Origin of the sequence: Pseudomonas sp. MPC6, assembly GCF_006094435.1 — a bacterium.
Lineage (GTDB): Bacteria > Pseudomonadota > Gammaproteobacteria > Pseudomonadales > Pseudomonadaceae > Aquipseudomonas.
In genome coordinates, this window is sequence record NZ_CP034783.1 from 1 (window position 1) to 114,293 (window position 114,293).

Below are 114,293 nucleotides of genomic sequence, written 5' to 3' on the forward strand. Positions count from 1 at the left end.
ATGTCCCGACTCAATCCCCGGCAGCAAGAAGCCGTGAGCTACGTCGGCGGCCCTCTTTTGGTGCTCGCCGGCGCGGGCTCCGGCAAGACCAGCGTGATCACGCGCAAGATCGCGCACCTGGTCCAGAACTGCGGCATTCGCGCCCAGTACATCGTCGCCATGACCTTTACCAACAAGGCCGCGCGCGAGATGAAGGAACGGGTCGGCACCCTGCTCAAGGGCGGCGAAGGCCGCGGCCTGACGGTGTGCACCTTTCACAACCTGGGCCTGAACATCATCCGCAAGGAACATGTTCGCCTGGGCTACAAGCCGGGCTTTTCGATCTTTGACGAGACCGACGTCAAAGCCTTGATGACCGACATCATGCAGAAGGAATACTCGGGCGACGACGGTGTCGACGAGATCAAGAACATGATCGGCTCTTGGAAAAACGACCTGATCCTGCCGCCCGAAGCCCTGGAAAATGCGCGCAACCCCAAGGAACAGACTGCCGCCATCGTCTATACCCACTATCAGCGCACGCTCAAGGCGTTCAATGCGGTGGACTTCGACGACCTGATCCTGCTGCCGGTAAAACTTTTTCAGGAACACGCCGACATCCTGGAAAAGTGGCAGAACAAAGTCCGCTACCTGCTGGTGGACGAATACCAGGACACCAACGCCAGCCAATATCTGCTGGTGAAGCTGCTGATCGGCACGCGCAACCAATTCACCGTGGTCGGCGACGATGACCAGTCGATCTACGCCTGGCGCGGCGCCCGCCCGGAAAACCTGATGTTGCTCAAGGACGATTACCCGTCCCTGAAAGTCGTCATGCTCGAGCAGAACTACCGCTCCACCAGTCGCATCCTGCGCTGCGCCAACGTGCTGATCTCGAATAACCCGCACGAGTTCGAAAAGCAGCTGTGGAGTGAAATGGGGCACGGCGACGAGATCCGGGTGATCCGCTGCCGCAACGAAGACGCCGAAGCCGAGCGCGTGGCCGTGGAAATCCTCAGCCTGCATTTGCGCACCGATCGGCCGTACAGCGATTTCGCGATCCTGTATCGCGGTAACTACCAGGCCAAGTTGATCGAGCTGAAGTTGCAGCATCACCAGGTTCCTTACCGATTGTCCGGCGGCAACAGCTTTTTCGGACGTCAGGAAGTGAAAGACCTGATGGCTTACTTCCGCCTGATCGTGAACCCGGATGACGATAACGCCTTCCTGCGGGTGATCAACGTCCCACGCCGGGAAATCGGTTCGACCACGCTGGAAAAGCTGGGAAACTACGCCACCGAGCGAAAAATCTCGATGTACGCCGCCACCGACGAAATCGGCCTGGGCGAACACCTGGATGCCCGTTTCACCGATCGCCTGTCGCGCTTCAAGCGCTTCATGGACAAGGTTCGCGAGCAATGCGCCGGCGAAGACCCGATCTCGGCGCTGCGCAGCATGGTCATGGATATCGACTACGAAAACTGGCTGCGCACCAACAGCTCCAGCGACAAGGCCGCCGACTACCGCATGGGTAACGTCTGGTTCCTGATCGAGGCGTTGAAGAACACGCTCGAAAAAGACGAAGAAGGCGAGATGACTGTCGAAGACGCCATCGGCAAACTCGTGCTGCGCGACATGCTGGAGCGTCAGCAGGAAGAGGAAGACGGCGCCGAAGGCGTGCAGATGATGACCTTGCACGCCTCCAAGGGCCTGGAATTTCCCTACGTGTTCATCATGGGCATGGAAGAGGAAATCCTCCCGCACCGCTCCAGCATCGAAGCCGACACCATCGAGGAAGAACGCCGCCTGGCCTACGTCGGGATTACCCGTGCGCGCCAGACCCTGGCCTTCACCTTCGCCGCCAAGCGCAAGCAATACGGCGAGATCATCGACTGCGCGCCGAGCCGCTTCCTGGATGAGCTGCCGCCGGACGACCTGGCCTGGGAAGGCACCGACGACACCCCCGTTGAAGTCAAAGCCGTCCGTGGCAATACCGCATTGGCGGATATACGCGCGATGTTAAAGCGCTAAAATTGACTACTTTTTAACCAGCCCTGGACGCACAGGCGTCATTAGAGGAACGCTTCATGGAAGCACTGCACAAGAAAATCCGCGAAGAAGGCATCGTGCTTTCCGACCAGGTCCTGAAAGTCGACGCCTTTCTGAACCACCAGATCGACCCGGCCCTGATGAAGCTGATCGGCGATGAATTTGCCTCGCTGTTCAAGGACTCGGGCATCACCAAGATCGTCACCATCGAGGCCTCGGGCATTGCCCCGGCGATCATGACCGGTCTGAACCTCGGCGTGCCGGTGATTTTCGCGCGCAAGCATCAGTCCCTGACCCTGACCGAAAACCTGCTGTCGGCGACCGTCTACTCGTTTACCAAGCAGACCGAAAGCACCGTGGCGATCTCCCCGCGCCACCTGACCAGCAGCGACCGCGTGCTGATCATCGATGACTTTCTGGCCAATGGTAAGGCGTCGCAAGCGCTGATTTCGATCATCAAACAGGCCGGCGCTACCGTCGCGGGTTTGGGGATCGTGATCGAGAAGTCGTTTCAGGGTGGGCGTGCGGAGCTGGATGCGCAGGGTTATCGGGTTGAGTCGTTGGCTCGCGTTCAGTCGCTGGTTGGCGGCGTCGTGACCTTCATCGAATAAAGCCCTGACACCGCACCCCCTGTAGGAGCTGGCTTGCCAGCGAAGGCGGTGTGTCAGTCGACACATGTATTAACTGACCCACCGCCTTCGCTGGCAAGCCAGCTCCTACAGGGGTTTGAGTGGGCGGTTATTGCGCAGTGGCCTTCAGGCCGGTGAGTAGTAACCGCTGAAACAAATCCTCTTTCATCCCTTGCGGGTCAGTCAGCTGCATCCGTTCCAGATGCCCGGGAAACGCCGACGGCTCTGGCGCATCCAAGGCAGCCTTACCCAACTCCAGAATCTGCGTGAGCTTGAACTTGCTCTTCAACCAATTCAGCGCCCGCAACACATCCCGTTCCACCTCGGTGAAATCACACCCCAGCGGATACTCCGGAAACAGATTCGGATGTAGCGCCTGAATCGCCTGCAAACGCTGCGGATTGTTTTGCGCAAACCGTGGATCGAGGCGGAAGTTCTTCGGCAACTTGCCAACGTTCTGCGCCTGCTCGATCAACCCCGGCTGAAAGCGTGAATCGCTGATGTTCAGCAAGGCCTCGATCACTGCCGCATCCGTCTTGCCGCGCAAATCGGCGATGCCGTATTCGGTCACCACGATGTCCCGAAGGTGCCGCGGGATCGTGCAATGGCCGTATTCCCAGACGATGTTCGAACTGACGTCACCCCCCGACTCGCGCCAGCTGCGCAGTAGCAGCACCGAACGCGCACCTTCCAGCGCATGGCCCTGGGCGACAAAGTTGTACTGCCCGCCCACACCGCTGAGCACCCGCCCGTCTTCCAGCTGATCCGCCACCCCGGCGCCCAGCAGGGTCATGGTGAATACGGTATTGATAAAGCGCGCATCGAGGCGCTGCAGACGCTTGAGCTCTTCCTGACCATAAAGCTCGTTGATGTAGCTGATGCGGGTCATATTGAATTCGAGCCGCTTGCTCTGGGGCAACGCCCGCAGGCGTTCATAAAAACTGCGCGGCCCGAGGAAAAAGCCACCATGCACCGAGATGCCGTCGCTTTGCGCGGCTTCATCCAGGGTGCCGGCATTCGCCTGTTGCTGGGTCGGCACATCGGGGTACACCTTGCGCCGCACGATCCCGGCATCCGCCAGCACCAGCAAGCCGTTGACGAACATCTCGCTGCAGCCGTAAAGGCCCTTGGCAAAGGGTTCGACGCCGCCTTCACGGTCGATCAGTTGCGCCCACTGGCTGAGATTGATGTCCGCGAGCAATGCCTTGTAGCCGTCATTGTCGGCTTGTCGCGCCAGCAACGCGGCGGTCAGGGCATCGCCCATGGCGCCGATGCCGATCTGCAAGGTACCGCCATCGCGCACCAGCGTGCTGGCATGCAGGCCAATGAAGTGATCCTGAAAACCCACCGGCATGTTCGGCGTGGAGAACAGCGTGGTGCTGTCTTTCTCGTCAATCAACAGGTCGAAGGCATCAATGCCCATTTCCGCGTCGCCGGGCATGTACGGCAAGTCGTTGTGCACCTGTCCCAACAGCAGAATCGTCTCCCCTGCCGCACGGCGCTTGGCGATCATCGGCAACAGGTCGAGGGTGATGTCCGGGTTGCAGCTCAGGCTCAGGCGGTCGGGATGCTCGCTGTGACTGGCCACCAATTGCGCCACCAGGTTCAAGCCGGCGGCGTTGATGTCCCGGGCGGCGTGACTGTAGTTGCTGCTGACGTAATCTTGCTGCGCCGGTGCGCTGTTGAGCAGGCTGCCAGGCTGCAGGAAGAATTGCTGGATGCGAATGTTCGACGGCAGGTTGTCCTGGTGCAGACCCGCAAGGAAATCCAGTTCCGGATAGTCGCCGAACACCCGTTCGATGAAGGGTTCCAGGAAGCGCTTTTGCAGGCCGTCGCCTAACGCAGGGCGGCCGAGGCACAGGGCGGTGTACATGGTCAGTTGCCGTTCGGGCAATTGTGCAATGCGTTGAAACAGCGCGTTGACGAAGTGGTTGGGTTTGCCCAGGCCAAGGGGCAGGCCCATGTGGATATGCGCCGGCAATCGTGCCAACACGTCATCGACCGCCTGCTCGATAGAACACAGCTGCACCATCTGATCCTCCCTTACGTTCCGTGAATGGGGTTGGACCGGACTTGCCGGGCCTTTGCTGCAAAGAATAGTCCCAAGGGCAAATCGCAGGCACAAAAAAGCCGCTCGCAAGCGGCTTTTTCGCGAGAGATGCAGGCGTTTTACAGGCCGGACATCTCTTTGATGGCGCCCTTCAACTCGTCGTCGGAGCAGTCGGCACAGGTGCCTTTAGGCGGCATCGCGTTGATACCGGAAATGGCCTTGGCCAGAATGCCGTCGAGGCCGCCCTGGTGATCGGCGCGTTCTTTCCAGGCAGCCTTGTCACCGATTTTCGGTGCACCCAGCAGGCCGGTGCCGTGGCAAGCATTGCAGTGCTTTGCAATGACATCTTTAGGCGCTTTGGCACCACCTCCGCCACCCGAGGCAGCGGCCACTTCCATGCCCTTGCACTCTTGCCCCTGAACACAAACCTTGCCGACTGGTTCAAGGCGTTTGGCAATGTCGTCATTAGTCGCAGCTTGAGCGCTGACTGCCCATAGGGCCAATACGGTTGCTGGTGCAGCCAGCATTTTCATAATTAGATTCACGCGTTCACCCTCAATGGTGGCTAGTCACGCCCACGGCCACGGTTCGCAGGCGGGCGCAAGTATAACGGTAAGCCCGCCACACTGAAACAACCCCAAAGTCGAAGGGGTCTTGTCGTGCAGCGGAAAAACAGTCCGGGCACCTCCGCCATGCTGGCAGGGCGCCTCTTTTGTTAAAAGTTCGCGGGTGTAGCTGCGCTGATTAGTCGCGCCGGCGCATCGAACGGATTGCGAAAACGATGCGGCTTGGTGCTTTCAAAGTAGTAGCTATCGCCGGCTTCGAGCACAAAAGTTTCCAGCCCGACCACCAGTTCCAGTCTGCCTTCGAGCAAAATCCCGGTTTCCTCGCCCTCGTGGGTGAGCATCTCGTCACCGGTGTCGGCGCCTGGCGGATAGATTTCATTGAGGAAGGCGATAGCCCGGCTCGGGTGAGCCCGGCCGACCAGCTTCATGGTCACTGCGCCATCGGAAATGTCGATCAGCTCGTTAGCCTTGTAGACGATCTGAGTCGGTTTTTCCTGCAGGATCTCTTCGGAAAAGAACTCGACCATGGACATGGGAATCCCGCCCAGTACCTTCCTCAGCGAACTGATCGAGGGGCTGACGCTGTTCTTCTCGATCATCGAAATGGTGCTGTTGGTGACACCCGCCCGTTTGGCGAGTTCACGCTGGGAAAGGCCCTTGAGCTTACGGATGGATTGCAGTCGTTCACCGACGTCCAAGCTTGCGCCTCCAGGATTCAGGTTATTGGAATATTGAGCGTTATCATGGCGACAGCGTTCAGTATTTACAACACTTTGGCCTGAATCCTGTGCGGCGAGGCGACTTTCGGTCCGGGGTGCCTTGGGCTAAACCCCGGAATAGAGCTTCGGCACCCGGTGCAGGTTGCAGAATATCTGGTAAGGAATCGTGTCGGCGGCCTTGGCCACGTCGCTGGCGAGGATATTTTTGCCCCACAATTCCACGGTCGAACCCAGGCCCGCTTGCGGCACATCGGTCAAATCGATGCAGAGCATGTCCATTGACACCCGCCCGATCAATTGGCTGCGCTGGCCGGCGACCATCACCGGGGTGCCGGTCGGCGCCTGACGTGGATAGCCATCGGCGTAACCCATGGCCACCACGCCAACGCGCATCGGTTTGGCGGTGATGAACTTCGCGCCATAACCGATCGGCTCGCCGGCCGGCAGTTCACGCACGCAAATCACTTTCGATTCGAGGGTCATCACCGGTTGCAGGCGTGATGCCACGGCATTGGCTTCTTCGAAGGGTGTAGCACCATAGAGCATGATGCCCGGGCGCACCCAATCACTCGGAATCTGCGGCCAACCGAGCACCGCCGGCGAGTTGCGCAGGCTGACCTCGGCGGACAAGCCCTGGCGCGCGGCTTCAAAAACGGCCACTTGCTCGGAGCTGGCTGGACTGTGCAGCTCATCGGCCCGGGCGAAGTGGCTCATCAGCACGATCTTCGCGACCTTGCCGCTGGCCAGCAACCGTTGATAGGCCGCCTGATAATCCTTCGGATGCAGGCCGACCCGGTGCATGCCCGAATCGAGCTTGAGCCAGACCGTGATCGGCTTGCTCAGTGCGGCCTTCTCGATGGCGTCAAGCTGCCACAGCGAATGCACCACGCACCAGAAGTCATGCTCGATGATCAGCGACAGCTCATCGGCTTCGAAAAAACCCTCAAGCAGCAACACCGGCGCACGAATGCCGGCGGCGCGCAGCTCCAGGGCCTCTTCGATGCAGGCCACGGCGAACCCGTCCGCCTCGGCTTCCAGTGCCTGGGCGCAACGCACTGCGCCATGGCCATAGGCATCGGCCTTGATCACCGCGAGGGCGCGGGCACCCGAGACTTCACGGGCGATCTGGTAGTTGTGACGCAGGGCTTGAAGGTCGATCAGGGCACGGGCAGGACGCATGGCGGCAGACTTCTGGTCGGTCAATGGGAAGAAAAACCGGCGCTGGCTGAGGGTATAAACCGCCTGCAGCGCCGGGAGAGGGATCGTTCCGAGCTACTCCTTTCAGAGCAGTTACTTCAGAGCCATCACGGCAGAGCCGCTACAACCGACAGCTCCACCAGGATTTCCGGTTCGCACAGCTTCGATTCAACCGTCGCGCGAGCCGGTGCGACGCCTTTTGGCAGCCACTTGTCCCAGACCGCATTTATGCCTTCGAAGTGCGCTTCAATGTCTTTCAGGTAGATCGTCACCGACAACAGACGGCTCTTGTCGGTCCCGGCCAAGTCCAGCAAACGCTCGATGTTGGCGAGGGTTTCACGGGTCTGCTGTTCAATCCCGGCACTCATGTCGTCGCCGACTTGCCCTGCCAGATAGACGGTGCCGCTGTGGACAACGATCTGGCTCATGCGCTCATTGGTGAGCTGGCGCTGGATTGACATGTTTTGCGGACTCCTGGGTTTTGCTTCCATAACGGGATATATCGAGGCCTTCGGCGCTGATCTGCGGCGTTTTCTTCGCCATCAGGTCAGCCAGCAAACGACCGGAGCCGCACGCCATGGTCCAGCCGAGCGTGCCGTGACCGGTGTTCAGGAACAGGTTCTTGAACGGAGTGGCGCCAACGATCGGCGTGCCATCCGGTGTGGTCGGACGCAGGCCGGTCCAGAAACTCGCCTGGGTCAGATCGCCGCCCTGAGGATAGAGGTCATTGACGATCATCTCCAGGGTTTCGCGTCGACGCGGGTTCAGCGACAGGTCAAAACCGGCGATTTCAGCCATGCCGCCCACGCGGATACGGTTGTCGAAACGGGTGATCGCGACCTTGTAGGTCTCGTCGAGGATAGTCGAAGTCGGCGCCATCGCCGGGTTGGTGATCGGCACAGTCAAGGAATAACCCTTGAGCGGATACACCGGCGCCTTGATGCCCAGCGGCTTGAGCAGTTGCGGCGAGTAGCTGCCCAGCGCCAGTACGTAGCGATCGGCGGTTTCCAGCTTGCCGTCGATCCAGACACCATTGATGCGATCACCGGCGTAGTCGAGGCGCTGAATGTCCTGTTCGAAGCGGAATTCCACACCCAGCTTGGTCGCCATTTCGACCAGACGGGTGGTGAACATCTGGCAGTCGCCAGTCTGGTCGTTCGGCAGGCGCAGGGCACCGGCGAGGATGTCGGTGACGCTGGCCAGCGCCGGCTCAACCCGGGCAATGCCGGCACGGTCGAGCAGTTCGAACGGCACGCCGGACTCTTTCAGTACGGCGATGTCTTTCCAGGCGCCGTCGAGCTGAGCCTGGGTACGGAACAGTTGGGTCGTACCGAGGCTGCGGCCTTCGTAGGCAATGCCGGTTTCGGCGCGCAACTCGTCGAGGCAGTCACGGCTGTACTCGGACAGACGGACCATGCGCTCCTTGTTCACCGCATAACGGCTGGCGGTGCAGTTGCGCAGCATCTGCGCCATCCACAGGTATTGATCGATGTCGGCGGTGGCCTTGATTGCCAGCGGTGCGTGGCGCTGCAACAGCCACTTGATGGCCTTGAGCGGCACACCCGGCGCGGCCCACGGCGAGGCATAACCCGGCGATACCTGCCCGGCGTTGGCGAAACTGGTCTCCATGGCCGCAGCCGGCTGACGGTCCACCACCACCACTTCAAACCCGGCGCGGGCCAGATAATAAGCACTGGTCGTACCGATGACGCCGCTACCCAAGACCATAACGCGCATTTTCATATCCCTCATCGCGGCTTGCCGCTGACGTTTATTGTTCAGACCGTTGATGTGGGCAGTGTAAAAAAGATTAGCCAGTGCTTTTCACTGTATAAATGCCTATATTTGGCGACAATTCTCGGCAAAAACCCTTTTCACGGAGGCGCATCCCCTATGCGTACCAACACTCAGACCAAACGTGAGCTGGACAAGATCGACCGCAATATCCTGCGGATCCTGCAAGCGGACGGGCGGATCTCCTTCACCGAGCTCGGGGAAAAGGTCGGGCTCTCGACCACGCCCTGTACCGAGCGGGTCCGGCGCCTGGAGCGCGAAGGGATCATCATGGGTTACAACGCGCGGCTCAATCCGCAGCACCTCAAGGGCAGTCTGCTGGTGTTCGTCGAGATCAGTCTTGACTACAAATCCGGCGATACTTTCGAAGAGTTCCGACGCGCAGTGCTGAAACTGCCTCACGTGCTGGAGTGCCACCTGGTGTCAGGGGATTTCGACTATTTGGTGAAAGCGCGGATTTCCGAGATGGCTTCGTACCGCAAACTGCTGGGCGATATTCTGCTCAAGCTGCCCCATGTGCGCGAATCCAAGAGCTATATCGTGATGGAAGAGGTGAAGGAGAGCTTGAATCTGCCGATTCCGGATTGAGGGTCTGACTCAGGGGGATTTGTTGCCTGAGCGGACGCTTTCGCGAGCAAGCCCGCTCCCACAATGGAATGCATTTCAACTGTGGGAGCGGGCTTGTTCGCGAATGAAGGCGACTCGGTTTCCCCTTAGACAAGCACCTGCCGGGTCGACGCCATGTACTCATGAATCTGCTTCTCGACCCGCGGATGAATCAACTCCACCGGCCCGCGCCCATTAGGGCATGGCAAGGTCTTGGTAGTGCCGAACAGCCGACAGATCAACGGCCGCTCGTCATACACGGTGCAGCCGTCAGGCCCCAGGTGGACGCAATTGAGCTCATCCATCGCCGCGTCCTGCTCGGCCCGGGTCTTGCGCGGCAGGCGGGACATTTCTTCCGGCGAGGTGGTCACCGGTCCACAGCAGTCATGGCAACCGGGCACGCACTCGAACGAGGGAATCTGCTGGCGCAGCGTGCGAATTTTCTGGCTGTTGCAGCTCATCGAAGCGTTGACCGAATGCGGGATAGACCGGGATTCTGACGCAAAAACCGCGATCCAGACAGCAACAACCGACCAGTGTTGCCCGTAACGGAAGGTCAGGCTTATGCTCCGTCAAATTTTCTATACACCCGAATCAGGAACACGCACATGAATGCCCGTGCTCAGCAACCTGTCCCAAGCCATCGGCACACGGCGTCCTATTACGCCGCCAGCAGTCTGCCGCAGCCTGATCACCCGGTGCTGCAAGGCGACCTGGTGGCCGATGTGTGCGTGGTCGGTGGCGGGTTCTCCGGATTGAACACGGCGCTCGAGCTGGCCGAGCGCGGCCTGAGCGTAGTGCTGCTCGAAGCCCACAAGATCGGTTGGGGCGCCAGCGGGCGCAACGGCGGGCAATTGATTCGCGGCGTTGGCCATGGGCTCGATCAATTCGCCAACGTAATCGGTGCAGACGGCGTGCGTCAGATGAAACTCATGGGGCTGGAAGCGGTGGAAATCGTCCGACAACGGGTCGAGCGTTTTCAGATTCCCTGCGACCTGACCTGGGGTTACTGCGATCTCGCCAACAAGCCTCGCGACCTGGAAGGCTTTGCCGCAGACGCCGAAGAACTGCGCAGCCTCGGCTACCGTTACGAAACCCGGTTGCTGCAAGCCAACGAAATGCACTCGGTAGTGGGTTCCAGCCGTTATGTGGGTGGCCTGATCGACATGGGCTCGGGGCATTTGCATCCGCTCAATCTGGCCTTGGGCGAAGCCGCCGCCGCACAGCAACTGGGGGCGAAACTGTTCGAGCGCTCGGCCGCCACCCGCATCGAATACGGCCCCGAGGTCAAGGTCCATACCCTCCAGGGCTCGGTTCGCGCCAAGACGCTGGTGCTGGGCTGCAACGCCTACCTCAATGATCTCAACCCCGAACTCAGCGGCAAGGTGCTGCCCGCCGGCAGTTACATCATCGCCACCGAACCCTTGAGCGAAGCACTGGCCCACTCGCTGCTGCCGCAAAACATGGCGGTCTGTGATCAGCGGGTGGCGCTGGATTACTACCGACTCTCGGCGGATCGACGTTTGCTGTTCGGCGGCGCGTGTCATTATTCAGGACACGACCCGAAGGACATCGCCGCCTACATGCGCCCGAAGATGCTGGAGGTGTTCCCGCAACTGGCCGGGGTGAAGATCGACTATCAATGGGGCGGGATGATCGGCATCGGTGCCAATCGCCTTCCGCAGATCGGCCGGCTCAAGGATCAGCCGAATGTGTATTACGCCCAGGCTTATTCCGGTCACGGGGTGAATGCCACGCACCTGGCGGGCAAGTTGTTGGCTGAGGCGATCAGTGGGCAGCACAGTGGTGGGTTCGATCTGTTTGCCCGGGTGCCGCACATTACCTTTCCGGGCGGCAAGCATTTGCGGTCGCCGTTGTTGGCGCTGGGGATGTTGTGGCATCGGCTTAAGGAGTTGGTCTGAGGGATTTGTTGCGTTTTTGCGGGCGCCTTCGCTGGCAAGCCAGCTCCTACAGGGGGTTGCGTGTGGGTCACAGATCTTCTGTCACGCGCGGTCCCCTGTAGGAGCTGGCTTGCCAGCGAATGGATCTAAAAAACACTGCAAGAATCAGATCCGCCAAAACGGCTTAAGCCCCTCCTCCCGCGCCTGCTCCCGACTCAACCCCACATCCCTGAGTTGCTCCGGCGTGAGCGTGAGCAACGCCTTGCGTGTGTGCAAACGATGCCAGAACAGACCCCAGCGACCCAAGCCGGACGGTGCGTTGCGCAGGATCGTCTCGCATGCTCGGTGATTTTGCCCCGCCGCCAGCTCCTGACTGCGTAACGTCAGTCGCACATCGCTCAAGCCATTCATATTGATCGCTCCTGTTTACTTGGGTCACCAGAGCTTTCATGATGCGTGGACGGCGAAAAGCATTACAGACTCAACAGAAAACTATTAACTCCATACAGATTCGTTGTTTTGCCCTCTGAATCGCAATTTTTCGCCTCATCTGTATGGGTTTGCCGAATTAACCACACCGAGACAGCGCCATGACCCTCTACGTCAACCTTGCCGAGCTGCTCGGCACGCGTATCGAACAGGGCTTCTATCGCCCGGGTGACCGGCTGCCGTCGGTGCGGGCGTTGAGCGTCGAGCACGGCGTCAGCCTGAGCACCGTGCAGCAGGCTTATCGGGTGCTGGAAGACAGCGGCCTGGCGATGCCGAAACCCAAGTCGGGCTATTTCGTGCCGGTGAGTCGAGGGCTGCCGGAGTTGCCGGCGATTGGCCGTCCGGCGCAACGGCCGGTGGATATTTCGCAATGGGATCAGGTCCTGGAGTTGATTCGCGCGGTGCCACGCAAGGACGTGGTGCAACTGGGTCGCGGCATGCCGGACATCACCACGCCGACCATGAAACCGCTGCTGCGCGGCCTCGCACGGATCAGCCGGCGGCAGGACATGCCCGGCCTGTATTACGACAACATCCACGGCACCCTCGAACTGCGCGAACAGATCGCCCGCCTGATGCTCGACTCCGGCTGCCAGTTGAGCGCCAGCGACCTGGTGGTCACCACCGGTTGCCACGAAGCGCTGTCGACCAGCATCCGTGCCATTTGCGAGCCGGGAGACATCGTCGCCGTGGATTCACCCAGCTTTCATGGCGCCATGCAGACCCTCAAGGGCCTGGGCATGAAAGCCCTGGAAATCCCCACCGACCCGCTCACCGGGATCAGCCTCGACGCGCTGGAACTGGCACTGGAGCAATGGCCGATCAAGGCCATACAGTTGACCCCCAACTGCAACAACCCGTTGGGCTACATCATGCCGGAACCGCGAAAACGCGCGTTGTTGAACCTGGCACAGCGCTTTGACGTGGCGATCATCGAGGATGATGTGTATGGCGAACTGTCCTACACCTACCCGCGGCCGCGCACGATCAAGTCCTTCGACGAGGACGGCCGCGTCCTGCTCTGCAGCTCCTTTTCCAAGACCCTGGCACCGGGCCTGCGCATCGGCTGGGTGGCACCGGGGCGTTATCTGGAGCGGGTGCTGCACATGAAATACATCAGCACTGGCTCCACCGCGCCACAACCACAGATCGCCATTGCCGAATTCCTCAAGGCCGGGCACTTCGAGCCGCATTTGCGGCGGATGCGCAGCCAATACCAACGCAATCGCGACGCCATGATCGACTGGGTCACGCGCTATTTTCCGGCGGGCACCCGCGCCAGTCGCCCGCAAGGCAGTTTCATGCTCTGGGTCGAACTGCCAGAGGGCTTCGACACCCTGAAACTCAATCGCGCCTTGCATGACCAGGGCGTACAGATTGCCGTCGGCAGCATCTTTTCCGCTTCGGGCAAGTACCGCAACTGCCTGCGGATGAACTACGCTGCCAAACCAACACCACAGATAGAAGAAGCGGTGCGCCGGGTCGGCGCTGCGGCAATCAGGCTGCTGGCGGAAACAGACAGCTGCACCGACTGACCTTTCTCTGGGAATCGGCGTCCTATGCCGACAACGGCCGCCAATCGGAACAATCCTACGTGAGATCCAGACTGCCCCTGCTTGCGCTTCTCCTTCTCACTTCCTTGCTTGGCGGTTGCGCCAGCTTCGACGTTCAACGCGAACCGAGCCAGGCGCTGCCTGCCAGCGACTCGGCGTTTGGTCGCTCGATCCAGACTCAGGCGGCGCCCCATGAGGGCAAATCCGGATTTCGCTTGCTGTCCAACAGCAGTGAAGCCTTCACTGCCCGCGCCGAACTGATTCGCAACGCCCAAAGCAGCCTCGATCTGCAGTACTACATTGTCCATGACGGGATCAGCACCCGGATGCTGGTGGAAGAACTGCTCAAGGCTGCCGACCGCGGTGTGCGGGTGAGGATCCTGCTCGACGACACCACCAGCGACGGTCTGGACTGGACCATCGGCACACTGGCAGCGCATCCGCAGATCGAGATCCGCTTGTTCAATCCGCTGCACCTGGGCCGTGCCACGGGCGTGACGCGCGCCATGGGCCGGCTGTTCGACCTGTCGTTGCAACACCGGCGCATGCACAACAAGTTGTGGCTGGCGGATAACAGCGCGGCGATCGTGGGTGGGCGCAATTTGGGCGACGAGTATTTCGATGCCGAGCCTAACCTGAATTTTACCGACATCGACATGCTCGGCATCGGTCCGGTCGCCGAACAACTCGGACACAGCTTCGATCAATACTGGAACAGTGCGCTGAGTAAACCGATCGATGAGTTTCTGTCGCGCAAACCGACGCAGAGGGACCTGCAGAACAGCCGGACCCGCCTGGAAGAATCGCTGGAAGAAACGCGCAAACAGAATCATGCGCTGTATCAACAACTGATGACCTTCACCACCAACCCACGCATGGATATCTGGCGCCGTGAGTTGATCTGGGCCTGGAACCAGGCGTTGTGGGATGCACCCAGCAAAGTACTGTCCAAGGGTGAACCCGATCCGCATTTGCTGCTGACCACGCAATTGGCGCCTGAACTGATGGGTGTCAGCAAAGAGCTGATCATGATTTCGGCGTACTTCGTGCCCGGTCAGCCGGGGTTGGTTTACCTCACCGGCCGGGCCGATGCCGGGGTGTCGGTGAGCTTGTTGACCAACGCCCTCGAAGCCACCGACGTACCGGCAGTGCATGGCGGCTACGCGCCCTATCGCAAGGCGTTGCTGGAGCATGGGGTGAAACTCTACGAATTGCGCCGCCAGCCCGGCGAAGGTGGCGGCAGCGGGCCAGTCTTCTACAGCCGCTCTTACCAGGGCTCCGATTCCAGCCTGCACAGCAAGGCGATGATTTTCGACCAGCAGAAAGCATTCATCGGCTCGTTCAATTTCGATCCGCGCTCGGTACTGTGGAACACAGAGGTTGGCGTGCTGGTAGACAGCCCGGAACTGGCCGCATACGTGCAAAAAGCGGCACTGGAGGGTATGGCGCCGGCGCTGAGCTATCAGGTGAAGCTGGAGAATGACCAGGTCGTCTGGGTGACTGAAGACGACGGCAAAATGCACGTCTTGACCAAAGAGCCGGGGAGCTGGTGGCGGCGGTTCAACGCCTGGTTCAGCACTGCGGTCGGCCTGGAGCGCATGTTGTAACCCTGTAGGTGGCTGACTGGCAGTTTTGCGTCAAGCAGGCTCGGCGACTGCGCCAAACGCCCCTTGCCGCGACAGCAGAATCACCAATCCGAACGCCCCGGCCGCCATCAACAACGGCAACGCATGCCCGCTGATCCACTGACTGCCGGCACCGGCCGCCAACGGGCCGATCAGGCAACCGATCCCCCACAGCTGTGCAATATGCGCGTTGGCGCGCACCAGGGCGTCGTCGCGATAGCGCTCGCCGATCAGGATCAGGGACAAGGTGAACAGGCCGCCGGCACTGGCGCCGAACAACACCCACAAGGGCCAGATCAGCAGCGTGTCGATCAGCAACGGGATCGCCAGGCTCGACACCAGCAAAACGACCGCACAGCCGGTAAACAGCGTGCGCCGCGACAAGCGATCGGCCAACGCGCCAATCGGCAACTGCAGCAACGCATCGCCCACCACCACCGTGCTGACCATTGCCAAGGCAATGTCGGTGGAGAAGCCTTGCCGCAGGCAATAGACCGGCAGCAGAGTCAGGATCATCGCCTCAAACGCGGCAAACAATGACACCGCCCAGGCAATCGCCGGCAGGCCACGGCAGAAGCCCAGCAAGTCCCTGAAGGTCACGCTGCAGGCTTCGCTGGTCGGTGCACCGCTGCGACCCAGCAAGAGAAACGGTGCCGCGGTCAACAAACCGACGCCGACCCAAAATCCGTAATCATGCTCAGTGCCCACCACGCCCAGCAGCAACGGCCCGGCCAGCTGACTCAATGCGTAGCTGCTGCCATACAGCGCCACCAATCGGCCGCGCCATTGCTCGACCACCAATTGGTTGATCCAGCTTTCACCAAGAATGAACACGAGGGTCAGGATCACCCCGATCATCAGCCGCAGCACCAGCCACACCGGATAGCTCGGCAGCAGTGCGAGCAAACCGATGGACAACGCCCCGGCCCACAGGCACAGGCGCATCAGATTGGCCGTACCGAGGCGCGCCGCCAGATGGCTGGAGATCTTCGCACCCAACAGCACGCCAATGGCCGGCATGGCCGCCATGACACCAATGGCAAACGAACCGTAACCCCAGCCTTCGAGGCGAAACGATACCAACGGCATGCTGACGCCCAAGGCCAGGCCGACACTCAAGACAGACGCCAACACGGCGAAATAAGTCGCCCAACGCATGTTCCACGCTCCTGTGGATATTATTTTTCACAGACGACACAAAACAAATGTGGGAGCGGGCTTGCTCGCGAAGAGGCCATCACATCCAACATCATCGTTGGCTGTTACGGCGCCTTCGCGAGCAAGCCCGCTCCCACAAGGGATCTGCGTCGTTCAGGAGCCCGGTTGAAAGCCGGGCGCCGTCACTGGCTTACAGCTTGATCCAGGTCGCCTTCAGCTCGGTGTACTTGTCGAACGCGTGCAGCGACTTGTCGCGACCGTTGCCGGACTGTTTGAAACCACCGAACGGCGCGGTCATGTCGCCACCGTCGTACTGGTTGACCCACACGCTACCGGCGCGCAGTGCCTTGGCGGTCAGGTGCGCCTTGGAAATATCCTTGGTCCACACCGCTGCGGCCAGGCCGTAAGGCGTGTCGTTGGCGATCTGAATAGCTTCCTCGGCGGTATCGAACGCAATCACCGACAGCACCGGGCCAAAGATCTCTTCCTGAGCGATTTTCATCGCATTGTTGACGCCGTCGAAAATCGTCGGCTCAACGTAGGTGCCACCGGTTTCCTGAAGAATACGCTTGCCGCCCGCCACCAGCTTGGCGCCGTCGGTGTGCCCGGATTCGATGTAGGACAGGACGGTGTTCATCTGCTGGGTATCCACCAGTGCGCCGACGTTGGTCGCCGGGTCCAGCGGGTTGCCCGGCTTCCAGGCTTTGAGGGCCTCGATCACCAGTGGCAGGAAAGTGTCCTTGATCGAACGCTCGACCAGCAGACGCGAACCCGCCGTGCAGACTTCGCCCTGGTTGAAGGCGATGGCGCTGGCAGCCGATTCGGCAGCGGCTTGCAAGTCCGGTGCATCGGCGAACACGATGTTCGGGCTCTTGCCGCCGGCTTCGAGCCAGACGCGCTTCATGTTCGATTCGCCGGAGTAGATCAGCAGTTGCTTGGCGATCTTGGTCGAACCGGTGAACACCAGGGTATCCACGTCGTTGTGCAGGGCCAGGGCCTTGCCGACGGTGTGACCGTAGCCCGGCAGGACGTTCAGCACGCCTTTCGGAATGCCGGCTTCGACGGCCAGCGCAGCGATGCGAATAGCGGTCAGCGGCGATTTTTCGGACGGCTTGAGGATCACCGAGTTACCGGTGGACAGCGCTGGCCCGAGTTTCCAGCAGGCCATCATCAACGGGAAGTTCCACGGCACGATGGCGCCGACCACACCGACAGGCTCGCGAGTGACCAGGCCGAGCTGATCGTGCGGGGTCGCGGCGACTTCGTCGTAGATCTTGTCGATGGCTTCACCGCTCCAGCTCAGGGCTTGCGCCGCGCCGGGAACGTCGATGTACAGGGAATCGCTGATCGGCTTGCCCATGTCCAGGGTTTCAAGCAACGCCAGTTCTTCGGCATGCTGCTTGAGCAGGCTGGCGAAGCGAATCATGGTGGCTTTGCGCTTGGTCGGTGCCAGGCGCGACCAGACGCCGGAATTGAACGTGGCGCGAGCGTTTTCAACAGCGCGCTGGGCGTCGGCGGCGTCACAGCTGGCGATCTTGCCCAGCAGACGGCCATCGACGGGGCTGATGCACTCGAAGGTCTCGCTGGAGACGGCATCGGTGTATTCGCCATTGATGTAGGCGCGGCCTTCGATCTTCAGATCGCGAGCCCGTTGCTCCCAATCGGCACGAGTCAGGGTGGTCATACGAGTGTCCTCCTCTTGTTGAATGCGAGCGCCCCGCGTTCTTCGCGGGCGATCTCAGGAATGCTGCCCGGCCAGCCTGCACTTTCGGCCCAGGGCAACCGCCACCCTAAACCAGTGGCCGGGGTTGTTTCAATATATTTGACACAAGGTCGGTAAACGGGCTTGCGGTGTTCATTTTAATAAACATAGACTTTGCGTATTCCAGCCACTCGCGCCGCAATCACGGGGGATTACAACAATGAGCATCCAGGACATCGTCGACTTCAACCAGGCCGCTACCGAGCCCGAGCGCTATAAGCCGGATCAAGCGAAAATCCTCAAGGGCGATCCCGAGCAAGTGGTTTACAACCACTACAACAGCCCTTGCGGTCAGCTGAACGCTGGTGTTTGGGAAGGTGCAGTCGGTCAGTGGCATGTGAACTTCACCGAACACGAATATTGCGAGATCGTTCAGGGCGTTTCAGTGCTGCGCGACAACGACGGCAACAGCAAAACCGTGCGCGCGGGCGATCGCTTCGTCATTCCGGCCGGGTTTCGAGGCACTTGGGAGGTGCTGGAGCCATGCCGCAAGATCTACGTGGCGTTTGAACAGAAGGTCTGAAGATTTGGGTTGTCCAGGCCGGCCTGAAGAGCAACACAAAACCCCAAGCAACAAAAAAGGCCCGTATCTCGCGATACGGGCCTTTTTCGTAAGAGGAAAAATCAATTACTTGATTTTGCCTTCTTTGTAGATCACGTGCTTGCGAACAACCGGATCAAATTTCTTGATCTCGATTTTGTCCGGGGTAGTACGCTTGTTCTTGTCGGTAGTGTAGAAGTGACCAGTACCGGCGCTCGAAATCAAACGAATCAATTCACGCATGATTAGCTCCCTTAGATCTTGCCAGCTTTGCGGATTTCGGCCAGCACGACAGTGATGCCACGCTTGTCGATGATACGCATGCCTTTGGCAGATACGCGCAGACGCACGAAACGTTTCTCTTCTTCAACCCAGAAGCGGTGATGCTGCAGGTTCGGCAGGAAACGACGACGGGTTTTGTTATTTGCGTGGGAAATGTTATTCCCAGTTACCGGACCCTTACCGGTAACTTGACATACTCTCGACATGCCTCAGCCCTCTAAAACCACATGCCCAACCCGGCATGGGTTGGCCGCTTAATCTCTCAGTCATTTGGCGCCAGGCGCCGCGTTTCTTTAGAGGTCTTACCGGCTACACCTACAAGTGAAGGAACCGGGCCCCTAGAAAAGAGCGCTGCTTTATACCAGAAAGACTGGAAAGCAACAACATTCCGTGTGCGTGGAGCTGATAAAAAGCGGTTTTTTCTGGCTTCGAGCGCCCAAGACAAAGGCTGTCGTCGATAGCGACCGCTCGTCGCAGAAAATCGGCCGAGCCACCTATCGAGGTTTTTTGCCAACCGCCGCACACCCACATCAATCGCACATACTCCCCTTAAAATGAAAAAGGGGATAGTCATTTGCAAAAGAGCCCACTAGGGTAAGCCTTTTCCAGACTGCACTTGCAGATGGGCCTTCGATCTGTAAAGGAATCCGACCATGCGCCTCGCTGCCCTACCGCTGTTGCTTGCCCCGCTTCTGCTGAGCCCACAGGCTATGGCCGCAGCCTTGAGTGTCTGCACCGAGGCCAGCCCGGAAGGGTTCGATGTGGTGCAATACAACTCGCTGACCACCACCAACGCCTCGGCCGATGTGCTGATGAACCGCCTGGTGGATTTCGATACGGCCAGCGCCAACGTGGTCGCCGGACTCGCGGACAGCTGGGAAGTCACCCCCGATGGCTTGACCTATGTCTTCAAGCTGCACCCGAAAGTGAAATTCCACCGTACCGAATACTTCAGCCCGGCCCGCGACCTGACCGCCGAAGACGTGAAGTTCAGCTTCGACCGCATGCTCGACCCTGCCAATCCGTGGCACAAAGTGGCCCAGAGCGGCTTTCCGCATGCCCAGTCGATGCAGTTGCCAGCATTGATCAAGAAGATCGACGCGCTGGACCCATTGACCGTGCGCTTCACCCTCGACCATCCCGACTCGACTTTCCTTGCGACCCTGAGCATGGGTTTCGCCTCGATCTATTCCGCCGAATACGCCGACAAACTGATGAAGGCCGGCACCCCGGAGAAGCTCAACAGCCAGCCGATCGGCACCGGCCCGTTCATCTTCACGCGCTTCCAGAAAGATGCCTCGATTCGCTACAAGGCCAACGCCGACTACTTCCGTGGCAAGCCGTCGGTCGACCCGCTGATCTTCGCCATCACCCCGGATGCCAACGTGCGCCTGCAGAAGTTGCGCCGCAACGAGTGCCAGATTGCCCTGTCGCCCAAGCCCCTGGACGTGCAATCGGCGCTGAAGGAACCCAACCTGAAAGTGGAAAAGACGGACGCATTCATGACCGCGTTCGTCGCCATCAACAGCCAGCATCCACCGCTGGACAAGCCTGAAGTGCGCCAGGCGATCAACCTCGCGTTCGACAAGGCCAACTACGTCAAGGCCGTGTTCGAAGACACCGCCGAGCCCGCCAATGGCCCGTATCCACCGAACACCTGGAGTTACGCCAAAGGTTTGCCGGGCTACACGCATGACGTCGCAAAGGCGCAAGCCTTGATGGCCAAGGCCGGGCTCAAGGACGGTTTCAAGACCACCATCTGGACCCGACCTTCCGGCAGCCTGCTCAACCCGAACCCGAGCCTCAGCGCTCAAATGCTGCAATCGGACCTCGCGCAGATCGGTATTCAGGCCGAGATTCGGGTGATCGAATGGGGCGAGTTGATTCGCCGCGCCAAGGCCGGTGAACACGACCTTCTGTTCATGGGCTGGGCCGGCGACAACGGGGACCCGGACAACTTCCTTACGCCGCAGTTTTCCTGCGCCGCGCTCAAGTCGGGCACCAACTTCGCCCGCTACTGCAACCAGGACCTGGACAAATTGATCAACGCCGGCAAGACCACCAGCGAGCAAGGTGTGCGCACCAAGCTCTACGAACAGGCCCAGGCGCAGATCCAGCAGCAGGCGTTATGGCTGCCGCTGGCCCACCCGACCGCCTTCGCGCTGACGCGCAAGGATGTCGAGGGGTACTCGGTCAGCCCGTTTGGCCGCCAGGATTACTCCAAGGTCAGCCTCAAATAATCAGCGTCGCCACAAATCCTGTGGGAGCGGGCTTGCTCGCGAAGGGGGTGTGTCAGTCGACATCAATGTTGCCTGACACACCGCTTTCGCGAGCAAGCCCGCTCACAGGGAATTTGTGTTTGTCGGGCTTCCCGCTACAGCCACCCATACTCGGCCATGGACAGCGGCTCGCCATCCCCGATGATGAAATGGTCGAGCACCCGCACATCGATCAGATCCAGCGCCTCCTGCAGGCGCTTGGTCAACGTGCGGTCGGCCTGACTGGGGTTGGTATTGCCCGACGGGTGATTGTGGCAGAGGATCAATGCTGCGGCGTTGTGGGCCAGGGCACGCTTGACCACCTGCCGGGGATGGACACTGGTGCTGTCGATCGAGCCGCGAAACAACGCCTCGAAGGCCAGCACTTGATGCCTGGAGTCCAGAAACAGACAGCCGAACACCTCATGAGGCTCGTGGCGGAGCATCGACTTCAGGTAATCCCGAACCGCCTGCGGATTTTCCAGCGCCGATTTCTGGCGCGCCCGTTCGGCCAAATGCCGCCTGCCCATTTCCTGCGCCGCCTGCAACTGAGCGAACTTCGCCGGCCCAAGCCCCAAGTGCCTGCTAAATTCGGCCTGATCAGCCTCGAATAACGAGCGCAGGCTGCCAAACTGACTCAAGAGGTGTCGCGCCAGGTCCACCGCGCTTTTGCCGGCCACACCGGTTCGTAAAAAAATGGCCAGCAGTTCGGCATCCGAAAGACTCGCTGCCCCCAGTTCAAGCAATCTCTCCCGCGGCCGCTCGGCTGCCGGCCAATCGCGAATACTCATAACACCTCCCTGGAATATGGGCGCCGCTGTTCCGTAGCGGTCGCTGTGATATCGTAGCCCATCTTTTTTGCGGGCGATTTCATCCCTGGGGAGGGGGTATCGCCATGCAGTCATCAACGAAATGAAAGGCAGACCTATGCAGCGGCTGTATCGGAAACGCATCGTTCTGGGCGTCGGCGGTGGCATTGCTGCCTATAAAAGCGCCGATCTGGTTCGCCGCTTGATCGACCAGGGCGCCGAAGTGCGCGTGGTCATGACCCGCGGTGGCAGTGAGTTCATTACCCCGCTGACCATGCAGGCCCTCTCCGGGCACCCGGTCCACCTCGACCTGCTGGACCCTGCGGCAGAAGCCGCCATGGGCCACATCGAACTGGCCAAATGGGCCGACCTGGTGCTGATCGCCCCCGCCACCGCGGACCTGATCGCCCGCCTGGCCCAAGGCATTGCCGACGACTTGCTGACCACGCTGGTGCTGGCCACCGACGCCGTGGTCGCCGTTGCCCCGGCGATGAATCAGGCCATGTGGCGCGATCCAGCCACCCAGGCCAACCTGCACACCCTCGAAAACCGCGCCCTCAAAGTCTTCGGCCCGGCCTCAGGCAGCCAGGCCTGCGGCGACGTCGGCATGGGCCGCATGCTCGAAGCCACCGACCTCGCCCAGTGTGCGGCGGACTGCTTCCAGCGTCAGGCACTGACCGGCAAACACGTGCTGATCACCGCCGGCCCGACCCAGGAAAACATCGACCCGGTGCGCTACATCACCAACCACAGCTCAGGGAAAATGGGCTTTGCCCTGGCCGAAGCCGCGGTAGAAGCCGGCGCCCGTGTCACGCTGATCACCGGGCCGGTGCACCTGCCGACGCCGGATCGCGTCACCCGCATCGACGTGGTCAGCGCTCGCGACATGCTCGCCGCGTGTGAAGCCGCGATCCCCTGCGACCTGTTTATCGCCTCGGCAGCAGTCGCAGACTACCGCCCGGAAGTCGTTGCCCCACAGAAACTCAAGAAAGATCCTACGAACGGCGACGGCTTGTTGCTACAGATGGTGCGCAACCCAGACATCCTGGCCACCATCGCCACCCGTCCCGACCGTCCATTCAGTGTCGGCTTCGCCGCCGAAACCGAACACCTGCTCGACTACGCTGCCCGCAAGTTGAAAGACAAGAACCTCGATTTGATCGTCGCCAACGACGTCGCCAACCCGAGCATTGGCTTCAACAGCGAAGAAAACGCCTGCAGCGTGATCGACCGTCAGTTACACGCCACACTTTTCGCCCAGACCAGCAAGAGCAAGATTGCCCGCCAGCTGATCACTTTTATCGCCGAACGTCTGAACCAGGTTTAATTTACATGCACGCTTTGCAAGCCAAGATCCTCGACCCCCGCATCGGTACCGAATTCCCGCTGCCGCAGTACGCCACGCCCGGCTCCGCCGGCCTTGACCTGCGCGCCATGCTGGAAAAAGACACCGTCATCAAGCCGGGCGAAACCCTGCTGATTCCTACCGGCCTGTCGGTGTACATCGGCGACCCCGGCCTGGCGGCGCTGATTCTGCCGCGCTCCGGCCTGGGTCATAAGCACGGCATCGTGCTGGGTAACCTGGTCGGTCTGATCGATTCCGATTACCAGGGCCCGCTGATGGTGTCGTGCTGGAATCGTGGCCAGACCGAATTCAACATGGTGGTCGGCGAACGCCTGGCTCAGCTGGTGTTGGTGCCGGTGGTTCAAGCGCACTTCGAGATGGTCGAAGAGTTCGTCGAAACCCAGCGCGGCACGGGTGGTTTCGGGCATTCCGGCAGCCACTGATCAGCACGATACCTGTGGCGAGGGAGCTTGCTCCCTCGCCACAGGTGCTTTGTTTGCTGAAATTTGCACAAAGTTCATCTGGAAGGTTTACGGCTCAAAATCAAGGCATTGGCCAGTGATTCCCCCGCAAAAGCAGGTGGCATGGCCTTTACACACCACGAACTCTCTGCCGAAAACGCCGTCATACCCTTCAGTTTGAGCCAGCCGGTGAGTTTTTCGCCGACAGGCCCAGCCACTTTCAAGATGGAGCATTCCCAGTAATGAGCACCCCGGCAAATGTTGCACCCAAGTTCCCCGACAGCATCTTCCGCGCCTACGATATTCGCGGCACCGTCCCGGAATTCTTGAACGCTGAAACCGCTTATTGGCTTGGTCGCGCCATCGGCTCCCAGAGCCTGGCCCAGAACGAACCCAACGTTTCCGTTGGCCGCGACGGGCGCCTGTCCGGCCCGGAACTGGTAGAACAACTGATCAAAGGCCTGGCCGAGAGCGGCTGCCACGTCAGCGACGTCGGTCTGGTGCCAACCCCTGCGCTGTACTACGCCGCCAACGTACTGGCCGGCAAATCCGGTGTCATGTTGACCGGCAGCCACAACCCGTCGAACTACAACGGCTTCAAGATCGTCATCGCTGGCGACACCTTGGCCAACGAACAGATCCAGGCCCTGCACGATCGCCTCAAGACCAACAACCTGAGCAGCGGCCAGGGCAGCATCACCCAGGTCGAGATCCTCGATCGCTACAACACCGAAATCGTCCAGGACATCAAACTCGCCCGCCGCCTGAAAGTCGTGGTCGACTGCGGCAACGGCGCGGCCGGCGTAATTGCCCCGCAGCTGATCGAAGCCCTGAACTGCGAAGTCATTCCGCTGTTCTGCGAGGTCGATGGCAACTTCCCCAACCACCATCCGGATCCAGGCAAGCCGGAAAACCTGGTGGACCTGATCGCCAAGGTCAAGGAAACCAACGCTGACCTCGGCCTGGCTTTCGACGGCGACGGCGACCGCGTCGGTGTGGTGACCAACACCGGCAGCATCGTCTATCCGGACCGCCTGCTGATGCTGTTCGCCCGCGACGTACTGGCGCGCAACGCTGACGCGGAAATCATCTTCGACGTCAAATGCACCCGTCGCCTGACGCCGCTGATCAAGGAATATGGCGGTCGTCCGCTTATGTGGAAGACCGGTCACTCGTTGATCAAAAAGAAAATGAAACAAACCGGCGCCCTGTTGGCCGGCGAAATGAGCGGCCACATCTTCTTCAAGGAGCGCTGGTTCGGTTTCGACGACGGCATCTACAGCGCCGCGCGCCTGCTGGAGATCCTCAGCAAGGAAAAATCCACCGCGGAAGAGTTGTTTGCGACCTTCCCGAACGATATTTCTACGCCAGAAATCAATATCCATGTGACCGAAGAGAGCAAATTCAGCATCATTGATGCATTGCACGACGCGAAGTGGGGCGAAGGCGCTGACCTGACCACCATTGACGGCGTGCGAGTCGACTACGCCAAAGGCTGGGGCCTGGTTCGCGCCTCCAACACCACCCCGGTGCTGGTGCTGCGCTTCGAGGCCGATGACGAGGCGGAATTGCAGCGCATCAAGGAGGTATTCAAAGTCCAGTTGAAGCGTGTTGCACCTGATCTCCAACTACCGTTTTGATTTATTGAAGCGCCTTTTATCGAAGTGCCGGAGCCCTGAATGACCCTCGAACGCGAAGCCGCCGCCAACACCGCCAAGGTCCTGTCCGAAGCGCTGCCTTACATCCGCCGCTATGTCGGCAAGACGCTGGTGATCAAATACGGCGGCAACGCGATGGAAAGCGAGGAGCTGAAAACCGGCTTCGCCCGCGACATCGTGCTGATGAAAGCCGTGGGCATCAACCCGGTGGTGGTGCACGGTGGCGGCCCGCAAATCGGCGACCTGCTCAAGCGCTTGTCGATCGAGAGCCACTTCATCGATGGCATGCGCGTGACTGACGCGCAGACCATGGACGTGGTGGAAATGGTCCTCGGGGGCCAGGTGAACAAGGACATCGTCAACCTGATCAACCGTCATGGCGGCAGCGCCATCGGCCTGACCGGTAAAGACGCCGAGCTGATTCGCGCGAAAAAGCTCACCGTGACCCGCCAGACACCGGAGATGACCCAGCCGGAAATCATCGACATCGGCCAGGTGGGCGAAGTGGTCGGGATCAACACCGACCTGCTGAACCTGCTGGTCAAAGGCGACTTCATCCCGGTGATCGCGCCAATCGGCGTCGGCGCCAACGGCGAGTCCTACAACATCAACGCCGACCTGGTGGCGGGTAAAGTCGCCGAAGCGCTGAAAGCCGAAAAGCTGATGCTGCTGACCAACATCGCCGGCCTGATGGACAAGTCGGGCACGGTCCTGACCGGCCTGACCACCCAACAGGTCGACGAACTGATCGCCGACGGCACCATCTACGGCGGCATGCTGCCGAAGATCCGTTGCGCGCTGGAAGCCGTGCAAGGCGGCGTTGGCAGTTCGCTGATCATCGATGGCCGGGTGCCGAATGCGATTCTGCTGGAGATCTTCACCGATACTGGTGTGGGTACTTTGATCAGTAATCGCAAGCGTCACTAAGCGGTAACGCATACAAAAAGACCCCGCTCAGCCTGGCTGAGCGGGGTCTTTTTTTGCGCGGTACATCTGACAAACCGGCGGCGGCCCATTCGCAGACATCCCTGCAGGAGCTGGCTTGCCAGCGAAAGCGGCATAACTGACACACCGCGTCGCATGGTTCGCCAGCAAGCCGGCTCCTACGGGGTCAGACGCCGAATTGGGCGCGGTACGCTTCTACGGCCGGCAAGTGTTGCTTGAGCAGCGGATCGTCCGCGAGGAATTCGAGCACCTGGTTCAGCGAAACAATGCTGATCACCGGGATGCCGAAGTCACGCTCCACCTCCTGGATCGCCGACAACTCGCCGTTGCCTCGCTCCTGGCGATTCAGCGCGATCAGTACGCCCGCCGCCTTGGCACCGTCCTGGGAAGCGATGATCTGCATCACCTCACGGATCGCGGTGCCCGCGGTGATCACGTCGTCGATGATCAGCACCTCTCCGGTCAATGGTGCGCCGACCAGGCTGCCGCCTTCGCCGTGGGCCTTGGCCTCCTTGCGGTTGAAGCACCATGGCAAATCACGCTCATGGTGTTCGGCCAGGGCCACTGCAGTGGTCGCTGCCAGGGGGATGCCTTTGTAGGCCGGACCAAACAGTACGTCGAAGGGAATGCCGCTCTCGACGATGGCTGCCGCATAGAAACGACCCAGCTGCGCCAGGGCCTTTCCCGAGTTGAACAGGCCGGCGTTGAAGAAGTAAGGACTGGTGCGCCCGGACTTCAGGGTGAACTCGCCGAAGCGCAAAACGCCGCGATCGATGGCAAAACGAATGAAATCGCGCTGATACGCTTGCATGAAAAAAACCCCAAATACCACGGATTTAGCTAATTAGGTTGACGCCGTGTATCATACACGCACGCGATTTTTGGGGCCATTTATGCGGATCATCAGTGTGAACGTCAATGGTATTCAGGCTGCAGTGGAGCGAGGGTTGCTCAGTTGGCTGCAAGCACAGAATGCCGACGTCATCTGCCTGCAGGACACCCGCGCCTCCGCCTTTGAACTGGACGATCCAGCCTTCCAACTGGATGGCTACTTCCTTTATGCCTGCGAAGCCGAAGTTCCCGCCCAGGGTGGCGTGGCTTTGTATTCGCGGTTGCAACCGAAGGCAGTCATCAGCGGTCTCGGCTTCGAGACAGCCGACCGCTACGGGCGCTACCTGCAAGCCGATTTCGACAAGGTCAGCATCGCGACCTTACTGCTCCCTTCGGGGCAGAACGGCGATGAAGATTTGAACCAGAAGTTCAAGCTAATGGACGATTTCGCCCGTTATCTGGATAAACAGCGACGCAAGCGTCGCGAGTACATTTATTGTGGCTCGCTGTACGTGGCGCAACAGAAGCTGGATATCAAGAACTGGCGCGACAGCCAGCAATCCCCGGGCTTCCTGGCACCTGAACGTGCCTGGATGGACGAGATTGTCGGCAATATGGGCTATGTCGATGCCCTGCGCGAAGTCAGCCGTGAAGGCGACCAGTACAGCTGGTGGCCGGACAATGAACAGGCGGAAATGCTCAACCTCGGTTGGCGTTTCGACTATCAGTTGCTGACGCCGGGCTTGCGCCGCTTTGTACGCAGCGCACGTTTGCCACGCCAGCCGCGGTTCTCGCAGCACGCACCGCTGATCGTGGACTACGACTGGACGCTGACCATCTAGTTTTTCGCTGGCGCACCAGCCAACGCGAGAAAACGGTGTGAACCGGGCCATCTGCTGGCCGATGACAGGAAATGCCCGTATCGCGAGATACGGGCATTTTTCTTATGCAGCGGCGAAGAATGGCAGTGCCAGGTACAACTTGATCACAATGACATTAACGATATCGATGAAAAAAGCCCCCACCATTGGCACCACAAGGAACGCTATCTGTGAAGGTCCGTAGCGCTGTGTCACCGCTTGCATGTTAGCGATGGCCGTTGGCGTGGCACCCAGTCCAAAACCGCAATGCCCTGCTGCCAGTACGGCGGCGTCGTAGTTACTGCCCATGACCCTGAACGTCACGAAAATCGCAAACAGCGCCATGACCAACGTCTGCGCAGCCAGAATGATGAAGATCGGCAACGCCAGCGAAGCCAGATCCCACAGTTTGAGTGACATCAACGCGATCGCCAGAAACAGCGACAAGCTGACATTACCCAGCACCGAGACTTCACGTTCGAACACCTGATACAAACCCAGTGCTGAAAGTCCGTTGCGTAAAACAACACCCACGAACAAGACGCAAACAAATGTAGGCAACTCAAATGCGCTTCCGTGGAGCAGTCCATTCAGAAGAGAACCTGCCAGCAGGCTGACCGCAATCAACGCAAGTGTCTCGATAAACGAAAATGGCGTGATCGAGCGCTCTTTATTCGGCTGCTCAAAACCTTTTGGCACCCTTGGCTTTTCTTGCTCAATGCAGCCAGGTACTTGTGTCCGCTTGATCAGCAGGCGAGCGACCGGCCCACCAATCAAACCACCCAGCACCAATCCAAACGTCGCGGAGGCCATCGCAAGCTCAGAGGCCGACGCCAGACCATACTTCTCACTGAATGTTGCGCCCCACGCTGCGCCCGTGCCGTGGCCGCCCGCCAAGGTAATCGAGCCGGTCAGCAGGCCCATCAGAGGATCGAGCCCCAGCGCCGTTGCGAGACCGATACCCATGGCATTCTGCACCACTAGAAGGCCGATGACCGCCAGCAGAAAAACCCCCACTACCCGCCCGCCTTTCTTCAGGCTGGCGAAATCCGCGCTCAAGCCAATGGTGGCGAAAAACGCCAACATCAACGGCGTTTGCAACGAAGTATCAAATCGGACTTCTACATCGAAGCTTCGCAAAGCCAAGAGTGCCAAGGCCACCACCAGGCCACCTGCTACAGGTTCGGGGATGTTATAGGCGCGTAAAAAACCAATACGTGTAACCAGTCCGCGCCCCAGCAAAAGCACTAAAGAGGCGGCTACCAGTGTTCCATAAAAATCGAGTTGAACCATTGGGATTATTCTTGGATATATATTCAGGGGCGAACTTTTTACCTGGACACGCCTCTTGAACAGGTTGACTGTCTCAACACTGATTAATTTTAGATTCAAGGACCTTCAATGGTTTGAATATGTCGAAATATTTCATGAAATATTTCGTGAGGGCAACTTTATCAACCGCCAAGTCTTATTGCCAAGCATATAGGCAGCACTGTCACTGTGCAGTTGTGACTAAAAGTGTAAGATCCAGCGGTGCTCTTGGCGACAAGTAGCTTGCGACACTAATTGTCGTAAATTGCAAGTGACGCACATAACCAGAAACATTTATCCCACTTCAGAAAAGCAAATACCCCCATTCAAGGGGGTATTTACTTTAATTGGCAAACCGGGCTGACGGCCTGTTAAACGCACTGGCTTTTAGTGGGTGAGGGTTTGATACCCTGAGACGTTGAATATTATTTGATCAGGCGCCACGTGAACGGGTAGCGATACGGAAACCCTTCATTAGCTTTCACCCCGGCAATAATCGTCAGCACCACCGCACCAATCGCCACCAGCCCGATCAGGAAGAACCCGACGACCACCACCATCAGCAAGATGGAAAGGCCGGTGGCAATCGCGACGGTGATCTGGAAGTTCAGCGCCTCCTTGCCCTGCGCATCGATAAACGGGTCCGTCTCGCGCTTCATCTGCCACAGAACCAGCGGGCCGATCAGCGTTCCGAACGGAATCCAGACCCCCAACAAGGCGGACAGGTGACAAAACATCGCCCATTGCCGAACCTCTTTGCTCGGCGTGGGTAGCAGCTGTTGCTCGTCACTCATAACGCCCTCCTTGCCTGGATCGGGTTCGATCAGTCGGCCAGTGCAGCCTTCTGCAGCTCGAAGATTTCGCTCATGCCTTTCTTCGCCAGTTCCAGCATGGCGTTCAGCTCTTCAGGCTGGAACGGCGCGCCTTCGGCAGTGCCCTGTACTTCGATGAAGCCGCCGGTGCTAGTCATCACCACGTTCAGGTCGGTCTCGGCAGCCGAGTCCTCGAGGTAGTCGAGGTCGAGCACTGGCTCGCCTTGATACATGCCCACCGAAACAGCAGCGATCATCTGCTTGAGCGGGTCGCCGCCTTTCAGGCCGCCGCGCTTCTTGATCACTTTCAGGGCGTCGACCAGTGCAACCATGGCACCGGTGATGGACGCTGTGCGGGTGCCGCCGTCAGCCTGGATCACGTCGCAGTCGACGTACAGGGTGACGTCGCCCAGCTTGGACATGTCCAGCGAAGCGCGCAGGGAACGACCGATCAGACGCTGGATTTCCAGGGTGCGACCGCCTTGCTTGCCACGGCTCGCTTCACGCTGGTTACGCTCGCCGGTGGCGCGCGGCAGCATGCCGTACTCGGCGGTCAGCCAACCCTGGCCCTGGCCCTTGAGGAACCGCGGCACGCCGTTCTCGACGCTGACGGTGCAGATGACTTTGGTATCACCGAACTCGACCAGTACAGATCCCTCGGCGTGTTTGGTGTAGTTGCGGGTAATGCGGATCGAGCGGAGCTGATCGGCAGCGCGACCACTTGGACGTTTCATAGGGAATACCTGTACGGGGACGGAAAACTGCGGAGCATTATAGAGCCGTGGGCCGCGCGTGGGCACTTCTAAAAAAATCAGCCGACGACTGAAGGCCCGCAATAGAGCATAACCGACGGCCTGCAGCTCTTTGTCACACGGTGTGTTTGGGCGCATCCACCCCACTGCGCTACAATCCTGCGCCTTTGCTGCCTCTGGGCATACATTCATATTGATCGGGTCCGCGAAACCTTTGGTGACGCATGAACCTGAATTGCGAGGTACCTCCATGGTGCACAGCATGACCGCCTTCGCCCGCGTCGAGAAAGCCGGTGCCCAAGGCACCCTGAGCTGGGAACTGCGCTCGGTCAACAGCCGCTACCTGGAGCCGCACTTGCGTCTGCCGGAATCGTTTCGCGACCTCGAAGGCGCGGTCCGCGAAGCGCTACGCCAGGGCATCTCCCGCGGCAAGCTCGAGTGCACCCTGCGCTTCACCGAAGAAAACACCGACAAACCCCTGCAAGTGGACCGCGAGCGCGCCGCGCAATTGGTCGCGGCTGCCGAGGCCATCGCGGGCCTGATCAAGAATCCGGCCGCACTCAATCCGCTGGAAGTCCTGGCCTGGCCCGGCGTACTGGTGGGCGATGCCACCGACCCGCAAGCCTTGAGTGCCGAAGCACTGACGCTGTTCAACGAAGGTTTGAAAGAGCTCAAGGCCGGCCGCGAGCGCGAAGGCGCGGAGCTGGCGCGATTGATCAACGAGCGCCTGACGTCCATTGAAGAAGACGTGGTGACCCTGCGTGTACTGGTCCCGCAGATGCTCGCCGCCCAGCGCCAGAGAGTCCTCGACCGCTTTGCCGACATGAAAGCCGAAATGGACCCGCAGCGCCTGGAGCAGGAAATGGTCATGCTCGCTCAGAAGAGCGACGTCGCCGAAGAACTGGACCGCCTGAGCACTCACATCATCGAAGTTCGCCGGGTGCTCAAGTCCGGCGGTGCTGCCGGGCGGCGCCTGGACTTCCTGATGCAGGAGCTCAACCGCGAAGCCAATACATTGGGCTCCAAAGCCTTCGACCCGCGCAGCACCCAGGCGGCGGTCAACCTCAAGGTGTTGATCGAGCAGATGCGCGAACAAGTGCAGAATATTGAGTAAGGCAAACCCGACATGACCCACAGCACCGGCACCCTGTACATCATTTCCGCCCCCTCGGGCGCGGGCAAGAGCAGCCTGGTCAAGGCCCTGACCGACGCTGACCAGGAGATCCGCGTCTCGGTCTCCCACACCACCCGGGCCATGCGCCCCGGTGAAGTGAACGGCGTGAACTATCACTTCGTCGAACGCGGCGAGTTCGTGAAGATGATCGAACACGGGGATTTCCTCGAGCGCGCCGAAGTGTTCGGCAACCTCTACGGCACCTCGCAAAGCCACCTGCAGCAGACCCTGGACGAAGGCCACGACCTGATTCTGGAAATCGACTGGCAGGGTGCCGAGCAAGTGCGCAAGTTGATGCCCCAGGCCCGTTCGATCTTCATTCTGCCGCCGTCCCTGCAGGCCTTGCACCAGCGCCTGACCAATCGCGGCCAGGACAGCGACGAGATCATTGATGGCCGGATGCGTGAAGCCGTCAGCGAAATGAGCCACTACGTCGACTACGACTACCTGATCATCAACGACGATTTTGCCCATGCACTGCGCGATTTGCAGGCGATTTTCCGTGCCAATCAGCTGCATCAGAAGCGCCAGCAGCAGCGCAACGGAAAACTTTTGGCTGAATTGCTTGGCTGAACAGCACTTCCCAAAAGTGCTTCAAGGGCTTTACATTGGCACTTATAGCGCGTTGAAGAGTCTGGTCAAAAAATCAGCGCTTCCCTAAACGCTGGTGATTTTTTAAACTGTCGAGTCCGCTCGCCCAACCGGGCAGCGCGCATATTGCATTCGCTCCGAGGAATACCATGGCCCGCGTAACCGTTGAAGATTGCCTAAACCACGTGGAAAACCGCTTTGAGCTGGTCATGCTGTCTACCAAGCGTGCCCGTCAACTGGCCACCGGCGGCAAAGAGCCCCTGGTTCAGTGGGAAAACGACAAGCCTACCGTTGTAGCCTTGCGTGAAATCGCTGAAGGCCTGATGAGCTACGAGTTCATCGCCAATGCTGAAATCGTCGAAGACGAACCGCTGTTCGCAGCGTTCGAGGACGAGTCCAACGAGGCCGTCTAAGCCATGCCTGGTCGACGTAGCACGGCGCGGGGTCACAACGAACGGCAGGATTTATCATGCCGAGCATAGACGCCCTCGCCGCTCGCTTATCGACCTACCTCGGCAAGGACCAGGTCAACCTGGTCCGCCGAGCGTACTTCTACGCCGAACAAGCCCACGACGGCCAACGCCGCCGTAGCGGTGAGGCGTACGTCACGCATCCTCTTGCGGTGGCGAATATTCTTGCCGACATGCACATGGACCATCAGAGCTTGATGGCAGCCATGCTGCATGACGTGATCGAAGACACCGGGATTGCCAAGGAAGCGCTGCAGGCGCAGTTTGGCGAAACCGTGGCCGAACTGGTCGACGGGGTCAGCAAACTGACCCAGATGAACTTCGAGACCAAAGCCGAAGCCCAGGCCGAAAACTTCCAGAAAATGGCCATGGCCATGGCCCGCGACATTCGCGTGATCCTGGTCAAGCTGGCCGACCGCCTGCACAACATGCGCACCCTGGAAGTGCTGTCCGGCGAAAAGCGCCGACGGATCGCCAAGGAAACCCTGGAAATCTATGCACCCATCGCCAACCGGCTGGGCATGCACGCCATCCGCATAGAATTCGAGGACCTCGGCTTCAAGGCCATGCACCCGATGCGTTCCGCGCGGATCTACCAGGCGGTCAAGCGCGCCCGGGGCAACCGCAAGGAAATCGTCAACAAGATCGAGGAATCCCTCAGCCACTGCCTGGCCATCGACGGCATTCAGGGCGAGGTCAGCGGTCGTCAGAAACACCTCTACGGCATCTACAAGAAAATGCGCGGCAAGCGTCGGGCCTTCAACGAGATCATGGACGTCTATGCGTTCCGGATCATCGTCGACAAGGTCGATACCTGCTACCGCGTGCTGGGTGCTGTGCATAATTTGTACAAACCGTTGCCGGGGCGTTTCAAGGATTACATCGCGATCCCCAAGGCCAACGGCTATCAGTCGCTGCACACCACGTTGTTCGGCATGCACGGTGTTCCGATCGAAATTCAGATCCGCACCCGTGAAATGGAAGAGATGGCCAACAACGGCATCGCCGCCCATTGGCTGTATAAATCCAGCGGCGACGAGCAGCCCAAAGGCACTCACGCCCGCGCCCGCCAGTGGGTCAAAGGCGTGCTGGAGATGCAGCAACGCGCCGGCAACTCGCTGGAATTCATCGAGAGCGTGAAGATCGACCTGTTCCCGGACGAGGTCTACGTGTTCACGCCCAAGGGCCGGATCATGGAGTTGCCCAAAGGCTCCACCGCGGTCGACTTCGCTTACGCGGTGCACACCGACGTGGGCAACAGCTGCATCGCCTGCCGGATCAATCGTCGTCTCGCACCGCTGTCCGAACCGCTGCAAAGCGGCTCCACGGTCGAGATCGTCAGCGCCCCCGGCGCTCGGCCGAATCCGGCATGGCTGAACTTCGTGGTGACCGGCAAGGCGCGTACCCACATCCGCCATGCGCTGAAGCTGCAACGCCGCTCCGAGTCCATCAGCCTGGGTGAACGCCTGCTGAACAAGGTCCTCAACGGTTTCGACAGCTCCCTGGACAATGTCCCGGGCGAGCGCGTCAAGGCGATGCTCACCGAGTACCGCCTGGAATTGATCGAAGACCTGCTCGAAGACATCGGCCTGGGCAATCGCATGGCCTATGTCGTCGCCCGTCGCCTGCTCGGTGAAGGCGAACAGCTGCCCAGCGCAGAAGGTCCGCTGGCGATTCGCGGCACCGAAGGCCTGGTGCTCAGCTATGCCAAATGCTGCACGCCAATCCCGGGCGACCCGATTGTCGGCCACCTGTCCGCAGGCAAAGGCATGGTCGTGCACCTGGACAACTGCCGCAACATCAGCGAAATCCGTCACAACCCGGAAAAATGCATCCAGCTCTCGTGGGCCAAGGATGTCACCGGCGAATTCAACGTCGAACTGCGCGTCGAACTGGAACACCAGCGTGGCCTGATTGCCCTGCTGGCCAGTAGCGTCAACGCCGCCGACGGCAATATCGAAAAAATCAGCATGGACGAACGCGATGGTCGCATCAGCGTGGTCCAACTGGTGGTCAGCGTGCACGACCGCGTGCACCTGGCCCGCGTGATCAAGAAACTGCGCGCCCTGACCGGGGTGATCCGCATCACCCGCATGCGTGCGTAGCCCATCCATTACAAGGAGTCATTCATGACCAAGACTGTTATCACCAGCGACAAGGCCCCGGCCGCCATCGGCACTTACTCCCAGGCGATCAAGGCTGGCAACACCGTCTACATGTCGGGCCAGATTCCCCTGGACCCAAAAACCATGGAACTGGTCGAAGGCTTCGAAGCCCAGACCGTCCAGGTGTTCGAGAACCTCAAGGCCGTGGCCGAAGCCGCCGGCGGTTCGTTCAAGGACATCGTCAAACTGAACATCTTCCTCACCGACCTGAGCCACTTCGCCAAGGTCAACGAGATCATGGGCAAGTACTTCGACCAGCCTTACCCTGCCCGCGCCGCCATCGGCGTCGCCGCCCTGCCGAAGGGTTCGCAGGTCGAAATGGATGCCATCCTGGTCATCGAGTAAATGCGCACGGCGCAGCCTTCTCCAGGCTGCGCCGCTGATGCTGCAAAAAGAAGCGTTCTGAAAGGATTCCACCCATGCGCCACGCGCTAGCTCTTTCGCTGCTCGCCCTACTCTTGGGCGGTTGTGCCAGCAACCCTGCCGACCGTGACATCAGCGGCACTTGGATCAACCAGGTGGCGATCGATGCTGCATCCAGAGGCGGTCCCCTGCGTGAAGCGCTCCAGGCCTATGGCCCGAACCTGGAGTGGGACGTCAACACCAAGGCCGCTCAGGCCCGCTACACCAACGGTTTTGAAAACGTCGACGGCAAGCTGCTGGGCGAAAAATCCGGCGCCTGGAAAGTCGACTTTTATGGCAGCGCCGGTAGTGAGCTCAAGCGCGATGGCAAACAATTGAGTCAGGCCGCCAGCGAGAACGAGCCGGAACAGGTCTTCGACCGCGCACAGGTTCAGGTGCCGGACGGCGCACCGCTGGGCGCCAGTTTCGAGCGCGCGCTGTACTCCTCTTATTTGGGAGGCAGCTGGAAAGTCGTCAACGGGCCCGGTGAGGGCAACACTGTGCAATTTCAGGCCGACGGCCAGATAGCCGGCCTGCCCGGTGCCGATCGTTATGCCCTCTGCCTGGCTGGCGATTGCGCTTCAATGAGCGGCGGCAATGACAACATGTGGCTGCAACTGAACGGCCAGGGCAACACCTGGATCTTTGCTCGTAAAGGCAAAGAACTGGAAATTCTCCAGGCTGTGAATACGGCGCAGACGGACGAAATGCCTCAGTTCACGCCGGGTGAGCGCAAGTGGTTGCTCGAGAAGCAGTGACCCGGTCTCACAGCCAACGCATGACAATGTAGGAGCCGGCTTGCCGGCGAAGGGGCCGTAACATTCAACATCACTGTTGACTGATACACCGCCTTCGCCGGCAAGCCGGCTCCTACAGGTGTTTTGAATGTCCGCAGGTCAGCAGCGACCTTCGAGAATCGCGGCATACCCTTCGCGATAGCTTGGATACTTCGGCATCCACCCCAACGCCTTTACCCGGGCATTGCTGCACTGCTTGCTGCCCGTACGACGCACGCTCGCATCCTCAGCCCACTCCGTCACGCCCAGATACTCACGCAGCCAGCCCACCACTTCCGCCAGGGGTGCAGGGGCGTCGTCCACGCCGATATAAACGTCATCCAGCCCCACACCGCGTCGATCCGCCTCCAGCAGATACGCCAACAGCCCCGCCGCGTCGTCGACGTGAATCCGGTTGCCATACAACGGCGGCTCGATCGCCACGCGATACCCTCGACGAACCTGGGTCAACAGCCACTCACGGCCTGGACCATAAATGCCGGTCAGGCGCACGATGCTGGCGGGGATCCCGCTCTGCAGCGCCACTTGCTCTGCTTCCAGCATCAAACGGCCTGAGTAGCCTGCCGCAATAGTCGGCGAAGTCTCATCCACCCACTCCCCCTCCTGCTGACCGTAAACGCTGCTGCTGGACACAAATAGCACCCGCTTTGGCTGCTGGCCATGCTGCTGCAACCAGCCCAGCACATGCTGCAAACCCTCGACATAGGCGGCGCGATAGCCCGCTTCGTCATGGTCGGTGGCGGCAGCGCTGTACACCAGATAGTCCAGCGGCCCCATGGGCCAGTCAGCCGGACACTGCTCGCTGAACAAGTCACCGGCAACTCCGATGACCCCGGCCGGCAGCCGCGACACACTGCGTCGCAGACCATAAACCTGCCATCGTTCGGCCAGCAATTGCGTGGCCAGACGGCTGCCGACATCACCGCAGCCGGCGATCAAAACAGAGGGCGCGGACATCAAAAAACTCCTTTCGCAAAGCTACAGACTAGCGCCGGCAGTGGACGAGCGGCTAGTAATGCAAGAAAAAAAGATACTCTATTACTTCTGTTAACAAGAATTACTTGCAATAATGCCCGCCACTTTTGTTCTCGGCCTCACGAGGCCTGGAAGAGCATTTACCGATTTTCTTTCTCAGGTCCGGCCAGCATGACACCCAATCAATTCCCCGCTTCGCCAACCAAACGACCTCGCGCCTGGAGCGCAGTGGCCGCCCTGCTGCTCAGCCTGATGCTGGCGCCAACTGCCGCTTTCGCTGACGCACAAGCCCCAACAACCCCGGCCGCTACGGCTGCGGCACCCGCCGATCAAGCGCCAGCTGGCGCACCAGCCGTGACGCCAGCCGCGACTGACCCGGCCCAGGCGGTAGACAGCATCGCCGAAGACGCTCCTGAAGTCCTCGAAGCCGACAACACCCTCGGCATGGCCCACGACCTGTCGCCATGGGGCATGTACCAGAACGCCGACATCATCGTGAAAATCGTGATGATCGGCCTGGCCATCGCTTCGATCATCACCTGGACCATCTGGATCGCCAAGGGCTTCGAGCTGATGGGTGCCAAGCGTCGTCTGCGCACCGAGATCGTCCACCTGAAAAAAGCCACCACCCTTAAAGAAGCCAGCGTGACCGCCACCAAGGCTGGCACCCTGGCCAACCTGCTGGTCCACGATGCGCTGGAAGAGATGCGCCTGTCGACCAACAGCCGCGAGAAAGAAGGCATCAAGGAGCGCGTCGCCTTCCGCCTCGAACGCCTGGTGGCCGCCTGCGGTCGCAACATGAGCAGCGGCACCGGCGTACTCGCCACCATCGGTTCCACCGCGCCGTTCGTCGGCCTGTTCGGTACCGTGTGGGGCATCATGAACAGCTTCATCGGCATCGCCAAAACCCAGACCACCAACCTCGCCGTCGTGGCGCCCGGCATTGCCGAAGCGCTGCTGGCGACTGCGTTGGGCCTGGTGGCCGCCATTCCGGCGGTGGTGATCTACAACGTGTTCGCCCGCTCCATCGCCGGTTACAAGGCGCAGGTATCCGACGCGTCGGCAGAAGTCCTGCTGCTGGTCAGCCGCGACCTGGACCACCAGCCTGAGCGCAGCTCGCAACCGCACATGGTGAAAGTGGGGTAATCGGCCATGGGCCTGCATTTGAAAGAAGGCGCAGACGACGATCTGGCCGAGAACCACGAAATCAACGTCACGCCGTTCATCGACGTGATGCTGGTGCTGTTGATCATCTTCATGGTGGCCGCGCCGTTGGCCACCGTGGACATCAAGGTCGACCTGCCCGCTTCCACCGCCAAACCGGCGCCACGGCCAGAAAAACCGGTGTTCCTCAGCGTGAAAGCTGACCAACGCCTGTTCCTCGGCGAACAAGAAGTGAAAGCCGACGCGCTCGGCGCCACGCTGGACGCCAGGACCCAGGGCAAGAAAGACACGACGATCTTCTTCCAGGCCGATAAAGGCGTGGACTACGGTGACCTGATGAGCGTGATGGACAACCTGCGCTCCGCCGGCTACTTGAAGGTCGGCCTGGTGGGACTCGAGACGGCAGTCAAGAAATGATCACGACGCGCCATAAGCTGACGCGTTACGGCGGGAGCCTGGCCGTGGTGCTGGGCGTCCATGCACTGGCCATTGCGCTGGCACTGAACTGGACCTCGCGCCCACCGATCGAGTTGCCGCCGCAGGCGATGATGGTCGAGTTGGCGCCGATTCCGGCCCCGCCACCGCCGGCACCGCCCAAGGTGATAACGCCGCCACAGCCACCCGCCCCGGTGGAAGAACTGCCAATCCCGAAACTGGCTGAAGCGCCGAAAGCCGAGATTGCCGTGCCGAAGCCGGTCAAACCCAAGCCCAAGCCTCAACCGCCCAAGCCAGTAGAGAAAAAGCCGGAGCCGCCGAAGGAAAAACCTTCCGAGGAAAAACCGGCCGACACTCAACCGACCCAGGCACCGACGGAGAAATCCGCGCAACCGGCACCGGGCCCTTCGGCGGCGCAGCAAGCGGCCAAGGCCAGCTGGCAAGGCACCCTGCTCGCCCACCTGGCCAAGTACAAGAAGTACCCGGCCAGTGCCCAGGCGCGAGGCAAGGAAGGCTTGAACCGTCTGCGCTTTGTCGTGGATGGCGAAGGTAACGTGTTGTCGTTCGAACTGGTGGGCCGTTCCGGCAACGCCGATCTGGACCGGGCCACCCTGGAAATGATCCGCCGCGCCCAGCCGCTGCCCAAGCCACCGGCTGACATGTTGACCAATGGCGCCATCGAAATCGTTGCACCCTTTGTTTACTCGCTGGAAAAGCGCCGGCGCTAAAACACCGCCGACCTACTGCAGGAGCGAGCTTGCTCGCGAAGTAGGCGAACGATAACGCTCGAAACCTGAGACCCCGCGGCGGTCTCAGGTTTTTTCGCGAGCAAGCTCGCTCCTACGTCTGATAACGTGCGTCTATCGATTGCAGCCGGTATGCTTGGCCCGCAACTTCATGGACGCTTGCTATGACCCTCACAGAATTACGCTACATCGTTACCCTCGCCCAAGAGCAGCACTTCGGCCACGCGGCCGAGCGTTGCCATGTCAGCCAGCCGACGCTGTCGGTGGGCGTGAAAAAGCTCGAGGATGAACTCGGTGTGCTGATTTTCGAGCGCAGTAAGAGCGCCGTGCGCCTGACCCCGGTCGGCGAAGGCATCGTGGCCCAGGCGCAGAAAGTCCTGGAACAGGCCCAAGGCATCCGCGAACTGGCCCAGGCCGGCAAGAACCAGCTGACCGCACCGCTGAAAGTCGGCGCCATCTACACGGTCGGCCCGTACCTGTTTCCGCACCTGATCCCACAACTGCACCGGGTCGCCCCGCAGATGCCGTTGTACATTGAAGAAAACTTCACCCACGTGCTGCGCGACAAACTGCGCAACGGCGAGCTCGACGCGATCATCATCGCCCTGCCGTTCAACGAAGCCGATGTGCTGACCTTGCAGCTCTACGACGAGCCGTTCTACGTCCTGATGCCGGCCCAGCACCCCTGGACGCAAAAGCAATCCATCGATGCCGCCCTGCTCAACGACAAGAGCCTGCTGCTGCTCGGTGAAGGCCACTGCTTCCGCGACCAGGTGCTGGAAGCCTGCCCGACGCTTGCCAAAGGCAACGACGGCGCCAAGCACACCACGGTGGAATCCAGTTCGCTGGAAACCATCCGCCACATGGTCGCTTCCGGCCTGGGCATCTCGATCCTGCCGCTGTCGGCGGTGGACAGTCACCACTACGCCCCCGGCGTGATCGAAGTGCGCCCCTTGTCGCCCCCGGTGCCCTTCCGCACCGTGGCCATCGCCTGGCGCGCGAGCTTCCCGCGGCCCAAAGCCATCGAGATCCTCGCTGACTCCATTCGCCTGTGCTCGGTGGCCAAGCCGCCGGCACCGGTAGTTGCCGGTTAAGCCGCAGCCATGACCGAGTTGTCGCAAGTGTCGGTGACGGCGCTCAAGGGTGTCGGCGAAGCCATGGCCGAGAAGCTGGCCAAGGTCGGCCTGGAGAATCTCCAGGACGTGCTGTTTCACCTGCCGCTGCGTTATCAGGACCGTACCCGTGTGGTGCCGATCGGACATTTGCGGCCCGGGCAAGATGCGGTGATCGAAGGCACCGTCAGCGGCGCGGACGTGGTCATGGGCCGACGCCGCAGCCTGGTGGTGCGCTTGCAGGATGGCACCGGCGGGCTCAGCCTGCGCTTCTACCATTTCAGCAACGCCCAGAAAGAAGCCCTCAAGCGCGGCACCCGCATTCGCTGCTACGGCGAAGCACGGCCCGGGGCGTCGGGGCTGGAAATCTACCACCCGGAATACCGCGCCATCACCGGCGACGAGCCGCCGCCGGTGGATGAAACCCTGACCCCGGTCTATCCGCTCACCGAAGGCCTGACCCAGCAACGCCTGCGCCAACTGTGCATGCAGACCCTGACGATGCTCGGCCCCACCAGCCTGCCCGACTGGCTGCCGACCGAACTGGCGCGGGACTATCAACTGGCGCCGCTGGCCGATGCGATCCGCTACCTGCATCACCCGCCGGCCAATGCCGATGTCGACGAACTCGCCCTCGGCCACCACTGGGCGCAGCACCGTCTGGCGTTCGAAGAACTGCTGACGCATCAACTGTCCCAGCAGCGTCTGCGCGAGAGCATGCGCTCCCTGCGTGCGCCGGCGATGCCGAAAGCGTCGAAGCTGCCGGCCAAGTACCTGGCCAACCTGGGTTTCACCCCGACCAGCGCCCAACAACGGGTCGGCAACGAGATTGCCTACGACCTCAGCCAGCACGAACCCATGTTGCGGCTGATTCAGGGCGACGTCGGCGCGGGCAAAACCGTGGTCGCCGCCCTCGCCGCCTTGCAGGCGCTGGAAGCCGGGTATCAAGTGGCGCTGATGGCGCCCACCGAAATCCTCGCCGAGCAGCACTTCATCACCTTCAAGCGCTGGCTCGAACCGCTGGGCATCGAAGTGGCGTGGCTGGCGGGCAAACTCAAGGGCAAGAACCGCGTGGCCGCGCTGGAACAGATTGCCAGTGGCACCCCCATGGTGGTCGGCACCCACGCGCTGTTCCAGGATGAAGTGCAGTTCAAGAACCTCGCGCTGGCGATCATCGACGAACAGCACCGCTTCGGCGTGCAACAGCGCCTGGCGTTGCGGCAGAAAGGCGTCGGCGGGCGGATGTGCCCGCATCAATTGATCATGACCGCCACCCCGATTCCACGAACCCTGGCCATGAGTGCCTACGCCGACCTCGACACCTCGATCCTCGACGAATTGCCGCCCGGCCGCACGCCGGTAAACACGGTGCTGGTCACGGACACCCGGCGGGTCGAAGTCATTGAACGGGTGCGCGGCGCTTGTGCCGAAGGGCGCCAGGCCTATTGGGTGTGCACGCTGATTGAAGAGTCGGAAGAGCTGACCTGCCAAGCCGCCGAAACCACGTATGAAGACCTCACTGCCGCCCTTGGCGAATTGAAGGTCGGGCTGATCCACGGCCGCATGAAGCCCGCCGAGAAAGCCGCCGTCATGGCCGAATTCAAGGCCGCAAACCTGCAACTGCTGGTCGCGACCACGGTGATTGAAGTCGGCGTCGACGTGCCCAATGCCAGCCTGATGATCATCGAAAACCCCGAACGCCTCGGCCTCGCGCAACTGCACCAGTTGCGCGGGCGCGTCGGTCGGGGCAGTGCCGCCAGCCATTGCGTGTTGCTCTACCATCCACCGCTGTCACAGATCGGTCGTCAGCGGCTGGGCATCATGCGCGAAACCAACGACGGTTTTGTCATCGCCGAAAAAGACCTCGAGTTGCGTGGCCCCGGCGAAATGCTCGGCACCCGCCAGACCGGCCTGCTGCAATTCAAGGTCGCCGACCTGATGCGCGACGCCGATCTGTTGCCTGCCGTGCGCGACGCGGCGCAGGCGCTGCTGGAGCGCTGGCCGGATCACGTCAGCCCGCTGCTCGACCGCTGGCTACGCCATGGGCAGCAATACGGCCAAGTGTGAGCAGCGTCGCAGTTTCCAGACCGGCGTGTTAAACATGATGGTTATACTCCTGCAACTGTTCGAGAACGGATCGACACCATGACTGACGCTGCCCTCGCCCCCGAAACTCCGCGTACGCCGTCTGCAATTCGGCTGCTGCTGGGCAAGCAGGGCATTGCCTTTGATGAAGTCTTCGACCACCGCGGCCTGAGCGCCGCGCGCAAAGTGCAGGCGGTTCTGCTCGACGATACGGTCGGCACGCTCATGGTGCTGTTTCCTCAAAGCCAATTGCTGGACCTCCACCGCCTCACCGAACTCACTGGCCGCCGCCTGACCGCCGTGTCCCCCGAACGTCGGGTTAAAATGCTCGGCAAGCACAACCTGAGCCTGCTGCCCGGCCTGCCGGCGCTGACCAGTTCGCCGTGCCTGTACGAAGAAAGCCTGCTGCGCGAACCGACCTTGTTGATCGACTCGGGGGAGCCAGGCGTATGGCTGGAAGTCGCCCGCGAAGACTTCAAAACCCTGCTGACCAAGGCCAGCGCCGCCCACTTCGGCGAAACCCTGACCAGCATCCGCCCCAACCTCGATCGGCCCGACGATGACCGCCAGGAAATCACCCAGGCCGTCCAGGCGTTCACTGCACGACGCATCCAGCAACGCCTGGAAGAGACCATCGAAATTCCGCCCCTGGCCACGACCGCGCAAAAAATCATCAAGCTGCGGGTCGATCCCAACGCCACCATCGACGACATCACCGGCGTCGTCGAAACCGACCCGGCCCTGGCCGCACAAGTCATCAGCTGGGCGGCGTCGCCCTACTACGCTTCGCCGAGCAAGATTCGCTCAGTGGAAGACGCCATCGTCCGGGTGCTGGGCTTCGACCTGGTGATCAACCTGGCGCTGGGCCTGGCCCTGGGCAAAACCCTGAGCCTGCCCAAGGATCACCCGCAACAGACCACGCCGTACTGGCAGCAGTCGATCTACACCGCCGCCGTCATCGAAGGCCTGACCCGCGCCATGCCCCGCGCCCAGCGTCCCGAAGCCGGCCTGACCTACCTTGCGGGTCTGCTGCACAACTTCGGCTACCTGTTGCTGGCCCACGTGTTCCCGCCGCACTTCTCGCTGATCTGCCGCCACCTGGAGGTCAACCCGCACCTGTCCCACAGTTTTGTCGAGCAACACCTGCTGGGCATCAGTCGCGAACAGATCGGCGCGTGGCTGATGCGCTACTGGGACATGCCCGATGAACTGGCCACCGCCCTGCGCTTCCAGCACGACCCGAGCTACGACGGCGACTACGCCGAATACCCGAACCTCGTCTGCCTGGCCGTACGTCTGCTGCGCAGCCGCGGCGTCGGCGCAGGCCCGGTCGAAGACATCCCCGACGCCCTGCTGGAGCGCCTGAACATCAGCCGCGACAAAGCCGACGAGGTCGTCAGTAAAGTGCTTGAGGCTGAACTGCTGCTGCGCGAACTCGCGTCCCAATTCACCCACCCCTGAAAAGCATCCCACAGGATCGCGTCGCTCACCCCATTTGGTAACGACGCAAAACCTGTGGGAGCGTGGCTTGCCCGCGATGAATCCACCTCGGTCTGACTGACCACCTCAAACCTTGGCTTTGGCCTTGCGCGGCTTCAAATACTTGGTCAACCCCTGAAACCAGATCACCAGCGCCGGGTTGCCCTTGATCTGAATCGACTTGTCCTGAATCCCCGTCATAAACGCCAACTGCTTGTTCTTCGCCTGCATCGTCGCAAAGCCATACGCCGCATCTTTAAAGGCAATCGCAAACGCCGGCTCGGCATACACACCGGACTTGCTGATAATGCGCTGATCCTTCACCCGGAAATGCCGCGCCACCTTCCCATCAAGAGTCTGCAGCTGGAACACCAGATCCTTGTCACCCAACTGCTGCTGGAACGCAGGATTAGTCCGGCTGGCCTTACCCATCAACAGACCCAAAACCCACAGAAGAAAACGAAATTTCATACGTACAGCCTCAATGGAAAATGAACGGCCGGCGCAGTGTAGCGGCTCCAAGCGAGAACACCACCATCTCGTTGCGTTAGAAGAAGATGTCGTAGTTTTTGATGACGATGACTACCAAGTCATTACCAGTACTCACCAAAGCAGCGAGGACTTCGACCTTTCTGTAATTGTTGCCGCAGGCTGTAATTTTTTGGCTCTCGGTTCCTTCAATCTTTTCGGAAATTTCCTACATTACGCGGCGCCATCCATGAACTACCCGCCCATTGCTTTCACCGATAACCTCTGGCTGTCACCGAATAATCGGTGACTCGGACGTGCAAGTCCTGAATCGGCACAATCGTTTATGGCTATTCATCGAGCGTTTTCCTATGCTCGCGGATTGTTATGGCGGCTGTGTGTGGGAGACCTTCGGGTCTGCCGGTTTGCCGATTCCGGTCTTGCACACCTATACACAGCTGCCACCTCTTTCGAAGTGCAAGCGAATTGGTGTTAGCTCCTTAATATCGGTACTACTCCAATGATCAAACCAACACCCAATCCCCCAAGCCCCCGAAACGGCCACCTCTTCACCGTTTCCCCCGACATCCAAACCGAAGCCCTCCTGGCCAACGCCTCAGAAGACCTGCTGTCCATCAGCGCCATCGCCGCAGACCTGGCCGACGACGTAGAAGGCCGAAGCCGTTCCGTTGCCTTGGCAATCAGCAGAATGGCCGACGGCGTGTATCTACTGGTGGAACGAGCACTGGATCACATCGACTCACCGAATCCGGCGGCGCCTGCGGTCAAGGCGTAGAGAGATATCGAGGACATCCACCTGTAGGAGCTGGCTTGCCAGCGAAGAGGCCGTGTCAGTCGACATCGCTGCCGGACACCAGTCCACCTTCGCGAACAAGCTTGCGTCTACGCAATGTTGCTAATCACTTCAGAAACAAAAAACGTTCCACTGCATAACGACACCCCATCACGTTGCAACTTGAAACGCGCCATTACCAGTCACCAATGCAACATCCCGAAATAAGGGAAGTTTCCGACAACGGCAAAAGACCCTTCCTACATCCCCCCTTTCAATAACTTGTTAGCGTAATTCGGTAATGGACACCGGGATTATCAACGCACTAACGGGCGAATTGTCAGGAAGACTCTCGAATGTTTTTATCGCACATCGTGCCCACGTGGCGCGAGATTGAAAACCGCATAACTCATCAAATGGGCTATCAAGGAGGAGCCACCTATCGCACGCCATTCAACGAGCGTGCCCCCTCCCTGTCCCTCAACATCCGTCGTATCAACAGTGTCAGGTCTGCGTTCATCCAAGCCGAGTGGGAAGCCGGCCGTCTATTGAGGCAACGTTTCTCTGACCTCGACATCTCCAGCATCCTCAACGAGTTGATCGACGTCGTCAGTCAAATGGCAATGATCGTTGCCGGCAGTGTGTTGATCGGAGGAGCCATTGGTGCGAGTACAGGCGCGTTTCTCGGAGGGGCTGGCGCCATTCCCATGGGAGCCGCCGGTGCCGCGATGGGGTTGCAAGCCAGCACCTGGATATTGGGCATACTCGGCCTGTCGTCCATCGCCGAGTTTTTCGTCGAAGGCTTGCCGCGCATTGGCGAGTATTACCTGACTGGCATCAACACCGCATGGAAAGGCCCTCGGGGAGAGGAAGGATTAAACCCGTTCAGCCGGGACGATCCGTTCGCCCAAAGAAGCGCCGCACATGACATCGCGCTGGGGCATGTGGAGGTCGTCGCCCTGCTGCTGGGCGCCATCGTTGCTTACATTACCCGTGGTCGAGGAAATGCAAACATCCTCGCCCAGGAAATGCGAGCGAGCCCCAAAGGTGCGCGGCTGGGCGCATGGATGCTCAAACATGAAGACGCACTGAAAAAACGACCCGACCTGCAAACCTCGGCACCGCGCAAAGGCGCCCTTGGCCAGCAGGAGCCAGGGCCACCCGCACATCGTCCATCAGGAAAGGAAAAAGACTCCCCCCGTGACAAACCGAACGCAATGCCGCTTCATAAAGTCGAATGTTTCAAAGCGGACAAGCTGCCAGCGTCTAAAATCGGAGAGTTCGAGCGACAGTTGAAGGGGCAAGAGGACGGGCTGAATCGACTGACGGTTGATGAGTATTTGGAGAATATTGCAAATCCAGTGAAGCGCAGCAGATCTGCCGCCAGTCAAGCCCGAGAAGCTTTGGCAGCTCAACTGCAAAAGCGTTTTCAAGGTGAGTTTTCGCAGACCATGGATGCATTCGACGCTGAAGCGGCAGCCATCAAAAAATCCAAGGATACTATGTCAAATCTTGCAGGACTGCATAATCCCGATCTGAGCGCTGGCGGCAAGGATATAATTGGTGACTTCGGTGATCGACAAGTCAATTCCAGTATCGGTCCTCAGTGGAGGCCGAAAATCGCAAACTTGAAGGCTGCGGCTGAAAGCGTTCCCCCATCAATGCGTGAGTCAACCTTCCTCAATGTAAAACTACATAAGTGTTAGTAATAAGGAGGCATGGCGTGGATAAAATATTTGCAAGGTTTATAGAGAAATTCGGTGGACCGGTTGATCGGCAGGAAGTACCGATTTCAAGTATCGACCGTTACAGAGGTAAACTGCCCAATCTGTTGCTGGAATACTGGGCCGAACACGGATGGTGCGGTTATGGTGAGGGAATTTTCTGGATCGTGAATCCTCAGGAATATGATGGGGTGGTGGCGTCCTGGATTGAAGGGACAAAATTTGAAGCGGCTGATAACTATCATCTAATTGCTCGCAGTGCCTTTGGCCACCTGCACCTTTGGGGCGAAAAAACGGGTGCTTCACTTACTATTACGAGTTGTCTTTCACGATATACTACCCACACCTCGATATTTGCAGGAGAGCAATTGAATAAAGAACTGCAAAATTTCTTGCTTTCCACGGAAGTTAGTTACAACAATTATGACGACCTGTTCAAACCGGCAAAGAAAAAGCTCGGCACTCTTCGTCACGACGAGATGTACGGTTTTGTTCCAGCGCTGCTGTTCGGCGGTCCGGACACTCTCGCTCATCTTGAGAAAGTAAAGTCGGTAGAGCATCTGACATTACTGTCTCAGATCGCCGAGCTTCAGCCGTATAGCTTTTCAGATCTTTAAAGCATCAAAGCGCAGATTTCCAAGGAATCACCGATCATTAACACCTATCTCATTGTCAGATTTCATAAATGTTAAGGAAAAAGTAATGGATGAGGTGTTTTCAATTTTTCTGGAGACGTTTGGCGGACCTGTTGATCGGCAGGAAGTACCAGCGTCAAGCATTGAGCGCTATAGAGGCAAGCTGCCTAATCAGCTATTGGAATACTGGGCCGAACACGGCTGGTGCGGTTACGGTGATGGCATTTTTTGGATAGTGAACCCTCAAGAATACGAGGGGGTGGTGACGTCCTGGCTTGAGGGGACGGAATTCAAAGCATTTGATACCTACCACCTGATTGCCCGTGGCGCCTTTGGCGACTTGTATCTCTGGGGCGAAAAAACGGGATTTTCGCTTAAAATAACAAGTGTTCTTTCTCGGGTAGTTATTAAAAGTTTCGACATTACGAATGAGGAGATGGACAGAGAATTACAAAATTTTGTACTTTCCAGGAATGTGGATTCCAACGATTATGGCGACCTGTTCAAACCGGCAAAGAAAAAGCTCGGAACTCTTCGTCACGACGAGATGTACGGCTTTGTTCCAGCGCTGATGTTCGGCGGCCCGGACACTCTCGCTCATCTGGAGAAAGTAAAGGCGGTGGAGCATCTGACGCTGCTGTCTCAGATCACCGAGCTTCAGCCTTACAGTTTTTCAGACTTTTAAAGATGACTATCGCCACGCCCAAGCGTAGGTACTCTTCCCGTCGCTCCGGTCAAAAATCATAGCGCCGACCGAGGACGACAGGATTTTTTTCAATGAGAACATCAATTTTTCTCAATACAGGCTACATAAATTCTAACTACCTAAGGAGCGTTGCATGGATAGAGTATTTGCAAGGTTTATCGAGAAATTTGGTGGGCCTGTTGATCGGCAGGAAGTTCCCGCTTCAAGCATCGAGCGCTATAGAGGCAAGCTGCCGAATCTCTTGTTGGAATATTGGGCCGAACATGGTTGGTGTGGTTACGGTGAGGGGATTTTTTGGATCGTTAACCCGCAAGAGTATGAAGGTGTAGTGTCGTCGTGGATTGAAGGGACGAAACTTGAAGAACGTGACACTTACCATTTGATTGCCCGAAGTGCCTTTGGCGATTTGTATTTATGGGGTGAAAAAACGGGGTTCTCGCTTAAAATTACTAGTTTTATTTCTCAGTATTTTGTCCACGACTTTGAAATTACCAGTGGTGAAATGGACAGAGAACTACAAGATTTTCTTTTGTCTACAGAAGTGGAGTACAACGATTTCGATGACCTGTTCAAACCGGCGAAGAAAAAGCTGGGCACCCTGCGTCACGACGAGATGTACGGCTTCGTGCCAGCGCTGATGTTCGGCGGTCCGGACACTCTCGATCATCTAGAGAAAGTAAAGGCGGTGGAGCATCTGACATTTCTGTCTCAGATCGCCGAGCTTCAGCCCTACAGTGTTTCAGACCTTTAAAACAAATCAGGGGACAGCTCAGAAAATCTACTGGCCGTCAGCGCCATCTCCGACGATGTGGACGGCTCACACCGCTCAGTCGCATTCTGACAGAGTGCATTGGTGGAGCGAGTGCTGGAACATCCGGATGAGCCCGAAATGGCGATGGCGGCGCGTCGCTCAATATTGATGTCGCCTGACACACCGCCTTCGCTGGCAAGCCAGCTCCTACAAAGAACAGCGTCGTGCCGCATAAAAAATGGGCACCCAACCTCGTTGGCGTGCCCATTTTTTATTCCACTCCCCCGCATCGCGGGTGGAGAGACGGATTACGGATTAACACTATCTTTCAAAAACTTGCCCGGCTTGAACGCAACGGTATTACTGGCCTTGATTTTCACTGGCTCACCGGTTTGCGGGTTCTTGCCCGTACGTGCGCCGCGATGGCGTTGCAGGAAGGTCCCGAAGCCCACCAGCGTAACGCTGTCCTTGCGGTGCAGAGCGGCGGTGATTTCTTCGAGAACGGCGTTGAGAACGCGATTGGCCTGTTCTTTGGTGAGGTCTGCTTTTTCCGCGATTGCAGCGGCGAGATCTGGTTTACGCATTAGTGAAGCCCCTTTGACGGTTTTTTGTTGTTATGTCCGTGCCGTTCTCGTTGGAACAGCGCCCAAGGTGCCGCAGATGCTCTACTCTGCGGCAGACGGGAATGAGGATGGCACGCACGACAGAGCCGCGCCAGTCTCGGCGCGACCTTTGTAGGGGCAAAAGCGGGGTGATTCCGACAGAACGACCGCTATTTACGCCAGCAGTGGCGGAAGCTCTTTGTTCAGTGCCAGTTTTTCCATCACCGCCGCGCCTGTCAGGGCATAACCGAGCAAATTTCCACTGGCGTCACGGCATAAAACCTTGATGTCGGCGCCCTGCCCTTCGACCGTCCAGACACCTTCCGTGCCCCGTGGTGGTGGCGACACCACCAAGGGGCAGACCGGGGTTTTCACGGTGATCGGCATCGGTCCGTAACTCACGGCGGTGGGGTTTCCGGCGAGGGTTTGCGCCAGTGCTCTCGCACAGCTCATCAGGGGCATGACGTACAGCAGATTCAGCCCATCGACTTCGGCGCAATCCCCCAGCGCGTAGATATTGGCGTGGGAGGTTTTCAGGTGACGGTCGACCACCACACCGCGATTGACCTGCACACCGGCAGCAGCGGCCAGGTCGATGCGCGGGCGCAGGCCGATGGCCGACACCACCACATCGCAAGGAATCACCTGGCCATCGGACAGATGCGCTTCCAGCCCGTCAGCGACTCGCTGCAGGCGGTTGAGCACCGGCCCGAGGTGGAAGCGTGCGCCCAGGCTTTCCAGTCCGGCCTGGACCGCCGCGGCAGCCGCCGGGTGCAGCAGGGTCGGCATCACCTGCTCGCAGGGTGCAACCAGTTGCACCTGGTAACCGCCGAGCATCAGGTCGTTAGCGAACTCACAACCGATCAGGCCGGCGCCGAGCAACAACACCCGACGCTTGCCGGCCGCTGCCGCGCGAAAGCGGGCGTAGTCTTCCAGGTCGTTGATCGGGAACACGCAATCCGCCGCATCGCCATCGATGGGCACGCGCACGGTTTCCGCACCCCAGGCCAGCACCAGGTCGCGGTAGATCACCGATTCTTCGCCGATCCACAGGCGCTTGTGGCCCGGGTCGATGCCGCTGATACGGGTGTGGGTACGCACTTCGGCCTTCAACTGTTCGGCCATGGTGCCCGGCTCGGCCATGCTCAGGCCATCGGCGTCCTTGTTCTTGCCAAAGCCGGTGGAGAGCATCGGCTTGGAGTAGGAGCGTCCGTCATCTGCGGTAATCAATAGCAGCGGGGTTTCGCCATCGAGTTTGCGAAACTCCCGGGCCAGATTGTAGCCAGCCAGCCCGGTGCCAACGATCACGACAGGTGCGTTCATGCCTTACTCCTCTGAAGTCTTAGTTGATTTCGATCATTTCGAAATCCATCTTGCCCACGCCGCAATCCGGGCACAGCCAGTCTTCCGGCACGTCCTGCCACAGGGTGCCCGGCGCAATCCCGTCATCCGGCCAGCCGTCGGCTTCGTTATAGATCAGGCCGCAGACTACACATTGCCACTTTTTCATTCAGGTACATCCTCAGATTCAGGCTTTTGCCGGCGCGAACGGTCGATGGTTGGAGCGCTGCCGTCCGGCTCAGGGGCGTTTTGTACTGATCGGGCCCGGCAGATGCAAGCCTTCGGCGTAACGAAAGGGCGGATCAATCAAAATCGCCGACTGACATGGTAAGCTCGCGGCCTCATTTGCTGCCAATAATGACTCACTGTGCAACACTCAAACTCCCCCTGCGCGACGCTTCTCTGGCTCTCCCAAAGCCGGCTGACGCCCCTCCCCGACACGTCTACCCTCGACTGGCTGTTCGATGAAGGTTCGCTGACCCGGCGACTGACCCGGCTGTCGAATGACGGTTTCAGTGTCACGCCGCTGTTCGAAGGCTGGCAGCCACTGCGGGCCGACGAATGTGCCGCGCTGGACCTGGCCGAAGGCAGCGAGGGTTGGGTGCGCGAGGTGTATCTGCGCGGGCATGGCGAAGCCTGGGTCTTTGCCCGCAGCGTGGCGTCGCGCAGTGCGTTGCAGGGCGACGGTTTGCACATGGACGAATTGGGCAGCCGTTCCCTGGGTGAATTGCTGTTTTGCGACCAGGCATTCCAGCGCCGGGCCATCGAGGTTTGTCACTATCCTCAGGAATGGCTGCCGGCAGAGGCCCGAGCGCCCGGGTTGTGGGGCCGCCGTTCGCGCTTCGACCGTGGCGCCCTGAGCGTGCTGGTGGCCGAAATTTTCCTGCCGACCTTGTGGCGCGCTACCCGCGCCCATCCGGAGAATTGCTGATGTACCAGAGCCTGCTCAAGTCCCTGAATCGCGTGAACCCTCGGGCATGGGACTTCATTCAGCTGACGCGCATGGACAAGCCGATCGGCATTTACCTGCTGTTGTGGCCGACGCTGTGGGCGTTGTGGATTGCAGGGAAAGGTTCACCGTCCCTGGCCAATATCGTGATTTTCGTCCTCGGCGTGGTGCTGACGCGCGCGGGCGGTTGCGTGATCAACGATTGGGCCGATCGCAAGGTCGACGGCCATGTGAAACGCACCGAACAGCGACCGTTGGTGAGCGGCAAGATCAGCTCCAGGGAAGCGTTGATATTTTTTGCGCTGCTGATGGGCCTGAGTTTCCTGCTGGTGCTGTGTACCAACGCGGCGACCGTCTGGCTATCGTTCGGCGGCCTGGCGCTGGCGTTCAGTTATCCGTTCATGAAGCGCTACACCTATTACCCGCAGGTAGTGCTGGGCGCGGCGTTCTCCTGGGGGATGCCGATGGCGTTCACCGCCGAAACCGGCGAACTGCCCGCCGCGGCGTGGTTGCTGTGGATCGCCAACCTGCTGTGGACAGTGGGCTACGACACGTATTACGCCATGACCGATCGCGATGACGATTTGAGAATCGGCGTGAAATCCACGGCCATTCTGTTCGGTGAGGCGGACCGGGTGATCATCCTGACCCTGCAAGGGTTGGCGCTGGGTTGCCTGCTGCTCGCCGGCTCGACGTTCGAGTTGGGCGGCTGGTTTCATCTAGGATTGCTAGCGGCGGCGGGCTGTTTTGCCTGGGAGTTCTGGTACACCCGCGGCAAGGACCGGATGCGTTGCTTCAAGGCGTTCTTGCACAACCACTGGGCGGGGTTGGCGATTTTCGTGGGGATTGTGCTGGATTACGCGTTGCGTTGAGGCCGCGGAAGTTTTAGCAGGCGAGACTCGCTTTGTGTAGGAGCAAGCTTGCTCGCGATAGACGTTAACGATAACGCCTGCGACCTGGATAACCGCGTTGTCCTCACGTTTATCGCGAGCAAGCTCGCTCCTACAGGGAGCTTACATCTTCGGCCCGGAGTTGGTGATGACGTGCCAGACGTCTTTCATCTTGTCGCCTTCCTTGTCTCCTGGCTTTTTATCTTTCATGAAGTAGTACAGCGGCTTGCCGTCATAGGCCCATTGCATCGTGCCATCATCACGCTTGACGATCGACCATTTACCCTCGGCCTTGGCACCCGCTTCCGCCTTGAACGGCGGCCAGTTTTCCGCGCACTGACCGGTGCACACCGACTTGCCGCCAGTGTCCTTGTCGAACGTGTACAGGGTCATGCCCTTATGGTCGGCCATCACACCGTCTTTCATCATGACTGGCTCGGCAGCAAAGGCCATTGTCGGCAATGCCAGGGCAGCGGCCAACAGCAGGGCTTTGAAGGAATGCGGGTATTGTTTCATGAAAACCTTCCTTTTGTGGTTGTCAGGATTCGGACTTAAAGCTTAGTTCAGGATCATGACAATCGCCGGGCGACTAAAATACTGTCACACGACTGCAATAATTCCGTTATCTAATGCGGCGCAAGACAGTTAAATGACAAGAGGATTAACGCATGGTTGGCAGGAGCATTCTGATCGTCGACGACGAAGCGCCCATTCGCGAAATGATCGCCGTTGCGTTGGAAATGGCCGGCTACGATTGCATGGAGGCGGAAAACTCGCAGCAAGCCCACGCCATCATCGTCGACCGCAAGCCGGATCTGATTCTGCTGGACTGGATGCTGCCGGGCACGTCCGGTATCGAACTGGCCCGCCGCCTCAAGCGCGATGAGCTGACCGGGGACATCCCGATCATCATGCTCACCGCCAAGGGCGAAGAAGACAACAAGATCCAGGGCCTGGAAGTCGGCGCCGACGACTACATCACCAAACCCTTTTCCCCGCGCGAGCTGGTGGCGCGCCTCAAGGCCGTGTTGCGCCGAGCCGGGCCTACCGACGGTGAAGCGCCGATCGAAATCGGCGGCCTGCTGCTGGACCCGATCAGCCATCGCGTGACCATCGACGGCAAACCCGCCGAGATGGGCCCGACCGAATACCGCCTGCTGCAGTTTTTCATGACTCACCAGGAACGCGCCTACACCCGTGGTCAGTTGCTGGACCAGGTCTGGGGCGGCAACGTCTATGTCGAAGAGCGCACCGTCGATGTGCATATCCGCCGCCTGCGCAAAGCCCTCGGTGATGCCTATGAAAATCTGGTACAAACCGTGCGTGGCACCGGCTACCGGTTTTCTACCAAAGCCTGATCTTCGCCCGACAAGCTGACAAGGACGCGCTTTTAGTGAACCAAAACTGGCATGGCACCCTGATCCGCCACATGCTGCTGCTGGTCACCGCCTGCCTGGTGATCGGCCTGATTTCCGGCTACTACGGCTGGAGCCTCGCCGCGGGCCTGGGCCTGTACCTGGCCTGGACCCTCAAGCAACTGCTGCGCCTGCACGAATGGCTGCGCCTGCATAAACCCGACGAAGCGCCGCCCGACGGCTATGGCCTGTGGGGTGAAGTGTTCGACAGCATCTACCACCTGCAACGCCGCGACCAACGGGTTCGCGGGCGCCTGCAAGCGGTGATCGACCGGGTCCAGGAGTCCACCGCCGCATTGAAAGACGCGGTGATCATGCTCGACAGCGACGGCAACCTCGAATGGTGGAACCGCGCCGCCGAAACCCTGCTCGGCCTCAAGACGCCACAAGACAGCGGCCAGCCGGTGACCAACCTGGTACGCCATCCGCGCTTCAAGGAGTACTTCGAGCAGGACAGCTACGCCGAGCCGCTGGAAATCCCTTCACCGATCAACGATCGCCTGCGCATTCAGCTGTACATCACCCGCTACGGCAACAACGAACACCTGATGCTGGTGCGCGACGTCACGCGCATTCATCAGCTGGAGCAAATGCGCAAAGACTTCATCGCCAACGTCTCCCACGAGCTGCGCACGCCACTGACGGTGATCTGCGGTTACCTGGAAACCCTGCTCGACAATGTCGAAGACGTGAACCCGCGCTGGTCCCGCGCCTTGCAGCAAATGCAGCAGCAAGGCGGGCGCATGCAGACCTTGCTCAACGACTTGCTATTGCTGGCCAAGCTGGAAGCCACCGATTATCCGTCGGACAACCAGCCGGTGGCCATTGACGGCTTGCTGCAATCGATCAAGAGCGATGCTCAACAACTGTCGGGCCAGAAAAACCAGCGCATCACCCTGGAAGCCGACCCGACCATCCTGCTCAGGGGCAGCGAAGCCGAATTGCGCAGCGCATTTTCCAATCTGGTGTTCAACGCGGTGAAATACACCCCGGCCGAAGGCAATATCCGCATTCGCTGGTGGGGCGATGAGCAAGGCGCGCACCTGAGCGTGCAGGATTCCGGGATCGGCATCGACAGCAAACACCTGCCGCGCCTGACCGAACGTTTCTACCGAGTCGATTCCAGCCGCAACTCCAACACCGGCGGCACCGGGCTCGGGCTGGCCATCGTCAAACACGTGCTGCTGCGACACCGCGCGCGGATGGAAATCAGCAGCGTGCCCGGCCACGGAAGCACCTTTACCTGCCATTTTGCGCCGGCCCAGGTCAGCAAAACCCGGGTCATCAGCCCCGCCGACTGATACCGGCCAGCACACGCCACTAGTCAATCACATGGTCAGCCGCTACATTGGCTGACTTGTGCCTGCCCTTCAGGCACCGCATTTCCTCCTTTTTTGAATACACGGAAACCGCAAAACTCCATCATGGACCCATCCCCTGGCTTGACCCTCGCAACACTTTTCGCCGATTTCGGCATGATTCTTTTTGCTCTGATCCTGGTTTTGCTCAACGGCTTTTTCGTTGCGGCGGAATTCGCCATGGTCAAATTGCGCTCGACCCGGGTCGAGGCCATCGCTGAAAAGAACGGCTGGCGTGGACACATTCTGCGCACCGTACACAGTCAGCTCGATGCTTACCTGTCGGCGTGCCAACTGGGTATCACCCTCGCCTCCCTGGGCCTTGGCTGGGTCGGTGAACCCGCGTTCGCTCACATTCTCGAGCCGGTATTGAGCGCCGTGGGCGTAGAGTCCGCCGAAGTGGTCAAGGGCGTCTCGTTCTTCACCGCGTTTTTCATCATTTCGTACCTGCACATCGTGGTCGGCGAATTGGCGCCGAAATCCTGGGCCATCCGTAAACCCGAGCTGCTGTCGCTGTGGACCGCGGTGCCGCTGTACCTGTTCTACTGGGCCATGTACCCGGCGATTTACCTGCTGAACGCCAGCGCCAACACGATCCTGCGGATCGCCGGCCAGGGTGAGCCCGGCCCGCATCATGAGCACCATTACAGCCGCGAAGAACTCAAGCTGATCCTGCACTCCAGCCGCGGTCAGGACCCGAGCGACCAGGGCATGCGCGTGTTGGCGTCGGCGGTGGAAATGGGCGAGCTGGAAGTGGTCGACTGGGCCAACTCCCGGGAAGACCTGGTGACCCTGGAGTTCAACGCGCCGCTCAAGGAAATCCTGGCGATGTTCCGTCGCCACAAATTCAGCCGTTACCCGGTGTACGACAGCGATCGCCAGGAATTCGTCGGCCTGCTGCACATCAAGGATCTGCTGCTGGAACTGGCGGCCCTGGACCACATTCCCGAGTCGTTCAACCTCGCCGAACTGACCCGCCCGCTGGAGCGCGTGTCCCGGCACATGCCGCTGTCGCAGTTGCTGGAACAGTTCCGCAAGGGTGGCTCGCACTTCGCCCTGGTCGAAGAAGCGGATGGCAACATCATCGGCTACCTGACCATGGAAGACGTGCTGGAAGTGCTGGTGGGCGACATTCAGGACGAACATCGCAAGGCGGAGCGCGGGATCCTCGCGTACCAGCCGGGCAAGCTGCTGGTGCGGGGCGATACGCCGCTGTTCAAGGTCGAGCGCCTGCTGGGCATTGACCTGGACCACATCGAAGCCGAAACCCTTGCCGGGTTGATCTACGAAACCCTGAAACGGGTTCCGGAAGAGGAAGAAGTGCTGGAAGTCGAAGGGTTGCGGATCATCATCAAGAAGATGAAAGGGCCGAAGATTGTGCTGGCGAAGGTGTTGATGCTGGATTGATGTGCTGATCCGGATCGACGTCGATCCCTTCGCGAGCAAGCCCGCTCCCACACTTGATCTGCGTCGAGCCAATTTCATGTGATCGACACAAAACCAATGTGGGAGCGGGCTTGCTCGCGAAGGCGTCAGAACAGGCAATACATCATTGTTTGCCCAACGCAAAGTTGGGCAACGCCCCCACCGGCTGATTGAACTGGTACGGAATAGACACCAGCCCCAACCCGGTATTGCGCTGAACGACAAAGTGCAAATGCGGCCCGCTGCTGTTGCCGGTGTTGCCCGACAGCGCCAGCGCACTCCCCACCGAAACCCGCTGCCCCTCGCCAACGCTTACCGACCCTTGCTTGAGGTGCAAATACACGCCCATGGTCCCGTCATCGTGCAGCACCCGCACGAAATTCCCCGATGGATCGGTGCCGCGCCCGGTCTGACTGTTCTCGGTTTTCACCACCACCCCGCCCCGGGCCGCGATGATCGGCGTACCTTCAGGCATGGCGATGTCCATGGCGTAACGGCTCTTGGCACCGAAGTGGCTGTATTGACCATTGGCCCCCTGACTCAAGCGAAACGGCCCGCCACGCCAGGGCAACGGATAACGATAGGCCATGGCGGTTCCTGAGGGGTCGCCCAGGGAATACTGGAACCTTGGGGCATACACCAGAGGCTTTCCGGCTTGGGTGGCGGTGAGCAGCGCCAGACGAATGTTGCTGCGCGCCGGCATGACCCGGCGGATCGGCCGGCTCGGTGCGCCGCTGACGTTCTTCAACCTGGCAAAACTTAATTCGATCTCGACCGGGGCATACAGGTCATTGCGCACGTAAACGCTGTCCATGCCCTTCTGCTTCTTGATATCGAGGTACACCTGACGCTCGAGGCGCTCGACCATGCGATCGCGAAAAACGAACACCTGGGCGCCCTGCGTGGGGCGGTCGCTGTAGGAGACCACGCCATGGGCGTCTTTGGACTTGTAGATCGTAATGGCCACAGCCGAGGTGGAGGCCAGGAAAAGACCACAGAAAAACAGCAGGCGCGCGAGCATGGGCAAGATTCTGTCGAGTAAGGCCTGGGAGATGAGCCTAGCAGCTGCAATGGACCGGGCTAGTGGGCAGATGTTTCAAAATGGGCAGGCCGACGGATGTGTGGTGTATGTGCCGGCCCCTTCGCGAGCAAGCTCGCTTGTATGTTTAGACTTGAAGGGGTGGGCGGCGTTCCGACGAAGGCGGTCTGACAGGCAACGACGATTACGCGCCGGGAATGAAATGCTTCTGCGCCGTGCCACGCGCAATCAACCGGGAGATGTAGTCCAGCTTCTGCGCATCCTGATCGACAAAACGAAACGTCAGCTGCAACCATTGGCTGTCGGGTTTGGGCTCATGGGCGACGATGGCGTGCAGGTAGCCGTTCAGGCGAGCGGTTTCGGCGTTGTCGCCCTGTTCCAGATCGAGCACGGCGCAGTCGAGGACTTGTGGCAGGGAGTCAGTACGCTTGACCACCAGCAGTGCCTCCCTGAGGCTCAAGGCCTTGATCACACACTGCGCAATGCCATTGGGTAAACGCAGTTGGCCCTGGCCGCGACCACCGCTGAGTCCCGAGGACGCTGGCGCCTTGACCGGTGGGCTGTTGAGCAAACCGCGAGACGCTGCAGTCGGCGCGGCGGCGACGGCAGGTGGCGCGACCACAGCGGACGTACCGCCCGTCAATGCATTCAGGGAATCATTACCGAAGGCCGAATTGATTTTGCTCGGCACGCTGTTGATCAAGGCATCGAGCTTGCCAACCTTGTTCAGTGCCTGCTTGACCTTGGTCACCAACTGCTCGTTGGTGAAGGGTTTGCTGACGTAACCGGAAACGCCGGCCTGGATCGCCTGGACGACATTCTCTTTGTCGCCGCGACTGGTCACCATCACGAATGGCAGGGTCTTGAGGTGGTCCTGCTCGCGGCACCAGGTCAGCAGTTCCAGGCCGGACATTTCCGGCATTTCCCAGTCGCACAGCACGAGGTCGAACATCCCCCGTGCCAGCAAGGACTGAGCTTTCCTGCCGTTGACCGCTTCTTCGATGCGGATGCCCGGGAAGTAGTTGCGCAGGCACTTCTTCACCAGGTCACGAATGAACGACGCGTCGTCCACGACCAATACACTGACCTTACTCATCCACCACCCCTTTAAAAATCCTGGCAGGCATTGCCTTTCGCTGACGGCACATTGCCAAAACTGTAGAAGCCGGCTTGCTGGCGAAGGCGGTGTATCAGACGATACCAATGTGGCAGGTGACGACCCCTTCGCTGGCAAGCCAGCTCCTACAGAACTGCATTGCAGTCACGCCGGGACTTTTCGTTCGCGGGCGCTGCTTTCAAACAGGTAACCCACAAACAAAAACGCCCGGCCAAAGGGCCGGGCGCTTTTCTCGGGGCATCTTACTTATCGTCAGCGTTGCCCGGAACATTAGCGGTTTCGCTACTGGTACCTTCAACTTCTTCTTTCATGCGTTTAAGGCCCAGGTGACGCACGTCCGTGCCGCGCACCAGGTAAATCACCAGTTCGGAAATGTTGCGCGCGTGGTCGCCAATCCGCTCCAGCGAACGCAGGACCCAGATAATGCTCAAGACTCGCGAAATAGAACGCGGGTCTTCCATCATGTAGGTGGCCAGCTCGCGCAATGCCGTCTTGTATTCGCGGTCGATGATTTTGTCGTACTGCGCCACCGACAACGCGAGGTCGGCGTCGAAACGGGCAAAGGCGTCCAGTGCGTCGCGAACCATGTTGCGCACCTGGTCGCCGATGTGGCGCACTTCGACGTAGCCGCGTGGCGCTTCGCCTTCTTCGCACAATTGAATGGCGCGACGGGCGATCTTGGTCGCTTCGTCACCGATGCGCTCCAGGTCGATCACCGACTTGGAGATGCTGATGATCAAGCGCAGGTCGGACGCCGCCGGTTGACGTCGGGCCAGGATGCGCAGGCATTCTTCGTCGATGTTGCGTTCCATCTGATTGATCTGGTCATCGATCTCGCGAACCTGCTGGGCCAGGCCGGAGTCGGCCTCGATCAGCGCGGTGACCGCGTCATTGACCTGCTTTTCCACCAGCCCGCCCATGGCCAGGAGGTGACTGCGCACTTCCTCGAGCTCAGCGTTGAACTGCGCAGAGATGTGATGGGTAAGGCCTTCTTTACTAATCATCGGTTTCGCTCCGCGAAAGTTGCAAGCTTCAAGCTGCAAGCTTCAAGCAGTTATGTATGAGTCCTGGTATCGCACGCTTGTTTCCAGCCGCTTGCAGCTTGATGCTTGCGGCTGCCCTGCTAGCCATAACGACCGGTAATGTAGTCTTCGGTCTGCTTCTTCGCCGGATTGGTGAACAGGGTGTCGGTGTCGCCGAACTCCACCAGTTTGCCCATGTACATGAATGCGGTGTAGTCGGAAACCCGCGCGGCCTGCTGCATGTTGTGGGTCACGATGACAATGGTGAACTTCGATTTCAATTCGTAGATCAGTTCTTCGACTTTCAACGTGGAGATCGGGTCGAGTGCCGAGCACGGTTCGTCGAGCAGCAGCACTTCCGGTTCCACGGCGATGGTGCGCGCGATCACCAGACGTTGCTGCTGACCACCGGACAGGCCGAGTGCCGATTCGTGCAGGCGGTCTTTGACTTCTTCCCACAAGGCGGCGCCTTTCAACGCCCACTCAACGGCTTCGTCGAGTACGCGTTTCTTGTTGATGCCCTGAATGCGCAAACCGTAAACCACGTTTTCGTAGATGGTCTTCGGAAACGGATTCGGCTTCTGGAACACCATGCCGACGCGACGACGCAGCTCGGCCACGTCTTCACCCTTGCGGTAGATGTTGTTGCCGTACAGGTTGATGGCGCCTTCTACACGGCAACCGTCGACCAGGTCGTTCATGCGGTTGAAGGTGCGCAGCAGCGTGGACTTGCCGCAGCCGGACGGGCCGATGAAGGCCGTCACGCGCTGTTTCGGAATGTTCATGCTGACGTCGTACAGCGCTTGTTTATCGCCGTAGAACAGGCTCAGGCCCGGCACTTCGATGGCTACGGTTTCCTGCTCGAGGCTCAGGCTCTGCTTGTCGCGGCCCAGGGCGGACATGTTGATGCCGTGGGTATGTGCTTCGTGCTGCATGGGAGGCTCCCTGTGCTGACAAATTCGGTTCGTTTAACCGTTGGCTTAGTATTCGGGCCAGCGGCTTACTCAAAATCCATGTCTGACGCCGGTCCCCTGTAGGAGCTGGCTTACCAGCGAAGGCGATTTCAGATTCAACGATGATGTTGACTGATCCGCCGCATTCGCTGGCTTGCCAGCTCCTACAGGGTCCGCGGTGATTAGCTATCCAGCGCTTTGTATTTTTCGCGCAGGTGGTTACGGATGTAGACGGCCGACAGGTTCAATGTCGCGATCACCAGCACCAGCAACAGCGCTGTGGCGTACACCAGCGGCCGTGCGGCTTCGACGTTCGGGCTCTGGAAGCCGACGTCATAAATATGGAAGCCCAGGTGCATGATCTTCTGGTCCAGGTGCAAGTACGGGTAGTTGCCGTCCAGCGGCAGCGACGGTGCCAGTTTCACCACGCCCACCAGCATCAGCGGCGCCACTTCACCGGCGGCGCGCGCCACGGCGAGGATCATCCCGGTCATCATCGCCGGGCTGGCCATCGGCAGCACGATCTTCCACAAGGTTTCCGCCTTGGTCGCGCCGAGGGCCAACGAGCCTTCACGCACGGTGCGGGGAATCCGCGCCAGGCCTTCTTCGGTGGCCACGATCACCACGGGCACCGCCAGCAGCGCCAGGGTCAGGGACGCCCAGAGCAGACCCGGCGTACCGAAGGTCGGCGCCGGCAATGCTTCAGGGAAGAACAACCGGTCGACCGAGCCGCCCAGCACATAGACGAAGAAGCCCAGGCCGAACACGCCGTAAACGATGGCCGGAACACCCGCCAGGTTGTTCACCGCGATGCGGATAATCCGGGTCAAGGCGTTCTGCTTGGCATACTCACGCAAGTAAACCGCCGCCAGTACACCGAACGGCGTCACGATCATCGCCATGATCAAGGTCATCATCACAGTGCCGAAAATCGCCGGGAAGATCCCGCCTTCGGTGTTCGCTTCACGCGGGTCGTCGCTGAGGAATTCCCAGACCTTGCTGAAGTAGAAGCCAATCTTGGTGAAGGTGCCCATGGCGTTCGGCTGGTAGGCATGCACCACCTTGCCGATATCGATGACGATTTCTTTGCCGTTGGCATCGCGGGCCGTCAGGCTGTCGCGGTTGAACTGGGCGTGCAGGTCGGCAAGACGCGCTTCGATGTCCTGATAACGCGCGTTCAGCTCGGCGCGCTCGGACTCCATGTCCGCTTGCGCGGTGGCGTCGAGTTTACCGGCCAGTTCCAGTTTGCGACCATGCAGGCGGATGCGTTCGAGGCCGGCGTTGATCGCGCCGATATCGGACTTCTCCAGGGTCTTGAGTTGTGCCGCGAGCTCATTGACGCGAGCGACACGGGCCTGCAACTCCGGCCATGCGGCTTCGCCTTCGGCGATGACCTTGCCGTCCTGTTTGACGTTGACCAGGTAGCCGTAGAAGTTGCCCCACTCACGACGCTCGACGGCCATCAGCTCCGGCGGCGTTTTCTGATTCGTCAGCCACTCGCCGACGATCCAGGTGAAGTCGTTGCCGTTCAGGTCACGGTTGCCGACCTTGATCAGCTCGCGGGTCATGAACTCCGGGCCCTGATCGGGCACCGGCAGGCCAGCGCTTTTCAGGCGCTCGCGGGGCACTTGTTCCTTTTGCACCACTTCGCCGACGACCAGGTGATTGGCCTGGCCCGGCACGTCGTAGCTGGCGTGGATCAGGTCCGCCGGCCAAAAGTGACCCAAGCCGCGCACGGCAATCACCGCGAGCAGGCCAATGGTCATGATGACCGCGATGGACACCGCGCCACCGCTCATCCAGACGCCAGGGGCGCCGCTCTTGAACCATCCATTCAGGGAGTTCTGTTTCACAGACTTCTACCTTTCTTAAAGCGACGAGTATTTCTTGCGCAGGCGCTGACGAATCAGTTCTGCGAGGGTGTTCATGACGAAGGTGAACAACAGCAGCACCAGCGCCGAGAGGAACAGCACGCGGTAGTGGCTGCCGCCGACTTCCGACTCCGGCATTTCCACCGCGACGTTGGCGGCCAGGGTGCGCAGGCCTTCGAACAGGTTCATTTCCATGACCGGGGTGTTACCGGTGGCCATCAGCACGATCATGGTTTCACCGACCGCACGGCCCATGCCGATCATCAGTGCCGAGAAGATGCCCGGGCTGGCGGTGAGGAGCACCACGCGAGTCATGGTCTGCCATGGCGTGGCTCCGAGGGCCAGGGAACCCAGGGTCAGGCCACGCGGCACGCTGAACACCGCGTCTTCGGCGATGGAGTAGATGTTCGGAATAACGGCGAAGCCCATGGCCAGACCGACCACCAGTGCGTTGCGCTGGTCGTAGGTGATCCCTAAGTCGTGGGAGATCCACATGCGCATGTCGCCGCCGAAGAACCAGGTTTCCATGTACGGGCTCATGTACAGCGACAACCAGCCCACAAACAGGATCACCGGAATCAGAATCGCGCTTTCCCAACCGTCCGGCACTTTCAGGCGAATGGCCTCAGGCAGGCGGCTGAAGACAAAACCGGCGACCAGGATGCCGATCGGCAACAGCATCAGCAGGCTGAAGATGCCCGGCAGATGCCCTTCTACATAAGGCGCGAGGAACAGGCCGGCGAAGAAACCGAGGATCACCGTCGGCATCGCTTCCATCAGCTCGATCACCGGCTTGACCTTGCGGCGCATGCCCGGGGCCATGAAGTAGGCGGTGTAGATCGCCGCGGCAACCGCCAGTGGCGCGGCCAGCAACATGGCGTAGAACGCGGCCTTCAACGTACCGAAGGTCAGGGGCGCCAGGCTCAATTTGGGTTCGAAATCGGTGTTTGCGGCGGTCGATTGCCAGACGTATTTAGGCTCGTCGTAGTTCTCGTACCAGACCTTGCTCCACAGCGCGCTCCAGGACACTTCCGGGTGCGGGTTGTCGAGCAGCAGCGGTTGAATCTTGCCGCCCGCTTCCACGATCACGCGGTTGGCCCGTGGCGACAGACCGAAGATCCCTTGGCCTTCGACCACCTGGTCCACCAGCAAGGTGCGGTGGGCGGTGCTGTGGAACACGCCGAGCTTGCCGGAGGCGTCGAGGGCGATGAAGCCTTTGCGACGTTCTTCGGCGGTGATTTCAACGATCGGCGTGCTGCCCATCTGGAAGCTGCGGATCTGCTTCAGACGCGATTCGCCATCAGGGTCGCGCGCCATGAACCACTGGGCCAGGCCGCCTTTGGAATCGCCGAGGATCAGCGAGATACCGCCCACCAACTGGGTGCTGGCAGTAATCTCGGCCTCGCCGTTTTCGAGCAACTTGTAGCGACCGTTGAGGCTCTTGTCGCGCAGGCTGAACACATCGGCTTGCGCACGACCGTTGATCACGTACAGCCACTGCTGACGCGGGTCGACGAAGATGTTTTTTACCGGCTCGGTCATCTGCGGCAGATCGATGCGCTTCTGCTCGCTGGTGATTTCACCGGTCATCATGTTTTCTTCGCTGGTCAGCGACAAGACATTGAGTTGCGAACCGGTGGAACCGACCAGCATCAGGGTCGTATCGGTGGCGTTGAGGCTGACGTGCTCCAGCGCACCGCCTGCCTCGTTCAACGTAATCGGGGTTTCGCCATACGGGTACTCGATGGCCGGCGAGATGGTCTTCTTGCCGTCCGGGTAAGTGACTTTATAGGTATGACGGAACACCAGGGCCTGGCCGTTGGAAAAGCCCACGGCTACCAGCGGATGACCTGGCTGGTCTTCACCGATCGAGGTGACGCTGGCACCCGCCGGAACCGGCAGGTCGACGCGCCTGAGTTCGGCGCCATTGTCGATGTCGAAGAACAGTGCCTGCCCCTTGTCGGAAACCCGCAAGGCGACCTGGTTCTGCTCTTCCAGGGAGATCATCAATGGCTTGCCGGCGTCTTGCATCCAGGCAGGGGTGATGGCGTCTTTGGCGGTCAGGTCGGCGCCCTGGAACAGGGGCAGAACGACGTAGCCGAGGAAGAAGAAGATCAGTGTGATCGCGCCCAGGACAGCGAGGCCGCCAATAAGGACGTACCAGCGGGTCAGGCGATCTTTGAGCGCACGAATACGGCGCTTGCGTTGCAGCTCAGGCGTATTGAAGTCAATTCGCTTGGGGGGATTTGTAGTCATGGGGGAATTGGCCAGATCATTCATTCGCACACCCTAGCGATCCTGTATGACAGAAAGATGACAGTGCAGTGACGCAACAAATCCGCCGCCTGTGGAAACCGGCAGCGGAGTGAATATTCGGGGATGTAGGAGCCGGCTTGCTGGCGAAGGCGGCGGATCATTCAACATCAATGTTGAATGTGCTGACCCCTTCGCCGGCAAGCCGGCTCCTACACAGGTCCGGGGTTATCCCCCGGACCTAGGGTTTTACTTTTTTGCTACGTTGCTACCTTCCTGCAAACCCAGGTCAGCCAGTGCTTTTGCAGCAACCTTGGCTGGCAGCGGGATGTAGCCGTCTTTCACTACAACTTCCTGGCCCTGCTTGGACAGGATCAGCTTCACGAACTCGGCTTCCAGCGGGGCCAGAGGCTTGTTCGGCGCTTTGTTGACGTAGACGTAGAGGAAGCGCGACAGCGGGTACTTGCCGTTCAGGGCGTTCTCTTCAGTGTCTTCAATGAACTCTGCGCTGCCTTTCTTGGCCAGGGCCACTGTCTTCACGCTGGCGGTCTTGTAGCCGATGCCCGAGTAGCCCACTCCGTTCAGCGAGGAGCTGATCGACTGCACAACCGAAGCCGAACCTGGTTGTTCGTTGACGTTTGGCTTGTAGTCACCTTTGCACAGGGCCTCTTCCTTGAAGTAGCCATAGGTGCCCGATACCGAGTTACGACCGAACAGCTGAACCGGCTTGTTCGCCAGGTCGCCGGTCACACCCAGGTCACCCCAGGTTTTCACATCGGCTTTGGCGCCGCACAGACGAGTGGACGAGAAGATCGCGTCGACTTGTTCCATGGTCATGTGCTGGATCGGGTTGTCCTTGTGCACGAACACCGCCAAGGCGTCCACGGCCACCGGAATCGCGGTTGGCTTGTAGCCGTATTTGGTTTCGAAGGCCTGCAGCTCGTTGTCCTTCATCTTGCGGCTCATCGGGCCCAGGTTAGCGGTGCCTTCAGTCAGCGCAGGCGGCGCGGTAGACGAACCGGCGGCCTGAATCTGGATGTTGACGTTCGGGTATTCTTTTTTGTAGTTCTCAGCCCACAGGGTCATGAGGTTGGCCAGGGTATCGGAGCCGACGCTGGACAGGTTGCCCGACACACCAGTGGTCTTGGTGTAGCTCGGGATCGCAGGGTCAACAGCGGCAACCGCGTTGGCAGTCGCAACGCCAGCAGCGACAAAAGTCATTGCCGCCATCAAACGCTTCAGTTTCATGCCTTACTCCTAGCAGATAGGGTGTGTTAAGTCGGGGCCAAGTATCAGCAGGCCGTGTGAACACTCTATGGCTGAAATATGACAATTGGATGAAAGGCCAGCATTCGGTGTTCTATAAGTACACCGAGTTATCGTTCTTCGTCGGAACGCCGCCCGGAGCAAGCCCGCTCACACACTCGACCGCAATCCTCTGGGAGAACTCGGTTAAATGTGGGAGCGGGCTTGCTCGCGAAGGGGCCAGTGCAGTCGATACATCAAGCCGGCTTAGCGGCCCTTTCTCCAGAGATACCCACCCACCACAATCCCCACACCGCACAGCACCGCCACGTAATACGCCGGCCCCATCGGGCTTTCCTTGAGCAGCAGGCTGACGATCATCGGGGTCAGGCCGCCAAAGATGGCGTAGGCGACGTTGTAGGAAAACGACAGGCCACTGAAACGCACCACGGGCGGGAAGGCCTTGACCATTACATAGGGCACGGCGCCGATGGTGCCGACCAGCAGGCCGGTCAGGGAGTACAGGGGGAACAGCCAGTCGGGGTGCGCGGCCAGGCTGTGGTAGAAGGTCCAGGAGGTGAGCAATAGCGCCGTGCAGCCGAACACGAAGACCCGGCCTGCGCCGAACCGATCCGACAATGCGCCGGCAATGATGCAGCCGAAGCTCAGAAACACGATCGCCAGGCTATTGGCTTGCAGCGACGTGGTCGGCGAGAAGTGGTAGACGGTCTGCAGCACGGTCGGCGTCATCAGGATCAATACCACGATCGCAGCGGACAGCAGCCAGGTCAGCAGCATGGAAATCAGGATCGCACCGCGATGGTCACGCAACACCGCACGCAACGGCACTTCTTCCGCCAGCGCCTTGCGCAGCTGCAACTCGGCGAACACGGGGGTCTCGTGCAGCCAGCGGCGCAGATAAACCGAGAACAGGCCGAACACACCGCCCAGCAGGAACGGAATCCGCCAGGCATAATCCGCGACTTCCACCGGGGTGTAGAAGCTGTTGATCGCCGTGGCGACCAATGAGCCCAGCAGAATACCCGCCGTCAGACCGCTGGTCAGGGTGCCGCAAGCGTAACCGATGTGCCGCTGGGGCACGTGTTCGGACACGAATACCCAGGCGCCCGGCACTTCACCGCCAATCGCCGCGCCCTGGATCACCCGCATCAGCAGCAACAGGATCGGCGCCCACATGCCGATCTGCGCGTAAGTCGGCAGCAAACCCATGATCAGGGTCGGCACCGCCATCATGAAAATACTCAACGTGAACATCTTCTTGCGACCCAGCAGGTCACCGAAGTGCGCCATGACGATGCCACCCAGCGGTCGTGCCAGGTAACCGGCGGCAAAAATGCCGAATGTCTGCATCAGGCGCAGCCATTCCGGCATGTCGGCCGGGAAGAACAGCTTGCCCACCACCGTGGCGAAGAACACGAAAATGATGAAGTCGTAGAACTCCAGCGCACCACCCAGGGCAGACAGCGATAACGTCTTGTAGTCGCTGCGGGTCAACGGACGTGCGGATTGGGAGGGTTGCGCGATGTTCGAAGGCGCTGTGGTGGTCATGGCAAGGGCTTCTCTTTAGTCGGATCTGCAACCCCCACAACGCTGGCGGAGGCTTGGGCAGGTCCGGCACGATAGCAAATTGGTCGAAAAAGCACATGGATGTGCGTATTTGACGGTCAAAATGAGAACCAGACGGTCGTCTCGGAGTCTACCGATCGATATACTTGCAATCTTGCGACAACCTGCAAGGGTTGCTGTGCGAAAACGCCTGCCGGGGTTGATAGGCGATTTCGCAGAGTTTCCCTTTAGGCGCCTTACGAAAAACGTGACGAACGTAGTATGTTCGGGGCTGAATCGTTTTTCCTTGAGACGGCTATTCACCTTGAAGTACCAATGAGAGTTACGGGTCAGAGGCACCCCCGGCATGTTAGAGCTCGAACAAGAAGATCCAATCCCGCAAGGCGACCTGGCCCTGCAAATCACCGCACTCCCGCGCGAAACCAACGGCTTTGGCGATATTTTCGGCGGCTGGCTGGTGGCGCAGATGGATTTGGCCGGCACCGCAATGGCCAGCAAGGTCGCGGGCGGGCGCGTAGCCACCGTGGCGATCGATCGCATGGCGTTTCTGGTACCGGTTGCGGTGGGCGCTCAGCTCTCCTTCTATACCCAGGCGCTGGAAATCGGCCGCAGCTCGATCCAGATGATGGTCGAGGTCTGGAGCGACGATCCGTTGTCCAGCGAATGGCGTAAAGTGACTGAAGCGGTATTCGTATTCGTCGCCATCGATGGCAGCGGCCGCACGCGCTCGGTTCCGCCCAGAGCTCGTTAAACAAGGCCCAGGTAAAACAGGAACCGTTAAACGCGGGGACCGTTTTGCGGTCCATAGCAGATATTGTTCCTGATCGAGAGCCGTTCCATGACAACGCCCAACGTTGAAGCCGTGAAACTGGATGAACTGAACTGCTGGCGCATCCGCCACGGGCAGGCCGAATTGCTGGTGGCCCAGCAAGGTGCGCACATCCTCAGTTACCAATTGGCCGGCGAGCCGCCGCTGATCTGGCTCAACGACGAGGCTGCGTTCAAGACCGGCAAGAGCATCCGCGCGGGCGTGCCGGTGTGCTGGCCGTGGTTCGGTAATTTTTCGCGCAACCCGCAAAGTGTCCAGGCGATGCGCTTCAGTAGCGAACCGCCGACTGCCCACGGTCTGGTGCGGGCGATGGACTGGGAACTGGGGGGCATCGAAGCGCAAGGCGAGAGCCTGAACGTGGAATTTCTCCTGCCCTGCCCCGAAGGCGGTTTTCCAGGTTGGCCGCATCAGGTGGATTTGAAGCTGAGCATTCGTCTGGATGAGCAACTGCACATCAGCTTGACCAGCCATAACCAGGGCTTCGGCCACGTCACCATCAGCCAGGCGCTGCACAGCTATTTCGCGGTCAGCGATGTGCGCAATGTGCATGTCGAAGGCCTGGATGGCTTGAGCTACATCGAGACGCTGGACGACTGGAAAACTGTGCGTCAGGCCGGTGATTTGCGGTTTGCTGGCGAGACCGATCGCATCTATCTCGATACTCCGGCGAAGCTGAGCATTGTCGACCCGGCCTGGGAACGACGCATCGAGCTGACCAGCAGCGGTTCGCGCTCCTCGGTGATCTGGAACCCGTGGATCGATCGTGCCGCAGCGTTCAGCGACATGGCCGACGACGGCTGGCAGCGCATGCTGTGCATTGAGACGGCGAATGTGATGGATGATGTGGTGACGTTGGCACCGGGCGCCAGTCATACCCTTGGCGTGAGTATCGCCAGCAAATCCCTGTAACACCGCAACACCAAAATGTGGGAGCGGGCTTGCTCGCGAAGAAGCCATAACATTCAACATCATCGTTGACTGTTACACCGCTTTCGCGAGCAAGCCCGCTCCCACAGTTTTGGTTTGTGCCTGGCCAGAATGGCCGTTACAAGTCTGATTCCTCTACTACCCGCACCTTCGCCGCATCCAGCGCATACGCCGCATCAGCCAGGTCGTTGTTGACCTTCTCGATCTTCAGCGTACCCGTCACCCACAGAGGCGTGTAGATATCATCCAGCTTCAAGCCTTTCGGATAACGCACCAGCACCAACTGGTTGGGCGGCGGTGGCGGTACGTGGATGCAGGCGCCCGGATAGGGCACCAGGAAGAACAGCGTGCTGCGCCCCTTGGCGTCGGACTCCAGTGGCACCGGATAGCCGCCGAGGCGGATATTCTTGTCATTCATCGACGGCACGGTTTTGGTCGAGTACATCACCGCCGGCAAGCCTTTACTCTGCTTCATGCCACCCTTTTCGGTGAAGGTGCCATTGGCTTCGGGGGAGTCGTGGTCGATTTCAGGCATGGCCTCGAGGGCCTTCTGGTCCGACTTGGGCATCAGGTCGAGCCAGTCGGTTTCCGGCAATTCGCCGGCATGGGCAAGGCCCGCACCCAGTAATAGGAAAGTCAGCAGAAGACGGCGCATGAAAGTGCTCGGCAAAGGAGTGGACGGTGCAACGCCGAGCATTCTAGCCCTCCCCCGCGTTTGGCAGAGAGGGCTTTGTCGCTTCCATCAGTTCTTTTTGATCATGCCGTAAATCACCAGCAATATCACGGCACCCACCAGCGCGCCCAGGAAGCCTGCGCCTTCGCCGGCCTGGTAGAAGCCCAGAGCCTGGCCGCCGTAAGTGGCCGCCAGCGAACCGCCGATACCGATCAGGATGGTCATGATCCAGCCCATGCTGTCATCGCCCGGTTTCAGAAACCGCGCCAGCAGGCCGACAATCAAGCCGATAAAGATGGTTCCGATAATTCCCATGTCATTTCCCTCTGATTGAATTGGCTGTGTCCTGTCTCACCAAGAGTATTGGTGGGACAGGATACCTAGCGAAAGCCTAGTCAGACTTTGGCATCCTGCCATGAGAGAACGGCGGCCCCTGGATGGTTCCGCCGGCGCCACATGAAACTATTCGGCGATGAGTGCTTCGACCTTGAGGATCTGCGCAGCCAGGGTCTCGCGGTCGGCGCAACGCAGGTTGGCGTGACCGACCTTGCGGCCGACCTTGTACGCCTTGCCATAGTGATGCAGATGGCAATCGGCGATGGCCAGGACTTTCTCGGTGTCCGGCACTTTGCCGATGAAGTTGAGCATCGCGCTCTCGCCGACCTTGGCTGTCGAACCCAGCGGCAGACCGGCAACGGCCCGCAGGTGGTTTTCGAACTGGCTGCACTCGGCGCCTTCGGTGGTCCAGTGCCCGGAGTTGTGCACCCGCGGGGCGATTTCGTTGGCCTTGAGGCCACCATCGACCTCGAAGAACTCGAACGCCATCACGCCGACGTAATTCAGCTGCTTGAGCACCCGGCTGGAGTAGTCTTCAGCCAGCGCTTGCAACGGGTGATCGGTGCTGGCCACGGACAGCTTGAGAATCCCGCTGTCGTGGGTGTTGTGCACCAGCGGATAGAACCGGGTTTCGCCATCGCGGGCACGCACGGCGATCAACGAGACTTCACCGGTGAACGGCACGAAGCCTTCCAGCAGGCAAGCCACACTGCCCAATTCCGCGAAAGTGCCGACCACATCGTCAGGTTTGCGCAAGACTTTCTGACCCTTGCCGTCATAACCCAGGGTGCGGGTTTTCAGCACGGCCGGCAGGCCGATGGCAGCCACGGCGGCGTCCAGGTCGGCTTGCGATTGAATGTCGGCGAACGCCGGGGTTGGAATGCCCAGGTCCTTGAACATGCTCTTCTCGAACCAGCGATCGCGAGCGATGCGCAGGGCTTCGGCGCTCGGGTAGACCGGGACGAATTGCGACAGGAAGGCTACGGTTTCGGCCGGGACGCTTTCAAATTCGAAGGTCACCAGATCGACTTCATCGGCCAGCTGACGCAGGTGGTCCTGGTCGCCGTAATCGGCGCGCAGGTGTTCGCCCAATGCAGCAGCGCAGGCATCCGGCGCCGGGTCCAGGAAAGCGAAGTTCATGCCCAGCGGAGTACCCGCCAGCGCCAACATGCGGCCCAACTGGCCGCCACCGATTACACCGATCTTCATCGTCAACAACCTCAGGCGATGCGTGGGTCTGGATTTTCCAGGACGCTGTCTGTCTGCTCAGCACGGAAAGTTTTCAGCACCGCGTGAAACTGCGGGTGCTTGGCGCCCAGGATGCTCGCCGAGAGCAGGGCGGCGTTGATTGCGCCGGCCTTGCCGATGGCCAGGGTCGCGACCGGAATGCCCGCTGGCATCTGCACGATAGACAGCAGCGAGTCGACGCCCGACAGCATTGAAGACTGCACCGGCACGCCCAGTACCGGCAGGTGGGTCTTGGCCGCACACATGCCTGGCAAGTGGGCCGCGCCACCGGCACCGGCGATAATCACCTCGATGCCCCGCGCCTCGGCCTCTTCGGCGTACTGGAACAGCAGGTCCGGGGTGCGGTGGGCAGAGACCACTTTCACCTCGTAGGGGATGCCGAGCTTTTCCAGCATATCGGCGGTGTGGCTAAGGGTGGACCAATCGGACTTGGAGCCCATGATCACGCCAACCAGTGCGCTCATCGTCGTGCCTCTTCTCTCTGGGCGCCCGCAGGCGCGTCAAAAAACAACAAGCCACGCGGGAGATCCGGCGTGGCTTGAGTGTACGAATTAAGGCCGGGCGAACCGGCCGAAGGCCGCGCAGTATACCGTAATGAGGCAGATAAACAGCCCCCGAATCGACCATCTGTCATAGCGCACAAAGTCCCGGTTTATTGACTTGAAGGTCAATCCATTACACCGCTCCCACAGGGTTAGTCGATATGCTCAAGTACCCTGCGCTGCGCCGCCTTCCAGCTTGCGCCACAACAACCGCACATTCGCCTTGCGCACCAGCGCACATCGATACAGGCGAATCTCCAGCGGCACATGCCATTGCGGGCCGCCGCAGACCACCAGCTCACCGCGCGCCAGTTCGGCGCGTACGCTGAGCTGCGGCACCCAGGCGATGCCCAGCCCCTCCAGCGCCATGCTTTTCAAGCTATCGGCCATGGCCGTCTCATAGATGGTGGTGAAACGCAGCGCGCGCTGACGCAGCAGCAAATTCACCGAACGCCCAAGAAATGCACCGGCGCTGTAGGCGAGCAGCGGCACACTGCCGTCGCCTTCCAGATCAAACAGCGGTTGGCCCTCGGCGTCAGCCGCACAAACCGGCAACATTTCGGTATTACCCAGATGCAGCGACGGGAAAATTTCCGGATCCATCTGCATGGCAGCGTCCGGGTCATAGAACGCCAGCATCAAGTCACAGCCTCCTTCACGCAGGGCGTGCACCGCGTCACCCACGTTGGTCGCCACCAGCCGCGTGGCAATGTTCAAGCCCTCGTTGCGCAGCTGCGCAATCCACCGCGGGAAAAATCCCAGCGCCAGCGAGTGGGCGGCAGCGACTTGCATCACCTCGCCCTGCCCACCTTCCAGGTGATGGAGATGGCGCAGCACTTCGCCGAGCTGTTCGACCACGGTCCGCGCGGTCACCAGAAATAATTGCCCCGCCGCTGTCAGTTCGACCGGCGTGCGCGAGCGGTTGACCAACGTCAGACCCAGCGCGGCTTCCAGGCTGCGGATTCGCCGGCTGAAAGCCGGCTGGGTCACGAAACGCCGTTCGGCAGCCTGGGAGAAGCTGCGGGTGGCGGCCAGGGCACTGAAGTCCTCAAGCCATTTACTTTCCAGATTCATCACGTCCTCCCGGACACGCACCAAAATAGATCACACGCTCGCCGCAGACACGGCGTCACACCGACATTATGCCGAATATGCATAGGCCAGTGTTTAACAGCATTGGCCCAAAATGCTGCACAAGCCTAGCATTTGCAGTGTTCCGGCACAGCCCGGGTCCATATCGAGATGATTTCTATCATGTCCTCCGCTGCATCTTTCCGCACAGAAAAAGACCTGCTTGGCGTACTCGAAGTACCTGCTCAAGCGTATTACGGCATCCAGACCCTGCGAGCGGTGAACAACTTCCGCCTCTCCGGCGTTCCGATTTCGCATTACCCGAAGCTGGTTGTTGGCCTGGCAATGGTCAAACAGGCTGCCGCTGACGCCAACCGCGAGCTGGGTCATCTGAGCGAAGCCAAGCACGCTGCCATCAGCGAAGCCTGTGCCCGATTGATCCGCGGCGATTTCCACGAAGAGTTCGTGGTGGACATGATTCAAGGCGGCGCTGGCACTTCGACCAACATGAATGCCAACGAAGTGATCGCCAACATTGCGCTGGAGGCCATGGGTCACCAGAAAGGCGAATACCAATACCTGCACCCGAACAACGACGTGAACATGGCGCAGTCGACCAACGACGCCTACCCGACTGCCATCCGTCTGGGTCTACTGTTGGGTCACGACGCGCTGCTGGCCAGCCTCGACAGCCTGATCCAGGCGTTCGCCGCCAAGGGTCAAGAGTTCAGCCACGTTCTGAAGATGGGTCGTACCCAGCTGCAAGACGCCGTACCGATGACCCTGGGGCAAGAATTCCGCGCCTTCGCCACCACGTTGGGCGAAGACCTGGCACGCCTGAAGACTTTGGCACCTGAACTGCTGACCGAAGTGAACCTCGGCGGCACCGCGATCGGCACCGGCATCAACGCCGACCCGCGTTACCAGCACCTGGCCGTGCAACGCCTGGCACTGATCAGCGGTCAACCGCTGGTTCCGGCCGCCGACCTGATCGAAGCCACCTCCGACATGGGCGCCTTCGTGCTGTTCTCCGGCATGCTCAAGCGCACCGCGGTCAAGCTGTCGAAGATCTGCAACGACCTGCGCCTGCTGTCCAGCGGCCCTCGCACCGGCATCAACGAAATCAACCTGCCGGCGCGTCAGCCAGGCAGCTCGATCATGCCAGGCAAGGTCAACCCGGTTATCCCGGAAGCCGTCAACCAGGTGGCGTTCCAGATCATCGGCAACGACCTCGCGCTGACCATCGCGGCCGAAGGCGGCCAGCTGCAACTGAACGTGATGGAGCCGCTGATCGCGTTCAAGATCTTCGACTCGATCCGTCTGCTGCAACGCGCCATGGACATGCTGCGCGAGCACTGCATTGTCGGCATCACTGCCAACGAAGAGCGTTGCCGCGAACTGGTCGAACACTCGATCGGCCTGGTCACCGCACTGAACCCCTACATCGGCTATGAAAACGCCACCCGCATCGCCCGTATCGCCCTCGAAAGCGGCCGCGGCGTGCTGGAACTGGTGCGCGAAGAAGGCTTGCTCGACGACGAAATGCTCGCCGACATCCTGCGCCCGGAAAACATGATTGCTCCGCGTCTGGTGCCTCTGAAGGCATAACCGAACGCCCGGCTCTTCTCATCAAGAGCCACGCTCACCAGGTCGAGGGACTAGACACCTCTCACCTTTTGAGGGCTTGGGGATTTAATCCCCAGGCCCTTTTTTTTGGATTTGTGGTGCTTGGGCTGGCCCCTTCGCTGGCAAGCCAGCGCCTACACAGGCAACCCGGTCCCCTGTAGGAGCTGGCTTGCCAGCGAAGAGGCCCTCAAGTTCAGCCCAAACCCTACAAAGCACCTCCGTTTCAACGCCTGCACAACAACCGCGTACGCCCAACGTGACACCAGGTGCCGTCAGCGTCATGCTCACCCGCATGCTGTCATCGCTCTCGGAGAACCCTCATGAATTCCTCGAATTATCCCGCAGCCCGGCACGTCATGGTGCTCTACACCGGCGGCACCATCGGTATGCAAGCCAGTGCCCACGGCCTGGCCCCGGCGTCCGGTTTCGAAGCGCGGATGCGCGAGTACCTCTCCAGCCAGCCTGAGCGGGTAGTGCCGCAATGGCGCTTTCGCGAGATGTCACCGCTGATCGACAGCGCCAACATGAGCCCGGCTTACTGGCAGCAACTGCGCGAAGCGGTGGTCGACGCTGTTGATGGACAAGGCTGCGACAGCGTACTGATCCTGCATGGCACCGACACGTTGGCCTACAGCGCTGCCGCCATGAGTTTTCAGTTGCTCGGACTGCACGCCCGCGTAGTCTTCACCGGCTCGATGCTGCCGGCTGGCGTGATCGACAGCGATGCCTGGGAAAACCTCAGCGGGGCACTGGTTGCTTTGGGCCAGGGCCTGGCACCGGGCGTTCATCTGTACTTCCACGGCGAACTGCTGGACCCGACCCATTGCGCGAAGGTTCGCAGTTTCGGTCGTCATCCCTTCAAGCGACTTGAGCGTCAGGGCGGCGGTGTGAAGGCGACATCCCTGCCAGCACAGCTGAATTACAACCAGAGCAAGCAATTGGCGAAAGTCGCCGTATTGCCGCTGTTCCCCGGCATTGGCGCCGAGCAGCTGGATGGCGTTCTGAATAGCGGCATTCAGGGTTTGGTGCTGGAGTGCTATGGCAGCGGTACCGGGCCAAGCGACAACCCAGCGTTTCTTGCCAGCCTGGAACGGGCGCGGGACAAAGGGGTGGTGGTGATCGCGGTAACGCAATGCCATGAAGGTGGCGTCGAGCTGGATGTTTATGAGGCCGGCAGCCGATTGCGTGGCGTTGGCGTGCTGTCGGGTGGCGGCATGACCCGTGAAGCCGCGTTCGGCAAATTGCACGGATTGCTGGGTGCCGGACTCGACACCGCAGAAGTACGGCGCCTGGTCGAACTCGACCTGTGCGGCGAGCTCGGCTGACACACCCCCCCCTGTAGGAGCTGGCTTGCCAGCGAAGAGGCCATCACTTCCAACATTGATGTCGCCTGACACGCCGCCTTCGCTGGCAAGCCAGCTCCTACAGGTGCTCGTCATTGGGCATGTAACTTGCTGCGCTCCAGCCATCCCAAGGCTGGAAGCCACCCATGCTCCACTCCCACCTCACCACCCTCAACGCCGTGTCCCTGGTGCTCAACGCCTTTAAGGCCGACGGATTGTCCAGCGAGGCGCTACTGGCGGGCAGCGGCATCAGCCCCGCGGATCTGAACCGCGCGGACACCCGCATCACCACCAACCAGGAAATGCAGGTTTGCGCCAACGCCGTCGCGCTCAAGCGTGACATCGGCCTGGAACTGGGCCGGCGAATGCACGTTTCTTCCTACGGCATGCTGGGCTATGCCCTGCTCACCAGTGCCACCTTCGGTGACGCATTACGTCTGGCGATACGTTATCCGGCGCTATTGGGAACACTTTTCGAGTTGAGCCTCGAGGGCGACGGCGAACGTATCTGGTTCGTGGCCGCCGACTACAGAGAAAATCCGGCGCTGGCCGTATTCAACGCCGAGTTCTGCCTGGTGTCGTTGAAAATCATCTGCGACGACCTGCTCGGCCATCCGCTGCCATTGCTGGCTGCCCGCTTCGAACATGTCGCGCCCGACTATGAAGCCAGCTACGCCGAACACTTCAACTGTCCGCTGCGCTTCGAGGCCCGGGATAATGCCTTCGCTTTCGACAATCGCTGGCTCGACCAGCCCCTGCCGCTTGCCGATGTCATCACCCATCAGGCCATGGCCGAACGCTGCCGCAAACAGAACACCGAGTTCACTGGACGCCAGGCCTGGCTGGGACGGATTCGGCAGCTGCTTCGGGCGCAACTGCACGCGGCACCGGGGCTGGAGGGGTTGGCCGAGCAGATGAACTGTTCGACGCGCACGTTGCGTCGGCATCTGAAGGACCTTGGGTGCAGTTATCAGGAGTTGCTGGATGAATTGAGATTCGAACAAGCCAAGCTGATGCTGTGTGAAGACCAGATGCCGATCTACCAGATCGCCGAGGCGCTGGGCTTCAGCGAGACCGCGAGCTTTCGTCATGCGTTTGTGCGCTGGAGCGGCGTGGCGCCCAGCCAGTTTCGACCTTGAATCATTCGTTGCCTGAAATACCGCTATTGCGTCAATAAGGGGCGAATTTCGGTCAAACCTTTTGGCCATATCGATCCCCTTTTGGCCTTTCCTGCCGTTCTCCCAAACGCCGCGCCCCGCAAGACTGTGTTCAACCTAATCAGCCTGCGGAGAACAAGAAAATGCTGACGATCTACTCGGACGATCACCATCTGCACCACGGCCGTTGTGAATTGATGGACGGGCAATTGATGCCCTGCTTCGAAATGCCTTCCCGTGCCGACCACGTTCTACAGCGCGTGCGAAACCGCGACCTCGGTTCGGTGGACGCGCCGCAGGATTTTGGCCTGGGGCCGATCCAGCGCATTCACGACCGCGACTACCTCGACTTCTTCAAAGGCGCCTGGGCGCGTTGGACCGAGTTCAATACCGACGGTGACTTGCTGCCCTACACCTGGCCGGCCCGCACGCTGCGCCGGATCAAACCCACCAGCCTGCACGGCCAGCTCGGCTATTACAGCTTCGACGGCGGCGCACCAATCACCGCCGGCACCTGGCAAGCGGCGTACAGTGCGGCGCAAGTGGCGCTGACTGCCCAAGCCGCCATCCAGCGCGGCGCCCGCAGTGCCTTTGCCTTGTGCCGCCCGCCGGGACACCATGCCGCCAGCGACTTGATGGGCGGTTATTGCTACCTCAACAACGCCGCCATCGCCGCCCAGGCCTTCCTCGATCAGGGCCACAAAAAGGTCGCGATCCTCGACGTCGATTACCACCACGGCAACGGCACTCAATCGATCTTCTACGAACGCAGCGACGTGCTGTTCACCTCGATCCACGGCCATCCAGAAGCCGAATTCCCGTTCTTCCTCGGCTACGAAGATGAGCTCGGTGAAGGCCCCGGCGAAGGCTTCAACTTCAACTACCCTTTGCCCGCCGGCTCGGGCTGGGACACCTGGAGCGCTGCGCTGGAGCAAGCCTGCAAAGAGATTGAAAAGTACGACGCCGACATCATCGTCGTGTCCCTGGGCGTCGACACCTTCAAGGACGACCCTATTTCCCAGTTCAAGCTCGACAGCCCGGATTACCTGGCGATGGGCGAGCGCATCGCACGCCTCGGCAAGTCGACATTGTTCGTGATGGAAGGCGGTTATGCGGTAGAGGAAATCGGCATCAACGCCGTGAACGTTCTCGAAGGTTTTGAAAGCGCTCAATGAGGAATTGAAACAATGAATCAACTCAAGCGTTTTATCGCTCCCGCACTCTTCCCTGCAGTGCTCTGCGCCACCGTGCTCAGTGGCGCCGTGCACGCGCAAGAGCGAACGTTGCGCGTCTACAACTGGTTCGACTACATCACCCCCAAGGCACTGGAAGACTTCAAGACCCAGAACACCCAGACCAAGCTGGTCTACGACATCTTCGACACCAACGAAGCATTGGAAGCCAAGCTGCTGACCGGCAACTCCGGCTACGATGTGGTGGTGCCCTCCAACGTGTTCCTCGCCAAGCAGATCGAAGCCGGCGTGTTCCAGCCACTGGATCGCAGCAAGCTGCCGAACTGGAACCACCTCGATCCCAAGCTGATGAAGCTGATCGAAGCCAACGACCCCGGCAATAAATTCGCCGTGCCCTACATGTACGGCACCATCCTGATCGGCTTCAACCCGGACAAGGTCAAGGCTGCCTTGGGCGACAATGCGCCGGTGGACAGTTGGGACCTGATCTTCAACGAAGAGAACATCAGCAAGCTCAAGCAGTGCGGCGTCGCCCTGCTCGACTCGCCGTCGGAGATCCTTCCGCTCGCCCTGCAACACCTCGGCCTGGACCCCAACAGCAAGAAGCCGGCGGACTACGCGAAGGCTGAAGCCTTGCTGATGAAGATTCGTCCGTACGTCACTTACTTTCACTCATCCAAATACATGGCCGACATCGCCAACGGCGACATCTGCGTCGCAGTCGGTTACTCCGGCAGTTTCTCCCAGGCCGCCAACCGCGCCAAGGAAGCCAAGAATGGCGTGATCGTCGACATGCGCCTGCCGAAAGAAGGCGCACCGATCTGGTTCGATATGCTTGCCATCCCCAACGGCGCGAAGAACCCGCAAGACGCCTACACCTTCATCAACTATTTGCTGCAACCTCAGGTGATCGCGCCGGTCAGCGACTTTGTCGGCTATCCGAACCCGAACAAGGATGCTACGGAAATGGTCGACCCGGCGATCCGCAACAATCCGAACCTGTACCCGACCGAAACGGCGATGGGTACGCTCTACACCCTGCAACCGCTGCCGCGCGATGCCGAACGCGCGCGAACCCGGGCCTGGACCAAGATAAAATCAGGTACCTAAGCCTTGAAAACCTCCTGCTGCTGCCAGGAGGTTTGTTTTTCAAGTCAGGGACAAGTATTGCAAGTCGCTGACCTTAATACTGGCTTCCCCAAGCGTTTGTTCGCCTGCGGTAATTAGTTACCACCTCCCTTCAATCGCAGGCCTCTACCTTCGATGCCATCGCCAGGATTGACGCGTTCGTCTGATCCCTGCATCGAAGGAAACAACCATGACAGACAACACCGACAGCGGCAAAACCGAACCTCTTGTGGAAAAAAGCGACCTGGTCAACCAGACAAGCCACGGTCCCACACTAAACGAGGTCGCGTCGCACTTGCTGCGCCAAATGCTGAAAGAACAATTCCCCGACCTGGACATCGACCCCGACAAAGCAGTTGTCGGCAGCCCGCAATGGCAAGTGATCGACGATGAGGTCCAGAGCGGGCCGATCCGTTACGAATCGCTGACCCATGCGCTGGTGAGTCACGGGCTCAACGGAACGACTGTGGACTATATCGAAGGGGACCACTTCCTGACGCTGGAGCCGCAGGCCGACGACCCGGTCCAACTCGCGGTCAGCATCGAGCAAGTCGCCCTGACGCTCAATGAAGCGGTCGCCTTGTTGTTCATTGAATTCCAGGGCCGCCAGCTGAGTTTCTGGAATCAGAAGGTGGATGAGCGACCTCGCTGGCAAACACTTTCCGACTCGCTGCGAAAGGCGCTCAATGTAAACCAGGTGAAAGGCTGGGATGCGGACGAGTGCACCATGGCCCGGGAAGTCTTCGCAGACCCGGACAGAACTTCACGGAAAAACACGAATACCGATTTTTCGACCGTTCAGGCGTGCCTGATCGATATCGACGTCGTTGAAAATGAAATACCCAGGCATCTTCTGGTCGGCGGAGCACTGGTGATCAAGGCAACTTACCGCCTTCGCCAGCTCATCGTCCTGTACACGATCGAGCGAGGCTACGAGTCGTTCGATTCGCTGGAAAAACTCGGAAGCACCCTGCCTGGGCGGCTCGACCAGCTGCCGACAGGGGCCGCACTGGAATGGCGATTATTCGAGCCCGATGGCAACGTTTTCGATCATATGGCCTGGGCGTTGGTGTCATCGCAACTAGACAGCATTGATCAACTCAGATACGCCGACGCGTACACCGACGTACCGGAGCCCGGAAAGGGGCTGGATACCCTCGATCAATCACGTGTCAAACAACTGGACGCGGCAATCCCTGACTGGCTGCGCAATGCACCCGCCAAGGACATGGATGATTACCGTCGTTACATCACCGCCCTGGGGAAACTGTATCGCAAGGCCAAGTACAGGGTCGCGAGAACCGAAATACCCTCCATCAGGCAATTTGCTCACCAATCGATGCGTGACGCGATCATCGCCGATACACGTGCAGTGGGTGCCGCAGCACTGCCGTGGGACGCCTTGCAAATCGAGGTGATCAACAGCTTTACCGTTGATAATTTCACCCTGCCCAACCCTCTTGATCAGCACACTGAAACACTGGCTGAGTTCGCGCTGGAGAACAATGCGCCCTATAGGGCGGCACTCTCGTTCAAAAACGGTGCGCAGGTTCCTGACTGGCTGACGCCGCAATTGCTCACCCGCATAGCGGCCAACGTGGACGTAGGCGGTGCCTACCCGGCACTGATCAAGAAAACGCTGATCGATGACCCGGTCACATCCCAACGTCAGGCCCACTTCTATCGTGATCAATTACGCTGGCTGTTACCGCTCAAGGCACTGGAAGAGAAGATCAAACAAGAGTCGGGGGTTACCGAGCAAGGCTATCAGTACATTTGCCAATGGATGAATGCTGGCCCTGCCAACCCCATCGCTATCTACCCCCTGACGCTGAGGCCGCAACACCGCTTGATCAGCGCCAGCGACCCCGTGACCAACATGTTCATTATCAGCCCTCGGGACGATACCAAGGGGGCCTGTCTGCTTTACCGGCCGATGCAGGATGTACCGTTGATGCAGTTCCCCTCGCGGCAGAATCTGCTCTATGCCTTGCACCAGCCCGGAGAGCTGCGCGATTCGGTACTTGCCTGGCTTGCGACCAAAACGCTGAGCTTCGAGTATTCCCAGTACGTGTTTCCGGTGGGGTTGCCGTCTCCGTGGTTAGCGGCTGAACAACTGGTCAATCCTTTCCTCAGGGCGGAGCAGTTCGGGCGAGTGGTATTGGAAACCCAGGAAATGACTGGGGACACTCTCACTGTACTGTTCAGAAAAAATGCCCAGGCGCTGGTCACCCTTGCGGACCGCCAGTCGCAATCGAATGCCGAGCGGCGCTGGACGCTGCTCAAAGACAGCAGCTGGGCATTGTTCGGCGTCGCGACCAACTTCCTCAGTGGCGCCGTCGGCACCGCGGTCTGGGCCTGGCAGGTTATCGAGCAAATTCAACAAGCCCTCGACGCCCATGAAAAAGGCGACAGCTTTAACCAGTGGCGATCCGAGGCAGACATCCTGTTATCCCTGGGTATTCTGCTCAGTCATCACGCGGTAATGCGGCGTAAAGCGCTGTCCAACAAGCCCCGTATCAGCCCCGAGCCGTTGGAAGAGCGCGCCGTTCCATCCCCCGCGACCACCGCCATCACGCTGGACACCAGCCGCTTGCTCCGAGAACTTCCATCGGCTCATAACGCTTTGGTAGAGACCGCCGGGTCAGTTCCCCGGCGTACGCCATTGGAACTCGGCACCTACCTGGACACCCTCAAAGTCACGTCGCCAGACTTGAACAACGAAGAGGTCAGCCGCACTAACGAGAAACCACCCCATCTCTATCATTTTGATCAAAAAACGTACGCCAATGTCGGTACGCGCTGGTTCAACGTCAGCGTCACCGAGGATGGCCAAGTGCAGATCGTTTATCCCGATGATCCTGGAAAATATGGCCCATGGCTGACCAATGATCGTGACGGGAGATGGGTTCTTGACCTGCGATTGCGCCTGAGGGGCGGCGGGCCAAAAAATCGTCTCAAAGCCCTGCTAAAGGAGAAGGGTGAACGGAAAAAAAAACTGCAAACAGAACTGGATCTGTTTCAAGGCAAGAAGGTCGCGGAAGGGGGCGAAGAGCAAAAAAAGAACGATGTGATCAAGGCTCAGGCAGATATGTTTGCAGCCACGGAAGAGGACCATGACCGATTAACAACCGTTTACGTGGAAAAACTGGACGTGATGATCCAAGCCTACCAGCAGGCCCTTGAGCAGCTCAAGGAATGGCATACGTTGGGCGGCAGTGAGGGTTACATCCATGACTCCCTTCGAATGCATACCGAATTGCAGAAACATCTTTCGTTCTGGTTCGTCGTAAAAAAAAGTGAATACGCCAAGCTGACCAATGTCTTGCGGTCTGAAACCTCGATAGAGGAAACATCACAGCAAACCCATGTCAGGCATGTGCAGCAAGCAACAGACTTAAGCCAGGCGATGGTCGAAAAACTTGGACTATCACGCTCGGCGCTCGATGCAATGCGAACGCTTGGAAGGCCAGGCATTGAACAGGCACAGGCCATCCGCAAAATGACCCCTTTATTCACTGAATGGGAACTCAAGGCCAATGAAATCGGTATCGCTCAGGAACTGTGCATGGAAGATCAGGCCAGCGTGACAATACCGCAGGCTCGCAGTGACGTCGCAAAACTGATCGTCAGAGGGGCCACCGCCGCCCACCGGATTGCACAGCTCCTGAAAAAAACAGCAGACGATACCAGCCCGCAAAAACAGATCGAAGAGCTGAGTCAGATACTCGAAACCTTTGCCGATATCGACCAGCGACTTCTGGAACTGCCAAAAACCTATCCCGGTCATTTCAAGCAGGCGCGACTTGACCATCTGCGCGACCTCATTGGCGGATTTGCAACAAACGCTCAAGTCCTGCGCTTATCGCTGATAAATGAGGAGAAGTCCTTGAACCCGAGTGAGTCTGCCGGGCCTTCGAAGTCGGCAGCGCCACACCCGACGGGCAAGGTGAGAAAGACCCGGCCGCGGCAGTCGACCAGCAGTGAAGCACCGCCGACCATTGACGAGTCTCTTGGCTTGCTCACTTTGGAAAGTCGTCCAAGACTGCCATCGACGCTGAGTGACGGTGAAATCATCAGCAAAGGTCTGATGCTGTCTGAAGATGCAGATCCGTTCATCAAACGTACCATCAAGGACGCTTATCGACCTTCGCGTGTCCCTGCTGACATGCAGGACATATTCGATCAACAAGCAAGCCGGCTCGAACAAAGCGCTACCAGCGTTGACGAGGTTTGGTCCCGAACGAAGGAATTTCCGGTGCGCAGTTTAGCGCCGCAATTACGTGCGGCAGCTGCGACAATGCGCGAAACCGGCAAAAGCATTCGCGCCAGTCTCTACACATTGAGGAAGCCCACCCAGTCTATATTCAGATGGATGCATGAGAATGCTCAGATTGAATTGCGCCGAGACAAAGGCCGAATCAAGACTAAGCAGCTGGGCGATTATTTTCAGGAATACCGGATTCTCGACAAGACCCATAATGCTCGGGAACTCTGGGTCGCCCATTTCCATTACCCTACCCTGAAAAGCCCTCGAGACTATCCCGCTGCCGCGCACCTGAAGATCTCGGAAACCTATCTGAAAACGCTTACCGAGGAGCAACAAAAAACATTCGCCACAGTCGAGCCCATCGATGGGGTTTTGCGCAAGATCGATGACCCGGTGTTACGAAAGCTGTTTTTTGACCTGGAGCCTGTAGTCGAAGACTGACGTGTAACCCTGACGGGGGGTGCATGACTCATGTGCGCCAGATTCTGTCCAAGCGCCGGAGTGCTTCGATGATGGCGACTTCGGGCACCGCCGCAAAACCCAGGACCAGTCCGGCGCGCTGGTCCTCCGGTTGTTGCGAGTCCGGCAACCAGTAGCTGCTCAGGGCATTGATCTCGACATCGACGCTGGCCGCTTTTTCGATCAGCGCCTGCTCGCGGGCCACAGACTCGACCGCGACCGTCAGGTGCAGCCCTGCCGCGACACTCGGCAGGCTACCGATACCGGGGATACCCTGGGGCCAACCGGACAGCAAAGTGTTACGCCGGCTCAGCGCAGCACGGCGCATACGCCGAATGTGTCGCTGGAAATGCCCTGCAGCCATGAACTCGGCCATCACCGCCTGTGTGCTGACCTCGGAATGCCGTACATCCACCGCACGACGTTGGGAGAATGCATCCACCAATGCTGGCGGCAATACCAGATAACCCAGGCGCAATGCCGGAAAGGCGACTTTGCCGAAGGTCCCGACGTACAGCACCCGCCCCTGGCGATCGAGTGCCGCCAAGGGCGCCAATGGCGCGCCGCTGTAGCGGTATTCGCCATCGTAGTCGTCCTCGACAATCCAGCCTTGGCTGCGTTCAGCCCAGGCCAGCAGTTCGAGGCGACGTGCCAGGCTCATGACCACCCCGGTCGGGTACTGATGCGACGGCGTGACATAAGCCAGGCGACAATCACCCAGTTCCGCCAGTTCGGTGCAATCGATTCCCTCACTATCTACCGCTATCCCATGCAATCGCGCCCCAGCCACTGCGAACGCATGGCCCGCCGCCCGATACCCCGGATTCTCGAGCGCCACCCCATCGCCCGGCTCCACCAGCAGCTGTGCACAAAGGCTGATCCCCTGCTGCGCGCCACTGGTGATCACTATTTGCTCAGCCGTGCACTGCATGCCTCGTGAACTGCGTAAATATGCGGCAATCAGGCCGCGCAAGCGCCCATCGCCTGCCGGATCGCCATAGCACAGCTGCTGCAAATCCGGTTTACGCCAGAAAGCCGCGTTCAGCTTGGCCCACACCTCAAACGGAAACAGATCAAAGGCCGGAACGCCGACCCGAAACGCCCGGGGTGGACCGCTCGGCGGCGTTGCCAAATGATTCTTTTCCACCCTCTCCAAGGCACCACTGTGGATAACTTTACTGGATGAAACCACAGCTAAATCCGCGCAATTTGTGGATAAGGCTGTGGGTAAGCCTGTTGACAACCCTGTGGATACTTTTGTGGATAGTTTTTTAGCCGGCAGCATCGCGTGAGGCAGTTGCGCAACATAAGTGCCGTCGCCAACACGCCCTTCGATGAAGCCCTCGGCGTAGAGCTGATCGTAGGCCCGGACCACGCTGTTGCGGGAAATCGCCAATGCCGCCGCCAGATCGCGACTGGCCGGCAACCGCGTGCCACTGGCCAATCTGCCGTCGAGCACGCGTACCCGTAACGCCTGATACAACTGCCGGCTCAAGCCCTGACGGCGATCAAGTTCGATACCCGCAGGATTGAACGACAAGGACGGTGATTCGCTGGTCATGGCAATGGACCTATGAAATTGGTCATTAATGGCTCTTACAACAGACCAATAGCCTGCCTAGGATGAACACATTCGCCAAGGAAAATCTCCATGTACACGCCAAGCAACTTTGCCATCAACGATTTGCCTGAATTGCAGCAGCAGATACTCGGCACCCGCCTTGCCGTGTTGGTTACCCATGGGGAGGAAGGCCTGCAGGCCAGTCATCTGCCACTGCTGCTTCGCCCCGACCAAGGTCCGAACGGTACCCTCTACGGTCACTTCGCCCGGGCCAATCCGCAATGGAAAGCATTGCAGAACGGCGCTCAAGCACTGGTGATTTTTGCCGGGGCCGATGCCTACGTCAGCCCGGGGTTCTACCCGAGCAAAGCCGAACACGGCAAGGTCGTGCCGACCTGGAACTACGTCGCCGTGCACGCCTACGGCACGGCCGAGGTTTTCACCGACGCTGATCGCCTGCGCGATCTGGTCAGTGCTCTGACGGATCGTCATGAAGCAGGTCGAAACAATCCGTGGAAGGTCGCGGATGCGCCCGCGGACTACATTGACGGGATGCTCAAGGCCATCGTCGGTTTTGCCTTGCCGATCCAGTGCCTGGAAGGTAAGCGCAAACTCAGCCAGAACCGCAGCCCTGCCGATATCGCCGGCGTGCGCGAGGGGCTCGCCGCCAGCCCCGATGCGCATGACCAGGCCCTCGCCCACTTGATGCGTTAAGGAATGAACATGAGTCAGATCGAGATTCGCCAGGTCACTGCCGATGATCATGCGGCCTGGTTGCCGTTGTGGCAGGCCTATCTGCGTTTCTATAACACCGAACTGCCCGAGGCCGTCACCCAAAGCACCTGGCAGCGCCTGCTCGACCCTGATGAACCGACCCACTCGGCGCTGGCCTGGGCCAGTGGCGAAGCGGTAGGGATGGTGAACTTCATCTACCACCGTTCGAACTGGAGCATCGAAAACGCCTGCTACCTGCAAGACCTGCTGGTAACGCCCCAAATGCGCGGCACCGGCGTTGGCCGCAAGCTGATCGAATATGTGTACGCCACAGCCAAAGAGGACGGTTGCTGCAAGGTCCACTGGCTGACCCACGAAACCAACGCCACCGCGATACAGCTCTACGAGCGCATCGCCGAACGTCCTGGTTTCATCCAGTTTCGCAAGGCCATCCAAGGTTAAGGGAGCACAGCATGACGACTTCACTCGCGGACTGGAAAGGCGTTCCGGCACCGACGGTTCAAACGATCGAAGGGCGCTTCATCCGCCTGGAAAAACTCGACCCGGCACGCCACGGCGACGGCTTGTGGAATGCCCTGCAAGGCCCAGGCTCCGATCCGAAGCTGTGGGACTATTTACCCTATGGACCCTTCCCGGAGCGCAGTGCATTCAATGACTGGCTGAATAATCATGCGGCCAACAGCGACCCGTATTTCTTCAGCGTGATCGATCGCGCCAACGGCGAGGTGCAAGGCATCCTCAGCCTGATGTCGATCGTGCCGTCACAGGGCCGAATCGAGATCGGCCACGTGACCTTCGGCGCACCGATGCAGCGTTCGCCAAAAAGCACCGAGGCGGTTTATTTGCTGGCCAAGGCATCCTTTGATCTGGGTTACCGGCGCCTGGAGTGGAAATGCAACAACGACAACGCCCGCTCCAAGTACGCAGCCGAACGGCTGGGGTTCAGCTTTGAAGGGGTGTTCCGCCAGCACATGGTGGTCAAGGGGCAGAACCGGGATACCGCGTGGTATTCGATTCTGGACGCGGAATGGCCAGCGATTGGCGGGGGGTTTGAACGGTGGCTGTCCGATGAGAACCAGACGGATGCGGGGCAGGTGAAAACCCTGGCTGAGTGTCGCGGTTAGGGGCTGTGCCGAACCCATAAAAAAAGGGGAGCACATGCCCCCCCGAGGTTTAAAGCGTTGAATCGAGGCTGTTAACTCAGCCTTCGATTTCGATCAGGATTTCGCCCGGGTTTACCCGGTCGCCCTTGGCCACGTGGATGGCGGTGACTTTGCCGGCGATGGCTGCCTGGACTTCGGTTTCCATCTTCATCGCTTCGGTGATCAGTACGGACTGGCCGGCTTTGACCATGTCGCCTTCCTTGACCAGCACGTCGACGATATTGCCTGGCATGGTGGTGCTGACGTGGCCCGGTGCAGTCGCTTGCTTGCGCTTGCTGCTGCCGCCGCCGACGAACTCGTTGAGCGGTTCGAACACCACTTCTTCCGGCATGCCGTCGATGGACAGGTAGAAGTGACGCTTGCCTTCCGCCTTGACGCCAACGCCAGTGATGTCGACGCGGTAGGTTTCGCCGTGGACGTCGATGACGAACTCGGTCGGCACGCCTTCGCCACCGGCGGAGGTCACGCCGCCCGCTTCCGGAATCGGCAACAGCACTTCTGGAGTCAGGGTGCCGGCAGCGCGTTCTTCGAGGAATTTGCGCCCGATGTCCGGGAACATGGCGTAGGTCAGCACGTCTTCTTCAGACTTGGCGACGGCGCCGATTTCGGCACGCAGCTTGGTCATTTCCGGCTTGAGCAAGTCAGCTGGACGGACGTCGATCACCTCTTCGCTGCCGATCGCCTGACGACGCAGTTGTTCGTTCACGGTGCCTGGCGCCTTGCCGTAGCCGCCTTGCAGGTAAAGTTTCACTTCGTTGGTGATGGTCTTGTAGCGCTCGCCGGCCAGCACGTTGAAGAACGCCTGGGTGCCGACGATTTGCGAAGTCGGGGTCACCAGCGGCGGGAAGCCGAGGTCTTCGCGAACCCGCGGGATCTCCGCCAGCACTTCGCTCATGCGGTTGAGGGCGCCCTGCTCTTTCAACTGGTTGGCCAGGTTGGAAATCATCCCGCCCGGTACCTGGTTGACTTGCACGCGGGTGTCGACAGCGGTGAATTCGCTTTCGAACTGGTGATACTTCTTGCGCACGGCGTAGAAGTACAGACCGATCTCTTGCAGCAGTTCCAGGTTCAGGCCTGTATCGAATTCGGTGCCTTTAAGGGCAGCGACCATCGATTCGGTGCCTGGGTGGCTGGTGCCGGATGCGAAGCTGGAGATCGCGGTGTCGATGTGGTCGGCGCCGTTTTCGATAGCCTTGAGTTGGCACATGGTGGCCATGCCAGAGGTATCGTGCGAGTGAATGAACACGGGCAGCGACTGCTCGGATTTCAACGCCCGGACCAGTTCGCCAGTAGCGTAAGGAGTCAGCAGACCGGCCATGTCCTTGATCGCCACCGAGTCGCAACCCATGGCTTCCATTTGCCGGGCCTGGGCCACGAACGCGTCGATGGTGTGCACCGGGCTGGTGGTGTACGCGATGGTGCCCTGAGCGTGTTTGCCGGCGGCTTTTACCGCCTCGATGGCCGTGCGCAGGTTACGTACGTCGTTCATGGCATCGAAGATGCGGAACACGTCGATGCCGTTGACCGCTGCCTTGGCGACGAAGGCTTTGACCACGTCGTCGCTGTAGTGGCGGTAGCCCAGCAGGTTCTGACCACGCAATAGCATTTGCAGACGCGTGTTAGGCAATGCGGCACGCAGTTGGCGCAGGCGCTCCCACGGATCTTCTTTGAGAAAACGTACGCAGGCGTCGAACGTCGCGCCGCCCCAGCATTCGAGCGACCAATAGCCGACTTTGTCGAGCTTGTCGCAGATCGGCAGCATGTCTTCGGTGCGCATGCGGGTGGCGAGCAGCGATTGGTGGGCGTCGCGCAGGATGGTGTCGGTTACATGAATCTTCTTGGACATTGTTTTATTCCTCACAGGCCTGCGTGGGCGGCGATGGCGGCGGCGATGGCCAGGGCCAGCTCTTCGGGTTTGCGCTTGATCGAGTAGTTGGTCAGTTCAGGGTGGCTTTCAACGAAGCTGGTGTTGAACTGGCCGCTACGGAATTCCGGGTTGCGCAGGATTTCCTGGTAGTACGCGGCGGTGGTCTTGACCCCTTGCAGACGCATGTCGTCCAGAGCTCGCAAGCCACGGTCCATCGCCTCTTCCCAGGTCAGCGCCCAGACCACCAGTTTCAGGCACATGGAGTCATAGAACGGTGGAATGGTGTAACCGGTGTAGATCGCCGTGTCGGTACGCACGCCGGGACCGCCGGGCGCGTAGTAACGGGTGATTTTGCCGAAGCTCGGCAGGAAGTTGTTTTTCGGGTCTTCGGCGTTGATCCGGAATTGCAGCGCGAAACCGCGGTGCTGGATGTCTTCCTGTTTCACCGAAAGCGGCAGGCCGGACGCGATGCGAATCTGCTCGCGGACGATGTCGATGCCGGTGATTTCCTCGGTGATGGTGTGTTCCACCTGCACCCGGGTGTTCATCTCCATGAAGTACACCTCGCCCTCGGCGAGCAGGAACTCCACGGTACCGGCGTTTTCGTAACCCACGGCCTTGGCCGCACGCACCGACAGGTCGCCGATGTAGGCGCGCTGTTCCGGGGTCAGTTGCGGGCTCGGGGCGATTTCGATGAGCTTCTGGTTGCGGCGCTGGATCGAGCAGTCACGCTCGAACAGATGCACCACGTTGCCAAAGCTGTCGCCGAGGATCTGCGCTTCGATGTGTTTCGGATTGACGATGCATTTTTCCAGAAACACTTCCGCCGAACCGAACGCCTTGGTGGCTTCGGAGATCACGCGGGGGAACGCCTGCTCGAGTTCTTCGCGGCTGTTGCAGCGACGAATGCCGCGACCGCCACCACCGGAAGTGGCCTTGAGCATCACCGGGTAACCGATGCGCTCGCCTTCGACGAGGGCTTCTTCGATCCCCGAAACATTGCCTTCAGTGCCCGGGGTGACCGGCACGCCAGCCTTGATCATGCTGCGGCGAGCTTCGGTCTTGTCGCCCATGCGGCGAATCACTTCAGCCGACGGGCCAATGAATTTGATACCGCGCTCGGCGCAGATCTCCGCCAGTTCGGCATTTTCCGAAAGGAAACCGTAGCCTGGGTGCAAGGCATCGCAGCCGGTTTCCACAGCCAGGTTCACCAGCTTGCGCGGGTTCAGGTAGCCGGCCAGCGGATCGGCACCGATGCTGTGGGCTTCGTCCGCACGCTTCACATGCAGGGCATGGCGGTCGGCGTCGGAATAGACCGCGACCGAGCGAATGCCCATCTCGGCGCAGGCACGCACGATTCTTACGGCAATCTCACCACGGTTGGCGATCAGGATCTTTTTTATCACTTGGAGGTTCCCTTGAGCCGGTGGTACCCACGACCTGCTAGACCAGGTCGACGCGTGACCAAATGTTTCAATTTAGTCGCAGCCCCACACTAGCCCCCACAAGGGATTAACAAAAATGATTAATTATTGGGTCATGCATAAGTAAAGACTTATAGTTGACGCATCAGTCTGCCGACGGAGACCTTTAATTATGCGTAAGTCCTTGATGCGTCTGACATTGCGTCAGCTGCAGATCTTCAACGAAGTCTGTGATTTGAGGTCCTACAGCCGTGCAGCCGAAGAAATGTCGCTCACACAACCTGCCGTCAGCCTGCAGATTCGTCAACTCGAGGAGCTGATTGGTCAGCCCTTGTTCGATTACGTAGGCAAAAAACTCTACATGACGGAAGCGGCCGAGGCTTTACAGCGCGCCAGTCGGGACATTTTCGGCCGCTTGGAAAACCTCGATATGCAGCTCTCGGACATGCAAGGCTCGTTGCAGGGCCAACTGAAACTGGCGGTGGAATCCAGCGCCAAGTATTTCGTGCCGCATCTGTTTGCCGCGTTCAAGCGCCAGCATCCAGAGGTGAACCTGCAACTGACGGTGGTCAACCGGGGGCAAGTGATTCGACGTCTTTCCGATAATCGCGATGACCTGGTGATCATGTCCATGGTGCCGCAGGATATGGGCCTGGAATTCCTGCCGTTCCTCAACAACCCGATCGTCGCCGTGGCGCCACCGGATCATCCGTTGTGTCACATGGGCCCTCTACGCTTGCAGGACCTGGAACCTTACACACTCCTGCTGCGCGAGTCCGGTTCCGGAACGCGGCTGGCCTGTGAAGAGTATTTCAAGGAGAAACGTGTGCACTTCAACCAGACCCAGGAGGTCTCGTCAGCCGAAGCGCAACGCGAATGTGTGTCGGCGGGTCTGGGCGTGGCGCTGTTGACGCGCCACGCCCTGAACCTTGAATTGGCGACCGGCGGCCTGATCGAGTTGCCGGTCGAAGAGCTGCCGCTGTATCGCAGCTGGTGCCTGGTGCAGGCCAAGGCCAAGCGACTGTCACCGGTGGCGCACGCGTTCCTTGCGTTTATCCGCAGCGAGCGGCTGCAGATCAGCGCCCTGGTTGAGCGTTTCGACGGGAAGCCGCGGGAGCTGCCTGCCAGTAGTTGAGTTCCAGTTCGTCGGGAAAGTCGCCAATCTCGGCCAGCAGCTGGCGGCGTTCGCAACGATCTTCGATGGCGCGGCGAAATTCCATGCGGCGCTGGTCTTCCTGCTGGCGACGGGTTCTGACGGCGCTGTTGCGTTCTTCGTAGGGCTGGGCCATTTCGAGTCTCCCAAGGCGATGACGGGAGTTACAGGATGGGCATGGGGGATGACGGTTTGGCGGCTTGCGGGTTACAGGCAGATGAAAGTTGTCGCTTTAGAGGACGCCTTCGCGGGCAAGTCGGATCGCCGCACCGCCGCTCCCACAGGGATCGACTGTGTTGCACAAAATGTGTGAGCACCATGAACCCTGTGGGAGCGGGCTTGCCCGCGAATGAAGGTCGGAACGACCTTCCAGCCATCTGGGGTCAGAATCAGTCGTCCAGCGCTTTCACCGACTTGGGCGACAGTCGCAAGCTGCGCAGGCTGCGCTTGACGCTCTTGAGGTGATTGACCAGGCTCGGCCCGCGCGCCATGGCCACGCCCATCGCCAATACGTCGATCACCACCAGGTGGGCGATGCGCGAAGTCAGCGGTGTATAGATTTCGGTGTCTTCATGCACGTCGATCGCCAGATTGACCGTCGACAGCTCGGCCAAGGGTGTCTGGCTCGGGCACAGGGTGATCAGCGAGGCGCCGCTTTCTCGCACCAGGTTGGCGGTGATCAACAGGTCCTTGGAGCGCCCGGACTGGGAAATGCAGATCGCCACGTCGGTCGGCTTCAGGGTCACCGCCGACATCGCCTGCATGTGCGGGTCGGAATAGGCCGCAGCGGTCAGCAGCAAGCGGAAAAACTTGTGCTGGGCATCCGCCGCCACCGCACCCGACGCCCCAAAGCCGTAGAACTCCACACGCTGGGCCTGGGACATGAGCGTCACGGCCCGCTGCAACTCCACCGGATCGAGCCGCTCGCGGACCTCCATCAGGGTGTGCAGGGTGGTGTCGAAGATTTTCAGGCTGTAGTCAGCGACCGAATCGTCTTCATGGATCGCGAACTGCCCGAAGCTCGCACCCGCCGCCAGGCTCTGCGCCAGCTTCAGCTTCAAATCCTGGAACCCGGAGCACCCGATGGCGCGGCAGAACCGCACAATCGTCGGCTCGCTGATCCCCACGCTATGGGCCAGGTCGGCCATGGAACTGTGCATCACTGCCGCAGGGTCAAGCAGCACGTGGTCGGCGACCTTGAGCTCCGACTTGCGTAACAGGTGGCGAGACTGGGCGATGTGTTGCAGCAGATTCAAAGGGATCGACTCTTTGTTATTGGCAGGTGCCGGGGATGTAGCAAGCTTGTAGTTATACTACAAGAATCGTCTTTTTGCCTGCTCAATGCGTAACTCGATGCCCCCGTTTCACGCCTTGTGCGCTCCATGTAGCCCTTACAAGGGCTTCGCGTCCGCACGCAGCTGTTGCAACAGGCCGTCGGCCTCTACGGGCCGACTGATCAGATAGCCCTGTACCTCATCGCAGCGCTCAGCCTTCAAAAACTCAAGCTGCTCCGGCCGCTCCACCCCTTCAGCCACCACTTTCAACGACAGGCCATGGGCCATGGCAATGATTGCCCGGGTAATCGCCGCATCCACAGTGCCCTCCCCCAGGCCACGGATAAACGCCTGATCGATCTTCACGTAATCCACCGGGATGCGCTTGAGGTAGCTCAGGGACGAATAACCGGTACCAAAATCGTCAATCGCCAGTTTTACCCCAAGATTTCGCAGCTGCTGGAAGGTGGCGATAATGTGCTCGACGCTGTCCAGCAGATGACTTTCGGTGAGCTCCAGCTCCAGGTTGTGCGGCGCCAGGCCGGTTTCTTCCAGCACCTGACGCACCAGGCTGACCAGTTTGCCATGCCGCAGTTGATGCACCGACAGGTTGACCGACATGCGAATCGGCGCAAGCCCCTGACGTTGCCACTCGCAGGCTTGCCAGCAGGCCTGGCGCAACACGAATTCGCCAATGGGGCCAATCAGGCCCGTTTCCTCGGCAAGCCCAATGAAATCCCCTGGCGGGATGCTACCCATGGTTGGGTGATCCCAGCGCACCAGCGCCTCGGCAGCGTTCAACCGGCCCGTGGCGAGGCACAGCTTGGGTTGGTAAAACACCTTCAATTGCTTTTCTTCGATAGCCTTGCGCAGCTGATTTTCCAGCTGCAGGCGTTCCAGCGTGCTGGCTTGCAGACTGTCGGTGTAGAACTGGAAATTGTTGCCGCCCAAGTGCTTGGCATGCTGCATGGCGATGTTCGACTGACTGACCAGCGCGGAAACTTCCCTGGCGTTGTCCGGCAGCAAACTGATGCCCATTGAAGCGCTCACCACCAATTCGTGGCCCTCGACGGTCATCGGCGTACGCAACTTGGACGACAAGCGCGTCGCTACTCGCGCCAGGCTCGAGAGGTTGCCGTAGGCATTGAACAACACGGCGAACTCGTCGCCGGACAAACGCGCGATGGTGTCCGCCTCGGGCAACGCGTTGACCAGGCGCCGGGCTATTTTTTGCAACAACTGATCGGCGATTTCATGGCCCAGGCTGTCGTTGAGCAGTTTGAAACGATCCAGGTTGATGTGCAGCAATGCCAGGCTGCGGTAGCCGCCTTGGCGCACTCGCTGGTGAGCTTCGCTCAGCCGCTCGCGAAATAGCGATCGGTTGGCCAGGCCGGTGAGCTCGTCGTAATGGGTCAGGTAGCGCATGCGCTCTTCAGATTGCCGTCGCGCCGATAAATCGGCGAAGAAGCCCACAATATGGCTTACGTTTCCCCGAGCATCGCGTACGGTGTTCAGTTGCAGCCATTGCGGATACAACTCGCCGTTCTTGCGGGTTTCCACCAGCTCGCCTTGCCAGGTCCCCTGTTGCTCCAGCGCCTGATGGATCGTCGCATAGTGCCGGCGGGCATCACGACTGCAGGGTAAGTCGACCACATTGCGCCCGAGCATGTCCTCGATGGCATAGCCGGTGACTCGACTGAACGCCTGGTTGACGGCGATCAGCGCGTAGTTCGGGTCGAAAATCACGATGCCTTCGCTGGCGGCCTCGAACACGGTCGCTGCCAGTTGCCGCTGCACTTCCAGGCTTTTACTCACACTGATGTCGCGGCGGGTGCCGACCATGCGGATGACCCGGCCGTTGTCACTGCGCTCAACCGCTCGACCACGGTCTTCGATCCACACCCAATGGCCATCGACATGGCGCACGCGGTACTCAACCTGATAATCCTCGCTGCGGCCTTTCAAATGCTCGACCAGCGCGCGCTTGAGCGACGGCAAGTCATCGGGGTGCAGGCGCGGCTTGAGGTGGCGCAGCATCGCCGTGACAAACTCCGGCTCCAGGCCGAACAGCTCCTGGAGATGGGTGTGGTGGACTTCATCGGTTTTCAGGTTCCAGTCCCACAACCCCAGCTCACTGGCCTTCAACGCCAGCGCCAGTCGCGCTTCACTTTTGCTCAAGGCCTGATTGGCGGAGTCCAGCTCCAGGCTGCGCTGGGCGATGCGGCCTTCCAGCCCGGTTTGAATCGCACGCAATTCGTCTTCGGCTCGACGGCGCTGGTCGATTTCCTTGGCGAGCTTGTGATTGAGCCGGTCGCTGCCGCTTCGAGCCTGCTGCAAGTGCTCGATCAGTGCCTGATTCTGGAAGCGCCGCAACAGTCCGCTATCGATCAGCCGATTGACCTGCCAGGCGACCACGCTCAACGCGCCCAGCAGAATCAGGCCGAACCAGCCCCAACCCTGTCCCTGCTCATCGCCGCCCCAGAACAGATAGCCGATGGCCGGCAACAGGCAGGGCAAGGTAAAGGACAGGAAGGCAGGCAGGTTGACCGCGTAGGCAACGCTGGCCGAGAGCGCAGCCGCTCCGATCAGACCGAATACCCAGGCTTGCTGGATGAAGTTGTCGCCAGGGACCAGCGCAATGCCGGCACCGGCCAGGGTCAGGCCGGTCAGGGCCGAACCCAGCAAAAACATGCGGCGCCAGATCGGATGGGCCTGGCGATTGGGAATCGCCGAGTCGAAGGCCGCGACCTGAATCACCCGCAATGCCACCAACGACAACAACCACACCAGCCAGACGCTGACCAGGAAGTAGCGCTGCGGACTCCAGAGCAACCAGGCGCAGACCAGGCCATTGATCAACATGAACAGCGTGGGCAGCAATGAGCCTTGATACAGCAGGCGCGTGCGTTCGACCGCCATTTCCATGGCGTACTGTTTGCGGATAACCCGAGGATCCACCGCGGGGCCCGACAGGTCGGAGCTGAGGGTCATAGGCAAAGTTCTTGTTCTTATAATAGTGAGCATGAGCCCGAAACGTGCACGGAGCATACACAAGCAACTGCCCGGGCCAAACAGCCCCAGGTCATAAAACAGCTAAAAATATCCGCTGCTTTCCCCGCCGTAAAAGCGTCCAGGCGAGTCCCGCCAACGCTTGCAGCCGCTGACCGACCGGTCGTCCTGCACATGACTTTCATCGCCTGAAGCAAAGCGGGGTTTGCCCGGGGTCGCGCCGCCCCCTAGAATGCCCTGATGCGCGATGATCTCTCCCTTCTGCTGAACTCCCTCAACGATGCCCAACGCCAGGCCGTAGCTGCCTCCGTGGGTCGTCAGTTGGTCCTGGCCGGTGCTGGTTCCGGTAAAACCCGAGTGCTGGTGCACCGTATCGCCTGGTTGATCCAGGTCGAAAACGCCTCGCCCCACTCGATCCTGTCGGTAACCTTCACCAACAAGGCCGCTGCCGAGATGCGTCATCGCATCGAACAGTTGATGGGTATCAACCCGGCCGGCATGTGGGTCGGCACCTTCCACGGCCTGGCGCACCGCTTGTTGCGGGCGCATTGGCAGGAAGCCGGCCTGAGCCAGACTTTCCAGATTCTCGACAGCGACGACCAGCAGCGACTGGTCAAGCGGGTGATCCGCGAGTTGGGCCTGGACGAGCAACGCTGGCCGGCCCGTCAGGCCCAGTGGTTCATCAACGGGCAGAAAGACGAAGGTCTGCGCCCGCAACACATCCAGGCCAGCGGCGATTTGTTCCTGGCCACCATGCGCAGCATTTATGAAGCCTATGAGGCCGCGTGCCTGCGCGCCGGCGTCATCGACTTCTCCGAATTGCTGCTGCGCGCCCTCGACCTGTGGCGCGATAACCCAGGCTTGCTCGCGCATTATCAAAAACGCTTCCGACACATTCTGGTGGACGAGTTCCAGGACACCAACGCCGTGCAGTACGCCTGGTTGCGTCTGCTGGCCAAGGGCGGCGACAGCCTGATGGTAGTCGGCGATGACGATCAGTCCATCTACGGCTGGCGCGGCGCGAAAATCGAGAACATTTATCAGTATTCCGACGATTTTCCCGATGCCGAGACCATTCGTCTTGAGCAGAACTACCGCTCTACCGCCGGGATCCTCAAGGCTGCCAACGCCCTGATCGCCAATAACACCGGGCGCATGGGCAAGGAGTTGTGGACCGACGGCGGTGAAGGCGAAGCGATCAATCTATATGCCGCGTTCAACGAGCATGATGAAGCGCGCTATGTGGTGGAAACCATCCAAAGTGCGCTGAAAACCGGCCTGTTGCGCAGTGATATCGCGATTCTGTACCGCTCCAACGCCCAATCGCGCGTTTTGGAAGAAGCCTTGTTGCGCGAGCGTATTCCGTACCGCATCTACGGCGGCCAGCGCTTTTTCGAGCGGGCTGAAATCAAGAATGCCATGGCCTACCTGCGCTTGCTGGAAGGCCGCGGCAACGATGCGGCGCTGGAGCGGGTGATCAACGTTCCGGCCCGTGGCATCGGCGAGAAAACTGTCGAAGCGATCCGCGACCATGCCCGTCACAGCGATGTGTCGATGTGGGAAGCCATGCGCCTGCTGGTCGCCAATAAAGGCCTGACCGGGCGCGCCGCGGGCGCTCTCGGGGCATTTATCGAGCTGATCGAGAACCTCGCCGCCAAATGCATGGAAATGCCCCTGCACCTGATGACCCAGACCGTCATCGAGCAGTCGGGGCTGATCGCCTACCACGAAGCGGAAAAAGGCGAGAAAGGCCAGGCCCGGGTAGAAAACCTTGAGGAACTGGTCAGCGCCGCGCGCAACTTCGAAAACGCGGAAGAAGATGAAGACCTGTCGCCATTGGCGGCGTTCCTCGGCCATGCGTCGCTGGAGGCCGGGGATACCCAGGCCGACGAGCACGAAGACAGCATTCAACTGATGACCCTGCACAGCGCCAAAGGCCTGGAATTTCCTTACGTATTTCTGGTGGGCATGGAAGAAGGCCTGTTCCCGCACAAGATGAGCCTGGAAGAACCCGGCCGTCTCGAGGAAGAGCGCCGCCTGGCCTATGTCGGCATCACCCGGGCAATGCAGAACCTGGTGATGACCTATGCCGAAACCCGACGCCTGTACGGCAGCGAGACCTACAACAAGGTGTCGCGTTTCGTACGGGAGATACCGAAAGGTCTGATCCAGGAAGTGCGCCTGTCCAACAGCGTCAGCCGTCCGTTCGGCGGCGGTCAGCAGCAGAGTTCCAGCAGTCTGTTTGGTGGCAGCGAGATCCCGGACACCGGGTTCAGTCTGGGCCAGACGGTACGCCATTCAGTGTTCGGCGACGGCGTGATCCTGAACTTCGAAGGCGCAGGGGCTCAGGCCCGGGTCCAGGTGAACTTCAGCGAAGGCAGCAAGTGGCTGATGCTTGGCTACGCCAAACTGGAAGCGATCTGACGCCCGCGCTCGGCTTTCTGCAGGAGCGAGCTTGCTCGCGAAGGTCGTCAACGGTGACGCGTTCATTCTGGGTGAATGCGTTGTCCTGACGTTTTTCGCGAGCAAGCTCGCTCCTACAGAATTCATTCCTACAGAACCAAATCACAAATCCTACAGACCAAAGTTAACAGGCCTTATTGACCTGACTGAAGCTGAACGAAACCTGTCAGGCAAAAGCCCGAAACAATCTGCCGCTAGCCAGTAACACTTCACCTGTGCAACATGGCGCGCGTGCCTTCCACAAATGGGAATTCCCTTTATGAAACGTTTTCTTAGCATCGCCATGGCGTTGTGCATCGGCCTGACGATGAGCCTCGACGCCAACGCCAAGCGCTTTGGTGGCGGCAAGAGTTCCGGCGCTGCGCCGACTCACCAGACCAGCCAAATGGCTCCTTCTTCTGCCGCAGGCGGTGCTGCCGCCACTGCGGGCGCCGCCGGTGCCGCTGGCGCTGCCGCCAAGGCTGGCGGTGCTTCGCGCTGGCTCGGCCCTCTGGCCGGCATCGCTGCCGGTGGCCTGCTAGCCTCCATGTTCATGGGTGGCGGCTTCGAAGGCATGCAGATCTTCGATATCCTGATCATGGCGGTCATCGCCTTCCTGGTCTTCCGTTTCATCGCCGCCCGTCGCCGCAAGCAGCAGGAGCACCTGGCTCCGGCTGGTGCGCCGATGCAGCGTGAAGCGTTCGAGCAGAAGCCAGCAGCCATGGGTTCGATCTTCGGCGGTTCGGCAGCCCCTGTAGCCGCTCGTCCGGTGATCAATGCCCCGGCCTGGTTCAATGAAAAGAGCTTCATTGAAGCCGCCCGCAACCATTTCCAGTCCCTGCAACAGCACTGGGACGCCAACGAAATGGACAAGATCTCCGAGTTCGTGACCCCGCAACTGCTCGAGTTCCTCAAGCGCGAACGGGCCGAGCTGGGCGAAGGTTTCCAGTCCACCTACATCGATAACCTCAACGTCCAGCTGGATGGCGTGGATGATCGCGCCGACAAGACCATCGCCACCCTGACCTTCAGCGGTGTGTCGAAGACTTCGCGATTCGACCAGGGCGAAGTGTTCAGCGAAAGCTGGAACATGGAACGTCCGCAGGGCGAGAACCAGCCTTGGCTGGTCGCAGGTATCCGCCAGAACGGCTGAACCGACTTGCGTTAAACCTGTCCCATAAAAAAACCCCGGCCCAGGCCGGGGTTTTCTATTTCGCGGTTGCATCTATAGCGAGCTACTGTATAAACCGCCCCAACTAAACCGCGCCATCAGCAAGAGGATCCCGGACGTGGAAGAAATCATCGAACAACTGCGTGAAGCCAACGAACCGGTACCGGTCCCCTTGGAGCTGCCCGACGAAGATCAACTGGTAGAAATCGAGGAACAACTGTTCATCGACATTCCGTTTGTCTTCAGAGAATTTTTGCTGACCGTCAGCGACGTGGTCTACGGCAGCCTGGAGCCGGTGACCGTCACCGACCCGCAATCCCACACCTACCTGCCGGACGTTGCCGCAAACGCCTGGGATGCCGGCATCGATCGCAGCATGATCCCGATCTGCCAGGACGGCGACAACTACTACCTGGTCGAAGAAGACGGCACCGTGGTGCTGTGGCTGGCCGATGAAGAGCTGATTGCCGAAGAAACCTGGGAATCGGTATGGCACTGGGCGCGGGACGTCTGGCTGGAAAGCTGAGCCGTCTGACGCGCCCCCGGTGGTCAATGCCCCGGCGAATCCTTGTGGTTGTCCAGGGTTTCCAGCAAGGCCACCTGCATGCGCGTATGCACGCGGATGAACCAGCGCCAGAGTAGCGCCGCCACGGCGGCCGCGACGACGACGATCAGTACCAGCAACTTGTTGGTCGGCAGAATACTGGCCGACAAGGCTGCCAACAGCAGGAAGATCACCAGCAGCGAGAGAATCGGGATCACTTCGGAGATCACCCGTCGCACTCGCTGTGTGTGGCGTCCGGCCATTTCCGGCTTCACCCCCATCTCCGCCAGTAGCATCGACAGCGCCTTGAGCTTGCGATAGGCGGCGATCAGAAACGGCAGCGACAGCAGCAGCGCCCCACCCCAGATCAACGCTTTCTGCCAGCTCGGGTCACTGATCCAGTCTTGCAGGTAAGCGGAAATGCGCTCGGCGAAGTACGCGCCCGCGAAGAAAATCGCAATCACCAGCGCCAGATTGACCCCCACCTGCAACAGGATCCGCCGAATCATCGACGCCAGCAGCGCGCCCTCGCCCTGAGGCTGAATGCTGCGCAACCATTCGCCGTACATGCCCAACACCCGACTCAGGCGTTGCGGCATCACCGCCGCCAGCTTGATTGACAGTGGGTCAGCCGCGCGAATCAAGTACGGCGTCATCAGCGTAGTGAGCACCGACACTGCCACGGCCACCGGATAGAGGAAGTTACTGGTGACCTGCAAAGTCATGCCCAGCGAGGCGATGATGAAGGAAAATTCGCCAATCTGTGAAAGCCCCATCCCGACCCGCAGTGAGGTGCGTCCGTCGTTGCCGGCGATAAAAGCGCCGAGGCCGCAGGACACCATCTTGCCCAGTACCACGGCAACGGTGATGACCGCGATGGGCCAGGCGTATTGCAGCAGGATCATCGGATCCAGCATCAAGCCGATCGCGACAAAGAAGATGGCGCTGAACAGGTCGCGTACCGGCTCGATCAAGCGTTCGATCTTCAGCAATTGCCGGGACTCAGCCATGATCGCGCCGATCAGGAATGCCCCGAGCACCATGCTGTATTCGAGTTTGACCACCAGCAGGCAGAAGCCGAAGCACAGCCCAAGCACGGTGATCAGCAGCATCTCGTTGCTGTCGAATTTCGCCACATAGGCCAGCAATCGCGGGATCAGAAGAATGCCGATGACCAGCGCGACGATCATGAACAGCGAGAGCTTGCCGACCGTGGAAAAGACTTCACCGGAGCTGACCGTGCCGCTGACGGCGATGCTCGACAACAAGGCAATGATGCCGATACCGAGGATATCTTCGACGATCAATACGCCGAAGATCAGCTGGGCGAAGCGCTCGTTCTTCATCTTCAGGTCATTCAGGGCCTTGACGATGATGGTGGTCGAGGAAATCGCCAGGATCGCGCCGAGGAACAGCGAGTCCATGGTGCTCCAGTCGAACCAGCGGCCAATCTCGTAGCCGATCCAGATCATCAGCACGATTTCCAGGAATGCCGCGATGAACGCCGTGGCGCCCACCTTGAACAGCTTGCGCAGGCTGAACTCCAGGCCCAGGCAGAACATCAGGAAAATCACCCCGAGTTCGGCGAGGGTCTTGATGGTTTCTTCGTCGTGGATCAGGCCGAACGGCGGCGTGTGCGGGCCGATGATGAAGCCGGCGACGATATACCCGAGGACCACAGGCTGTTTGAAGCGATGGAACAGCACCGTCACCACACCCGCGACCAACATGATCACTGCCAGGTCCTGAATAAAACTGATGGCATGCATGGTGTGGGCTCCTTGGTCGCGATTGCTCAAGCGCCACCCCCGGGACAGGCCTGACTGAGCAGAGTAAAAATCCGGTTTACAGGTAGGAATTGCCCTTGGGGCAGGCATTTGAAGGGTAACACCGCGACTTCCGGCAGAAAGGCGGTGCAATATATGGAAACAGATCGTTGGAGCGTGACGGCGATCATCCGCCCGGCGTCCCGATAACTGTGGTTTGAAAAAACCGACCACGCACCCGCAGAGGTGCGCCCTTCCGAAAACCTGCCTTGACCCGTGAGAACGCTATGGAACCCGGAAACGCCCAGCTGTCGATGACGGTATTGATGACCCCCGACATGGCCAATTTTTCTGGCAATGTTCACGGCGGTACCCTGCTCAAGTACCTCGACGAAGTGGCCTACGCCTGCGCCAGCCGATATGCCGGCCGCTATGTGGTGACTTTGTCGGTGGATCAGGTGATTTTTCGCGAGCCGATACATGTCGGCGAACTGGTGACCTTCCTGGCCTCGGTCAATTACACCGGCAACACCTCGATGGAGGTGGGCATCAAGGTGGTGACCGAGAACATCCGCGAGCGCTCTGTGCGCCACACCAATAGCTGCTTCTTCACCATGGTCGCGGTGGATGACCAGCGCAAACCGGCGGCAGTCCCGCCGCTGCAACCACAGAATAGCGAAGACAAGCGTCGTTTCATGCAGGCCCAGCAGCGTCGGCAGATTCGGCAGGAACTGGAAAAGCGTTATCAGGAAATCAAGGACGACGCCTGAAGCCTGTTATCGGCTTCAGATAGCTTTTGCGAGCAAGTCGAATCGTCGCTCCCACAGGGGATCTCCATCGTTCACATATCTCGTGCCCGCTGAAGATCAATGTGGGAGCGACGGTGCGACGATTCGACCTGCTCGCGAATGGGTTCAACGCCAAATTCAGAGACTGATCGCCATCGCCTCGAACCGCACCCGCGGATGAGCAATGCGGTCTTGCGCTCGCACCAGTTCCAGCTCATAGCTGGCACAGGCCTGGGTTTCCAGCAGCACTTCATGCACGGCCGACGCCGCGAACTCAAACGCCGCCACCAGGCTGTCGCCCAACAGGACGCGCGCCAGGAACAGACCGGAGGTCAGGTCGCCAACACCCACGGGCTGACGGGGAAATGCCAACATGGGACGACGCAGGTGCCAGCTGCCCTCTCCGGTCACCAGAAGCATCTCGAAAACGTCTGCCGGCTTGCCGGGATAGGCCAGATGCTTGACCAATACCGCTTTCGGACCACGCGCCAGCAGTGCTCGCGCCATGGCCAGGCAATCGAACAGGGACTGCGGCCTGCGCCCGGAGAAACTGTCCAGTTCCAGTTGGTTCGGGCACATGAAATCCGCCACGGCGGCCGCTTCTTCCAGCAGGAAATCGCTTACCTCCGCCGGCACACTGCACCCCTTCTCCGGGTGGCCCATCACCGGATCGCACAGATACAGCGCCTTGGGATTGATCGATTTGATCCGCGCCACCCCCGTCAGAATGGCCCGGCCCTGGGCCGCACTGCCCAGGTAACCGGACAACACGGCATCGCAGTTGCCTAGTTCGCCAATCGCTGCGATCCCTTCCACCAACTCGGGAATCTGATGCGGTGCCAGCACGTCACCGGTCCACTGGCCATATTGGGTGTGGTTGGAGAACTGCACGGTATTGAGCGGCCAGACATTCACCCCGACCCGCTGCATCGGGAAAACAGCGGCGCTGTTGCCAGCGTGGCCGAACACCACGTGGGACTGGATGGCGAGCAGATGGGGCGTACGTTTCATTCGGCGAGTTCCGTAAAACATTGGAAATTCAAGCCGCGCAGTATGCGACGAAACACAGCCTGTACGACAGACCGGCGACGCAGTTAAGCTGACACTATCTTGTTGGAGCAACCTTTCATGCTGACCCTCGGAAATATCTTTGTGCTGATGCTGCTCGCCACTGGCGGCGCGTGGCTATGGCACAACCATGGCATGCGCGAGCGGGCGCTGGAGCGGGTCATGCAGCATTGCAGCAAGCTCGGAATCGAGTTGCTGGACGGCAACGTGGCGTTGAAAAAAATCGCCTTCATCAAAGACGCCAACGGTCGGCGGCGTCTGGCCCGCGTGTATAACTTCGAATTCACCGTGACCGGCGAAACCCGACACAACGGCACGATCACTCAATTCGGGGCCCACAGCGCACAGATCGAACTGGCGCCCTACCCCATGCCATTCGACGATACGCCTGCGGTGGCCGAGGTGGTGAAGCCTCGTGCCGAGGTCATCGAGTTGAGCCAATGGCGACAGGAACACACCAAGTGGCGCCCATAAATCAACGTTCCCAGGCTCCTGATTTTTGAAATGCATTCCACCGTAGGAGCTGCCGCGGGCTGCGATCTTTTGCTCTTGGATTTTTTGATCTTCAACCCAATCGACATTCCGCCAAAGCCCTCTGCAACGAATCAACATCCTGCGGTTCACTGAAAATCAACTCGATCCGCGAATCCCGCCGCCACTCACTGGGCCGCCATTCCAGTACCGAATTATCCAGTGCATTCACCGATACCCAGCCGCCGACGCTGTGGATAACCAGCTTCGCCCGCCGCCAGGCAAGGCTTTCCAGCCATTGGCCAACCAGCGCCGCATCGAATGCCTGACTCGGATGCCAACGCCAGCCAATGCTCCAACCGCCCTCCTGATCCTGACTCAGGCAAATCGGTAATGCAGGGTCACTCCAGACCGCCGGCATCTGCGCCAGTCCCTGAGGCACCCTGAAGTTATCCACACCCGCCACAGCCTGGGTTGCAAACCCGGGTAATTCGCTCAACGGCAACACGGCCTGCTGCGTCCAGTACAGCCGACGTGCGGGCAGTAGCGCGGCGATACGCTGCCTGTCAGCGGCATCGAGATCTTCGGACTTGTTCAACAGCAGCAACCCTGCCCTGTTCAACGTCTCCTGTTGACTGGCAGGCAGCGGTTTGCCGACAGCAAGCGCCTGGGCATCCAGTACCAGTACACAAGGCTGAACCGCCAGCACCCCTTGCCACGGCGCTTCACCCAACTGCCTGAGCAACTGCGCCGGATGACCCAGCCCCGATGGCTCGATGAACAATCGATCCGGCCGCGCCCTGCGCAGCAGGCGCCCGAGACCGATCTGAAACGGCGCACCATTCACGCAGCACAAACAGCCCCCCGCCACTTCGCCCAGTGCTATACCTTCGATGTCCCGGGTCAGCAGTGCAGCGTCGAGGCCGATCTGGCCGAACTCGTTGATCAACACCGCCCAACGCTCGTTCGCCGGGCGTTGCGCCAGCAAGTGCTTGATCAGGCTGGTCTTGCCGGCGCCCAATGGGCCGGCGATGACGTGGGTCGGAATGTTCTGCAACATGGTCGGTATTTTCTAGGAGGTAATGAATGCGGTTGATGGGATTGTCATTGCTGTTGGCACTCGTTTCAGGCGAAGTGTTGGCACAAGCATGTGTGGTACATAGTACGGCTGAACGGCTCGACGTCAGAGTCTGTCAGCAGAACCGCACCATCCCGGAGAAACTGTTCGCCGACGGATTCTGCCAACCCAACCTGCCCGGGCAAACAGTCGAGGTGCAGTACGTCGACCAATGCCCAACCGGCGCCTTCGGCGTCTGCAGCAACGCCCAAGTAGCCAATATGCCTTACCGCCAGGACATTCACTATTACGGCGTGGCCACCGATGCGGCGTATCTGCAGCCGTTTTGCGAAGCCCAGAGCCAGGGAACCTGGCTCAAGCCGTAAGCCGTAAACCGTAATTCGCTAGCTCAGCCAGTCGAGGGTGAGGATCAAGCGGCGCTCACCCGGCGCGGGTAATGGAGAGCGATGGATCAGGCCGAAGCCTTCGTTGCCATGCCACTTCTCGCCCTTGAGCAGCGCCACGTCGCCGCTGTCGATCTGCTGGACCTGCAAGTCGACACCAGGCTCGGCTTCAGGCTGGCCCAGTTTGCGGCGATCCATCACCCCTTCGCGCAGCCACTGGCTGCCGATACCAGCATAGGTGGTGATCAGGCGCACCGGCACATGATCAACGTGGAAACGTGGGCACATGGCCTTGTCCAGGGCCCTGAGGCGCAGACCAATACGTTTGGCGCCCAACAGGCAGGCAAAGGCGCGGGCCAGCCACGAAACGTCGGCAATGAAGCCTTCGTAGCCTTCAAGATCGCGAAAGCTCGAAGCCAATCCTTGAAGGCCGGGTTGTGCGTCATCGTCAACCAGTTCAAACGAAAGCGCTTGCGCCAGCGGTTCGTTCAGGGACAACAGCAGGCGACCGAAATCAGCGATATGCGCCGGGAGCTGGCGATTCCAGACGGCGAGGTTTACATCGTCTTCAAGGATTCTGATCAAGGCCTCCGGGGTGGCACCCTGATGTTGATGCCGGGTTCGGCAGGACGCTTTCGCGAGCAGGCTCGCTCCCACGGGTTTCAGCGCCTCCATCACGCAGCTTCCTTCTCATGCCAGGGGCCGAACGGATCGGCCAGCAACCTCCAACCCTCGACACCCAACGCCATTTCATCATCAGTCAGCAAGCAGTCATCAAGTTCCGCGGCGAGTAGCGCGAAGTCGATGTTCTGGCCGATGAACACCAGTTCCTGCCGGCAATCGCCAGCGTCGTCTGTCCAGTTTTGCATAATCGCCGCCGTGCTTTCCGTGTCTTGCGGCCACTGGGTTTTCGGCACGAAATGCCACCAGCGCCCGGCGAAACCGTGGCGCATCAACCCACCGGCCTGAGACCAGCTACCGGCATCCATGTGCTTGCTGGCCAGCCAAAAGAAACCCTTGGAGCGCAGCAGTTTGCCGTTCACCCACGGCCGGTCGATGAAACTGAAGAAACGCTGTGGATGAAAGGGCCTGCGCGCTCGATAGACGCTGGAAGCGATGCCGTACTCCTGGGTCTCTGGCACATGTTCGCCGCGCAGTTCCTGCAACCAGCCAGGCGCCTGGGCGGCCTTTTCGAAGTCGAAGCGACCGGTGTTGAGTATCTTCTCCAAGGGGATTTCACCCATCACCATCGGGATGATTTGCGCCTGGGCATTGAGCCGCTCAAGGATCGCGATCAACTCCTGACGCTCGCGACTGCTGATCAGGTCGATCTTGCTGATCAGGATCACGTCGGCGAACTCGATCTGCTCGATCAACAGATCAGTGATCGAGCGTTCGTCCTCATCGCCCAATGTCTCACCACGGGAAGCGAGGCTTTCGGCAGCCTGGTAGTCGAGCAGGAAATTCATGCCATCGACCACCGTGACCATGGTGTCGAGCCGGGCGATGTCAGCCAGGCTCTGCCCGTCTTCGTCACGAAACGTGAAGGTCTCCGCCACCGGCAATGGCTCGGAAATACCGGTGGATTCGATCAGCAAGTAATCAAACCGCCCCTCCTTGGCGAGTTTGCTGACCTCCTCAAGCAAGTCCTCACGCAGGGTGCAGCAGATGCAGCCGTTGCTCATTTCCACGAGTTTCTCTTCAGCGCGATTGAGGCTGACGTCGCGCTGGACTTCGCCGCCATCGATGTTGATTTCGCTCATGTCGTTGACGATCACGGCGACCCGCAGGTTGTCGCGGTTACGTAGCACGTAGTTGAGCAATGTACTTTTGCCGGCACCGAGAAAGCCGGACAGAACGGTGACAGGAAGACGGTTGGGCATCGGGGATTCCTCACAGGGCATACCCGATCAAATCGTCGGGCTTGAAAAAGGCGTGGTCGCATCTAATGTAATAACATAACATACAAGCTCGACTTCCACGATGGACCTGCTCATGAACGCGCTCACTCTGCCAGATATCGCCGCGCAGGCCTCACGCCAAGCCCTGCCCCTGGAGCGGGTGGGCATGTGTGGCATTGCTCTTCCTGTTTCATTCGAAGGCCAGCGCCTTGGCGCAAAGGTCGATGCCGGCGTCAGCCTCGATGATGGCGAGGCGCGTGGCATTCATATGTCACGGTTGTACCTTGCGCTCGAAATGCTTGAACAGGAAAACCTCACGCCTGGGTTGCTGAGGCAAGTCTTGCAGCGCTTTCTGAAGAGTCACGAAGGTCTCTCCACCAGCGCCTACCTGAAGATTCATACCGAGCTGCTGCTGAAAAGGTCAGCACTAGTCAGCCCATTGTCGGGCTGGAAAAGCTACCCGGTCAGCATCGAAGCACAATTGAAAAACGCGATGTTCCACGTGGAACTAAAAATCGACGTGACCTATTCCTCGACCTGCCCATGTTCGGCAGCGCTTGCCCGTCAACTGATTCAGCAGCAATTCGTTGATGACTTCGCCAACAAGGCACTGCAACACGCCGAGGTTTTGGCATGGCTTGGCTCTACCAAAGGTATCGTTGCGACACCCCATAGCCAACGCAGCTCTGCGAAATTGCGCATTCGTCTGGGCACGCATCTGGACGAACTGCCGCTGGTCGCGATCATCAATGAGGTAGAAGCTGCGCTCGGCACCGCCGTACAAACCGCAGTAAAGCGGGCCGACGAACAAGCCTTCGCTTTGGCCAACGGTCAGAACCTGATGTTCTGTGAAGATGCTGCCCGACGCTTGCACATGGCCCTGAAACGTACACCTGGCACCAACGCGTTTCACATCCAGGTCGTCCATGCCGAAAGCTTGCACGCCCATGACGCGGTGGCTGAAACCCGGTGGAACTGGGAGGCATGATCCGGAACACAACTAATTGATCTACCGCTAATCGCGAAATCTGCCTACGTCGATAAAACCTCTATATTTTTGGCACAGCGGTAATCAGCGAGCACGTACAGCCCGAACAACGACCTGGCCTGGTTGGAACAGTATATTGCCGGGCACGACCAACGTCTTAATGACAGCTACCCAGGTTTGCCTTTAGCGTTTATGCGCTAACGCATGTGATCGAAACCTTTCGAGACACTGACCATGATCCAGATCACTTTGACTGACGGTTCAATGCGTGAATACGACCAGCCGTTGTCTGTGTATGAGGTTGCTGCGAGCATTGGCGGTGGGTTGGCCAAAGCGGCTGTCGCAGGGCGGGTAGACGGTGTGCTGGTGGACTGTGCATTCATGATCGAAGTGGATGCCCGAGTCAGTATCGTCACACCGCAAGAGCCCGATGGCCTGGAGATCCTGCGCCGTTCCTGCGCGCTGATGCTGTCGGTGGCGGTCAAGCAGCTCTATCCGAGTGCCCAGTTGCAGACTGGATCGGCGCTGGGTGATGGCTTCTTTTATGAGTTTTTTTACGAGCGTCCCTTATCCCTGGTTGATCTTGCCAGCATCGAAGCGCGCATGAAGACGCTGGCGGCGACCAATCATTCGATCCGCCGTCGCGATCCGTCATTACCATCAACACCTGGCGAAACACCATCGCGGTACCTGCTGGGGAATGTCGAATGCGTGACGGTGGGACCGCATGTTCCTGCAACCAAGGTGTTGCAGGCGTTCGCCCTGGACCATATCAGCGGTACTTCGCCACAACGGATATATGGCACCTGCTGGTCGTGCCCACAGGAACTGGAACATTGGCGCACACCGCCGCATGTGATTGTCGTGAGCATGGATGATCGCCAATTGGATTATGCCCAGTCAGTGACCGAAGCATTGCGCCGAAGTGGCGTGCGTGCCAGCGCGGACCTGCGCAACGAGAAGGTACGCCACAAGATTCGCGAGCACAGTCAGCATGTGCCGTACCTGGTGGTGATCGGCGAGAAAGAAAAGCAAGGCGGGTTTGTCAGTGTGCGCAGCCGCACCGGGGAGGATTTCGGCAGGATGGCGGTCGAGGCGGTATGTAAATGGTTGCGATCAACAGGGCTTGGAAGAGCCTGAGCGGACTCCCACAAATCCCTGTGGGAGCGAACCTGCTCGCGAAACTTATCAGGCTCTGGGCTTGACCGTTCCGCAGTCCTGCCCCAGCCACACGGCGCGAGTGTCGAGACTGCCCTTTTGCTGAATCCCGGTGGCATTGAAAGTGCCATTGACCTTGGTGGTGAATTCACGATCACTGAGGAACGTGGCAACGCCTGCACCCTGCGCTTTCGGACAGCTGAAGCGGAATTTCCACTGGTTGCCCGTACGCTCGGTAATTTCCTGTTTGCAGCCCGATTGCGGATCCGTCAGCGGAATGTTGTCTGTCTTGACCTGCTCAGGCGTCAGGCAAGACCGTATCCCTTTGCCACCCATGGTAATGCCCTGCTTCTCCAGCTGTGCGCGCTGTGCAGGGGTCATCTGGCTCTGTATCTGCCCAAGGATCAACTGCAGATCTGGCAGGTCCTGATTATCGACTTTCATGTTGCTCGAGGTTAATTCCCACAAACCCGGCTGCAGCATCTGCGCCTGAGCGGCCACAGGAAGAGCCAAACCAAAAGCCACGGCCAAACTCAGCAGACGAACGTTCATCGAGTAACTCCTGATCAGTAGTGGCCGTTAGACGTCAGCCACGGGCTTCGGTTCATGGGCCAATTAATTAGCGACATTCTGCACGGAACATGGTCTTTTAAGTATTGAATCTTCAGGAGCAAGGCTGCCCCATGGATTATTTCGGACCGCATGTTTTCGGTTATCTGATCGCCCTTCTGCACTCGTTAGGCATGATCGCCGCCATCCATGCCGTGTTGACCGTTCGGACCGCTCAGGGCTCGATCGCCTGGGCCCTGTCATTGCTGTTCATTCCCTACCTGACGCTTATCCCGTATCTGGTCTTCGGCCGCAGCACCTTCGATGGCTACATCAAGGCCCGGCGTCAGGCCAACGAGGAAATGCGCAAAGCCATCGCCGAGATGAACTGGCGACCCTGGGTCGAAGAGGCGCTGACCGCACGCGCGTCCAGCGCCTACGCGTCACTCAGGGCGATGCCGAAGCTGGGACGCATGCCATGCCTGGCCAACAATGAGGTTCGTTTGCTGATCAACGGCCAGGCCACTTTCGAGGCGATTTTTCAGGCCATCAGCCACGCCAGGCAAGCCGTGCTGATCCAGTTTTTCATCATCCACGACGACCGCCTAGGCCAACGTCTGCACGCGCTGCTGCTGAAAAAAGCCGCCGAAGGCGTGGCGGTCTATCTGCTGTACGATCGAATTGGCAGCCACTCCTTGCCCCACAGCTATGTCCAGCCATTGCGCGATGCCGGCGTCGAGGTCAAAGCGTTTGCAACTCGCAGTGGTTGGCTTAACCGCTTCCAGGTCAACTTCCGCAACCACCGCAAGATAGTGGTAGTCGACGGGATTCTGGGCTTCGTCGGGGGGCACAACGTCGGTGATGAATACATGGGAGAGAAACCGCCTCTGGCCCCGTGGCGCGATACCCACGTGCAAGTGCGCGGCCCCGTCGTGGCCTGCATGCAGGAATCCTTCGCTGAAGACTGGTTCTGGGCAGCCCGTTCCCTGCCACCGCTGATCTTGCCCGACGTTTATCCTGACGATGGCGTGCTCTGCCAATTGCTCGCCAGCGGGCCGGCCGATGCCTACGAGACCTGTTCGTTATTCTTCGTCGAAGCTATCCATGCGGCCACGGAGCGGGTCTGGATCACCAGTCCCTATTTCATCCCGGACGAGGCGGTATTCGCCGCATTGCGTCTGGCGGTGCTGCGTGGCGTGGATGTGCGCATTCTGCTGCCGTCGCGACCGGATCACCGAATCGTCTACGCCGCCTCCAGCCTGTATGCCTTCGAAGCGGTGCGTGCCGGCGTGCGGGTGTTCCGCTACGAGCCTGGTTTCCTGCATCAGAAAGTGGTGTTGATCGACAGTGAAATCAGCGCCGTCGGCAGCGCGAATATGGACAACCGTTCCTTCCGGCTGAATTTTGAAGTGATGCTGTTGACCGTGGACAGCGCTTTTGCCCTGGAAGTGGAACACATGCTCAATGATGACTTTGCCCTGGCCCACGAAATCGCTAAAGAAGAAGGCCGGGAGACCCGCCGCTTGCAACAGGTCGGCATGCGGATCGCCCGGCTGATCTCCCCCATACTCTAGGGGTTGTAAATGTCGTCGCGGGTCCATGGCAGTTCATGGCTGCCATCGGCGTGAGCTTTCACCGCCAGGATCTGGTGCAAATTGATCCAGCCCCTGGCGAATGCATAGGCGCATCCCGCGAGGTACAGCCGCCAGATTCGCAATGCCTGCTCGGGCACCAATTTTCCCGCGGCCTCCAGATTGTCTTCGAGACGTTCGCTCCAATGGTCGAGGGTACGCGCGTAATGCAGACGCAGGCTCTCGACATCGACGATCTCCAGCCCTGCTTCGCTGATCTCGGCAGAAATCATCGATAAGTGCGGCAGCTCACCGTTGGGGAATACGTACTTCCCAATGAAATCACCGGCACCGCGCCCCACTGGACGGCCATCGGTGTACTTGGCGGTGATCCCGTGGTTCATCACCAGGCCGCCCTCCTTCACCGCGCCGAACAAGGTTTTGCAGTATTGGGTCAGGTTGGCGTGACCGACGTGCTCGAACATGCCCACGCTGACCACTTTGTCGAAACGCCCGTCCTGAGGTAAATCGCGGTAGTCCAACAGCTGTAATTCGATCAGATCGTCCAGGCCTTCGGCACTCACCCGCTCACGGGCCAAGGCCAACTGTTCACTACTGAGCGTAATGCCGAATACCTTCGCACCGAACTCCCGGGCCGCATACCGCGCCAATCCGCCCCAGCCGCAACCGACATCAAGCAGATACTCCCCCGGTTGCAGCCGCAATTTGCGACACAGGTGGCGGAA

The 114,293-nt window shown here is 59.7% G+C and carries 103 protein-coding genes and 2 pseudogenes (1 of these 105 running past the window's edge); 56 read left to right on the top strand and 49 right to left on the bottom strand.

What is annotated here, in order from left to right:
* Together rep and ELQ88_RS01915 are read left to right on the top strand one after the other, a co-directional pair.
* Complete coding sequence (rep, locus tag ELQ88_RS01910) at window positions 1-2,010, top strand: DNA helicase Rep (RefSeq protein WP_128872532.1); 2,010 nt, start codon at window positions 1-3, stop codon at window positions 2,008-2,010.
* Window positions 2,011-2,066: 56 nt separating this feature from the next.
* Window positions 2,067-2,639, top strand: coding sequence for a xanthine phosphoribosyltransferase (locus ELQ88_RS01915; RefSeq protein WP_128872531.1), 573 nt, complete (start codon window positions 2,067-2,069; stop codon window positions 2,637-2,639).
* A gap of 127 nt (window positions 2,640-2,766) precedes the next feature.
* Here the strand turns inward: ELQ88_RS01915 and ELQ88_RS01920 are convergent, their stop codons facing one another.
* The 6 genes from ELQ88_RS01920 to dadA all read right to left on the bottom strand — a co-directional run bounded on the left by ELQ88_RS01920 (window position 2,767) and on the right by dadA (window position 8,926).
* Window positions 2,767-4,689, bottom strand: coding sequence for an acetyl-CoA hydrolase/transferase C-terminal domain-containing protein (locus ELQ88_RS01920; RefSeq protein WP_128872530.1), 1,923 nt, complete (start codon window positions 4,687-4,689; stop codon window positions 2,767-2,769).
* Between the two features lie 137 nt (window positions 4,690-4,826).
* Window positions 4,827-5,240 carry a c-type cytochrome gene (locus ELQ88_RS01925; RefSeq protein WP_138969477.1) on the bottom strand — a complete coding sequence of 138 codons (414 nt, stop codon included), beginning with the start codon at window positions 5,238-5,240 and terminating at the stop codon, window positions 4,827-4,829.
* Between the two features lie 182 nt (window positions 5,241-5,422).
* Entirely contained in the window at window positions 5,423-5,971 is a 549-nt protein-coding gene (locus tag ELQ88_RS01930; protein ID WP_008150195.1) for a cupin domain-containing protein, read from the bottom strand.
* A 126-nt stretch (window positions 5,972-6,097) separates the two neighbouring features.
* The gene (gene alr / locus ELQ88_RS01935; protein WP_128872529.1) at window positions 6,098-7,171 is read right to left on the bottom strand and encodes an alanine racemase; all 1,074 of its coding nucleotides are present in this window, start codon (window positions 7,169-7,171) and stop codon (window positions 6,098-6,100) included.
* A gap of 125 nt (window positions 7,172-7,296) precedes the next feature.
* Window positions 7,297-7,650, bottom strand: a complete 354-nt coding sequence (locus ELQ88_RS01940) for a RidA family protein (protein WP_138963371.1) — start codon at window positions 7,648-7,650, stop codon at window positions 7,297-7,299.
* Complete coding sequence (gene dadA, locus ELQ88_RS01945) at window positions 7,622-8,926, bottom strand: D-amino acid dehydrogenase (RefSeq protein WP_128872527.1); 1,305 nt, start codon at window positions 8,924-8,926, stop codon at window positions 7,622-7,624. Before dadA ends, ELQ88_RS01940 begins: the two co-directional genes overlap by 29 nt.
* 156 nt (window positions 8,927-9,082) lie before the next feature.
* On the opposite strand from dadA, the gene ELQ88_RS01950 reads away from it, so the two are divergent.
* A complete protein-coding gene (locus ELQ88_RS01950) occupies window positions 9,083-9,571 on the top strand; it encodes an Lrp/AsnC ligand binding domain-containing protein (protein WP_003206849.1) in 489 nt (162 codons plus the stop codon).
* Between the two features lie 125 nt (window positions 9,572-9,696).
* Here ELQ88_RS01950 and ELQ88_RS01955 read toward each other — a convergent pair whose 3' ends face one another.
* Window positions 9,697-10,050 carry a YkgJ family cysteine cluster protein gene (locus tag ELQ88_RS01955; RefSeq protein WP_064680422.1) on the bottom strand — a complete coding sequence of 118 codons (354 nt, stop codon included), beginning with the start codon at window positions 10,048-10,050 and terminating at the stop codon, window positions 9,697-9,699.
* Window positions 10,051-10,197: 147 nt separating this feature from the next.
* On the opposite strand from ELQ88_RS01955, the gene ELQ88_RS01960 reads away from it, so the two are divergent.
* Window positions 10,198-11,511, top strand: coding sequence for an FAD-binding oxidoreductase (locus ELQ88_RS01960; RefSeq protein WP_128872526.1), 1,314 nt, complete (start codon window positions 10,198-10,200; stop codon window positions 11,509-11,511).
* A gap of 144 nt (window positions 11,512-11,655) precedes the next feature.
* Here ELQ88_RS01960 and ELQ88_RS01965 read toward each other — a convergent pair whose 3' ends face one another.
* The gene (locus ELQ88_RS01965) at window positions 11,656-11,901 is read right to left on the bottom strand and encodes a DUF1127 domain-containing protein (RefSeq protein ID WP_128872525.1); all 246 of its coding nucleotides are present in this window, start codon (window positions 11,899-11,901) and stop codon (window positions 11,656-11,658) included.
* Window positions 11,902-12,080: 179 nt separating this feature from the next.
* Between ELQ88_RS01965 and ELQ88_RS01970 the strand changes: the two genes are divergently transcribed.
* Both ELQ88_RS01970 and ELQ88_RS01975 read left to right on the top strand, forming a co-directional pair.
* The gene (locus ELQ88_RS01970; protein ID WP_138963373.1) at window positions 12,081-13,514 is read left to right on the top strand and encodes a PLP-dependent aminotransferase family protein; all 1,434 of its coding nucleotides are present in this window, start codon (window positions 12,081-12,083) and stop codon (window positions 13,512-13,514) included.
* A gap of 59 nt (window positions 13,515-13,573) precedes the next feature.
* Window positions 13,574-15,139 carry a phospholipase D family protein gene (locus tag ELQ88_RS01975; protein ID WP_138963375.1) on the top strand — a complete coding sequence of 522 codons (1,566 nt, stop codon included), beginning with the start codon at window positions 13,574-13,576 and terminating at the stop codon, window positions 15,137-15,139.
* 30 nt (window positions 15,140-15,169) lie between these two features.
* On the opposite strand, the gene ELQ88_RS01980 is transcribed toward ELQ88_RS01975, so the two are convergent.
* Both ELQ88_RS01980 and ELQ88_RS01985 read right to left on the bottom strand, forming a co-directional pair.
* Window positions 15,170-16,315, bottom strand: coding sequence for an MFS transporter (locus ELQ88_RS01980; protein WP_128872522.1), 1,146 nt, complete (start codon window positions 16,313-16,315; stop codon window positions 15,170-15,172).
* Between the two features lie 190 nt (window positions 16,316-16,505).
* Window positions 16,506-17,999: an aldehyde dehydrogenase gene (locus tag ELQ88_RS01985; protein ID WP_138963376.1), complete on the bottom strand. Its 1,494-nt coding sequence runs from the start codon at window positions 17,997-17,999 to the stop codon at window positions 16,506-16,508.
* A gap of 238 nt (window positions 18,000-18,237) precedes the next feature.
* Between ELQ88_RS01985 and ELQ88_RS01990 the strand changes: the two genes are divergently transcribed.
* Entirely contained in the window at window positions 18,238-18,600 is a 363-nt protein-coding gene (locus ELQ88_RS01990; RefSeq protein ID WP_128872520.1) for a cupin domain-containing protein, read from the top strand.
* 105 nt (window positions 18,601-18,705) lie between these two features.
* Here the strand turns inward: ELQ88_RS01990 and rpmG are convergent, their stop codons facing one another.
* Complete coding sequence (gene rpmG / locus ELQ88_RS01995) at window positions 18,706-18,861, bottom strand: 50S ribosomal protein L33 (protein ID WP_007894709.1); 156 nt, start codon at window positions 18,859-18,861, stop codon at window positions 18,706-18,708.
* Between the two features lie 11 nt (window positions 18,862-18,872).
* Window positions 18,873-19,106 carry a 50S ribosomal protein L28 gene (gene rpmB, locus ELQ88_RS02000; RefSeq protein WP_007894701.1) on the bottom strand — a complete coding sequence of 78 codons (234 nt, stop codon included), beginning with the start codon at window positions 19,104-19,106 and terminating at the stop codon, window positions 18,873-18,875.
* Window positions 19,107-19,553: 447 nt separating this feature from the next.
* Here rpmB and ELQ88_RS02005 point away from each other — a divergent pair, with 447 nt between their 5' ends.
* Window positions 19,554-21,140: an ABC transporter substrate-binding protein gene (locus ELQ88_RS02005; RefSeq protein ID WP_138963378.1), complete on the top strand. Its 1,587-nt coding sequence runs from the start codon at window positions 19,554-19,556 to the stop codon at window positions 21,138-21,140.
* A gap of 134 nt (window positions 21,141-21,274) precedes the next feature.
* Here the strand turns inward: ELQ88_RS02005 and radC are convergent, their stop codons facing one another.
* A complete protein-coding gene (radC, locus tag ELQ88_RS02010) occupies window positions 21,275-21,949 on the bottom strand; it encodes a DNA repair protein RadC (RefSeq protein WP_128872519.1) in 675 nt (224 codons plus the stop codon).
* Between the two features lie 136 nt (window positions 21,950-22,085).
* On the opposite strand from radC, the gene coaBC reads away from it, so the two are divergent.
* The 4 genes and pseudogenes from coaBC to argB all read left to right on the top strand — a co-directional run bounded on the left by coaBC (window position 22,086) and on the right by argB (window position 26,358).
* Window positions 22,086-23,294, top strand: coding sequence for a bifunctional phosphopantothenoylcysteine decarboxylase/phosphopantothenate--cysteine ligase CoaBC (gene coaBC / locus ELQ88_RS02015; RefSeq protein ID WP_138969478.1), 1,209 nt, complete (start codon window positions 22,086-22,088; stop codon window positions 23,292-23,294).
* Window positions 23,295-23,299: 5 nt separating this feature from the next.
* Window positions 23,300-23,755: a dUTP diphosphatase gene (gene dut, locus ELQ88_RS02020; protein WP_128872518.1), complete on the top strand. Its 456-nt coding sequence runs from the start codon at window positions 23,300-23,302 to the stop codon at window positions 23,753-23,755.
* Window positions 23,756-24,009: 254 nt separating this feature from the next.
* Window positions 24,010-25,413: pseudogene (locus tag ELQ88_RS02030) on the top strand (phosphomannomutase/phosphoglucomutase); the annotation flags it as partial.
* A 39-nt stretch (window positions 25,414-25,452) separates the two neighbouring features.
* Window positions 25,453-26,358: an acetylglutamate kinase gene (argB, locus tag ELQ88_RS02035; protein WP_010465204.1), complete on the top strand. Its 906-nt coding sequence runs from the start codon at window positions 25,453-25,455 to the stop codon at window positions 26,356-26,358.
* A 184-nt stretch (window positions 26,359-26,542) separates the two neighbouring features.
* On the opposite strand, the gene pyrE is transcribed toward argB, so the two are convergent.
* On the bottom strand, window positions 26,543-27,187 hold the full coding sequence (pyrE, locus tag ELQ88_RS02040) for an orotate phosphoribosyltransferase (protein WP_138963384.1): 645 nt from the start codon (window positions 27,185-27,187) through the stop codon (window positions 26,543-26,545).
* An 82-nt stretch (window positions 27,188-27,269) separates the two neighbouring features.
* Here pyrE and ELQ88_RS02045 point away from each other — a divergent pair, with 82 nt between their 5' ends.
* Complete coding sequence (locus ELQ88_RS02045) at window positions 27,270-28,049, top strand: exodeoxyribonuclease III (protein ID WP_007934608.1); 780 nt, start codon at window positions 27,270-27,272, stop codon at window positions 28,047-28,049.
* Between the two features lie 102 nt (window positions 28,050-28,151).
* Here ELQ88_RS02045 and gltS read toward each other — a convergent pair whose 3' ends face one another.
* The 3 genes from gltS to rph all read right to left on the bottom strand — a co-directional run bounded on the left by gltS (window position 28,152) and on the right by rph (window position 30,924).
* Window positions 28,152-29,360, bottom strand: coding sequence for a sodium/glutamate symporter (gltS, locus tag ELQ88_RS02050; protein WP_064680438.1), 1,209 nt, complete (start codon window positions 29,358-29,360; stop codon window positions 28,152-28,154).
* 443 nt (window positions 29,361-29,803) lie between these two features.
* Window positions 29,804-30,172 carry a DUF4870 domain-containing protein gene (locus ELQ88_RS02055; protein ID WP_138963386.1) on the bottom strand — a complete coding sequence of 123 codons (369 nt, stop codon included), beginning with the start codon at window positions 30,170-30,172 and terminating at the stop codon, window positions 29,804-29,806.
* A 29-nt stretch (window positions 30,173-30,201) separates the two neighbouring features.
* On the bottom strand, window positions 30,202-30,924 hold the full coding sequence (gene rph / locus ELQ88_RS02060; protein ID WP_046045041.1) for a ribonuclease PH: 723 nt from the start codon (window positions 30,922-30,924) through the stop codon (window positions 30,202-30,204).
* A gap of 268 nt (window positions 30,925-31,192) precedes the next feature.
* On the opposite strand from rph, the gene ELQ88_RS02065 reads away from it, so the two are divergent.
* From ELQ88_RS02065 to ELQ88_RS02090, 6 genes are all read left to right on the top strand, one after another.
* Window positions 31,193-32,056 carry a YicC/YloC family endoribonuclease gene (locus ELQ88_RS02065; protein WP_138963388.1) on the top strand — a complete coding sequence of 288 codons (864 nt, stop codon included), beginning with the start codon at window positions 31,193-31,195 and terminating at the stop codon, window positions 32,054-32,056.
* 12 nt (window positions 32,057-32,068) lie between these two features.
* Entirely contained in the window at window positions 32,069-32,689 is a 621-nt protein-coding gene (gene gmk / locus ELQ88_RS02070) for a guanylate kinase (RefSeq protein ID WP_128874494.1), read from the top strand.
* Window positions 32,690-32,856: 167 nt separating this feature from the next.
* Window positions 32,857-33,120, top strand: a complete 264-nt coding sequence (gene rpoZ / locus ELQ88_RS02075) for a DNA-directed RNA polymerase subunit omega (protein ID WP_007894670.1) — start codon at window positions 32,857-32,859, stop codon at window positions 33,118-33,120.
* A 56-nt stretch (window positions 33,121-33,176) separates the two neighbouring features.
* Window positions 33,177-35,282, top strand: coding sequence for a bifunctional GTP diphosphokinase/guanosine-3',5'-bis pyrophosphate 3'-pyrophosphohydrolase (gene spoT, locus ELQ88_RS02080; protein ID WP_128874495.1), 2,106 nt, complete (start codon window positions 33,177-33,179; stop codon window positions 35,280-35,282).
* A gap of 24 nt (window positions 35,283-35,306) precedes the next feature.
* Window positions 35,307-35,687: a RidA family protein gene (locus ELQ88_RS02085; RefSeq protein ID WP_003229509.1), complete on the top strand. Its 381-nt coding sequence runs from the start codon at window positions 35,307-35,309 to the stop codon at window positions 35,685-35,687.
* A gap of 74 nt (window positions 35,688-35,761) precedes the next feature.
* Window positions 35,762-36,502 carry a hypothetical protein gene (locus ELQ88_RS02090; protein ID WP_128874496.1) on the top strand — a complete coding sequence of 247 codons (741 nt, stop codon included), beginning with the start codon at window positions 35,762-35,764 and terminating at the stop codon, window positions 36,500-36,502.
* Window positions 36,503-36,640: 138 nt separating this feature from the next.
* Here the strand turns inward: ELQ88_RS02090 and ELQ88_RS02095 are convergent, their stop codons facing one another.
* On the bottom strand, window positions 36,641-37,498 hold the full coding sequence (locus tag ELQ88_RS02095) for an SDR family oxidoreductase (RefSeq protein WP_138963390.1): 858 nt from the start codon (window positions 37,496-37,498) through the stop codon (window positions 36,641-36,643).
* 189 nt (window positions 37,499-37,687) lie between these two features.
* Between ELQ88_RS02095 and exbB the strand changes: the two genes are divergently transcribed.
* The 6 genes from exbB to ELQ88_RS02125 all read left to right on the top strand — a co-directional run bounded on the left by exbB (window position 37,688) and on the right by ELQ88_RS02125 (window position 44,519).
* Complete coding sequence (gene exbB, locus ELQ88_RS02100; RefSeq protein WP_128874498.1) at window positions 37,688-38,662, top strand: tonB-system energizer ExbB; 975 nt, start codon at window positions 37,688-37,690, stop codon at window positions 38,660-38,662.
* 6 nt (window positions 38,663-38,668) lie between these two features.
* Entirely contained in the window at window positions 38,669-39,097 is a 429-nt protein-coding gene (gene exbD, locus ELQ88_RS02105; protein ID WP_128874499.1) for a TonB system transport protein ExbD, read from the top strand.
* Window positions 39,094-39,843 carry an energy transducer TonB gene (locus tag ELQ88_RS02110; RefSeq protein ID WP_128874500.1) on the top strand — a complete coding sequence of 250 codons (750 nt, stop codon included), beginning with the start codon at window positions 39,094-39,096 and terminating at the stop codon, window positions 39,841-39,843. The genes exbD and ELQ88_RS02110 overlap by 4 nt, the downstream gene beginning before the upstream one ends.
* A gap of 182 nt (window positions 39,844-40,025) precedes the next feature.
* Window positions 40,026-40,955, top strand: a complete 930-nt coding sequence (locus tag ELQ88_RS02115; protein WP_064680448.1) for a hydrogen peroxide-inducible genes activator — start codon at window positions 40,026-40,028, stop codon at window positions 40,953-40,955.
* Window positions 40,956-40,964: 9 nt separating this feature from the next.
* Entirely contained in the window at window positions 40,965-43,040 is a 2,076-nt protein-coding gene (gene recG / locus ELQ88_RS02120; protein ID WP_138963392.1) for an ATP-dependent DNA helicase RecG, read from the top strand.
* A gap of 78 nt (window positions 43,041-43,118) precedes the next feature.
* A complete protein-coding gene (locus ELQ88_RS02125; protein ID WP_138963394.1) occupies window positions 43,119-44,519 on the top strand; it encodes an aminoacyl-tRNA deacylase and HDOD domain-containing protein in 1,401 nt (466 codons plus the stop codon).
* A gap of 105 nt (window positions 44,520-44,624) precedes the next feature.
* Here ELQ88_RS02125 and ELQ88_RS02130 read toward each other — a convergent pair whose 3' ends face one another.
* Window positions 44,625-45,008 (bottom strand): helicase, encoded by a 384-nt coding sequence (locus tag ELQ88_RS02130; protein WP_138969479.1) that lies wholly within the window; start codon window positions 45,006-45,008, stop codon window positions 44,625-44,627.
* 562 nt (window positions 45,009-45,570) lie between these two features.
* Here ELQ88_RS02130 and ELQ88_RS02140 point away from each other — a divergent pair.
* The 5 genes and pseudogenes from ELQ88_RS02140 to ELQ88_RS02160 form a co-directional block, all read left to right on the top strand.
* Window positions 45,571-45,801: pseudogene (locus tag ELQ88_RS02140) on the top strand (DUF6124 family protein); the annotation flags it as partial.
* Between the two features lie 353 nt (window positions 45,802-46,154).
* Complete coding sequence (locus ELQ88_RS02145; RefSeq protein WP_138963400.1) at window positions 46,155-47,504, top strand: DUF6861 domain-containing protein; 1,350 nt, start codon at window positions 46,155-46,157, stop codon at window positions 47,502-47,504.
* Window positions 47,505-47,521: 17 nt separating this feature from the next.
* Complete coding sequence (locus ELQ88_RS02150) at window positions 47,522-48,139, top strand: GAD-like domain-containing protein (protein WP_128874505.1); 618 nt, start codon at window positions 47,522-47,524, stop codon at window positions 48,137-48,139.
* A gap of 85 nt (window positions 48,140-48,224) precedes the next feature.
* Window positions 48,225-48,842 (top strand): GAD-like domain-containing protein, encoded by a 618-nt coding sequence (locus ELQ88_RS02155; protein WP_138963402.1) that lies wholly within the window; start codon window positions 48,225-48,227, stop codon window positions 48,840-48,842.
* Window positions 48,843-48,996: 154 nt separating this feature from the next.
* The gene (locus ELQ88_RS02160) at window positions 48,997-49,614 is read left to right on the top strand and encodes a GAD-like domain-containing protein (protein WP_138963403.1); all 618 of its coding nucleotides are present in this window, start codon (window positions 48,997-48,999) and stop codon (window positions 49,612-49,614) included.
* Window positions 49,615-49,922: 308 nt separating this feature from the next.
* Here the strand turns inward: ELQ88_RS02160 and ELQ88_RS02165 are convergent, their stop codons facing one another.
* The 3 genes from ELQ88_RS02165 to ELQ88_RS02175 all read right to left on the bottom strand — a co-directional run bounded on the left by ELQ88_RS02165 (window position 49,923) and on the right by ELQ88_RS02175 (window position 51,726).
* A complete protein-coding gene (locus ELQ88_RS02165) occupies window positions 49,923-50,198 on the bottom strand; it encodes an HU family DNA-binding protein (protein ID WP_064680455.1) in 276 nt (91 codons plus the stop codon).
* Window positions 50,199-50,390: 192 nt separating this feature from the next.
* Entirely contained in the window at window positions 50,391-51,539 is a 1,149-nt protein-coding gene (locus ELQ88_RS02170; RefSeq protein WP_138963405.1) for an FAD-dependent oxidoreductase, read from the bottom strand.
* 19 nt (window positions 51,540-51,558) lie between these two features.
* On the bottom strand, window positions 51,559-51,726 hold the full coding sequence (locus tag ELQ88_RS02175; protein WP_007954349.1) for a rubredoxin: 168 nt from the start codon (window positions 51,724-51,726) through the stop codon (window positions 51,559-51,561).
* A gap of 198 nt (window positions 51,727-51,924) precedes the next feature.
* On the opposite strand from ELQ88_RS02175, the gene ELQ88_RS02180 reads away from it, so the two are divergent.
* Complete coding sequence (locus tag ELQ88_RS02180; RefSeq protein ID WP_128874510.1) at window positions 51,925-52,488, top strand: chorismate lyase; 564 nt, start codon at window positions 51,925-51,927, stop codon at window positions 52,486-52,488.
* Entirely contained in the window at window positions 52,488-53,378 is an 891-nt protein-coding gene (gene ubiA / locus ELQ88_RS02185) for a 4-hydroxybenzoate octaprenyltransferase (protein WP_128874511.1), read from the top strand. The genes ELQ88_RS02180 and ubiA overlap by 1 nt, the downstream gene beginning before the upstream one ends.
* Window positions 53,379-53,519: 141 nt before the next feature.
* Here ubiA and ELQ88_RS02190 read toward each other — a convergent pair whose 3' ends face one another.
* Entirely contained in the window at window positions 53,520-53,912 is a 393-nt protein-coding gene (locus ELQ88_RS02190; RefSeq protein WP_138963407.1) for a hypothetical protein, read from the bottom strand.
* Between the two features lie 152 nt (window positions 53,913-54,064).
* Here ELQ88_RS02190 and phoB point away from each other — a divergent pair, with 152 nt between their 5' ends.
* The 3 genes from phoB (at window position 54,065) to ELQ88_RS02205 (ending at window position 57,576) form a co-directional block, all read left to right on the top strand.
* Window positions 54,065-54,754 (top strand): phosphate regulon transcriptional regulator PhoB, encoded by a 690-nt coding sequence (gene phoB / locus ELQ88_RS02195; RefSeq protein ID WP_128874514.1) that lies wholly within the window; start codon window positions 54,065-54,067, stop codon window positions 54,752-54,754.
* Between the two features lie 71 nt (window positions 54,755-54,825).
* Window positions 54,826-56,112, top strand: a complete 1,287-nt coding sequence (gene phoR / locus ELQ88_RS02200; protein ID WP_228761665.1) for a phosphate regulon sensor histidine kinase PhoR — start codon at window positions 54,826-54,828, stop codon at window positions 56,110-56,112.
* 123 nt (window positions 56,113-56,235) lie between these two features.
* Window positions 56,236-57,576: a hemolysin family protein gene (locus ELQ88_RS02205; RefSeq protein ID WP_138963409.1), complete on the top strand. Its 1,341-nt coding sequence runs from the start codon at window positions 56,236-56,238 to the stop codon at window positions 57,574-57,576.
* 142 nt (window positions 57,577-57,718) lie between these two features.
* On the opposite strand, the gene ELQ88_RS02210 is transcribed toward ELQ88_RS02205, so the two are convergent.
* The 8 genes from ELQ88_RS02210 to ELQ88_RS02245 form a co-directional block, all read right to left on the bottom strand.
* Entirely contained in the window at window positions 57,719-58,615 is an 897-nt protein-coding gene (locus ELQ88_RS02210) for a peptidoglycan DD-metalloendopeptidase family protein (protein WP_138963411.1), read from the bottom strand.
* 202 nt (window positions 58,616-58,817) lie between these two features.
* On the bottom strand, window positions 58,818-59,729 hold the full coding sequence (locus ELQ88_RS02215) for a response regulator (protein ID WP_128874516.1): 912 nt from the start codon (window positions 59,727-59,729) through the stop codon (window positions 58,818-58,820).
* 263 nt (window positions 59,730-59,992) lie between these two features.
* Window positions 59,993-60,754 (bottom strand): phosphate signaling complex protein PhoU, encoded by a 762-nt coding sequence (gene phoU, locus ELQ88_RS02220; RefSeq protein ID WP_128874517.1) that lies wholly within the window; start codon window positions 60,752-60,754, stop codon window positions 59,993-59,995.
* A 119-nt stretch (window positions 60,755-60,873) separates the two neighbouring features.
* A complete protein-coding gene (pstB, locus tag ELQ88_RS02225; RefSeq protein ID WP_128874518.1) occupies window positions 60,874-61,707 on the bottom strand; it encodes a phosphate ABC transporter ATP-binding protein PstB in 834 nt (277 codons plus the stop codon).
* Between the two features lie 200 nt (window positions 61,708-61,907).
* A complete protein-coding gene (pstA, locus tag ELQ88_RS02230; RefSeq protein WP_178084733.1) occupies window positions 61,908-63,524 on the bottom strand; it encodes a phosphate ABC transporter permease PstA in 1,617 nt (538 codons plus the stop codon).
* A gap of 69 nt (window positions 63,525-63,593) precedes the next feature.
* The gene (locus tag ELQ88_RS02235; protein ID WP_138963415.1) at window positions 63,594-65,876 is read right to left on the bottom strand and encodes an ABC transporter permease subunit; all 2,283 of its coding nucleotides are present in this window, start codon (window positions 65,874-65,876) and stop codon (window positions 63,594-63,596) included.
* A 222-nt stretch (window positions 65,877-66,098) separates the two neighbouring features.
* Window positions 66,099-67,097 (bottom strand): phosphate ABC transporter substrate-binding protein PstS family protein, encoded by a 999-nt coding sequence (locus ELQ88_RS02240; protein ID WP_138963417.1) that lies wholly within the window; start codon window positions 67,095-67,097, stop codon window positions 66,099-66,101.
* A 264-nt stretch (window positions 67,098-67,361) separates the two neighbouring features.
* Entirely contained in the window at window positions 67,362-68,663 is a 1,302-nt protein-coding gene (locus tag ELQ88_RS02245; protein WP_128874522.1) for an MFS transporter, read from the bottom strand.
* 364 nt (window positions 68,664-69,027) lie between these two features.
* On the opposite strand from ELQ88_RS02245, the gene ELQ88_RS02250 reads away from it, so the two are divergent.
* Together ELQ88_RS02250 and ELQ88_RS02255 are read left to right on the top strand one after the other, a co-directional pair.
* The gene (locus ELQ88_RS02250) at window positions 69,028-69,432 is read left to right on the top strand and encodes an acyl-CoA thioesterase (protein WP_128874523.1); all 405 of its coding nucleotides are present in this window, start codon (window positions 69,028-69,030) and stop codon (window positions 69,430-69,432) included.
* 87 nt (window positions 69,433-69,519) lie between these two features.
* Window positions 69,520-70,419 carry a D-hexose-6-phosphate mutarotase gene (locus ELQ88_RS02255; protein ID WP_128874524.1) on the top strand — a complete coding sequence of 300 codons (900 nt, stop codon included), beginning with the start codon at window positions 69,520-69,522 and terminating at the stop codon, window positions 70,417-70,419.
* A gap of 136 nt (window positions 70,420-70,555) precedes the next feature.
* Here the strand turns inward: ELQ88_RS02255 and ELQ88_RS02260 are convergent, their stop codons facing one another.
* The 5 genes from ELQ88_RS02260 to ELQ88_RS02280 form a co-directional block, all read right to left on the bottom strand.
* On the bottom strand, window positions 70,556-71,092 hold the full coding sequence (locus ELQ88_RS02260; protein ID WP_128874525.1) for a DUF3299 domain-containing protein: 537 nt from the start codon (window positions 71,090-71,092) through the stop codon (window positions 70,556-70,558).
* 87 nt (window positions 71,093-71,179) lie between these two features.
* Entirely contained in the window at window positions 71,180-71,425 is a 246-nt protein-coding gene (locus ELQ88_RS02265) for a GlsB/YeaQ/YmgE family stress response membrane protein (RefSeq protein WP_128874526.1), read from the bottom strand.
* A gap of 147 nt (window positions 71,426-71,572) precedes the next feature.
* Window positions 71,573-72,655: a 5-(carboxyamino)imidazole ribonucleotide synthase gene (locus tag ELQ88_RS02270; RefSeq protein WP_128874527.1), complete on the bottom strand. Its 1,083-nt coding sequence runs from the start codon at window positions 72,653-72,655 to the stop codon at window positions 71,573-71,575.
* Window positions 72,656-72,666: 11 nt separating this feature from the next.
* Window positions 72,667-73,158 carry a 5-(carboxyamino)imidazole ribonucleotide mutase gene (purE, locus tag ELQ88_RS02275; protein ID WP_017341565.1) on the bottom strand — a complete coding sequence of 164 codons (492 nt, stop codon included), beginning with the start codon at window positions 73,156-73,158 and terminating at the stop codon, window positions 72,667-72,669.
* Between the two features lie 243 nt (window positions 73,159-73,401).
* Complete coding sequence (locus tag ELQ88_RS02280; RefSeq protein WP_128874528.1) at window positions 73,402-74,310, bottom strand: LysR substrate-binding domain-containing protein; 909 nt, start codon at window positions 74,308-74,310, stop codon at window positions 73,402-73,404.
* Between the two features lie 180 nt (window positions 74,311-74,490).
* On the opposite strand from ELQ88_RS02280, the gene aspA reads away from it, so the two are divergent.
* From aspA to ELQ88_RS02320, 6 genes are all read left to right on the top strand, one after another.
* The gene (gene aspA / locus ELQ88_RS02285) at window positions 74,491-75,915 is read left to right on the top strand and encodes an aspartate ammonia-lyase (protein WP_128874529.1); all 1,425 of its coding nucleotides are present in this window, start codon (window positions 74,491-74,493) and stop codon (window positions 75,913-75,915) included.
* Window positions 75,916-76,253: 338 nt separating this feature from the next.
* On the top strand, window positions 76,254-77,258 hold the full coding sequence (locus ELQ88_RS02295) for an asparaginase (RefSeq protein ID WP_138963421.1): 1,005 nt from the start codon (window positions 76,254-76,256) through the stop codon (window positions 77,256-77,258).
* 164 nt (window positions 77,259-77,422) lie between these two features.
* The gene (locus tag ELQ88_RS02305) at window positions 77,423-78,415 is read left to right on the top strand and encodes an AraC family transcriptional regulator (protein ID WP_138963423.1); all 993 of its coding nucleotides are present in this window, start codon (window positions 77,423-77,425) and stop codon (window positions 78,413-78,415) included.
* A 161-nt stretch (window positions 78,416-78,576) separates the two neighbouring features.
* Window positions 78,577-79,608, top strand: coding sequence for a histone deacetylase family protein (locus ELQ88_RS02310; RefSeq protein WP_128874532.1), 1,032 nt, complete (start codon window positions 78,577-78,579; stop codon window positions 79,606-79,608).
* A 12-nt stretch (window positions 79,609-79,620) separates the two neighbouring features.
* Complete coding sequence (locus ELQ88_RS02315; protein WP_128874533.1) at window positions 79,621-80,736, top strand: polyamine ABC transporter substrate-binding protein; 1,116 nt, start codon at window positions 79,621-79,623, stop codon at window positions 80,734-80,736.
* A 208-nt stretch (window positions 80,737-80,944) separates the two neighbouring features.
* Window positions 80,945-85,465: a DUF6543 domain-containing protein gene (locus ELQ88_RS02320; RefSeq protein ID WP_138963425.1), complete on the top strand. Its 4,521-nt coding sequence runs from the start codon at window positions 80,945-80,947 to the stop codon at window positions 85,463-85,465.
* A 28-nt stretch (window positions 85,466-85,493) separates the two neighbouring features.
* Here ELQ88_RS02320 and ELQ88_RS02325 read toward each other — a convergent pair whose 3' ends face one another.
* Entirely contained in the window at window positions 85,494-87,044 is a 1,551-nt protein-coding gene (locus ELQ88_RS02325) for a PLP-dependent aminotransferase family protein (RefSeq protein ID WP_138963427.1), read from the bottom strand.
* A gap of 90 nt (window positions 87,045-87,134) precedes the next feature.
* Here ELQ88_RS02325 and ELQ88_RS02330 point away from each other — a divergent pair, with 90 nt between their 5' ends.
* Genes ELQ88_RS02330 through ELQ88_RS02340 form a run of 3 tightly spaced genes read left to right on the top strand, consistent with a single transcriptional unit; the run spans window position 87,135 to window position 88,903 of the window.
* On the top strand, window positions 87,135-87,758 hold the full coding sequence (locus ELQ88_RS02330; RefSeq protein WP_128874536.1) for an FMN-binding negative transcriptional regulator: 624 nt from the start codon (window positions 87,135-87,137) through the stop codon (window positions 87,756-87,758).
* A gap of 9 nt (window positions 87,759-87,767) precedes the next feature.
* Window positions 87,768-88,220: a GNAT family N-acetyltransferase gene (locus ELQ88_RS02335; RefSeq protein WP_128874537.1), complete on the top strand. Its 453-nt coding sequence runs from the start codon at window positions 87,768-87,770 to the stop codon at window positions 88,218-88,220.
* 11 nt (window positions 88,221-88,231) lie between these two features.
* The gene (locus tag ELQ88_RS02340; RefSeq protein ID WP_138963429.1) at window positions 88,232-88,903 is read left to right on the top strand and encodes a GNAT family protein; all 672 of its coding nucleotides are present in this window, start codon (window positions 88,232-88,234) and stop codon (window positions 88,901-88,903) included.
* Window positions 88,904-88,979: 76 nt separating this feature from the next.
* Here the strand turns inward: ELQ88_RS02340 and oadA are convergent, their stop codons facing one another.
* Together oadA and ELQ88_RS02350 are read right to left on the bottom strand one after the other, a co-directional pair.
* Window positions 88,980-90,788, bottom strand: a complete 1,809-nt coding sequence (oadA, locus tag ELQ88_RS02345; RefSeq protein WP_128874539.1) for a sodium-extruding oxaloacetate decarboxylase subunit alpha — start codon at window positions 90,786-90,788, stop codon at window positions 88,980-88,982.
* Window positions 90,789-90,799: 11 nt separating this feature from the next.
* Window positions 90,800-92,215: an acetyl-CoA carboxylase biotin carboxylase subunit gene (locus tag ELQ88_RS02350; protein WP_138963431.1), complete on the bottom strand. Its 1,416-nt coding sequence runs from the start codon at window positions 92,213-92,215 to the stop codon at window positions 90,800-90,802.
* Window positions 92,216-92,405: 190 nt separating this feature from the next.
* Here ELQ88_RS02350 and ELQ88_RS02355 point away from each other — a divergent pair, with 190 nt between their 5' ends.
* Entirely contained in the window at window positions 92,406-93,368 is a 963-nt protein-coding gene (locus ELQ88_RS02355) for a LysR family transcriptional regulator (RefSeq protein ID WP_138963433.1), read from the top strand.
* Here ELQ88_RS02355 and ELQ88_RS02360 read toward each other — a convergent pair.
* The 3 genes from ELQ88_RS02360 to ELQ88_RS02370 all read right to left on the bottom strand — a co-directional run bounded on the left by ELQ88_RS02360 (window position 93,310) and on the right by ELQ88_RS02370 (window position 97,651).
* The gene (locus tag ELQ88_RS02360; protein WP_128874542.1) at window positions 93,310-93,522 is read right to left on the bottom strand and encodes a hypothetical protein; all 213 of its coding nucleotides are present in this window, start codon (window positions 93,520-93,522) and stop codon (window positions 93,310-93,312) included. The genes ELQ88_RS02355 and ELQ88_RS02360 overlap by 59 nt on opposite strands.
* Window positions 93,523-93,775: 253 nt before the next feature.
* Window positions 93,776-94,642 (bottom strand): transcriptional regulator HexR, encoded by an 867-nt coding sequence (hexR, locus tag ELQ88_RS02365; protein ID WP_028620399.1) that lies wholly within the window; start codon window positions 94,640-94,642, stop codon window positions 93,776-93,778.
* Between the two features lie 135 nt (window positions 94,643-94,777).
* Complete coding sequence (locus tag ELQ88_RS02370; RefSeq protein WP_138963435.1) at window positions 94,778-97,651, bottom strand: EAL domain-containing protein; 2,874 nt, start codon at window positions 97,649-97,651, stop codon at window positions 94,778-94,780.
* 258 nt (window positions 97,652-97,909) lie between these two features.
* Between ELQ88_RS02370 and uvrD the strand changes: the two genes are divergently transcribed.
* From uvrD to ELQ88_RS02390, 3 genes are all read left to right on the top strand, one after another.
* Window positions 97,910-100,093: a DNA helicase II gene (gene uvrD, locus ELQ88_RS02375; protein WP_128874544.1), complete on the top strand. Its 2,184-nt coding sequence runs from the start codon at window positions 97,910-97,912 to the stop codon at window positions 100,091-100,093.
* Between the two features lie 298 nt (window positions 100,094-100,391).
* Window positions 100,392-101,264 (top strand): Tim44 domain-containing protein, encoded by an 873-nt coding sequence (locus ELQ88_RS02385; protein ID WP_138963437.1) that lies wholly within the window; start codon window positions 100,392-100,394, stop codon window positions 101,262-101,264.
* Between the two features lie 136 nt (window positions 101,265-101,400).
* Window positions 101,401-101,808, top strand: a complete 408-nt coding sequence (locus ELQ88_RS02390) for an SMI1/KNR4 family protein (protein ID WP_128874547.1) — start codon at window positions 101,401-101,403, stop codon at window positions 101,806-101,808.
* Between the two features lie 23 nt (window positions 101,809-101,831).
* Here ELQ88_RS02390 and ELQ88_RS02395 read toward each other — a convergent pair whose 3' ends face one another.
* The gene (locus ELQ88_RS02395; protein ID WP_138963439.1) at window positions 101,832-103,595 is read right to left on the bottom strand and encodes a cation:proton antiporter; all 1,764 of its coding nucleotides are present in this window, start codon (window positions 103,593-103,595) and stop codon (window positions 101,832-101,834) included.
* 284 nt (window positions 103,596-103,879) lie between these two features.
* Between ELQ88_RS02395 and ELQ88_RS02400 the strand changes: the two genes are divergently transcribed.
* Window positions 103,880-104,362, top strand: a complete 483-nt coding sequence (locus ELQ88_RS02400) for an acyl-CoA thioesterase (RefSeq protein WP_128874549.1) — start codon at window positions 103,880-103,882, stop codon at window positions 104,360-104,362.
* A 156-nt stretch (window positions 104,363-104,518) separates the two neighbouring features.
* Here the strand turns inward: ELQ88_RS02400 and pdxY are convergent, their stop codons facing one another.
* Complete coding sequence (gene pdxY / locus ELQ88_RS02405) at window positions 104,519-105,391, bottom strand: pyridoxal kinase PdxY (protein ID WP_128874550.1); 873 nt, start codon at window positions 105,389-105,391, stop codon at window positions 104,519-104,521.
* Window positions 105,392-105,508: 117 nt separating this feature from the next.
* Between pdxY and ELQ88_RS02410 the strand changes: the two genes are divergently transcribed.
* On the top strand, window positions 105,509-105,922 hold the full coding sequence (locus ELQ88_RS02410; RefSeq protein WP_128874551.1) for a DUF3301 domain-containing protein: 414 nt from the start codon (window positions 105,509-105,511) through the stop codon (window positions 105,920-105,922).
* Window positions 105,923-106,013: 91 nt separating this feature from the next.
* Here ELQ88_RS02410 and ELQ88_RS02415 read toward each other — a convergent pair whose 3' ends face one another.
* A complete protein-coding gene (locus ELQ88_RS02415; protein ID WP_138963441.1) occupies window positions 106,014-106,979 on the bottom strand; it encodes a CobW family GTP-binding protein in 966 nt (321 codons plus the stop codon).
* Window positions 106,980-107,005: 26 nt separating this feature from the next.
* Between ELQ88_RS02415 and ELQ88_RS02420 the strand changes: the two genes are divergently transcribed.
* Window positions 107,006-107,362 carry an NADH:ubiquinone oxidoreductase gene (locus ELQ88_RS02420; protein ID WP_138963443.1) on the top strand — a complete coding sequence of 119 codons (357 nt, stop codon included), beginning with the start codon at window positions 107,006-107,008 and terminating at the stop codon, window positions 107,360-107,362.
* Between the two features lie 18 nt (window positions 107,363-107,380).
* On the opposite strand, the gene ELQ88_RS02425 is transcribed toward ELQ88_RS02420, so the two are convergent.
* Both ELQ88_RS02425 and zigA read right to left on the bottom strand, forming a co-directional pair.
* Complete coding sequence (locus tag ELQ88_RS02425) at window positions 107,381-108,055, bottom strand: DUF1826 domain-containing protein (protein WP_138963445.1); 675 nt, start codon at window positions 108,053-108,055, stop codon at window positions 107,381-107,383.
* Window positions 108,055-109,263 (bottom strand): zinc metallochaperone GTPase ZigA, encoded by a 1,209-nt coding sequence (zigA, locus tag ELQ88_RS02430; RefSeq protein ID WP_138963447.1) that lies wholly within the window; start codon window positions 109,261-109,263, stop codon window positions 108,055-108,057. The genes ELQ88_RS02425 and zigA overlap by 1 nt, the downstream gene beginning before the upstream one ends.
* 112 nt (window positions 109,264-109,375) lie before the next feature.
* Here zigA and folE2 point away from each other — a divergent pair, with 112 nt between their 5' ends.
* The gene (folE2, locus tag ELQ88_RS02435; RefSeq protein ID WP_128874556.1) at window positions 109,376-110,269 is read left to right on the top strand and encodes a GTP cyclohydrolase FolE2; all 894 of its coding nucleotides are present in this window, start codon (window positions 109,376-109,378) and stop codon (window positions 110,267-110,269) included.
* A 234-nt stretch (window positions 110,270-110,503) separates the two neighbouring features.
* Window positions 110,504-111,409, top strand: a complete 906-nt coding sequence (locus tag ELQ88_RS02440; protein WP_138963449.1) for a His/Gly/Thr/Pro-type tRNA ligase C-terminal domain-containing protein — start codon at window positions 110,504-110,506, stop codon at window positions 111,407-111,409.
* A 48-nt stretch (window positions 111,410-111,457) separates the two neighbouring features.
* On the opposite strand, the gene ELQ88_RS02445 is transcribed toward ELQ88_RS02440, so the two are convergent.
* Window positions 111,458-111,979 (bottom strand): DUF3617 domain-containing protein, encoded by a 522-nt coding sequence (locus ELQ88_RS02445; protein WP_128874558.1) that lies wholly within the window; start codon window positions 111,977-111,979, stop codon window positions 111,458-111,460.
* Between the two features lie 131 nt (window positions 111,980-112,110).
* On the opposite strand from ELQ88_RS02445, the gene cls reads away from it, so the two are divergent.
* Window positions 112,111-113,550, top strand: a complete 1,440-nt coding sequence (cls, locus tag ELQ88_RS02455; protein ID WP_138963451.1) for a cardiolipin synthase — start codon at window positions 112,111-112,113, stop codon at window positions 113,548-113,550.
* Here cls and cfaB read toward each other — a convergent pair.
* Window positions 113,547-114,293, bottom strand: partial view of a C17 cyclopropane fatty acid synthase CfaB gene (gene cfaB / locus ELQ88_RS02460; RefSeq protein ID WP_128874560.1) — the 3' portion only. 441 nt of this gene lie beyond the right edge of the window; 747 of the gene's 1,188 nt are visible here — the last part of the coding sequence; its start codon lies off the right edge, out of view; it ends in the stop codon at window positions 113,547-113,549. The two genes, cls and cfaB, sit on opposite strands and share 4 nt — an antisense overlap.

Excerpts from the sequence above, each read along its gene's own strand:
- ELQ88_RS01950 (WP_003206849.1), top strand. The coding sequence starts at position 9,083 with ATGCGTACCAACACTCAGACCAAACGTGAGCTGGACAAGATCGACCGC.
- ELQ88_RS02095 (WP_138963390.1), bottom strand. The coding sequence starts at position 37,498 with ATGTCCGCGCCCTCTGTTTTGATCGCCGGCTGCGGTGATGTCGGCAGC.
- ELQ88_RS01990 (WP_128872520.1), top strand. The coding sequence starts at position 18,238 with ATGAGCATCCAGGACATCGTCGACTTCAACCAGGCCGCTACCGAGCCC.
- radC (WP_128872519.1), bottom strand. The coding sequence starts at position 21,949 with ATGAGTATTCGCGATTGGCCGGCAGCCGAGCGGCCGCGGGAGAGATTG.
- dut (WP_128872518.1), top strand. The coding sequence starts at position 23,300 with ATGCACGCTTTGCAAGCCAAGATCCTCGACCCCCGCATCGGTACCGAA.
- ELQ88_RS02315 (WP_128874533.1), top strand. The coding sequence starts at position 79,621 with ATGAATCAACTCAAGCGTTTTATCGCTCCCGCACTCTTCCCTGCAGTG.
- ELQ88_RS02055 (WP_138963386.1), bottom strand. The coding sequence starts at position 30,172 with ATGAGTGACGAGCAACAGCTGCTACCCACGCCGAGCAAAGAGGTTCGG.
- ELQ88_RS02340 (WP_138963429.1), top strand. The coding sequence starts at position 88,232 with ATGACGACTTCACTCGCGGACTGGAAAGGCGTTCCGGCACCGACGGTT.
- gltS (WP_064680438.1), bottom strand. The coding sequence starts at position 29,360 with ATGGTTCAACTCGATTTTTATGGAACACTGGTAGCCGCCTCTTTAGTG.
- rpoZ (WP_007894670.1), top strand. The coding sequence starts at position 32,857 with ATGGCCCGCGTAACCGTTGAAGATTGCCTAAACCACGTGGAAAACCGC.
- argB (WP_010465204.1), top strand. The coding sequence starts at position 25,453 with ATGACCCTCGAACGCGAAGCCGCCGCCAACACCGCCAAGGTCCTGTCC.
- ELQ88_RS01965 (WP_128872525.1), bottom strand. The coding sequence starts at position 11,901 with ATGAATGGCTTGAGCGATGTGCGACTGACGTTACGCAGTCAGGAGCTG.
- ELQ88_RS02170 (WP_138963405.1), bottom strand. The coding sequence starts at position 51,539 with ATGAACGCACCTGTCGTGATCGTTGGCACCGGGCTGGCTGGCTACAAT.
- ELQ88_RS02310 (WP_128874532.1), top strand. The coding sequence starts at position 78,577 with ATGCTGACGATCTACTCGGACGATCACCATCTGCACCACGGCCGTTGT.
- cls (WP_138963451.1), top strand. The coding sequence starts at position 112,111 with ATGGATTATTTCGGACCGCATGTTTTCGGTTATCTGATCGCCCTTCTG.
- ELQ88_RS02155 (WP_138963402.1), top strand. The coding sequence starts at position 48,225 with ATGGATGAGGTGTTTTCAATTTTTCTGGAGACGTTTGGCGGACCTGTT.
- spoT (WP_128874495.1), top strand. The coding sequence starts at position 33,177 with ATGCCGAGCATAGACGCCCTCGCCGCTCGCTTATCGACCTACCTCGGC.
- ELQ88_RS02425 (WP_138963445.1), bottom strand. The coding sequence starts at position 108,055 with ATGGAGGCGCTGAAACCCGTGGGAGCGAGCCTGCTCGCGAAAGCGTCC.
- ELQ88_RS02045 (WP_007934608.1), top strand. The coding sequence starts at position 27,270 with ATGCGGATCATCAGTGTGAACGTCAATGGTATTCAGGCTGCAGTGGAG.
- ELQ88_RS02130 (WP_138969479.1), bottom strand. The coding sequence starts at position 45,008 with ATGAAATTTCGTTTTCTTCTGTGGGTTTTGGGTCTGTTGATGGGTAAG.
- recG (WP_138963392.1), top strand. The coding sequence starts at position 40,965 with ATGACCGAGTTGTCGCAAGTGTCGGTGACGGCGCTCAAGGGTGTCGGC.
- coaBC (WP_138969478.1), top strand. The coding sequence starts at position 22,086 with ATGCAGCGGCTGTATCGGAAACGCATCGTTCTGGGCGTCGGCGGTGGC.
- ELQ88_RS02295 (WP_138963421.1), top strand. The coding sequence starts at position 76,254 with ATGAATTCCTCGAATTATCCCGCAGCCCGGCACGTCATGGTGCTCTAC.
- ELQ88_RS02385 (WP_138963437.1), top strand. The coding sequence starts at position 100,392 with ATGAAACGTTTTCTTAGCATCGCCATGGCGTTGTGCATCGGCCTGACG.
- ELQ88_RS02265 (WP_128874526.1), bottom strand. The coding sequence starts at position 71,425 with ATGGGAATTATCGGAACCATCTTTATCGGCTTGATTGTCGGCCTGCTG.
- ELQ88_RS02260 (WP_128874525.1), bottom strand. The coding sequence starts at position 71,092 with ATGCGCCGTCTTCTGCTGACTTTCCTATTACTGGGTGCGGGCCTTGCC.
- phoB (WP_128874514.1), top strand. The coding sequence starts at position 54,065 with ATGGTTGGCAGGAGCATTCTGATCGTCGACGACGAAGCGCCCATTCGC.
- gmk (WP_128874494.1), top strand. The coding sequence starts at position 32,069 with ATGACCCACAGCACCGGCACCCTGTACATCATTTCCGCCCCCTCGGGC.
- ELQ88_RS02235 (WP_138963415.1), bottom strand. The coding sequence starts at position 65,876 with ATGAATGATCTGGCCAATTCCCCCATGACTACAAATCCCCCCAAGCGA.
- ELQ88_RS02335 (WP_128874537.1), top strand. The coding sequence starts at position 87,768 with ATGAGTCAGATCGAGATTCGCCAGGTCACTGCCGATGATCATGCGGCC.
- rpmB (WP_007894701.1), bottom strand. The coding sequence starts at position 19,106 with ATGTCGAGAGTATGTCAAGTTACCGGTAAGGGTCCGGTAACTGGGAAT.
- ELQ88_RS01955 (WP_064680422.1), bottom strand. The coding sequence starts at position 10,050 with ATGAGCTGCAACAGCCAGAAAATTCGCACGCTGCGCCAGCAGATTCCC.
- zigA (WP_138963447.1), bottom strand. The coding sequence starts at position 109,263 with ATGCCCAACCGTCTTCCTGTCACCGTTCTGTCCGGCTTTCTCGGTGCC.
- ELQ88_RS02250 (WP_128874523.1), top strand. The coding sequence starts at position 69,028 with ATGTTAGAGCTCGAACAAGAAGATCCAATCCCGCAAGGCGACCTGGCC.
- pstA (WP_178084733.1), bottom strand. The coding sequence starts at position 63,524 with ATGAGCGGTGGCGCGGTGTCCATCGCGGTCATCATGACCATTGGCCTG.
- ELQ88_RS02145 (WP_138963400.1), top strand. The coding sequence starts at position 46,155 with ATGTTTTTATCGCACATCGTGCCCACGTGGCGCGAGATTGAAAACCGC.
- ELQ88_RS02240 (WP_138963417.1), bottom strand. The coding sequence starts at position 67,097 with ATGAAACTGAAGCGTTTGATGGCGGCAATGACTTTTGTCGCTGCTGGC.
- exbB (WP_128874498.1), top strand. The coding sequence starts at position 37,688 with ATGACACCCAATCAATTCCCCGCTTCGCCAACCAAACGACCTCGCGCC.
- ELQ88_RS01940 (WP_138963371.1), bottom strand. The coding sequence starts at position 7,650 with ATGTCAATCCAGCGCCAGCTCACCAATGAGCGCATGAGCCAGATCGTT.
- ELQ88_RS02445 (WP_128874558.1), bottom strand. The coding sequence starts at position 111,979 with ATGAACGTTCGTCTGCTGAGTTTGGCCGTGGCTTTTGGTTTGGCTCTT.
- pdxY (WP_128874550.1), bottom strand. The coding sequence starts at position 105,391 with ATGAAACGTACGCCCCATCTGCTCGCCATCCAGTCCCACGTGGTGTTC.
- ELQ88_RS02190 (WP_138963407.1), bottom strand. The coding sequence starts at position 53,912 with ATGAAACAATACCCGCATTCCTTCAAAGCCCTGCTGTTGGCCGCTGCC.
- alr (WP_128872529.1), bottom strand. The coding sequence starts at position 7,171 with ATGCGTCCTGCCCGTGCCCTGATCGACCTTCAAGCCCTGCGTCACAAC.
- ELQ88_RS01925 (WP_138969477.1), bottom strand. The coding sequence starts at position 5,240 with ATGAAAATGCTGGCTGCACCAGCAACCGTATTGGCCCTATGGGCAGTC.
- ELQ88_RS01970 (WP_138963373.1), top strand. The coding sequence starts at position 12,081 with ATGACCCTCTACGTCAACCTTGCCGAGCTGCTCGGCACGCGTATCGAA.
- ELQ88_RS02215 (WP_128874516.1), bottom strand. The coding sequence starts at position 59,729 with ATGAGTAAGGTCAGTGTATTGGTCGTGGACGACGCGTCGTTCATTCGT.
- ELQ88_RS01985 (WP_138963376.1), bottom strand. The coding sequence starts at position 17,999 with ATGACCACCCTGACTCGTGCCGATTGGGAGCAACGGGCTCGCGATCTG.
- ELQ88_RS02305 (WP_138963423.1), top strand. The coding sequence starts at position 77,423 with ATGCTCCACTCCCACCTCACCACCCTCAACGCCGTGTCCCTGGTGCTC.
- purE (WP_017341565.1), bottom strand. The coding sequence starts at position 73,158 with ATGAGCGCACTGGTTGGCGTGATCATGGGCTCCAAGTCCGATTGGTCC.
- ELQ88_RS02400 (WP_128874549.1), top strand. The coding sequence starts at position 103,880 with ATGGAACCCGGAAACGCCCAGCTGTCGATGACGGTATTGATGACCCCC.
- ELQ88_RS02115 (WP_064680448.1), top strand. The coding sequence starts at position 40,026 with ATGACCCTCACAGAATTACGCTACATCGTTACCCTCGCCCAAGAGCAG.
- ELQ88_RS01915 (WP_128872531.1), top strand. The coding sequence starts at position 2,067 with ATGGAAGCACTGCACAAGAAAATCCGCGAAGAAGGCATCGTGCTTTCC.
- uvrD (WP_128874544.1), top strand. The coding sequence starts at position 97,910 with ATGCGCGATGATCTCTCCCTTCTGCTGAACTCCCTCAACGATGCCCAA.
- ELQ88_RS02395 (WP_138963439.1), bottom strand. The coding sequence starts at position 103,595 with ATGCATGCCATCAGTTTTATTCAGGACCTGGCAGTGATCATGTTGGTC.
- ELQ88_RS02210 (WP_138963411.1), bottom strand. The coding sequence starts at position 58,615 with ATGCTCGCGCGCCTGCTGTTTTTCTGTGGTCTTTTCCTGGCCTCCACC.
- ELQ88_RS02090 (WP_128874496.1), top strand. The coding sequence starts at position 35,762 with ATGCGCCACGCGCTAGCTCTTTCGCTGCTCGCCCTACTCTTGGGCGGT.
- phoU (WP_128874517.1), bottom strand. The coding sequence starts at position 60,754 with ATGATTAGTAAAGAAGGCCTTACCCATCACATCTCTGCGCAGTTCAAC.
- ELQ88_RS02065 (WP_138963388.1), top strand. The coding sequence starts at position 31,193 with ATGGTGCACAGCATGACCGCCTTCGCCCGCGTCGAGAAAGCCGGTGCC.
- exbD (WP_128874499.1), top strand. The coding sequence starts at position 38,669 with ATGGGCCTGCATTTGAAAGAAGGCGCAGACGACGATCTGGCCGAGAAC.
- folE2 (WP_128874556.1), top strand. The coding sequence starts at position 109,376 with ATGAACGCGCTCACTCTGCCAGATATCGCCGCGCAGGCCTCACGCCAA.
- ELQ88_RS01980 (WP_128872522.1), bottom strand. The coding sequence starts at position 16,315 with ATGCGTTGGGCGACTTATTTCGCCGTGTTGGCGTCTGTCTTGAGTGTC.
- ELQ88_RS01960 (WP_128872526.1), top strand. The coding sequence starts at position 10,198 with ATGAATGCCCGTGCTCAGCAACCTGTCCCAAGCCATCGGCACACGGCG.
- ELQ88_RS02110 (WP_128874500.1), top strand. The coding sequence starts at position 39,094 with ATGATCACGACGCGCCATAAGCTGACGCGTTACGGCGGGAGCCTGGCC.
- ELQ88_RS02280 (WP_128874528.1), bottom strand. The coding sequence starts at position 74,310 with ATGAATCTGGAAAGTAAATGGCTTGAGGACTTCAGTGCCCTGGCCGCC.
- ELQ88_RS02005 (WP_138963378.1), top strand. The coding sequence starts at position 19,554 with ATGCGCCTCGCTGCCCTACCGCTGTTGCTTGCCCCGCTTCTGCTGAGC.
- rph (WP_046045041.1), bottom strand. The coding sequence starts at position 30,924 with ATGAAACGTCCAAGTGGTCGCGCTGCCGATCAGCTCCGCTCGATCCGC.
- ELQ88_RS02165 (WP_064680455.1), bottom strand. The coding sequence starts at position 50,198 with ATGCGTAAACCAGATCTCGCCGCTGCAATCGCGGAAAAAGCAGACCTC.
- aspA (WP_128874529.1), top strand. The coding sequence starts at position 74,491 with ATGTCCTCCGCTGCATCTTTCCGCACAGAAAAAGACCTGCTTGGCGTA.
- rep (WP_128872532.1), top strand. The coding sequence starts at position 1 with ATGTCCCGACTCAATCCCCGGCAGCAAGAAGCCGTGAGCTACGTCGGC.
- ELQ88_RS02355 (WP_138963433.1), top strand. The coding sequence starts at position 92,406 with ATGCGTAAGTCCTTGATGCGTCTGACATTGCGTCAGCTGCAGATCTTC.
- ELQ88_RS02205 (WP_138963409.1), top strand. The coding sequence starts at position 56,236 with ATGGACCCATCCCCTGGCTTGACCCTCGCAACACTTTTCGCCGATTTC.
- ELQ88_RS02325 (WP_138963427.1), bottom strand. The coding sequence starts at position 87,044 with ATGACCAGCGAATCACCGTCCTTGTCGTTCAATCCTGCGGGTATCGAA.
- ELQ88_RS02245 (WP_128874522.1), bottom strand. The coding sequence starts at position 68,663 with ATGACCACCACAGCGCCTTCGAACATCGCGCAACCCTCCCAATCCGCA.
- ELQ88_RS02370 (WP_138963435.1), bottom strand. The coding sequence starts at position 97,651 with ATGACCCTCAGCTCCGACCTGTCGGGCCCCGCGGTGGATCCTCGGGTT.
- ELQ88_RS02255 (WP_128874524.1), top strand. The coding sequence starts at position 69,520 with ATGACAACGCCCAACGTTGAAGCCGTGAAACTGGATGAACTGAACTGC.
- dadA (WP_128872527.1), bottom strand. The coding sequence starts at position 8,926 with ATGCGCGTTATGGTCTTGGGTAGCGGCGTCATCGGTACGACCAGTGCT.
- phoR (WP_228761665.1), top strand. The coding sequence starts at position 54,826 with ATGCTGCTGCTGGTCACCGCCTGCCTGGTGATCGGCCTGATTTCCGGC.
- ELQ88_RS02125 (WP_138963394.1), top strand. The coding sequence starts at position 43,119 with ATGACTGACGCTGCCCTCGCCCCCGAAACTCCGCGTACGCCGTCTGCA.
- ELQ88_RS02175 (WP_007954349.1), bottom strand. The coding sequence starts at position 51,726 with ATGAAAAAGTGGCAATGTGTAGTCTGCGGCCTGATCTATAACGAAGCC.
- ELQ88_RS02270 (WP_128874527.1), bottom strand. The coding sequence starts at position 72,655 with ATGAAGATCGGTGTAATCGGTGGCGGCCAGTTGGGCCGCATGTTGGCG.
- ELQ88_RS01920 (WP_128872530.1), bottom strand. The coding sequence starts at position 4,689 with ATGGTGCAGCTGTGTTCTATCGAGCAGGCGGTCGATGACGTGTTGGCA.
- ELQ88_RS02160 (WP_138963403.1), top strand. The coding sequence starts at position 48,997 with ATGGATAGAGTATTTGCAAGGTTTATCGAGAAATTTGGTGGGCCTGTT.
- ELQ88_RS02410 (WP_128874551.1), top strand. The coding sequence starts at position 105,509 with ATGCTGACCCTCGGAAATATCTTTGTGCTGATGCTGCTCGCCACTGGC.
- ubiA (WP_128874511.1), top strand. The coding sequence starts at position 52,488 with ATGTACCAGAGCCTGCTCAAGTCCCTGAATCGCGTGAACCCTCGGGCA.
- ELQ88_RS02360 (WP_128874542.1), bottom strand. The coding sequence starts at position 93,522 with ATGGCCCAGCCCTACGAAGAACGCAACAGCGCCGTCAGAACCCGTCGC.
- ELQ88_RS02320 (WP_138963425.1), top strand. The coding sequence starts at position 80,945 with ATGACAGACAACACCGACAGCGGCAAAACCGAACCTCTTGTGGAAAAA.
- ELQ88_RS02415 (WP_138963441.1), bottom strand. The coding sequence starts at position 106,979 with ATGTTGCAGAACATTCCGACCCACGTCATCGCCGGCCCATTGGGCGCC.
- pyrE (WP_138963384.1), bottom strand. The coding sequence starts at position 27,187 with ATGCAAGCGTATCAGCGCGATTTCATTCGTTTTGCCATCGATCGCGGC.
- ELQ88_RS02085 (WP_003229509.1), top strand. The coding sequence starts at position 35,307 with ATGACCAAGACTGTTATCACCAGCGACAAGGCCCCGGCCGCCATCGGC.
- ELQ88_RS02420 (WP_138963443.1), top strand. The coding sequence starts at position 107,006 with ATGCGGTTGATGGGATTGTCATTGCTGTTGGCACTCGTTTCAGGCGAA.
- pstB (WP_128874518.1), bottom strand. The coding sequence starts at position 61,707 with ATGCAGCACGAAGCACATACCCACGGCATCAACATGTCCGCCCTGGGC.
- ELQ88_RS02440 (WP_138963449.1), top strand. The coding sequence starts at position 110,504 with ATGATCCAGATCACTTTGACTGACGGTTCAATGCGTGAATACGACCAG.
- oadA (WP_128874539.1), bottom strand. The coding sequence starts at position 90,788 with ATGTCCAAGAAGATTCATGTAACCGACACCATCCTGCGCGACGCCCAC.
- ELQ88_RS02330 (WP_128874536.1), top strand. The coding sequence starts at position 87,135 with ATGTACACGCCAAGCAACTTTGCCATCAACGATTTGCCTGAATTGCAG.
- rpmG (WP_007894709.1), bottom strand. The coding sequence starts at position 18,861 with ATGCGTGAATTGATTCGTTTGATTTCGAGCGCCGGTACTGGTCACTTC.